The sequence below is a fragment of the Seonamhaeicola algicola genome, assembly GCF_007997385.1.
Taxonomy (GTDB): domain Bacteria; phylum Bacteroidota; class Bacteroidia; order Flavobacteriales; family Flavobacteriaceae; genus Seonamhaeicola; species Seonamhaeicola algicola.
In genome coordinates this window covers 503-104,841 of sequence record NZ_VOSC01000019.1, presented here as the reverse complement: position 1 = coordinate 104,841, position 104,339 = coordinate 503, and the positions used below count along the sequence as shown (strand labels likewise).

General features: G+C 32.3%; 78 protein-coding genes, 1 other RNA gene and 2 pseudogenes. 40 read left to right on the top strand and 41 right to left on the bottom strand.

The window, feature by feature from the left end; all coding sequences use genetic code 11:
- The 13 genes and pseudogenes from FUA26_RS05845 to FUA26_RS05790 form a co-directional block, all read left to right on the top strand.
- The coding region (locus FUA26_RS05845) for a DUF7507 domain-containing protein (RefSeq protein WP_186826868.1) at positions 1-7,026 on the top strand (7,026 nt) is incomplete at its 5' end.
- A 340-nt stretch (positions 7,027-7,366) separates the two neighbouring features.
- Positions 7,367-7,810 (top strand): hypothetical protein, encoded by a 444-nt coding sequence (locus tag FUA26_RS05840; RefSeq protein ID WP_186826867.1) that lies wholly within the window; start codon positions 7,367-7,369, stop codon positions 7,808-7,810.
- A 178-nt stretch (positions 7,811-7,988) separates the two neighbouring features.
- Positions 7,989-8,681, top strand: a complete 693-nt coding sequence (locus FUA26_RS05835; protein WP_186826866.1) for a hypothetical protein — start codon at positions 7,989-7,991, stop codon at positions 8,679-8,681.
- Positions 8,682-8,878: 197 nt separating this feature from the next.
- The gene (locus FUA26_RS05830; RefSeq protein WP_147132903.1) at positions 8,879-9,595 is read left to right on the top strand and encodes a hypothetical protein; all 717 of its coding nucleotides are present in this window, start codon (positions 8,879-8,881) and stop codon (positions 9,593-9,595) included.
- A 134-nt stretch (positions 9,596-9,729) separates the two neighbouring features.
- Positions 9,730-10,137, top strand: a pseudogene (locus tag FUA26_RS15895) (DUF2064 domain-containing protein); the annotation flags it as partial.
- A 45-nt stretch (positions 10,138-10,182) separates the two neighbouring features.
- Complete coding sequence (locus tag FUA26_RS15800; RefSeq protein WP_246109084.1) at positions 10,183-10,416, top strand: hypothetical protein; 234 nt, start codon at positions 10,183-10,185, stop codon at positions 10,414-10,416.
- 79 nt (positions 10,417-10,495) lie between these two features.
- Entirely contained in the window at positions 10,496-13,516 is a 3,021-nt protein-coding gene (locus FUA26_RS05820) for a TonB-dependent receptor domain-containing protein (RefSeq protein WP_147132899.1), read from the top strand.
- Between the two features lie 10 nt (positions 13,517-13,526).
- Entirely contained in the window at positions 13,527-14,450 is a 924-nt protein-coding gene (locus FUA26_RS05815; protein ID WP_186826865.1) for a nucleoside hydrolase, read from the top strand.
- A gap of 3 nt (positions 14,451-14,453) precedes the next feature.
- Positions 14,454-15,422, top strand: a complete 969-nt coding sequence (locus FUA26_RS05810; RefSeq protein ID WP_147132891.1) for a phosphotransferase — start codon at positions 14,454-14,456, stop codon at positions 15,420-15,422.
- A 72-nt stretch (positions 15,423-15,494) separates the two neighbouring features.
- A complete protein-coding gene (locus tag FUA26_RS05805; protein WP_147132888.1) occupies positions 15,495-16,394 on the top strand; it encodes an EamA family transporter in 900 nt (299 codons plus the stop codon).
- A gap of 95 nt (positions 16,395-16,489) precedes the next feature.
- Entirely contained in the window at positions 16,490-17,068 is a 579-nt protein-coding gene (locus FUA26_RS05800; protein WP_147132885.1) for a TetR/AcrR family transcriptional regulator, read from the top strand.
- A 9-nt stretch (positions 17,069-17,077) separates the two neighbouring features.
- Positions 17,078-17,710: a nitroreductase family protein gene (locus tag FUA26_RS05795; RefSeq protein ID WP_147132882.1), complete on the top strand. Its 633-nt coding sequence runs from the start codon at positions 17,078-17,080 to the stop codon at positions 17,708-17,710.
- A 19-nt stretch (positions 17,711-17,729) separates the two neighbouring features.
- Entirely contained in the window at positions 17,730-18,887 is a 1,158-nt protein-coding gene (locus FUA26_RS05790) for an iron-containing alcohol dehydrogenase (protein ID WP_147132880.1), read from the top strand.
- A 62-nt stretch (positions 18,888-18,949) separates the two neighbouring features.
- On the opposite strand, the gene FUA26_RS05785 is transcribed toward FUA26_RS05790, so the two are convergent.
- From FUA26_RS05785 to FUA26_RS05730, 13 genes are all read right to left on the bottom strand, one after another.
- Positions 18,950-19,141 carry a hypothetical protein gene (locus tag FUA26_RS05785; RefSeq protein ID WP_147132877.1) on the bottom strand — a complete coding sequence of 64 codons (192 nt, stop codon included), beginning with the start codon at positions 19,139-19,141 and terminating at the stop codon, positions 18,950-18,952.
- 553 nt (positions 19,142-19,694) lie between these two features.
- On the bottom strand, positions 19,695-21,587 hold the full coding sequence (locus FUA26_RS05780; RefSeq protein WP_147132874.1) for a monovalent cation:proton antiporter-2 (CPA2) family protein: 1,893 nt from the start codon (positions 21,585-21,587) through the stop codon (positions 19,695-19,697).
- Between the two features lie 6 nt (positions 21,588-21,593).
- Complete coding sequence (gene kefF / locus FUA26_RS05775) at positions 21,594-22,187, bottom strand: glutathione-regulated potassium-efflux system oxidoreductase KefF (RefSeq protein WP_147132871.1); 594 nt, start codon at positions 22,185-22,187, stop codon at positions 21,594-21,596.
- Between the two features lie 91 nt (positions 22,188-22,278).
- Positions 22,279-23,646, bottom strand: a complete 1,368-nt coding sequence (locus FUA26_RS05770; RefSeq protein WP_147132868.1) for an NAD-dependent succinate-semialdehyde dehydrogenase — start codon at positions 23,644-23,646, stop codon at positions 22,279-22,281.
- 3 nt (positions 23,647-23,649) lie between these two features.
- Positions 23,650-24,117 carry a thiamine pyrophosphate-dependent enzyme gene (locus FUA26_RS15795; RefSeq protein ID WP_246109083.1) on the bottom strand — a complete coding sequence of 156 codons (468 nt, stop codon included), beginning with the start codon at positions 24,115-24,117 and terminating at the stop codon, positions 23,650-23,652.
- A complete protein-coding gene (locus tag FUA26_RS05765; RefSeq protein ID WP_246109082.1) occupies positions 24,102-25,307 on the bottom strand; it encodes an acetolactate synthase large subunit in 1,206 nt (401 codons plus the stop codon). The genes FUA26_RS15795 and FUA26_RS05765 overlap by 16 nt, the downstream gene beginning before the upstream one ends.
- Before the next feature lie 82 nt (positions 25,308-25,389).
- Positions 25,390-26,190 carry an SDR family NAD(P)-dependent oxidoreductase gene (locus FUA26_RS05760; protein ID WP_147132865.1) on the bottom strand — a complete coding sequence of 267 codons (801 nt, stop codon included), beginning with the start codon at positions 26,188-26,190 and terminating at the stop codon, positions 25,390-25,392.
- 132 nt (positions 26,191-26,322) lie between these two features.
- Positions 26,323-27,285, bottom strand: coding sequence for a 2OG-Fe(II) oxygenase (locus FUA26_RS05755; protein WP_147132862.1), 963 nt, complete (start codon positions 27,283-27,285; stop codon positions 26,323-26,325).
- Positions 27,286-27,397: 112 nt separating this feature from the next.
- On the bottom strand, positions 27,398-28,258 hold the full coding sequence (locus tag FUA26_RS05750) for an AraC family transcriptional regulator (protein ID WP_147132859.1): 861 nt from the start codon (positions 28,256-28,258) through the stop codon (positions 27,398-27,400).
- Between the two features lie 105 nt (positions 28,259-28,363).
- Entirely contained in the window at positions 28,364-29,197 is an 834-nt protein-coding gene (locus FUA26_RS05745; protein WP_147132856.1) for a DUF4437 domain-containing protein, read from the bottom strand.
- Positions 29,198-29,247: 50 nt separating this feature from the next.
- Complete coding sequence (locus tag FUA26_RS05740) at positions 29,248-29,727, bottom strand: cupin domain-containing protein (RefSeq protein WP_147132854.1); 480 nt, start codon at positions 29,725-29,727, stop codon at positions 29,248-29,250.
- Positions 29,728-29,747: 20 nt separating this feature from the next.
- Positions 29,748-30,755 carry a zinc-binding alcohol dehydrogenase family protein gene (locus FUA26_RS05735; protein WP_147132851.1) on the bottom strand — a complete coding sequence of 336 codons (1,008 nt, stop codon included), beginning with the start codon at positions 30,753-30,755 and terminating at the stop codon, positions 29,748-29,750.
- A 57-nt stretch (positions 30,756-30,812) separates the two neighbouring features.
- Positions 30,813-31,487 (bottom strand): NAD(P)H-dependent oxidoreductase, encoded by a 675-nt coding sequence (locus FUA26_RS05730; protein WP_147132849.1) that lies wholly within the window; start codon positions 31,485-31,487, stop codon positions 30,813-30,815.
- Positions 31,488-31,806: 319 nt separating this feature from the next.
- Here FUA26_RS05730 and FUA26_RS05725 point away from each other — a divergent pair, with 319 nt between their 5' ends.
- On the top strand, positions 31,807-32,691 hold the full coding sequence (locus FUA26_RS05725; protein ID WP_147132846.1) for an AraC family transcriptional regulator: 885 nt from the start codon (positions 31,807-31,809) through the stop codon (positions 32,689-32,691).
- Positions 32,692-32,791: 100 nt separating this feature from the next.
- A complete protein-coding gene (locus tag FUA26_RS05720; protein WP_147132843.1) occupies positions 32,792-33,703 on the top strand; it encodes a M23 family metallopeptidase in 912 nt (303 codons plus the stop codon).
- A gap of 4 nt (positions 33,704-33,707) precedes the next feature.
- Here the strand turns inward: FUA26_RS05720 and FUA26_RS05715 are convergent, their stop codons facing one another.
- Entirely contained in the window at positions 33,708-34,844 is a 1,137-nt protein-coding gene (locus tag FUA26_RS05715; protein ID WP_147132840.1) for an endonuclease/exonuclease/phosphatase family protein, read from the bottom strand.
- Positions 34,845-35,001: 157 nt separating this feature from the next.
- Complete coding sequence (locus FUA26_RS05710; protein WP_147132837.1) at positions 35,002-35,604, bottom strand: peptidase associated/transthyretin-like domain-containing protein; 603 nt, start codon at positions 35,602-35,604, stop codon at positions 35,002-35,004.
- 237 nt (positions 35,605-35,841) lie between these two features.
- On the opposite strand from FUA26_RS05710, the gene FUA26_RS05705 reads away from it, so the two are divergent.
- On the top strand, positions 35,842-36,378 hold the full coding sequence (locus tag FUA26_RS05705; protein ID WP_147132834.1) for a 5' nucleotidase, NT5C type: 537 nt from the start codon (positions 35,842-35,844) through the stop codon (positions 36,376-36,378).
- On the opposite strand, the gene FUA26_RS05700 is transcribed toward FUA26_RS05705, so the two are convergent.
- The 3 genes from FUA26_RS05700 to FUA26_RS05690 are packed head-to-tail and all read right to left on the bottom strand — an operon-like array spanning position 36,375 to position 39,863.
- Complete coding sequence (locus FUA26_RS05700; RefSeq protein ID WP_147132831.1) at positions 36,375-37,430, bottom strand: glycosyltransferase family 9 protein; 1,056 nt, start codon at positions 37,428-37,430, stop codon at positions 36,375-36,377. The genes FUA26_RS05705 and FUA26_RS05700 overlap by 4 nt on opposite strands.
- A 4-nt stretch (positions 37,431-37,434) precedes the next feature.
- The gene (locus FUA26_RS05695) at positions 37,435-38,280 is read right to left on the bottom strand and encodes a DMT family transporter (protein WP_147132830.1); all 846 of its coding nucleotides are present in this window, start codon (positions 38,278-38,280) and stop codon (positions 37,435-37,437) included.
- Between the two features lie 29 nt (positions 38,281-38,309).
- A complete protein-coding gene (locus FUA26_RS05690; RefSeq protein ID WP_147132827.1) occupies positions 38,310-39,863 on the bottom strand; it encodes a DEAD/DEAH box helicase in 1,554 nt (517 codons plus the stop codon).
- 124 nt (positions 39,864-39,987) lie between these two features.
- On the opposite strand from FUA26_RS05690, the gene mgrA reads away from it, so the two are divergent.
- Positions 39,988-41,004: an L-glyceraldehyde 3-phosphate reductase gene (gene mgrA / locus FUA26_RS05685; RefSeq protein ID WP_147134349.1), complete on the top strand. Its 1,017-nt coding sequence runs from the start codon at positions 39,988-39,990 to the stop codon at positions 41,002-41,004.
- Between the two features lie 8 nt (positions 41,005-41,012).
- Here the strand turns inward: mgrA and FUA26_RS05680 are convergent, their stop codons facing one another.
- The 3 genes from FUA26_RS05680 to FUA26_RS05670 form a co-directional block, all read right to left on the bottom strand.
- Entirely contained in the window at positions 41,013-41,699 is a 687-nt protein-coding gene (locus FUA26_RS05680) for a hypothetical protein (RefSeq protein ID WP_147132824.1), read from the bottom strand.
- Between the two features lie 110 nt (positions 41,700-41,809).
- On the bottom strand, positions 41,810-42,685 hold the full coding sequence (locus tag FUA26_RS05675; RefSeq protein WP_147132821.1) for a sterol desaturase family protein: 876 nt from the start codon (positions 42,683-42,685) through the stop codon (positions 41,810-41,812).
- A gap of 1 nt (position 42,686) precedes the next feature.
- On the bottom strand, positions 42,687-44,687 hold the full coding sequence (locus tag FUA26_RS05670) for an alpha-ketoacid dehydrogenase subunit alpha/beta (protein WP_246109080.1): 2,001 nt from the start codon (positions 44,685-44,687) through the stop codon (positions 42,687-42,689).
- 130 nt (positions 44,688-44,817) lie between these two features.
- On the opposite strand from FUA26_RS05670, the gene FUA26_RS05665 reads away from it, so the two are divergent.
- The 6 genes from FUA26_RS05665 to FUA26_RS05640 all read left to right on the top strand — a co-directional run bounded on the left by FUA26_RS05665 (position 44,818) and on the right by FUA26_RS05640 (position 49,809).
- On the top strand, positions 44,818-45,768 hold the full coding sequence (locus FUA26_RS05665) for an isopenicillin N synthase family dioxygenase (RefSeq protein WP_147132815.1): 951 nt from the start codon (positions 44,818-44,820) through the stop codon (positions 45,766-45,768).
- 114 nt (positions 45,769-45,882) lie between these two features.
- Positions 45,883-46,215: a translation initiation factor gene (locus tag FUA26_RS05660; protein ID WP_147132812.1), complete on the top strand. Its 333-nt coding sequence runs from the start codon at positions 45,883-45,885 to the stop codon at positions 46,213-46,215.
- Positions 46,216-46,221: 6 nt separating this feature from the next.
- Positions 46,222-47,091, top strand: a complete 870-nt coding sequence (locus FUA26_RS05655) for a nucleoside phosphorylase (protein WP_147132810.1) — start codon at positions 46,222-46,224, stop codon at positions 47,089-47,091.
- Positions 47,092-47,094: 3 nt separating this feature from the next.
- Positions 47,095-47,949, top strand: coding sequence for a substrate-binding domain-containing protein (locus tag FUA26_RS05650; protein WP_147132807.1), 855 nt, complete (start codon positions 47,095-47,097; stop codon positions 47,947-47,949).
- An 83-nt stretch (positions 47,950-48,032) separates the two neighbouring features.
- Positions 48,033-49,082 carry a TlpA family protein disulfide reductase gene (locus tag FUA26_RS05645; protein WP_147132804.1) on the top strand — a complete coding sequence of 350 codons (1,050 nt, stop codon included), beginning with the start codon at positions 48,033-48,035 and terminating at the stop codon, positions 49,080-49,082.
- 163 nt (positions 49,083-49,245) lie between these two features.
- Entirely contained in the window at positions 49,246-49,809 is a 564-nt protein-coding gene (locus FUA26_RS05640; protein WP_147132801.1) for a hypothetical protein, read from the top strand.
- A 50-nt stretch (positions 49,810-49,859) separates the two neighbouring features.
- Here the strand turns inward: FUA26_RS05640 and FUA26_RS05635 are convergent, their stop codons facing one another.
- The gene (locus tag FUA26_RS05635; protein WP_147132798.1) at positions 49,860-51,419 is read right to left on the bottom strand and encodes an NAD(P)H-hydrate dehydratase; all 1,560 of its coding nucleotides are present in this window, start codon (positions 51,417-51,419) and stop codon (positions 49,860-49,862) included.
- 344 nt (positions 51,420-51,763) lie between these two features.
- On the opposite strand from FUA26_RS05635, the gene thrA reads away from it, so the two are divergent.
- The 3 genes from thrA to thrC all read left to right on the top strand — a co-directional run bounded on the left by thrA (position 51,764) and on the right by thrC (position 56,501).
- Positions 51,764-54,208, top strand: a complete 2,445-nt coding sequence (thrA, locus tag FUA26_RS05630) for a bifunctional aspartate kinase/homoserine dehydrogenase I (RefSeq protein WP_147132795.1) — start codon at positions 51,764-51,766, stop codon at positions 54,206-54,208.
- A 71-nt stretch (positions 54,209-54,279) separates the two neighbouring features.
- Positions 54,280-55,203, top strand: coding sequence for a homoserine kinase (locus FUA26_RS05625; RefSeq protein ID WP_147134346.1), 924 nt, complete (start codon positions 54,280-54,282; stop codon positions 55,201-55,203).
- A 2-nt stretch (positions 55,204-55,205) separates the two neighbouring features.
- The gene (gene thrC, locus FUA26_RS05620; RefSeq protein ID WP_147132792.1) at positions 55,206-56,501 is read left to right on the top strand and encodes a threonine synthase; all 1,296 of its coding nucleotides are present in this window, start codon (positions 55,206-55,208) and stop codon (positions 56,499-56,501) included.
- Here thrC and FUA26_RS05615 read toward each other — a convergent pair.
- Positions 56,498-57,148, bottom strand: coding sequence for an SDR family oxidoreductase (locus FUA26_RS05615; protein WP_147132789.1), 651 nt, complete (start codon positions 57,146-57,148; stop codon positions 56,498-56,500). The two genes, thrC and FUA26_RS05615, sit on opposite strands and share 4 nt — an antisense overlap.
- A gap of 217 nt (positions 57,149-57,365) precedes the next feature.
- Between FUA26_RS05615 and gcvT the strand changes: the two genes are divergently transcribed.
- The 6 genes from gcvT to FUA26_RS05585 all read left to right on the top strand — a co-directional run bounded on the left by gcvT (position 57,366) and on the right by FUA26_RS05585 (position 64,248).
- Positions 57,366-58,448: a glycine cleavage system aminomethyltransferase GcvT gene (gene gcvT, locus FUA26_RS05610; RefSeq protein ID WP_147132786.1), complete on the top strand. Its 1,083-nt coding sequence runs from the start codon at positions 57,366-57,368 to the stop codon at positions 58,446-58,448.
- Between the two features lie 20 nt (positions 58,449-58,468).
- Positions 58,469-59,293: a sugar nucleotide-binding protein gene (locus FUA26_RS05605; RefSeq protein ID WP_147132783.1), complete on the top strand. Its 825-nt coding sequence runs from the start codon at positions 58,469-58,471 to the stop codon at positions 59,291-59,293.
- A 59-nt stretch (positions 59,294-59,352) separates the two neighbouring features.
- Positions 59,353-59,646 (top strand): 4a-hydroxytetrahydrobiopterin dehydratase, encoded by a 294-nt coding sequence (locus FUA26_RS05600; protein WP_147132780.1) that lies wholly within the window; start codon positions 59,353-59,355, stop codon positions 59,644-59,646.
- Positions 59,647-59,767: 121 nt separating this feature from the next.
- Positions 59,768-60,511: a YebC/PmpR family DNA-binding transcriptional regulator gene (locus FUA26_RS05595; protein ID WP_147132777.1), complete on the top strand. Its 744-nt coding sequence runs from the start codon at positions 59,768-59,770 to the stop codon at positions 60,509-60,511.
- 20 nt (positions 60,512-60,531) lie between these two features.
- Positions 60,532-61,527: a Gfo/Idh/MocA family protein gene (locus FUA26_RS05590; RefSeq protein WP_147132774.1), complete on the top strand. Its 996-nt coding sequence runs from the start codon at positions 60,532-60,534 to the stop codon at positions 61,525-61,527.
- Between the two features lie 126 nt (positions 61,528-61,653).
- Positions 61,654-64,248, top strand: coding sequence for a zinc-dependent metalloprotease (locus FUA26_RS05585; RefSeq protein WP_147132771.1), 2,595 nt, complete (start codon positions 61,654-61,656; stop codon positions 64,246-64,248).
- A 184-nt stretch (positions 64,249-64,432) separates the two neighbouring features.
- Here the strand turns inward: FUA26_RS05585 and FUA26_RS05580 are convergent, their stop codons facing one another.
- From FUA26_RS05580 to FUA26_RS05550, 7 genes are read right to left on the bottom strand one after another with little or no spacing between them, the layout of a single operon-like run.
- Positions 64,433-64,981: a 1-acyl-sn-glycerol-3-phosphate acyltransferase gene (locus FUA26_RS05580; RefSeq protein ID WP_147132768.1), complete on the bottom strand. Its 549-nt coding sequence runs from the start codon at positions 64,979-64,981 to the stop codon at positions 64,433-64,435.
- A 1-nt stretch (position 64,982) separates the two neighbouring features.
- Positions 64,983-66,065, bottom strand: coding sequence for an iron-containing alcohol dehydrogenase family protein (locus FUA26_RS05575; protein WP_147132766.1), 1,083 nt, complete (start codon positions 66,063-66,065; stop codon positions 64,983-64,985).
- Between the two features lie 48 nt (positions 66,066-66,113).
- A complete protein-coding gene (locus FUA26_RS05570; protein ID WP_147132763.1) occupies positions 66,114-66,731 on the bottom strand; it encodes a CatA-like O-acetyltransferase in 618 nt (205 codons plus the stop codon).
- The gene (locus FUA26_RS05565) at positions 66,731-67,432 is read right to left on the bottom strand and encodes an HAD family hydrolase (protein ID WP_147132760.1); all 702 of its coding nucleotides are present in this window, start codon (positions 67,430-67,432) and stop codon (positions 66,731-66,733) included. The genes FUA26_RS05570 and FUA26_RS05565 overlap by 1 nt, the downstream gene beginning before the upstream one ends.
- Before the next feature lie 9 nt (positions 67,433-67,441).
- Positions 67,442-68,170 carry a 3-deoxy-manno-octulosonate cytidylyltransferase gene (kdsB, locus tag FUA26_RS05560; protein WP_147132757.1) on the bottom strand — a complete coding sequence of 243 codons (729 nt, stop codon included), beginning with the start codon at positions 68,168-68,170 and terminating at the stop codon, positions 67,442-67,444.
- A 37-nt stretch (positions 68,171-68,207) separates the two neighbouring features.
- Positions 68,208-68,783 (bottom strand): DUF4126 domain-containing protein, encoded by a 576-nt coding sequence (locus FUA26_RS05555; protein ID WP_147132755.1) that lies wholly within the window; start codon positions 68,781-68,783, stop codon positions 68,208-68,210.
- A 5-nt stretch (positions 68,784-68,788) separates the two neighbouring features.
- Positions 68,789-70,210 carry an ATP-dependent DNA helicase gene (locus FUA26_RS05550; RefSeq protein ID WP_147132752.1) on the bottom strand — a complete coding sequence of 474 codons (1,422 nt, stop codon included), beginning with the start codon at positions 70,208-70,210 and terminating at the stop codon, positions 68,789-68,791.
- Between the two features lie 126 nt (positions 70,211-70,336).
- Between FUA26_RS05550 and FUA26_RS05545 the strand changes: the two genes are divergently transcribed.
- Genes FUA26_RS05545 through rsmD form a run of 3 tightly spaced genes read left to right on the top strand, consistent with a single transcriptional unit; the run spans position 70,337 to position 72,427 of the window.
- The gene (locus FUA26_RS05545; protein WP_186826864.1) at positions 70,337-71,074 is read left to right on the top strand and encodes a hypothetical protein; all 738 of its coding nucleotides are present in this window, start codon (positions 70,337-70,339) and stop codon (positions 71,072-71,074) included.
- Complete coding sequence (locus FUA26_RS05540; protein WP_147132749.1) at positions 71,058-71,879, top strand: DUF3822 family protein; 822 nt, start codon at positions 71,058-71,060, stop codon at positions 71,877-71,879. The genes FUA26_RS05545 and FUA26_RS05540 overlap by 17 nt, the downstream gene beginning before the upstream one ends.
- The gene (gene rsmD, locus FUA26_RS05535; protein ID WP_147132746.1) at positions 71,879-72,427 is read left to right on the top strand and encodes a 16S rRNA (guanine(966)-N(2))-methyltransferase RsmD; all 549 of its coding nucleotides are present in this window, start codon (positions 71,879-71,881) and stop codon (positions 72,425-72,427) included. Before FUA26_RS05540 ends, rsmD begins: the two co-directional genes overlap by 1 nt.
- Positions 72,428-72,466: 39 nt before the next feature.
- Here rsmD and rnpB read toward each other — a convergent pair.
- Positions 72,467-72,817: RNase P RNA component class A (rnpB, locus tag FUA26_RS05530), an RNA gene on the bottom strand.
- 102 nt (positions 72,818-72,919) lie between these two features.
- On the opposite strand from rnpB, the gene dnaX reads away from it, so the two are divergent.
- Genes dnaX through miaE form a run of 3 tightly spaced genes read left to right on the top strand, consistent with a single transcriptional unit; the run spans position 72,920 to position 75,783 of the window.
- Positions 72,920-74,638 carry a DNA polymerase III subunit gamma/tau gene (gene dnaX, locus FUA26_RS05525; RefSeq protein ID WP_147132743.1) on the top strand — a complete coding sequence of 573 codons (1,719 nt, stop codon included), beginning with the start codon at positions 72,920-72,922 and terminating at the stop codon, positions 74,636-74,638.
- Positions 74,631-75,215, top strand: a complete 585-nt coding sequence (locus FUA26_RS05520) for a hypothetical protein (RefSeq protein ID WP_147132740.1) — start codon at positions 74,631-74,633, stop codon at positions 75,213-75,215. Before dnaX ends, FUA26_RS05520 begins: the two co-directional genes overlap by 8 nt.
- A complete protein-coding gene (gene miaE / locus FUA26_RS05515) occupies positions 75,202-75,783 on the top strand; it encodes a tRNA-(ms[2]io[6]A)-hydroxylase (protein ID WP_147132737.1) in 582 nt (193 codons plus the stop codon). Before FUA26_RS05520 ends, miaE begins: the two co-directional genes overlap by 14 nt.
- Here the strand turns inward: miaE and FUA26_RS05510 are convergent.
- The 10 genes from FUA26_RS05510 to FUA26_RS05465 all read right to left on the bottom strand — a co-directional run bounded on the left by FUA26_RS05510 (position 75,780) and on the right by FUA26_RS05465 (position 100,616).
- A complete protein-coding gene (locus tag FUA26_RS05510; RefSeq protein ID WP_147132734.1) occupies positions 75,780-76,370 on the bottom strand; it encodes a porin family protein in 591 nt (196 codons plus the stop codon). The two genes, miaE and FUA26_RS05510, sit on opposite strands and share 4 nt — an antisense overlap.
- Positions 76,371-76,465: 95 nt before the next feature.
- Entirely contained in the window at positions 76,466-77,371 is a 906-nt protein-coding gene (locus FUA26_RS05505) for a Ppx/GppA phosphatase family protein (protein ID WP_147132731.1), read from the bottom strand.
- A gap of 1 nt (position 77,372) precedes the next feature.
- Positions 77,373-79,439 carry a polyphosphate kinase 1 gene (gene ppk1, locus FUA26_RS05500; RefSeq protein ID WP_147132728.1) on the bottom strand — a complete coding sequence of 689 codons (2,067 nt, stop codon included), beginning with the start codon at positions 79,437-79,439 and terminating at the stop codon, positions 77,373-77,375.
- Positions 79,440-79,644: 205 nt separating this feature from the next.
- Positions 79,645-80,622, bottom strand: a complete 978-nt coding sequence (locus FUA26_RS05495; protein WP_147132725.1) for a PorP/SprF family type IX secretion system membrane protein — start codon at positions 80,620-80,622, stop codon at positions 79,645-79,647.
- 19 nt (positions 80,623-80,641) lie between these two features.
- Positions 80,642-93,757, bottom strand: coding sequence for a T9SS type B sorting domain-containing protein (locus FUA26_RS05490; RefSeq protein WP_147132722.1), 13,116 nt, complete (start codon positions 93,755-93,757; stop codon positions 80,642-80,644).
- 284 nt (positions 93,758-94,041) lie between these two features.
- Positions 94,042-96,501: a PorP/SprF family type IX secretion system membrane protein gene (locus FUA26_RS05485; RefSeq protein ID WP_147132720.1), complete on the bottom strand. Its 2,460-nt coding sequence runs from the start codon at positions 96,499-96,501 to the stop codon at positions 94,042-94,044.
- 1 nt (position 96,502) lies between these two features.
- A complete protein-coding gene (locus FUA26_RS05480) occupies positions 96,503-97,933 on the bottom strand; it encodes a T9SS type B sorting domain-containing protein (RefSeq protein ID WP_147132717.1) in 1,431 nt (476 codons plus the stop codon).
- 65 nt (positions 97,934-97,998) lie between these two features.
- Entirely contained in the window at positions 97,999-99,315 is a 1,317-nt protein-coding gene (locus tag FUA26_RS05475; protein ID WP_147132714.1) for a hypothetical protein, read from the bottom strand.
- Positions 99,316-99,547: 232 nt separating this feature from the next.
- Complete coding sequence (locus tag FUA26_RS05470; RefSeq protein ID WP_147132711.1) at positions 99,548-99,991, bottom strand: hypothetical protein; 444 nt, start codon at positions 99,989-99,991, stop codon at positions 99,548-99,550.
- Positions 99,992-100,127: 136 nt separating this feature from the next.
- Entirely contained in the window at positions 100,128-100,616 is a 489-nt protein-coding gene (locus tag FUA26_RS05465) for a SixA phosphatase family protein (RefSeq protein ID WP_147132708.1), read from the bottom strand.
- A 476-nt stretch (positions 100,617-101,092) separates the two neighbouring features.
- On the opposite strand from FUA26_RS05465, the gene FUA26_RS05460 reads away from it, so the two are divergent.
- Together FUA26_RS05460 and FUA26_RS05455 are read left to right on the top strand one after the other, a co-directional pair.
- Positions 101,093-101,659 (top strand): hypothetical protein, encoded by a 567-nt coding sequence (locus FUA26_RS05460; protein WP_147132705.1) that lies wholly within the window; start codon positions 101,093-101,095, stop codon positions 101,657-101,659.
- A gap of 40 nt (positions 101,660-101,699) precedes the next feature.
- Positions 101,700-104,339, top strand: a pseudogene (locus tag FUA26_RS05455) (hypothetical protein); the annotation flags it as partial.

Genomic DNA, 104,339 nt, shown 5'->3' with positions numbered 1-104,339 from the left:
ATCGATACACCTGCATTCACAATTACAGATGCCGATGGTGCAGAAACTGTAGATTGTATCGCAGATGCAACGGAAACGTTTACACTACCAACAGTAACCGATGTTTGTGGTAATACTTTAACGCCTTCAGCAGCGGTAATCACTGAAAACCCAGATCCGTTAACTTGCGAAGGTACTAGAACGTATACTTACACCTATACAGATTGCGCGGGTAACACAGATACTTGGGCGTATGTGTACACCATTGATACACCTGCTTTCACGATTACAGATGCCGACGGCGCTGAAACTGTAGAATGCTTAAACGATGCAATACAACCTTCAGCACCAGTTGTAATTGATGCTTGTGGTAACACTATAACTCCAGTGATTACAGAAAATACCAGTCCAGTTTGTGAAGGTGAAAAAATATATACTTTTACTTATACAGACTGTGCAGGAAACACAGCACAATACACCTATACGTATACAATTGATTACACTATGAGCCCAATTGTACCTGCAAACGATTCTAGTACTGTATCCAGTACCGATGAAGCTGTTCAACCAACAGCACCTGTGGTTGTAGATAATTGTGGCGCCGAAATTACACCTGTAATCACTGAAAATGCTGATCCTGTATGTGATGGCCAAAAAGTTTATACATTTACCTATACAGATTGTGCTGGAAATACATCTGTTTATACTTATACCTATAATATAGATGTTACTTCTACCCTCGAGATAGAAGATACTACCATTACAAGTTGTAGTGATGAACCTTTAAATTTTGACTTAACATCTTTAACGTCATTATCTAATGTTAATTTTGAATGGATTGTTTCCTCTAACTCAAACTTAACAGGAGCAAATGCGGGAAATGGGACTATTTTAAATGATGCTATAAACAATATTAGTGGTACTTCTCAAACTATAATTTACACTATAACGCCATTTAATAGTGATGGGTGTTCTGGTAATACCTTCGATATTGAAGTAACCGTTAACCCAGAGCCTTATAATACTAATCCTCCAAGTGACGATACTTGTAGTAATGCAGCACTAAATCATGATTTGAATACAGATGTTAATGTTTTTGGGAGTTCATTTATATGGTATGCTACAGATAATCCGAGTATTTCTGGAGAAACAACCACACCTACTAGTTCAGATTTAATTTCTGACACTTTAATCAATGTTTCTGGTACTATACAAACGGTTACTTACACGGTGGTTGCAACAAGCAATTTAGGTTGTGAGGGTAATGCGTATACATATACTGTGACCATTAGTCCTGAAGCAACACTAAGAGTTGAAAAAGTAGCCTTAGCGGCAACAGATGGAAGTTATGATACTTTAGGAGAAGTTATTGAATATGAAATTACAGTTGAAAACATATCTGAAGTTGCATTAAGCAATATTACACTAACCGATGCAAATGCAGATAGTATAACACCAACTTCTATTCCAACAATTCCCGCTTATGGTACAACTACCTTTACAGCAACTCATGTAATTTCTCAAGCAGATTTAGATGCTGGTGAAGTGATTAATAGCGCAACAATTACAGCTACAGACCCGTGTGGGACATTAGTTAGTGTTGTATCAAACGACCCAAATACAACTACTCCAGATGACGCTACTGTAACCCCACTAAATCAAACACCTGCACTTTCTTTATTGAAAGAGGCAACATTTAACGATGAAAATGGAGACGGGTTGCCTCAAGCTAATGAAACTATAACTTATAATTTTACAGTTGAAAATACCGGAAATGTAACAATTACCAATATAGCAATAGCAGATCCTTTGGTTGTTGTTAATGGCGGACCAATAAATTTATCACCAAATGAGATAGATAGTACATCATTTTCGTCGATATACGTTATAACACAGGCTAATATTGATTCAGGAAGTTTAACAAACTCTGCAACAGTTTCAGGTAACGCTCCTGATGGCAATGTTGTAAGTGACACGTCTGATGATCCTAATGACACAACTAATACAGACAATAATGGCGATGGAGATCCAGATGATGTAACTATATTTACGTTTACAGAAGCCCCAGAGCTTACGCTTTATAAAACGGGTGTTTTTATTGATGCCAATAACGACGGTTTACCACAAGTTGGTGAAACCATAGAATATACATTTAATATCATTAATACAGGGAATGTTACTATTTCTAATATCGTAATTTCAGATGCCAATGTAACTGTTACAGGTGGGCCAATAACCTTAGCCCCAAATACGAGTGACAATACATCATTTACTGCAATTTATACATTAACACAAAGTGATATTGATAACGGTAATGTATTAAATATAGCAACAGCGTCTGGTGTAACACCAAGTAATACTAATGTTTCAGACGAGTCGGACGATCCTACAACTACTGATGATAACGATGCTACTACAACAAGTTTATCACAAAGTTCTAGAGTTTCATTGTTAAAAACAGCTACGTTTAATGACGAAAATGGTAATGGTTTTCCTGATGTAAATGAAACATTAACTTATAATTTTACGGTTCAAAATACAGGTAATACAACCTTAACTAACCTTATAATTAACGATCCGTTGGTAACCGTAAATGGTGGTCCTATAAACTTAGAACCAAATGCTATAGATAATACGTCATTTAGTGCAGTATATACCTTAACACAAGATGATATTAACAATGGTGAAATTTCGAATTCTGCAGTAATTACTGGTACAAACCCAGATGGTGAAACTATAACTGATGTATCAGACGATCCAAATAATACTACTAACACAGATGCTAATAGTGATGGTGATCCAGACGATATTACCATTACAGCATTAAATTCAAATCCGCAAATTAGTATTGAAAAATTGGGTGTATTTCAAGATGAAAACAACGATGGTATTGCTCAAGTTGGCGAAACTATTAGTTATGTATTTAACGTTATTAATACTGGAAACGTTACCATTTCCAACATAACAGTTACAGATGCTTTAGCTACAGTTGTTGGCGGCCCAATAACATTAAACCCGTTGGAGAATGATAATACCAGTTTTACAGCATCCTACACATTAACTCAAAATGATATTGATAACGGTGCTTTTACTAATATTGCAACTGTTAGTGGTAATGCTCCAAATGGAAATTCAATTTCCGATACATCAGACGATCCGAATAACCCAAATAATCAAGATAGCAATGGCGATGGTGAACCAGATGACCCAACAATAACAGTAATACCAACAGCTGGAAGCCTTAGCTTAACAAAAATAGCGCTTCCTGCTACTGATGGAAGCTATGATACGCTTGGTGAAATTATTAATTATGAATTAACCATAACAAACACTGGTAATGTTACTCTAACTAATATTACACTTAGTGACGCTAATGCCGATTTAGGTAGTATATCTCCTGCCCTAATTAATACATTGGCACCAGGAGCATCTACTATTGTGAATGCTTCACATACAATTACGCAAAACGATTTAAATACAGGTGAAGTAAATAATACAGCCACAGTAACCGGTGAAGATCCTTTTGGTAATACTATTAATGATACATCTGATGATCCTAATAACACGACTAATAATGACATAGATGGCGATGGAGACCCTGATGATGTTACTACAACGCTCATAGAGCAAGTACCAGCATTAGCTTTAGAAAAAACAGCTACGTTTAACGACGAAAATAACGATGGTATCCCACAAGTTGGTGAAACCATAACTTATAATTTTTCTGTAGAAAATACGGGTAATGTTGTTGTTAGTAATATTACAATTACAGATCCTTTGGTTAATGTTAACGGTGGCCCAATTAGTTTGATGCCAACAGAGCAAAACAGCACCACTTTTTATGCCATTTATACCATTACATTAGCCGATTTAAATTCAGGAAGTATATCAAATTCTGCTACAGTTACTGGCGAAGATCCTTCTGGGAATACTGTTTCAGATATTTCAGACGATCCAAATAACAATACAAATACCGATATAAACGGTAATGGAAATCCAGATGATGCTACCATAACACTTTTAAATGCAACTCCAGAATTAACCCTTGAAAAAACAGGAATATTTATAGATTCGAATGGTGATGGTTTAGCTCAAGTAGGAGAAACAATTCAATACATTTTTGATGTTTCTAATACGGGTAATGTTACTATTTTTAATATTACAATTACCGACCCGTTAGTTACTGTTAATGGCGGTTCTATAGATTTAAATCCTGGAGAAACAGATTCTACAACATTTACAGCAAATTACACATTAACCCAAACCGATGTAGATAATGGTTTTGTAGAAAACAGAGCTTTATCTTCTGGTAATGCGCCAAATGGAGACACTGTTTCAGACGAATCAGACGATCCTACAACCACTAACAACGACGATGTTACGGTTACAACCTTATCAAGAGAGCCACAATTAACCTTATTAAAAATAGGAACTTTTAACGATGAAAACGGTGATGGTATTCCACAAGCAGGAGAAACTATTTCATATGAATTTATTGTTAGAAACACAGGTAATGTTACGTTGTTTAACGTGGAAGTTACAGATCCTATAGTGCCTGTTACTGGCAGTACAATAAATTTAGCACCGGCACAAGTTGATAGCACCACATTTTCGGCTATTTACACCATTCAACAAAGTGATATTGATTCGGGTAATTTAACCAATACCGCACTAGTTACCGGTAATGATATTGATGGTAGCATTGTTACGGATGTAAGTGATTTTTCTGATGATCCTGACAACCCAGACAACATCGATTTAAATGGCGATGGCGATCCAGACGATCCAACCGTTACTACATTAACAGGACAACCTGAATTATCACTTGAAAAAATAGGGGTTTTTAACGATGAAAATGGTGATGGTTTAACCCAAGTAGGAGAAACTATTAGCTACACGTTTATAGTAACAAATACAGGAAACTTAACCATTACAAACATTAGCATATCAGATCCTTTGGTAAATGTTAATGGAAGTTCTATAGATTTAGCACCTGAAGAAATGGACAATACAACGTTTACAGCTACTTACATTATTACACAGTTTGATATTGATTCTGGTCGCGTTAATAATTCTGCTACAGTTTCAGGACAAGATCCAAATGGGAATGTTATTACTGATAGATCAGATGACCCGAATAACCCAGCTAACGTTGATGCTAATAATGATGGAAACCCAGATGATACAACTACTACAAGTTTGCCAACTAACGGAAGCATTAGTATTTCTAAAGCAGGTATAGCTTCACCTGATGGTAATTATGACACTGTAAATGAAGTTATCACTTACAGCATAATAGTTACTAACACAGGCAATGTTACTTTAACAAATATTGAAATTACAGATGAAAATGCAGATGCTGGTAGTATTTCGCCAGCAAATATTACAATTTTGTTACCAGGCGAATCTGTTAATGTTTATGCTGCTCATACAATTACACAATCAGACTTAGATGCTGGAATGGTTTCTAATACGGCAACGGTATCTGCTACAGATCCTTTTGGTAATGATATTTCTGATCTTTCTGACGACCCAGATAATACTGCAAATGATGATATAAATGGCAATGGAAACCCAGATGATGCTACAATAACAACCATAACTCAAAACCCAAGTTTAGAATTAACTAAATCTGCCAATGCACCCCAAGATGGTAATTTTGATACCGTTGGAGAAGTTATAACCTACACGCTTATTGTAACCAATACTGGTAATGTAACGTTATCTAACTTAACCGTTAGCGATGCTAATGCAGATGCAGGAAGCATTATGCCAAATGTAATTAGTACTTTGGCACCGGGGGATTCTGTTACCATAACGGCTACTCATACCATAACCCAAAACGATTTAGATGATGGCTTTGTAACAAACAGTGCAACAATTACAGCTCAGGATAGTAATGGAGACACGATTTCAGATGTATCAGATGATCCGAACAACCCAACCAATGATGATCCAGATCAAGACGGTAATCCTGATGATGCAACAATTACAATGTTACAGCAATCTGCAAATCTAGATATTATTAAAACTGTAGATTTCAATACTTATCAAAATATTGGGGATATTTTAACCTATACTATTACAGTAACCAATACAGGAACGGTAACCTTATTAAACGTTATAATTACCGATCCTACAGCAACCATTACAGGTAACAATACCATTAATGCACTTGCTCCAGAAGAACAATTTGTAACAACAGCAGAATATATAATTTCAGCTGCAGATATTGATGCTATGCAAGTTGAAAACACAGCATATGTTAATGCTACAGTTATTAATTCGAATACCACAATTGATGAAGATTCAGATGACCCAAGCATTGATACAAATATTGATATAGATAATGATGGTGACTTTGAAGACCCTACGTTAAGTATATTCTCAGGTTCATCAGACCTAAGTATCGAAAAAACGGTAAATAATTTAGAGCCTGTGGTTGGTGATGAGGTAATTTTTACAATAACCGTAGCTAATGAAGGTTCTGTTACTGCAGAAAACATTGTTGTAGAAGAAGTACTTCCTAGTGGTTATGAATTTGTTTCAGCACTATCTACAGCAGGTAATTATGATGATTTTAATGGCGAATGGATTATACCTGTTTTAAACCAAGGCGATGTGCATATTTTAGAAATTACTGTTGAAGTGTTAGGTTTTGGAGATTATGAAAACACGGCTACCATAAATAGCTTTGATGGTGGAATGGATACCAATTTATCTAATAACAGCGACAGTGCTACTGTAACAGCCGAGTGTAAGTTGTTATACAATGAATTTTCTCCAAACGGCGATGGTGTTAATGATACATTGTATATTGATTGTATTGAACGATACCCGAACAACACGCTAGAAATATATAATCGTTGGGGTAATATTGTATTTAAAAAGAAAGGTTATACTAATGCTAATGGCTGGAATGGTACATCAACTGGTAGAGCTACTATACAAGAAGAAAAAATATTGCCTGTTGGTACTTATTTTTATGTTTTAAACCTAGGAGATAATAGCAAACCAAGAACCGGCTGGTTATATATTAATAGATAATGAATGTTTGTTAAGTGTAAAACGCTTATATTTAGGTATTTAATTTATTTCATAAAATAAAATGCTTAAAATACAGCTAACAAAAAATATAACTTTTTTTGATGTCGTTTATTATCTGTTATCATTAACAGTGGTTGTAATGAGCTTTATTTTTCCTAAAAAGGATTTATATGTCATTGTTCCAATAACAGTTTTAGTATTAATATGTACATATATACACAAGTGTAAAAAGAACACGAATATTATTTTTGTTTTAGCTTTAGTTTTAATTCTAATTTCTAATGGTTTGTCATTATATAATTTTGATAAATATTACTTCTGGATAACAAATTTAACCACCTTGCAATTGATACTTTTTTCAGTTGTTTTAAAAAAATATTTAAAAACAGGACCTTTAAAATCTTTTTTAAAGGTTCCTGTTTTAATTAGTTTTGCTTTAGTGCTTTACATTATTTATTCAGTATTAAGTTTTTTAGTAGATTTTATAACAGGAAGTGATATGTTTTTCTCATTAATATGTGCTATAAGTATTGTAGTTTTTATGTTTGCAGTATCTGTTATTTACATTAACGATGTTTATGAGCATTGTTTAACTATTTTAACTTCTGGTATTTTGTTATTTTTTCAAATGGGTTTAAGTACTATTAATGAGTATTTATATTATAACAAGTTTTTTACTGTATTAATTATGATAACGCATTTTGTAGCGCTTTATTTTTTTATGATATTTCTTGTTGAAACCAACGTAATTAATGATGAAGATATAAAAGAAAAGTTTATTTAAAATAACAGCTTAACGTATTTAAATTTTTATTCATCTACACTTATAAGCAGGTTCAACCTACATGACATACTTATAATTGATTTTGAAGGTATATTTGTAAAACCAAATCGTTATATCAAACTTAACCTACTTTTTAATTTAAAGAGACGCGTGTTTAATGTTTGTTATTAATAAAAGTTTGAAATCAAGTTGGTGCATAAAAAAAGCTTTAAACATAAGCTTTTATATTTTACTTATAATAGGTGCTGTAATAGCTTTTACATTAGAAAGGCACAAACAAATTTACATAATACCATTGCTGGGTTTCAATATTCTAGCTATTTATTTTTCTCATAAGCAGTATAAATTAAACGTGTTTTTTGTAGCTGCTTTAATAACAGCCATTATAACAGACATTGTTTCTTTACTGGCCTTTTCAAAATTTCATAATATTGTAGTTTTTTTAACATCATTATATATAACAGGTTTTACGTTAACCTTAAAAAAATATGTTTCCCAAAGTAAATTTGCTAATTTTCTTAAAATATATGTTTTAATAAGTATTATACTTATTGCTTATGTTTTGTATATGATTTTGAGTTATTTAATGAATTTTATAACAGGTAATAGCATGCTAATAACACTGCTTTGTGCTTTTTTATTGGTTGTTTTAGTATCAACAATAGCTATAATTTATTTAAGTAACACTTACAAAAACGGACCTATTATTTTAACCTCAGGCATGCTTCTTTTTTTTCAAATAGCTCTTAGTACAATAAACCAATATTTATATCCGCACAGACTTTTTTCAGTTTTAATTTTACTTACACATTTTATGTCTCTTTACTTTTTAGCAAAGTTTATAGTTGAAACTAAACCAATAAATGGTTAATAATATTTTAAGTAGTGTTTCCAATAACAGTAACAATTTAAATTTTAATATGTTATGTTTTAATTGAGTGTATATTATAGAATTGTAGATGTTAAAAAGTTATTTCTTTTGAATATAATCACATATTTATAAAAGTTTGTACCTATATTTATACTAAGTAAACACTACTACTACCTAACTTAAATATTAAATATAGTATGCAAAAAAATGTAACAGAAATTAACGTTTTTGATGTTATGTTTTTTGCGTTATCAACTATAGCTGTTGTTATGAGTGTTTTTTTGCCTAAGCAAGATTTAAACATAGTTGTACCCCTGGTTATTTGGTCTTTAATAGCATTGTACTTAAATAAATCAAAAAAAAAATATAACTTTTTATTTGTTACTGCATTATTTTTATCATCTATTTCCAGTTTTCTTTCCATAACAAATTTTAATGATTTTTATATTTTAATTACAACTACAACCTCATTATACCTAATTGGTTTTTCAATTGTTTTAAAAAAATATCTTTTAAAAGGACGTTTAAAAACATTTTTAAGTTTACCTGTTTTAATAAGTGTAGTTTCCTTTGGCTATTTAATTTATACTATCATAAAATTTATGACTGATTTCATTAACAACAATGAACTGTTTTTTACTATAATTTGTGCTTTGGCTTATGTAGTTTATATAGTTTGTATTGGAGTTATTTATTTAAATGATGTGTATGAAAACCGAACACTTTTGCTTGCTTCGGGCATTTTATTGCTTATTCAAATAGGGCTAAGCGCAATGAATGAATTTTTGTTTTATACCCGTACTTTTACAGTTATAATTTTAATAGCACACTTTGCATCAGTATATTTTTTGGTATTATTTATTTTGAAAACGAAGGTTTTAAAAGACAAAGACATAAAAGAGCAATTTATTTAAAAAAAACCATGTTTTTAAGTCTTTACTTTGTTTTGATTATCAGCAACTTAAAACAATTCAATTAAACTTTAACAACTTTTAAAGTAAGGGTTTTGTTTTAGTGCAGACAAAAAAGTTTTTAAAAATTTGTTGCTATTAAAACAACCACCAAAACAGCTGTACTATTATTTTCTCTATCGCCTGAGGCTTCACAAAGGCAGTATACCACTGTTTTAAATTATAAAATATCAAAAAAGCTAAATCAAAGCGCTTTAAATAAAATTAAAGCTACTGGTTTAAATTATTTTCATTTCACTGAAAATAACCAAATTGGAGACTCTTTTGGAGCGCGCTACAGTAACGCTATAGCTACTATTTTTAGTTTAGGCTATAAGCAAATAATCACTATTGGTAATGATACCCCGCAATTAACAACAGCACACATTTTACAAGCGCAAAAACTGGTTGAAAATAACCAACCTGTTTTAGGCCCAAGTTTTGATGGCGGTTTTTATCTTTTAGCCATAACAAAATCGCAATTTAATAAATCACAATTTAAGACCTTTAAATGGCAAACAAGTAATGTGTTTGAGCAAGTTTTCAACTATTTGAACACACAAAGTTTAAGTAAACCAACCTATTTACTTCCAATATTTCATGATTTAGATACTTCTGCACAGGCAAAAAAGTTAATTGCAGTATTAGGTATATCAAATAAAACAATAGGTGCATTATTAGCGCAACTTATCACTGGTTTTAACTGTTATACCGTATTTAAAATACAGTATTATACCTATCTTTTTACTTCACAATATAACAATAAAGGGTCGCCACTACTCTAGTTTTCAACCTGTTTTAATTGTAAAAAAATATAATTCATTTTATTAAATAAAGTGCTTTTGGGCACACTCTTAAATTGTTATGAAAAAAATTATAAGCATATTATGTTTATTATGTATTAGCGCCGTTATGGCACAAGAAGACTTAGAAGTAAGTGTTATAAACTTTTCAACAGGTTTGCCTGTAAATAATGTAGAAATTACGCTTGTTAATCAAAATATATCTTACAAAAACATAAAAACTACCAATAATTCGGGTAAAGTATTGTTTAATTCTATTCCTGTTATAAATAATTATCAAATAGTTTTTGAAGGTAATAATATGTATGCTGCTCAAGTATCTGAACGTATTGATGTACGCTCAAACCAAGAGCTAACAGCACAATTATGGCTATTACCTGTTGAACAGCAAACCGAAGATTTACAAGAAATAATCATAAACTCAAATACAGGTGCTAAAATAAATAGAACATCGGCCGAGGTTGCTTTCGAACTTAAAAAAGCTGAATTAGAAGCTTTACCTGTTGAAGGAAGAGACATTACACGCGCGTTATTTAGGTTGCCCAATGTTGCACAAGCAACAGGTTTTTTCTCTGAAGCACCTAATGTAAGTATTAATGGCGGTAACGGACTTTTTACTAGCTACTTAATTGATGGTTTAGATAATAACGAACGGTTTTTAGGCGGACAAAAATTTGCTATTCCAGTAGGTTTCACAAAAGATATCACTGTGTTAACCAATAATTATTCTGCTGAGTTTGGCTTATCAAACAATGGTGTTATAAATGTTACCACAAAATCTGGTAGTAACAATTTTACTGGCGAAGTATTTTTTGTTACCAGACCCGGTAGCATTATTGATGCAAGTTCACCTTTTGCACAGCAAGACCTTTCGGGTAACCAAGTACAAGACGGTTTTATGCGCTTTCAGCAAGGGTTTTCATTAGGTGGCCCCATAGTTAAAAATAAAACTTTCTTTTTTGTGAATGCAGAATACACACGCGATACAAAAGATAATTTATTAAACTCCGAAGCTTTAAATGTAAATGAAACTGTTACAGGCCACAATAATTTTTCGTATTTCTCGGGTAAAATAGATCATAATTGGTCGCAAAACTTTAGAAGTTCGCTACGCGCTAACGTTGGTTTAGTGGCCATTGAAAGACAAGGCGGCGGATTAGAAGGCGGTGTTACGTTTCCATCCGCGGGTAATTTTCAAGATAGAAAATCGTTCAACCTTGCTTTTAAAAATGATATTATTGGTAACAAGTTTAGTTTTCAATCTAATATTCAATATGCACGTTTTCGTTGGAATTATGCCCGTTCTGAAACCAATAATAGTCCGCAAGTAACAGTTTTAGACCCCAATGAAACTACCATTGCCGTGTTAGGAAACCCTGGTTTTGTTTTTGATGAACTTGAAAAAACACTTCAAATTCAACAAAAATTAAAATATTACTTTAAAAATCACACACTTAAAGCAGGCGCTGGTTTTATTTCATCTAACCACAGTTTATTTGGTGGTGGTAACCCTAACGGTAACTATACAGTACGTTTAAATGCCAATGAATTAGCAAACATTCAAAACGCTAATTTAGGTGCTAACTTAAGTATAAATGATATTCCAAGTGATGTTGCTGTAACGGCTTACGCTGTAGAATTAAGCCCGCAATCGTTTGGTAAAACTCAAAATATTTATTCAATGTACTTTGAAGATGAATGGGCTTTAAATGATAAATGGAACTTAACCTTTGGTTTACGTTATGATTATGATAATTTATCTGTTGGTGGTGGCACTAAAGGCGATACTGATAATGTTGCACCAAGATTTAATTTCAATTATGCATTAAGTGATAATGAAAGTATTCGTGGTGGTTATGGTATTTTTTACGATAAAATAAATTATGCCATTTATAGTGATGCTTTACAAAGTAATACAACAGGTAACGATTATAAATTACAAATTGAAGAGTTTGTAAATTTGGGTATTTTACCAGAAAGCACCAATGTAGATAAAGTGGTTTTTAATGGTAATTTAAGTGCAGCTTTTGTTGAGGCAGATAATATTACCTATTTAAATGGGCCAACCAGTGCTTCACTACAAAATAACCGTGCAGGTGTTTTTAGTAATGAGCGCAGAATATTAAATCCTAATGGTTATCAAAATCCGTACACACATCAGTTAACACTGGGGTATCAATGGCAAATTAATAACAATAGTTTGTTTTATGTAGATGTTGTGCACAACTGGTCTAGAGATTTATTCAGGCTGAGAAACCTAAATGCTGCAGCACCTTTTACTGTTGGTGCAAACTTTACCCAAACCGATGTTAGAACACCTCAAGAAGCCGATTTGTCAAGACCAATTCCTATTGAAAATAGTAGCGCTACTATAAATGGAGAACGTATTACAGGTGTTTCAAGAAACGTAGTAGTTACTGAAAGTGGCGGGCGTTCACGTTATACGGCGCTAAGTTTAAATTACCAAAAAGACCGTGGTGATGGTATTTTGGGGTATAGGTTAAATTACACCTTGTCATCTTCAAAAAACAACACAGAAGATATTAATTTTAGAGCCATGGATAGTAATAATTTTGATGCAGAATACGCGCATGCTATTAATGATAGAACGCATTTAATTAACGGAATTGCTTCAGTGTATCCTATTGAAAACCTATCGTTTACAATGGCAGCATTGGTGCAAAGTGGGCAACCTATTAACCGTATACCAAATACAAGTATAGATAGTGCTAATTTTGAACGTTTTACTACCCGAGATTTGAATGGCGATGGCGCCTCTTTTGGAGATGCTTATGTGGGTAATAGCGATAGGTCTCCGGGTGAAGGCAGAAATAGTGATAGGTTACCGTGGTCTTACACCTTAGATTTTTCGGCGCAATACAGGTTTAAACTATCGGAAAAAACAAAATTAGAACTTCGTGCCGATGTTTTTAATGCGTTAAACACTGTAAATTTAAGTGGCTATAGCAATAATGCTACCCAAAGTAACCAAATACAAGAAGGCCCAAGTGGTAGTGGTTTTGTAAGCCGAAATGCGGCGCCACCAAGACAATTTCAATTTAGTGCACGTTATTTATTTTAAAATATATACAATGAAAAATAGTTTATTAATATACGTTTTTATGGCTTTGTTTTGTGTTAGCTTAACCCAAGCCCAAACTAAAATACCTTTAATAATTGATGCAGATACAGCCAATGAAGTTGATGATTTATTTGCGCTAGTTAGAGCTATAAATGCACCAGAGTTTAATTTACTTGGCATTACTTCGGCACAGTTTCACACATCGCCATTAGCAACAGATAGTACGGTGGTTGAAAGTCAGCGCATCAATGAAAAAATTATTGAATTACTAAAAGTTAAAAACATAGCTTTACCACTAGGGGCTAACAAACCGTTAGCAGATAAACATAAGCCTATGCCCTCGCCTGCTTCAGCATTTATTATAAAAAAAGCGCATCAGGCTACTATAAATAACAAATTGCATGTGGTAATTTTAGGCTCTTGTACAAATGTAGCGTCTGCAATCTTAACAGATCCTTCAATAATTTCAAAAATAAAGGTGCATTATTTAGGGTTTTGGCACAACCCAAAAACGAATAGTTACAATAAAAAAGAGTTCAATTCGGGTAATGATGTAATTGCTGTAAATGTACTTTTAAATACACCAAAGTTAGATTTAAGTGTAATGACAGCCACCACCAGTCAGCATCTGGTGTTCACAAAAAAAACGGTTGATTCAAAGTTGAAAGGTAAAGGTGGTATTGCCAATTATTTGGTTAATAGATGGGAAACTTATAAACGCTGGTGGACAAAAAAAGACCCCAAACAAAAAAAATGGATTATGTGGGATGTAGCTATTATTGAAGCTTTAGCGCACCCAGAGTTTACAAAGAGTAACACATTTTTAACACCCGCTGAAAACACACAAAGGCACATTTCTATTTATACACATATTGATACAAAAAAAATGGAAGCCGATTTTTGGCAACATTTTAAAACGCTTTTAAACAAGTAAACTATGATTTTATCTTCAGAAAATAATACAGTTGCATTAACTACCTTTTTTAATAAACATAATATTTTACTTGAAAATGAAGTAGTTAAAGCTATAGAAATTCCTGGTGAAGGTAATATGAATGTGGTTTTGCGCATTATTACAAATACCCGAACATTTATAGCAAAACAGTCGCGTCCATTTGTACAAAAATATCAGGATATTCCGGCGCCAATTGATAGAATTTCGGTAGAGCATCAATTTTATAAAAATATAGATAAAGGAAGCATTAACCGTAGTTTTCCAAAGCCGCTTCATTTCATTCCTGAACACCATATGTTAATTATAGAAGATTTAGGTTATGGTGATGATATGACTAGCATTTATGCAACCAGAAATATTTCGGATAAAACAACTGAAACACTTACGCAAATAGCAAGCGGTATTCACAGTACTAGTATTTCAAAAGCATTTCCTGAAAATTTAGAGCTTCGCAAACTAAATCACCAGCACATTTTTGTTTTACCGTTTTTGGCAGACAACGGTTTTTCTTTAAACAGCGTTCAAAATGGACTGCTAGAACTGGCGCAACCTATAAAAGACCATAGTTCTTTAAAAGAAAACATTACTAACTTAGGTAATTTATACCTAAAAACGGGCGGAGTGCTTTTACATGGCGATTATTATCCCGGAAGTTGGTTACAACAAAACAAAAATGTTTTTGTGTTAGATCCTGAATTTAGTTTTATGGGGCCTGCTGAGTTTGATTTAGGTGTAATGATTGCACATTTAGTTATGGCTACAGGCAAAAAAACAATGTTTAACAAAGTTATTGATAATTACAATTTACCTATAAATACAACATTGGTTAAAGCCTTTGCTGGTTCTGAAATTATAAGGCGCATAATTGGTTTGGCTCAATTGCCTTTGCAACGTACTATTAAAGAAAAGCAGCAACTTTTAAATTTGGCAACAACTTGGGTTTTAAATTAATGCAATTATTTAAGTAAAATTAATATAAACAGATGTTGTAAACCCTAATAACAAAGTATATTTGCGCCCATTATGTGGATGTATTTAGGTTTATTAGCAGCATTGTTTTTAGGGTTACACAACCTTTGTAAAAAACATGCAGTACAGGGTAACGAGGCTTTTCCGGTGTTGTTGGGCACTGTATCAAGTGGTTTTATTTTTATAGCAGTTTTTTATGTGCTATCTATTTTTTATCCGGAATATGCAGAAAGTAAAGGGTATAATTTTCAAGTTATTACATGGCAACAACATGGTTTTATTATCATAAAATCGGCTATAATGGCAGCATCATGGTTGTTAGCGTATCAAGCATTAAAACATTTGCCAATAACTATTGTAACACCAATTCGTTCTGCAGGTCCTTTTTTTACCTTCATAGGTGCCATTGTTATTTACAGAGAAAGTCCTAATTTTTATCAATGGATAGGTTTTTTTCTCATTATTTTTTCGGTGATGTTATATTCAAAAATTGGAAAAAAAGAAGGCATCATTTTTAAACGAAATAAATGGATTTTTGCCATCATTGGTGCCACGTTTTTAGGGGCTAGTAGCGGATTGTATGATAAATTTTTAATTCAGAATTTAAGTTTAAATCCGCAAACATTACAATTTTGGTTTTGTTTGTACACTATTCTTATTTTACTTATTATTTTAAGTATTACATGGTTTCCTTATGCTGAAAAACGTAAGGCATTCAAATTCCGATGGACTATAATTGCAGTTGGTATTTTATTGCAAGCTGCAGACTATTTTTACTTTAAAGCATTACAAGACCCTGATGCTTTAATTATGCTACTTTCAGCAATAAAACGTAGCCAAATTATAATTGCCGTTGTGGTTGGTGGCTTTATTTTTAAAGAACATAATAAACGTAAAAAACTGGTGCCTTTAGCTGGTATAATGATTGGTGTATTTCTTATTCTCTACAGTTAAAATTATGTTATAATTATCATATTTAAACTAAAGCTTTGTTAAAAAAATGAATGTTCATTCACTTTTTAGTACCTTTGTTTGGTAATAAAAAAGTAATGGCAAAACTTCAAAAAAGCATAGACAAACGTAACGCTTTAGTAAAGGCAACTATTGATTTGGTAAACAACAACGGTTTCCATGCTACACCTATGAGTAAAATTGCTAAAATGGCTAATGTATCGCCAGCAACCATCTATTTGTATTTTGAAAACAAGCAAGATTTAGTAAATCAAACCTATATTGATGTGAAAACTGAATTTACCCGTTTTGCTTTTGAAAATTATGATGCCAATGCTCCTGTAAAAGAAGCGTTTCAATATATATGGAATCGTATTGCAGACTTTAAACTAAAACAATGCGAACACGCCTTGTTTTTAGCACCATGCGATAACACGCCAATGATAGATGAAGCTAGCAGACAAGAAGGCATTAAGCATTTACAACCGCTACTAGATTTATGGGCAAAAGGTAAAGCCGAAGGTATTATAAAACCATATTCAGACTATATTTTATACGCCTACGCTATAAACCCGTTAGCTTTTTTAATGTTAGCTCAAAAACGTGGCGCAATTACTTTAGATGATATCTTAATTAAAAATGCTTTTGAAGCTGCTTGGAACAGTATAAAAAAATAAAAACAACCTATGGAATTATTAGATAAATTAAATTGGAGATATGCCGCTAAGGCAATGAACGGTAAAGCCGTACCAGAAGAAAAAGTAGAACGTATTTTAGAAGCTGCACGATTAGCACCAACGTCTAGTGGTTTGCAACCTTTCGAAATTTTTGTGGTAAAAAACCAAGACATTAAAGAACAAATTAAACCAATAGCTTGGAACCAAAGAGTTATTACAGAGTGCTCTCACCTACTCGTTTTTGCTGCTTGGGACACGTACACTGCAGATCGCATAAATTACATGTTCGATTTAACCAACGATATTCGTGGTTTTAAAAATGAAGGTTGGGAGAACTATCGTCAAATGTTACTTAATTCCTATCCGCAAAAAGATGCAGAAGAAAACTTTAATCACGCGGCAAAACAAGCCTATATTGCATTTTCTCAAGCTATTGCTGCTGCTGCTTTTGAAGGTGTAGATGCTACACCTATGGAAGGTTTTGATCCTGAAGCTGTAGATAAAATTTTAGGCTTACGCGAAAAAGGGCTACGTAGTGCAGTATTGTTACCACTTGGCTACAGAGAAGAAGAAAATGATTGGTTGGTAAATCTTGTAAAGGTTAGAAAACCTATGGAAGATTTAGTAACCGTAATTGACTAATTAAAAAAAGAGAAAGAAAATGAACAATTTTGAATTTAAAAATCCTACCAAAATCATTTTTGGAAAGGATTCAATAGAAAAACTGACAGATCAAATACCACAAGATGCCAAAGTATTAATGCTTTATGGTGGTGGTAGTATTAAAAAGAATGGTATTTACGATAAAGTAAAAACCGCTTTAGCTAATGTAGATGTTACCGAGTTTGGTGGTATTCCTGCAAATCCAGAATACGATATTTTAATGAATGCTTTAAAAGTCATTAAAGAAGAAAACATCACCTATTTATTAGCAGTTGGTGGCGGTTCTGTAATTGATGGAACAAAATTTTTATCGGCTGCAGCAGTTTACGACGGTGACACACCTTGGGATATCTTAATAAATAAAGTACGTACAGAAAATGGTATGCCATTTGGTACCGTATTAACCTTACCTGCTACAGGGTCTGAAATGAATTCTGGCGCAGTTATTACCAGAGAAGAAACTAAAGAAAAATTAGCTATGGGCGGACCTGGTTTATTTCCGCAGTTTTCAATATTAGATCCTTCGGTAATTACTTCTATTCCACAACGTCAATTGGCAAACGGAATAACAGATGCCTTTACACACGTATTAGAACAATACATGACCTACCCTATTGGTGCGTTATTACAAGATAGATTTGCCGAAAGTATTATGCAAACCTTAATAGACGTTGCACCAAAAGTATTAGAAGACCCAACAGATTTTAAAGCGGCTTCTAACTTTATGTGGAGTTGTACTATGGCGTTAAACGGACTTATACAACAAGGTGTTCCTGGTGACTGGGCCATCCATATGATGGGACACGAATTAACCGCTTTATTTGGTATTGATCACGCCAGAACATTAGCAGTAATTACACCAAGCCATTACAAGTATAATTTTGAAGCTAAGAAAGAAAAATTAGCTCAATACGCAGAACGTGTTTGGAATGTAACCGAAGGAAGCATTGACGATAAAGCTTATGCTGCTATTGAAAAAACCGAAGCGTTTTTTCATCAATTAGGTATAGATACTAAATTGTCTGATTACACTGATAAGTTTGAAGGTACTGCCGAAGAAATAGAAAAACGTTTTGAAGATCGTGGCTGGAAACTTGGTGAAAAACAAGAATTAATGCCAACAGATGCAAAAAAAATAGTGGCTATGGCGTATTAAAACAGCATATTTTTAATATGATAATAAAAAAAGGGCTTTATGAATAATAAAGCCCTGTTTTATTACACTTTCAAAGTTTTCAGTTTCTTTTCTAAAGCTTCTGCTTTGGCTTTAAACTTTTCCATAGCTTTTTTCATCTGTCCAATTTTTTTAAAGGCCTCTTCATCTTGCACTGCTGTAAAAGTTTCTATACCTTCTTTTTCTTTATATTTTGCTTTTGCGCCACAGGTTGGGCACGTTCTTACATCTGACATATTTATTGTTTTTAAAATTATAAAAATGAAAAGACTATCAAAAATGATAGTCTTTTCTGCTATTAATCTAAACCTATTATTTTACGATATACCTTTTCATTTTCATTGTACTTCCATCTATCATATTGGCGTAATTTGCTACAGATGCGTCTTTCATAAACTTTTGCATGGATTTGTCGGCATGTTCCATTGTGGTCCATTTAGCAACTACTAAAACTTCATTAGTGTCTGCATCAAAAGCGCTTTCTCTACTTATGTAACCCAGTTGGTTACTGGTATAATTAGCATCTACTTTGGCATCTTCAACCCAAAATTCATCAGCGTTTACTGTAGATTTTATTTTGAAGTGGTAATTTCTAATACATATGAATCTACTTTTTCTTCTTTTTCAGAAAAGCTTAAAGTTGTTAAGCTTAATAGAATTATTATAATGTATCTCATTAATTATTTTTTTAAAAGTTGAACTTACCATTGGTGTTTTTTCTATCGGCTTCGGGTAAAATAGTTTCCATTACGTCCCAATCTCAATATTTGGAATATCCTTTGGCATTTACTATAAATTATTGGTATTGTCTAGTTGTTGTCTAATATGTTCACTATCCCAGTGGTTATCATGTAATACAATACCTCTTTGAAAATCGTCTTCCAATAATTTTTCTTGTTCAGCAAGTTCTTTTCTAGCCTGAAATATATAGTTTTTATCATCAATTTTAGGCTGTTTTGCTAAGCGTCTTAAACTTTCTTCATCGTATTTTATAAAGTTTTGTACTTGCCTATTTAATGTGTACTTTCTAAAACCAAGTTTACTTAAAGCATCACTTGCTAATGTTAATGAGGTATCTAATGATTCTCTGTAAATATTGTCAATACCCATATTAATTAAATCGTAAGCTTCATAACGGTTTTTGGCCCTAATCATCAATTCAACATGCGGAAATTTTTCTTTTACTAGTTTGGTTACTTGTTTAGTTACACTTGGGCTATCTATAGCACAAATTAATATTTTGGCATCAGCAATACCTGCCGATTCCAATAAATCTAAACGTGTAGCATCACCATAGTATACCTCAAACCCCATTTTTCTCAAAAAATCTACACGGTTAGAATCTTGATCTAGAATAGTAGCTTCAACACCATGCGACCGTAAAAAGCGTCCTACTGTGCTACCAAAGTGACCAAACCCAACTAAAATAACCTTTTGTGATTTTGCAATATGGTCCATAGGGCGTTTTATAGACTCTTTAGTTCCTACTTTAGGCAAAATTAAACGCTCATTAATAATACCTAATATGGGTGTTAAAGACATGCTTAAGGCAGTAATTACAAGCATAATATCCATTTGTCCTTGTTCTAGAATACGAAGCCCAAAGGCAAATGACAATAATACAAATGCAAACTCTCCTATTTGTGATAAATTGAATGTTAATAATAATTTTTGATCAAGTTTTAGTTTAAAAAAATGTCCTGTTATAAACAAAACCAAAGCTTTTAATACAATTATGGCTACCAAAATACCACCAATTGTTAACGGGCTTTTGGCTATAACAATAAAATTAATTGAAGCCCCAACAGCCATAAAAAATAAACCTAAAAGCAAGTTTTTAAAAGGTTCTAAAGTGCTTTCTAATTCATGTTTAAATTCACTGTTAGATAATACTACACCACCTAAAAACGCCCCTAAGGCAGGACTTATTCCAACAAATTCCATTAAATATGATATGGCAAAAACAATTAAAAAAGCTGCTGCAATTAATAATTCTCGCACACCTGTTTTGGCAACTTTTCTTAACATAGGTACTATTAAAAATTTACCCGCAATAATTATTAATACTACCGATAAAATGATGGCTAATGTTTGAAACCCAATAGGTAAATTTTCTAGTAAGCTTGTGTGTTGTGAATGATTACTGTTAGTTGTTTTGGTTTCTGTATTTGTTAGTAACGGAATAAAACCAAGCATAAAAATTACAATAATATCTTGAAACAGTAATATTGAAAAAGAAGATGTCCCAGAGGTGGTTTCCATAAGGCCTTTTTCTTTTATTGTTTGCATTGCTATAGCTGTAGATGATAAAGCTACGGCCATTGAAATTACTAAAGATACTTTAGTACTAAACCCTAACAAAGCAAAAAGCCCATATGAGAGCACCATAGTTAACCCAACTTGTAAGCCTCCCATACCAAGTATGGTTTTACGCATACTCCAGAAGTTTTTTGGTTCAATTTCTAAACCTATTAAAAATAACATAACTACAACACCAAACTCAGCAAAGTGTAATATATCTTGACCTTCTTCGCCTATAAAACCTAAAACATAAGGTCCAATTAATACACCTGCCAATAAGTAGCCTATAACAGAACTTAAACCTAAACGTTTAGCTATAGCAACACAAATTATAGCACCTGCAAGAAAAACAATTGCTTCAAAAAGTAAACTTCCCGTCATAAAAAATTAGTGTGATAGTATTGGTAAATCGTTTAAGAATAAGCAATTTGAAAGTGTTTCAGTTACAAAATCAGATTGCAAAACATCTATAAGTTTTTCGTATTGTTGGGTGTAATTTTTAAGCGCATCATCTTGTAATTTATGAGTCCCCATAACAGCAAAAGGTGGTAAATATTTCATACCACACAAATTGGCTGTTTGTTCAAAAGGTCTTAAAAATTGGTTTACTGTAAAGCTGTTATAACCTTCAGAGCAATAAACATCTCTAGAGCCTCCTGTTGTTATAACATTCATAACTGTTTTACCCTGTAAAGCATTACCTTCAGGACCATAAGCCCAATTAAATTCTAGCACCATATCTATCCATTGCTTTAATAATGCAGGACTGCTATACCAATAAAACGGATGATGCCAAATGATAACATCATGCTGCTCTAATAAGGTCTGTTCCTTTTTAACATCTATATGAAAATGTGGGTAATGCTCATATAAATCATGAAATGTTACATGATTTTTTGTTTTTAAAACATTAACTAATTGTGCATTAACCCTAGATTTTTCAAATTTAGGGTGTGCAAAAATTACCAGTGTTTTTTTCATAATTTAAATAATATTGGCAATACTATAACGCTTTATAACACTGCACAATAACTATTGTTAAATTTAGTGATTATTTAACTTTTTACACAGTTTAATCTATCCAAACAGATTTTGTATTGGTAAATTCTTTTATACCATAACCAGCCAATTCTCTGCCATAACCACTATTTTTAACACCTCCAAAGGGTAACCGTGGGTCTGATACTACTAATTTATTTACAAAGCTACTACCCGCTTCTAGCTGTAGTGCTATTTGTTCACCGCGTGTTTTATTATTTGTTATAACACCAGCACCTAAACCAAATTGCGAATTATTTGCTAGCGCAATAGCTTCGGCTTCATCTTTGGCTTTAATAACCGATGCTACAGGACCAAAAAGCTCATTATCAAAACCTTCCATTCCTGGTTTTAAATCGGCCAAAATAGTAGCCGGATAGTAAGCGCCATCCATATCAGGTATGTTTCCTCCTAATATTAATTTTCCACCCTGATTTATAGTTTTTGTTACTTGTTCATGTAGCTCGTCTCTTAAGTCAATTCTAGCCATTGGGCCAAAATATGTATCTTCATTTAGTGGGTTGCCCATTTTTGCGGCTGCCATTTTGGTTTTGTATTGTTCTAAAAAGGCATCATAAATACTTTCTATTACAACAAATCGTTTAGCAGCAATACAGGTTTGCCCATTGTTTTGTAATCTTCCAAAAGTTGCTAAATCTGTAGCTTTATCTAAATCGGCATCTTCTAAAACAATATAAGCATCGCTACCACCAAGTTCCATTACGGTTTTCTTAAGGTTTTGTCCTGCAATTGATGCTACCGAGCGTCCTGCAGGATCACTACCTGTTAAAGTAACAGCAGCAATAGCTTTATTTTCAATAACATTTTTAACTAGTTTAGAACTTATATTTAAATTTGTAAAGGTACCTTCAGGAAAGCCCGCTTGTTTAAAAGCATCTTCTAAGGCAAAGGCGCAACCTTGTACATTTGATGCGTGTTTAAGTACTCCAATATTACCCGCCATTAAAGCAGGTGCTGCAAACCTTATAACTTGATAAAAAGGAAAATTCCAGGGCATAACAGCTAAAACAACACCAATGGGCTGAAATGTAACATAGCTTTTGCTAGCTTCAGTTTCCACAATTTCATTGGCTAGTAAATTGCTTGTGTTATCAGCGTAGTAATTACAAATCCATATACATTTTTCTATTTCTTTTCTAGACTGCACAATGGTTTTTCCCATTTCGGCAGTAGCTAATTGTGCATATGTTTCTTTGTTATTTTCTAGAACTTCAGCTAATTTGCGCATATATGCTGCACGTTCATTAAATGATAATAATTTCCATGTTTTAAAAGTTTCATTTGCTTTTAAAATTTTATCATGTAATTCATTTTCATTAATACGGTTGTAGGTTGCTATTTCTTTTCCAGTTGAAGGATTTATACTTATTGTGTTTGCCATTTTTTATTTTTTTAAATTTTGTGAATATTCTTTTATGCGTACATTAAGAATTTCATGATTTAGTGAATAATCTACAGGTAAATCAATTATATGTACACCTTTTGATTGTAAAGACGTTTCTAATATGTCTTGAAAATTTGCAACAGATGAAGCTCTGTAACCTTTAGCGCCAAAACTTTCGGCATATTTAATGAAATCAGGGTTTTTATAATCTAAACCATAATTACCAAATCCATTATTTTCTTGTTTCCATTTAATCATTCCGTAGGCATTATCATTTAAAATAATTACTACCAAATCTAAATTCAGCCTAACAGCTGTTTCAAGTTCTTGTGAATTCATCATAAAACCACCATCGCCATTTACCGAAACAACTTTTTTATCAGGGTTTAGTTCTTTTGCCATAATTGCCGAAGCTAAACCAGCGCCCATGGTAGCTAAAGCATTATCTAAAATTAAACTGTTTTGCATATATGCAGGTAATTACGTGCAAACCAAATTTTATAAATACCATTATCTAAAGTAACAATACCGTTTTCTGGTAGTGTATTTCTAATTACATTTACTAGGCGCTGTGGTAAAATTGGAAATCTGTTATCTTCTTTATATTTAGCTAAATGTTTGGCAACATTTTGTTTTACTTTTAAAAAGAAATCAATATCCCAGCTTTTAGCAAAAACCTTTAAGGCTTCGGTTAACTGGTTAACACTATTGGCTATATCTCCTATTACGTTTAAATGCGGAAAATAAACTTCATCTATTTCAGCAGGAAAAAAGTTTAAATGAATTACCTGCCTTTTATCTTCAGTATGCATAAAAAATGGAGGTTTTTCAATAGTATCATGCCCAACATTTATTATAACATCGGCATTACTGATGGCTTCGTGAAGGAAATCTGAATCGGATAACGCAGCAGTACCCAAATACATTGGGTGTCTTTCATCTATAATTCCCTTGCCCATTTGAGTATTAAAAAACGGAATACCTAGAGTGTCAACAAATTCTGTTAATGCTGTACTTGCTCTTTTGCGGTTAGCACCAGCACCAATAAGTAATAACGGTTTTTTTGCAGCTTTAATCATGTTGGCTGCTTTTGTTATGGTTTCGGTATCTACATGTGGTATTCTATAATCTACCACATCAAAAATTGCGGCATTGTCAACCTGTTCTTCAGCAATATCTTCAGGCAATTCAATGTGTACAGCGCCTGGTCTTTCTTCTTGGGCTAATCTAAAAGCTTCTCTTGTAATAGACGGAATGTGAGCACCATGCGTAACCTGTTTGGTAAACTTTGTTAATGGTTGCATCATTTCAACCACATCAATTATTTGAAATTTACCTTGTTTACTTTTTTTAATAGGTTTTTGGCCTGTTATCATTACTAAAGGCATAGCGCCTAATTGTGCATAAGCTGCAGGTGTTACTAAATTAGTAGCTCCAGGACCTAAAGTAGCTAAACAAACGCCTGGTTTTCCAGTTAATCTGCCATATGTTGCTGCCATAAAACCAGCTCCTTGCTCATGGCGTGTTAGCACCAATTTTATTTTTTTTGATTTCCGTAAAGATTCTAAAAAATCTAAGTTTTCTTCACCGGGTAAACCAAAAATATATTCTACACCTTCGTTTTCTAGTGCTTTTATAAATAAATCTGATGCTTTCATGTAGTAATTTTTCTTTTTATTTCTCTAAAACTAATGTTGTATTAAATCTAAGAATAAAGCTTTAAACCCCTAATTTAAAGCATTAAACATTTGTTAAAACAGCTGTAGTATTAGTTAAAAGATTATTAATTTTTTCTACATCATAAGCATCTGGATGTGCATTATTGTAACCACCTCTGTCATTATCAAAATAAGTACCTGTTTTATTGGCATGTATGCTATCCATAGCTAAAGAATATAAAATATCTACACCTTTTTGTGCGGGCGACCAATGCTGCCCATACGCTTCCTTAGCCATTTTGGTATTTAACAACGATCCTGGATTTACTGCAATAGTGGTAATATTTGAATGTTGTTTTGCAAAGTTGAACGACCACATAGTTAAAGCTAACTTACTTTGCGCATAACTTTCACTTGCGTTTACCGTAGCATCACCCGAAAGAATACCTTTTTGAACGGTAGATTGTGCTGCCGAACTTAAATTAACAATTCTGGGTTGATTTCCTTTTTCTAAAACCGAAATAATGTTTTCTGTTAATATGAAAGGCGCTAGATAATTAACTGCCATTCTAATATCTAAATCGTCTTTGGTTTTGTTTGTGGCTGTTTTGTATATACCAGCGTTATTGATAAGAATATCTAATTTATCAACATCCTTATTAATTTGTTTTGCCATTTGTTTCACAGCATTTAAATCTGAAAAATCGGCTATAAAACCTTTTATGTTTTTGTTGTTTGAAGCTTCTTTTAGCTCGTTAATCACTGTATTTAATTTGTCTTCACTTCTACCGTGAAGATATATTTCGTGTCCTTCTTCGGCTAGTTTTAAAGCGGTTAGTTTCCCTATTCCGTCTGTACTTCCTGTAATTAATATAGTTTTCATTGTGTTTTTTTATTTTTTGATGAAATGTCAGTTCGAGAGAAGTTATCCATATTATTTTTCTTCAGAAATTGTTCTAAAAAAAAATCACTCGAACTGACGTTCCCTTATTTTTCTCTATTGTATTTTATTCATTTAAAAAGGTGCAACAGTATCTTTTGGTCCATCAGGTAAACTCCAGCGTTGGCGTGCTGTAACATTTTCTAATGCCACATCTTTAATTGAACTACTGCTAATGTTTCCATAGCTACTCGTACTTCTGCGTGGTATTTGCATATTATCGCCATACAACCAAACTACTAAATTACTACGTTGCCCACTTTCAATTGGATGTGTGGCGTGTGGCACATTACCTCTGTGAATTATGGCTTTACCAGGTTGAAATTTAGTTTGTACGGTTTTACCAGAAGCTTTATCATAAAAATCAACTACTGAGCCTGTAAATTTTTCATCAGGTAAATTGGTATTGATATTTAAGGTTGCTGATGAAGCATCGGTATGTGCGTGTAAATCTTTGTCTTTATCTGGATTGTACTGTATTGAAAACCCAAAAGTCTGATTATCATAACCATAAGTTCCTAATAAAAGTCGAGAAATCGGACGCATATAACGGTCCATAATAGCATTATAAAATGCCTGAAAACTTGGTGCAGCCAAATGACCTTCAGATCTTGGGTCTAACATCATTCCATAACGATTTAACTGTATACCGTAAGGTGCACGTTTTGGAATTCCGGAATTAACTGCATCTTCTAAGTACGTTCTAAAATCTGCTAAACGTTCTAAATCGAAAAACTGTGTTTCGTAAACACCAGGAATAATTTCTTCCCATAAATCGGCTACAACATTTTCTTTTTCTGGGTTTTCCCAAGCATCGTTTATGGCTTTACGTAATTTGGGGTCAAGTAAAGATTCGTCTGGTAATAACAAATTATCTTTATTTTTTTGTTCCCATTGCACCCAAGCAGCTTCTAATAGTTTTCGGTTATCATTCCAAAATTTTGAAACCGATGGATCGCGTCTTAATGATAATTCTCTTGATGGCACTTCTAAAGCAAGCGCTTGTTGTAATGCATTGGTATATTCTATTGTTTTCATAATTAATGTTTTATTGTTTCTTATTTACATTACAAAGATATTTTAGACAACAAGCTATTTTTTGTTAGAAAACAATGTGGTATTGGTAAAAAATAAGGTTTCTAATAAAACATTAAGCTAAACTAGCCTTAAACGTACTTAAACTGACACCTTTATAGGCTTTAAACGTTTTGTTTAAGTGGCTAGAATCTGTAAAACCAAGCTCTAAAGCAATTTCAGAATCTTGCGCATCGGTGTACTTTAAACGTGTTTCCACCAATTTTAATTTGTAGTTGATAATATACTTTTTAAGAGAAACATCAGTATGTTTTTTAAAATATTCACTTATGTAATTATCTGCCATAAAAAATTCATTTGCTAAACTTTTAGTAGTTAAAAGCTCAGGATTATAAATATTGGAATGGATGTAATTGATGATTTGCTGAATTTTTGAAGATTTAATCTCTTTGACTTCTGATGTATTTATAAATTGAATATTACGCGCAATTAAATGAAGTATTACAGACAATGAATTTTGAATAATGAAAATATCGTGGGTTTGGGTATTTAGATATTCTGAAGCGACCATATTTACTAACGATACTAAATGCGACCTATCTGATGTTGTTTCAAACTGCATGTCGCGTAACTCGTGACTTTCGCTATTTAAAATTTCTTCAATTTTACGAAACCAATCATTTACTGGTAATTCTTGGTTTTGCGCATTGGTGTTTCTAAAAAAGCTCTTCAAAAATTTAATAGCAATACTACTTGTTGCAGTTTCGGCCTCAACAATATAAATATCATCAGGAATGAATACAAAAACACTATTTGATGTATAGTTAACCGTTTTTCCGTTTATTTTAATTCGCCCACTACCCGATTCAAAATATAAAATCTCAAAAAAACGGATGTTTGTATATTCACAAAACGAAAAAAATGTTTGGTCTTTATACTGTTGTATAACAATATTTTCTAAAATCGTTCTTGCCATAATTATAATTAATTTAACCTTTTAAAAAATGAAAAAGCCACACAGAATGTGTTTTACATTTGGTGGCTTTTTCTGCTATTAATCAATCAAACTAAACTATAATGTCTATTTTATTTTGAACTTACCATTGGAACGAATGTAAATAACCGTTTCAACGTCCGTTTTTAAGCGTGGTGAAGAATCTTCTTCTGCACCAAAATAAGAACCTGGTTCCAACACATTTTCGTTATCTTTTTTAGAAAATTGATGCGTTACTTTACCAGAAATAACCACAGCTCTAAAATTTGGACTTAAGTTTTTAATTTTACCCTTGAAACCAGCTGGTAATTTTATTAACGAGGCACGCAGTTGATTTTTTTCGTGACTTCCCCATAAAAAAGCAGTTTCTACATTACTTTTTTCTGAAACCCATTCAATATCATTAGCGTTTAACCAAACTAAATTGGTTTTATCTACATTCACTGGTTTTTCACCATTATCAAACGCTTCCGATGTTGGTTTTACTAAATATGGGCCTTCTTGAATATCTAAAAACGCCATATTATCTTCAGCATCTGCAGCTGTAATATGTGCTTCGCCAGCAGGTTGCTGCCAGTACGATCCGGCTGGTAACCATTGTTTTTCGGCATTTTCATCATCATTATGTAACAATCCTTTTATTACCACACCACGATACGTTATGTTGTGAATATGTGGTGGTGATGAAAATCCTTTTTTAAATTTCACTAAAAATCCAGCAGGTTCATTTTTGGTTCTGTCTCCCCAAAGTTTTCCTGCAGCCGGACTTTTATCGCCACGTAAAGGGTTTAGCCAACCCCACTCTACGTTATCTGCAGTAACGACTTCGTTTTTAGACTTTCGGTGGTCTGTTGTTGGTGTTTGGGCTAATGCCGTAACACTTAATAATAGTATTGCTAATGTTGTTGTAATTGATTTCATGGTTTTTGTTTTTATGGATTAAAAACGAAATGATTCGCTTTATAAAATTATTATTCTTCTTTTGTTTTCTTAAGATATGCTGGTAATTCTTTGCTTAACCAATCTTGACGAACAGGTACATGCACATCTAAATCTACGGTTTTTTCTAACGCCCAAAATTCGTGTGGCACATTTTCTGGGAATACAATAACTTCTCCTGCGCCTACTTCTACAAAGGTTTCTTTGCCATCAATTATGGTTTTAATTTTCACCTTGCCAGACATAATATATGTTATCTGTTCATTTGGGTGTTGGTGCCAAGGAATATGCGCGCCTTTTTCAAGATTAAAAATGGTCATTTGTCCTTTTTCACCGTGAAACCACTTGCGTTTTATGCCTTTACCAATAGGTTCTGATTGCATTTCATCAAAATTGAAATGTTGTACTTTTGATGTGGCTACAGAATCTATGGTTGTTACTTGTGCGTTTGCTTCAATTCCTATAAAACAAATAAAAAGTAATGCTATTGAAACTATTATTTTATTCTTCATAATTATTTGGCTTATTGCTTCTAAAACCCTTCTAAAACAATTTTCCCTTTTGCTTTACCTGTTTCTAAAAAAGCGTGTGCTTTTCTCAGATTTTCAGCATTTATAGTTCCGAAATTTTCACCTAATGTGGTTTTTATAGTTCCGTTATCAATTAATTCGGAAACTTCGTTCAAAATATTATGTTGCTCAATCATATCTTCGGTTTGAAACATTGAGCGTGCAAACATAAATTCAATGTGCGTTGACACCGCTTTTGATTTAAAAGGCATCACGTTTAGCGATTTTGGATCGTCAATAAACCCGAATTTACCTTGTGGTTTAATTAGTTTTGCAATTTCATCTATATGATGTTCTGTGGCATTTAAACTTACCACATATTCTGGCGCAGGTAAATTGTATTTTTCAAATTCATCGCTTAACTTATTTCTGTGATTGATTATTGTATCTGCACCCAATTCTTTTAACCAAGATGTTGTTTCTTCACGAGAAGCAGTACCAATAATATTTAACTTTGTAAGCTTTTTAGCCAGTTGTACCAATATAGAACCCACGCCACCAGCAGCACCAATAACTAAAATAGATTTGTTGGCATGGTTTTTAGATACTTCTAACCTATCAAACAACATTTCGTATGCTGTAAGTGATGTTAATGGCAACGCAGCAGCTTCAGCATAAGATAATTTTTTAGGTTTTTTACCCACAATACGTTCATCTACTACTTGAAATTGCGCATAACTACCTTGGCGTGTAAAATCGCCTGCATAAAAAACCTCGTCGCCTACGTTAAACAGCGTTACATCTTCTCCAACTTCTTTTACAATTCCTGTTGCATCCCAACCAATAACTTTCCAGTTGCCATCCTTAGAAGGCATTCCTGCACGCACTTTATAATCGGCAGGATTTACAGAAATGGCTTTAATTTCAACTAAAATATCATGCCCTTTCGCTTCTGGAATGTCAAGCTGAACGTCTTGCAGCGACTTTTCGTTATCAATTGGTAAATTCTGTTTATATGCTATTGCTTTCATTTTTTTGTAGCTTTAGAAATGAGTTTATGAATGACAAATTCCAATACTTAAAACATTCTATTTCCAAGTAATAATATCTTCAAAAGCTCTTCTAGACTTTGGGAATTCTGGGTCTGCTTTTCTATACCCAAAAGCAGCCATAAACGCAATACCGTATTTGTTTGTGTCTACTCCAAATTTTTCTCTTAATAATGCTTCGGTTTTTTCTTGATGAAAACCTTCTATTGGGCAAGAGTCTATACCTGTTAAAGCAGCAGCTGTCATCATGTTTCCTAATGCAATGTAAGTTTGTTTTGAAGACCAATCGAATAATTTTTTATCGGTATCTAAATTAAAATCACGCTCTTGGAATTCTCTGTAAAATTTAGAATACATTTCAATAACGTCATCCGGCATTTGTTTTACTTCTTTCAACATATGGCTTATGTATTGGGCATCATACTTTACCATTGGTGCTTTCATTGCTAAACCTAAAATAAAATGGCTTGCAGTGTCTAATTTTACAGGAGCTCCCCAAGCTACAGGCTTTAAAAGTTCGCGTAATTCTTTGTCTTGCACTACTATAAAATGCCAAGGTTCAAAACCAAAAGAACTTGGTGATAAATTGGCTGTTTTTAATATAAAATTTATTTGTTCATCAGTTAACGTTTTTGTGGCATCAAATTCTTTAGTAGCATGACGGTATTGAAACGCGTTTAAAATGTCTTCTTGTGCAATGTTTGGAGTTTTCATTTGTATATTTTTAATAGTGTTTTTTAATTTCAATACAAATGTATTACCGTAAAGAGCATTTAAGTTTGTACAAAAAAAGGTGATATTAGTACAAAAAGAGGTTTTAGCTATATGTTTTCACAAAATTTTCTTAATAAATCACTTTTTAAGCTTTTATTAACACTTGTACTTACAATTAAAACACTTTTAATCCTTGATTATTACAATACATCAACCTCTTAGTTTTAATTGTTTAAAATGTATAAATAAAGGTTAAAACATGTTTTATAAATACATTTTTGAGTAGTTTTGTTAAAATAATGACTTTAAAATATTCAAAATGCAAGTAATAGAAGCCTATAAACCTTTTGAAATACAAGAAATTGAATTATCTGATTGGAAACAACGTCCTGTTAAGAATAATTTTTTTGAATTAGTTTTAATTAAACAAGGTGAAGGTACGCAATGTATAAACTACAACTATTACCCTTATAAAAAAGGAAGTATATTTTTATTACCACCATTAAAATGTCATTCATTTACTATTGATAAACCAACAAAATTTGTGTTTTTAAAATTTACCGATTCTTTTTTTAGAAGTGCTAAAAGTATGAGTATTGATAGAAATGAATGGTTCAAAGAAGCAGCCTATATTTTATCTAATTACAACCAATTGCCTGGAGATATTATTAAAGAAACTGTAGATAGAGATTATCTTGAAAGCCTTATAAACATTATATTACAAGAATCTAACAGTAATAATGCCAATGCAATTAGTTTAGTTACTAGTTTAATGACAAGTGTTTTAGAAATTTTAATTAGAAACATAAAAAAGGCTAATTATTTTGAAGTTCCAAAGGATAATAGTGACGAAAAAATAACAAAAATGCTTACTTATATAAATGAAAACATTGATAAAACCAATTTACTTAAGGTTGAAAATCTTGCCAATGTTTTTAATATGTCTGCCACCTACGTTAGTGAGTATTTTAAAAAGCAAACAAAAATGTCTTTGCGTGAATACATCATTAAAGCAAAGCTAAAATTAGTAGAAATTAGATTGTTAAATTCAGATTTTACTTTAACTCAAATAGCAGACGATTTAGGTTTTACAGATGTTAGCCATCTATCAAAAACATTTAAGCGTTATGCAGGAACATCTATTAGAGAATTTAAATCTAAAGGTGAATATATGTTGTTAAAACGTGGTGCTTGTAATATTTAACGTTTTCTGTTAATAACTGAAACAATAGCGTCGTAAAACAAACGTTATTTATAACTAAATTCGCAAAATCTCAAAAATTTTTATGCATTTAGTTTTTAAAATGAAGCTTGTATTAACCGTTTTGGTTGTTTTATGTTCTGTTAATTTTTACGGTCAAAATCGTTTAAAAGATATTATAAAATTACCATGGCCTATAGAAGTGCCTGTAGATAGTATTGCTACCAATAATATTACAAAATCACTAGAAAAAATAACTACTCATAATATCATTGATGAATGTTGGGATCATACAACTTACAACCCTTATAAAGATGTAGATATTCAATTTCCCATTCAAATTACGTTTGAAGATTCCACCTATTGTTCGCCAATAGGAAAACACAAGGTTGTTACGTCTAGATATGGATGGAGACGCGGAAGAGCGCACCAAGGCATTGATATAGATTTAGTTACAGGTGATAGTGTTTATGCTATGTTTGATGGTGTTGTTAGAATGTCTAGATACACAAAAGGCCACGGAAGAACAGTTGTTTTAAGGCATTATAATAATTTAGAAACTGTGTACGCTCACCTTTCAGAATATGGTGTTAAAGAAAATGACACTGTTAAAAAAGGCGATTTTTTAGGAAAAGGCGGTGTATCTGGAAATGCAAGAGGTAGCCATTTACATTTAGTTGTAAATTATAAAGGTGTTTCAATTAATCCGGAATACTTTTTTAAATTTAATAATGAGAATAAAATACGCGCTAAAGAACTTTGGGTTACCAGACGATGGACACAACCTATGTTTCACAACTCAAGAAAACAAAGCATTATAAAACCCTTGCTTACAAAAGATGAGGCTTTAGCAAGTTTAATTAAACAACGCTCTATTTATATTGTAAAACCTGGCGATACTTTATCTAGAATATCAAAAAACAATAATGTTAGCATTGCTGCTATTTGTAAAGTTAATGCCATACGAAAAACAACTGTTATTAAAGTTGGGCAAAAACTTTTTATTGAAAAATAACGCGTTAAAATTTATATAGCTTGCTGGCCAAAAAACTGGGGCTACTATCTACTTCAATTTCTAACCAAACCGGTAAATGGTCGCTTATTTGGTTGCGTTTCCAATACGCATTGAAATAACTTTTAAACGCAGCGTTTGATGTTAGTGTAGCTGGGTTCCCTTTGTGCGCTAGCATAAGTGCATGATAATTTTCAATGTTAACATCGGTGTTTTTGTATACGTAATCAAACAAATTAAACACGCCACCTTTTTCATTACCATTAGCATCGGTACCTATTTTAAAGTACTTATGTACGTTTAAAAATATTCTATCATAAATTTGATTTAAACTGGTGTTTGTAAACTTTCCCTTTAAACCATTGCTTTCAAAAAATCCTTTTGAAGTAAATAAATCTACAATATCATCATCATCTTCATATAAATTAGTATCACCTAAAATAATTAGGTTTTGATTTTCATATGATGTACTCTTTTGCTTGCCTTCTAGTAAATTGAGTAATAATTTAACTTCTTCTTTACGTAAGTTTTTATTGATACTGCCATCACCCGGATGCAAATGTACACTAACTACCGAAAATTTTCGCCAACCACTTTCAAAACCAGTAAAAGTTGGCGTTCGTTTTAATTGCTTAATAATAGGGTTATTATTTGCTATTTCTGGCGGAATAACTAACTCACCAGCCAATCCTGAGTGTGTAACGCGCCTAGAGTCATAAATGAAACCAAAACGTTCATCATTGCCAGAGTCGCCTTCAGTTACATCGCTTAAGGTATATTTCCAATGGCTTCCAAGAATTTGTAACAATTTATTAAACTGTGTAATATTGCTGTTAATTTCTTGTATGCCAACAATATCAAATGCACTAATTATTTCTGCTATATAGTAAAGAGATTCTGATGTTCTGTTTAATAGTTTACCAAAGTTTTTAATATTCCATGAGGCTAAAAGTAAATTTTTGTCAACCGTTTTGTTGGGTATATTTTGTTGAAGCCCTTTTTTTAGTTCTAAAATATTACTGATGGTTCGTTTTTTATCAGTATCGGTCATTTCTCTAGCATAATTATTGCTAGCATCTAACATTATTAATGAGTACCTATCTGTTGTAAGTTCATTATCGGGTCTTAAATCGTTATACCACATGATATTATTTATTTTATATAATTTAGGCTAACAATTTAGTTTTTAGGAGATGCTTAAAAGTACGCATTTTACAAATACTATAAGTTAAATGTGTATTAACAAAAAAAGCAACCAAGAAACTAACTTGATTGCTTTAATTTTATATTGTATCTATTTTCTAGTAAGCATCTATTTCTCTACCTAAAATAATATCTCTTTTAGCTACCCATAATCCTTCTTTTAAATCTAATTTTAAAATTCTTTGCGGATCTGTTTCTTTAACTTCTTCTCTACACTTTTCGGTTAATAATGGGTCATCATCAAACAAAAATGTTTCAATTTTATATTCTGGTTTGTTAGGCTCTTTAACAATTGGGTAAATTTGTTTAGGTTCTTTGCTATGAAAATAGCTACCAGGTACAAATGTGTAAAGTGTGTATTTGCCATCTTCATCAGTTTTTACCCAACCTCTGTGGTGTACATAGCGTTTTTTGTTGTGGCGTTTTAATTCAAAATTGCCATCTTCATCAGTTTGGTGTACAAACAGCACTACATTTTTAGCGGGTGTAACACCATCACTTTCATAAATAGTTCCTGTTATTTTTAGCTTATTCTTTTTTGAATTGAAATCAGGAATAGTATCAGTATTGTTTAAGTTTTTTTCTGAAAAATCATAAACAGGACTTCGCTTTTTATAATTTTCGGGCATATCATTTAAAGCCGTATTATGCTCTTGGGCTAATACTGAAGAGCTTATTATTACCGTAGTAATAATGCTCATGAGGGAAGCAAAATTTTTCATAGGGTTAATTAATTTACTTTGAAATTATATTTTTTAAACTGTTCAGCAATAAAAAATATATCAATGAATACATTAACTCGATAAATTGATTTCTTTTGCAAAAAACACCGATTAAACACCTATACCAAACTAACTTACAGTTATATTAACTTTATTTAACAATTTGCTGTTTTTTCTATTTTGAAAATTGCCGAACTTAGTTGAAAAATTAAGTTTATGACAATATTTGTAGATATGGATGATGTGTTAGCCGACACTTTTGGTAAGCACATTGCTTGGTATAACAGAGATTTTAACGCTGATTTAAAAAAAGAAGATATAGTTAGTGGCGAAGCATACGAAAATGTGCCTGAAGCACATCAAAAAAGTGTTTTACAACATGCCTTTACTCCAGGCTTTTTTTATGAATTAGAACCAATACCTAATAGCATTGAGGTTATGGAAGCGCTATACAATAAACATGAAGTTTATATAGCAACAGCAGCTACGCAGTTTCCTAATTCATTAAAGGAAAAAAGCGATTGGTTGGCTAAGTATTTCCCGTTTATAACATGGGAACATCAAATTATGTGTGGCCATAAATTTATTTTAAATGGCGATTTATTAATTGATGATAGAGTTTATAATTTAGAAAATTTTGAAGGTGACACACTTTTGTTTTCCAATCCGCATAATATAAAAGATACAGGTTACAAACGCGTTACTAATTGGGAAGAAATAGGCAATTTATTGTTAAAACCTGCCTTAATTTAAGTTGTTTTATCTAATAAATTTTTAATACTCGCAATCCAATTATCTATATTTGTATTGTTAGTGTTAATAGCAAAACTACCATTACCATAAGGGGCATAAATAGCTTCGTTTGTTGTTTTAAAAAAACCAACCGTAGGTGTTAATGAGGCACTTGCTAAATGCATTACACCATTATCAGCAGCTATAAAAGCAGCTGTGTTATTAAGTACACCTCCCATTTCTCTAATATCTTTACTGTAAAAGTGTGGTGCTTTAAAATTAATTCTTGAAATATTCTCAACGGGTAGCATTTCAATAATATTATGGTTTGGAAATTCGTTTAAAAGACGTTTGTAAAGTGTATTCCACCAAATTTCATCATAACATTTATTACCAGTTGCATTTGTATAAATACAAATAGTTGGCTTGTTATTTTTAGTTATGTTATTTAAAATTTCTTTTCCTTTTTCAATTTCAGAATTTGTTAGTTTTATGTCTAAAACAGGAACATCAGTGTTGTTTTTTGGTAAACCTAGTAATTGTAAATACAATCTTAAATTGTAAATAGGATATTTTGAAAGGTGCTCATAATCATCAAAATTATTAATTATTTGGGCATCAACATCACCAAATAACTTATAGGTTGATCTGGCAAATTTGGTTGATAATTTGCCCGAAGATGAATTTTTATCAACATTAATTACTAAATCGTATTTTGTTTTTTTCAATTTCAACCATGTAAATCCGTATTTTATTAATTGGTTAAATGGTTTACGTGGTAATTCAATTATTGTATTTATCTGTTTGTAATTTTTATATACAACACGTGCTATACTTCCTTTTACAAACAAATCTATTTTACTATTTGGAAACGTGTTATTAAGCTCTTGTATTAAAGGCGTTAAAAGTAGCTGATTACCAAGCTTATGATTAGGACGACTAATTAATATTTTTTTTATTTGAGATGTGCTAGTTAATGGTGTATTTGGTGTGGTGTATGATTTGCCAACGTTTTTTGTTAAACGCCCCATTACCTTAAACCTTAAACTATTAATAGCTTTTTTAAAACTCATAAAACTATAGTTTTTTCTCTTTAAATTTTGCGTTTAAAACTAAACCTATAATTATTAAGGCTATGCCTAATAAACTCCAAAAGGTATATACTTCAGCAAAAATAAATATACCAAACAATAACGTAAAAATAGTTTCTATATATTTTAAAGGTGCTATTTGGCTAGCAGACGCTACTTTATAAAATGCTTTTGTCATGAAAACTTGTCCAAAATACCCAAAAACTCCTAAAGCTAATAATAGTAGCCATTCAATGCCATTTGGGGTTGTCCAATTATTTATTGATAAAACACCTCCAACAAATAACGAAATAAGCATAAAATAATTAACAACAACTACAGGATGTTCAGTATTTCCAATTTTACTCAACACAATGTAAACCAATCCGCTAAATATGGCAGATAAAAAAATGAGAATAAGCCCGTATGTGCTTACTTGAGTATCAAAACCTTTTAAAATAACTACCCCAATAAAAGCTATTATAAAGCATAGCCACTGTAAAGGTTTTACGGTTTCTTTTAAAAAGAAAATTGAAAAAACTGCGGCAAAAATTGGTGCCATATATCGTAAAGAAACTGCAGTGCCAATGGGTAGGTATTTTGTAGACATGAAAAAGAATGTCATAGACGTTACCCCAACAATACCACGCAGTATTAGTAGTTTTTTATTATTACCTAAAAGCGGAATGTTGTTTTTTAAAAGGATGGTAAACGTAAAAATTAAAGTTCCAATAGATCTAAAAAAAACAATTTGATATGCACTAAACTGCACTAAGTGCTTTACAATGCTATTCATGCACGCAAATGATAGCGTACTAATAAGCATAAACTTTAAAGCCTGTTTATAATCCAAATAAAGCTATTTAAGTATCTATTTATATTTTAATCTTCTGGTGGATAACCGTGCACGGTTTCAAAAACTTCATCAAAGTTGGTTCTAATATATGAGTTTAGTTTTTTACGGTACTCACCTTTTAACCATTCAACAAAATTAAATGTACTTTTACTAATGCATTTTGTGTAACGACCAATTCTAAAATCTATATCATCACCTAACTTTCTGGCAAGTGTTAGCGCATCATAAACATCTTCACTGTTTTCTACACAAATTTTAGCATGTTGAGCAATAGAGCGTTCTAGTACTACTTTTGATGATTCACCTGCTCTAATAGACTCTACGTAAGTTTTTTGAATATCAAAGTACACCTCGTCTGAATTGCCAAATTCTTCTCTTAAATCATCAGGCATTTCATATCTAAAATTGCTTTCTAACTCTTCATCACTTAACAAAGCATCTAAATAATAGTTAGGCGATCTAAAAATACGTTGCCAATCTAAATTATCGCCCCAAGGCCCAAACCTGTGGAAATTATTTCCTAAATCTATTACTGCAAATGTTTTTTTATTATCTAAAACCCTTGAGCCTCTACCAATCATTTGGTAATACAAGGTTAAAGATTTTGTAGCTCTGTTTAAAATAATGCTTTCTACGCTAGGTTCATCAAAACCTGTTGTTAAAATACTTACTGAAGTTAGTATAGCATCGGGTGTTTTGCTGAACCATTTTAGTATTTGAGCACGTTCTTTTTTTGAGTGTGTATTATCTAAGTGAGCAATAGGGTAACCTGCTCTTCTAAAGGTATCATATACATGTAATGATGTATTAATACCATTGTTAAATATTAAGGTTTTTTTGCCTTTTGAACGTTCTTCATAAGCTCTTAAAAGCTTTGATAGCATGTTGTCATCTGTATATAAATCTTCAGAAGATTTTACAGTATAATCACCATTTGCACCTACTACTAACGATGTTAAACCTACGTTATAGCTAAACATTTCGGCTCTTGCCAAAAAGCCATTACTTATTAAAGATTCAATACTTTCACCAACAATTAACTCATCATAATTATCGGTCATTGGTAATTCAATACTAGAGCTCAAAGGTGTTGCTGTAACACCTAAAATAAAACTTTGGCTAAAAAACTTAAATAGCTTTGTAAATGAGTTATAGTGTGCTTCATCAATAATTACTAGGCCAATATCCGAAATATCTAACTTATCATCATTCAGCCTATTATTTAAAGTTTCAACCATGGCAACAAAACAAGAATACTCTGCTTGGTCACTTAAATCGGCTTTACTATCAACAACTTTATTACCAACACCAAACTCTGTTAACATTTTTGATGTTTGTTTGCATAACTCAATTCTATGAGTCATTACAAGTACTTTTTTCTTGTGAGTTTTTAAATATTGCCTAACAATTTCAGAGAAAATAACGGTTTTTCCACCACCGGTTGGTAATTGATATAGCAAATGATAATCAGAAGGAGATTCATCAAAACTTTTAAAAATTTTATCTATAGCGCCTTTTTGGTAACTGTATAAATCTTTACCGGTTTTTCTTTCTTCTAGTTCTGTTTTTGATACTGCCATGTAATATTTTTTACAACTGCAAAAATAACATCTTTATACAGTTTTAAAAGAATGTTTGGCTTAAAATATTGAATAAAAATTAATCTAATTCATATTTTTGTTATCTCAACACAAAATGAAAATTATGCAAATTAATGATAAATCTGGTGTTAAAGAATACAAAGCGAATGAACAACGCTATAATTCAATGACATACAAACGTACTGGAAAAAGTGGCGTATTGTTACCTGCAATTTCAATTGGCTTATGGCACAATTTTGGCTTTGTTGATAGCTTGCAAAACGGCAGAGAAATTTTACGTGCTGCTTTTGATGCTGGTATAACGCATTTTGATTTAGCTAACAATTACGGCCCACCTTATGGCTCTGCTGAGGATAATTTTGGTACCATTTTTAAAAATGATTTTAAACAATACCGAGACGAACTTTTTATAGCTACTAAAGCAGGGTTTGATATGTGGCCCGGACCATACGGTAATTTGGGGTCTAGAAAATATTTAATAGCAAGTTTAGACCAAAGTTTGAAGCGTATGGGTTTAGATTATGTTGATATTTTTTATCATCATAGACCAGACCCTGATACACCTTTAGAAGAAACCATGGGAGCTTTGGCAGATATAGTACGCCAAGGAAAAGCATTGTATGTTGGTATTTCTAATTATCAACCAGAAGAAACTCAAAAAGCTGCAAGCATTTTAAAACAATTGAATGTACCTTTTATATTGCACCAAGCACGTTATTCTATGTTTGATAGATGGGTTGAAAACGGCCTTTTAGATACTTTAGAAGATAATGGCGTTGGTTGTATTGCGTTTTCTCCATTGGCTCAAGGTATGTTAACAGATAAATATTTAAATGGCATTCCTGAAGGTTCTAGAGCTGCTAAAAGCTTAAGCTATTTAAACAGCGAAACGGTTGAAAGTAATATTAAAAAAGTGCAAGCACTAAATAAAATTGCTGAACAACGCGGACAAAAATTATCGCAAATGGCCATTGCTTGGATTTTAAGAAAACCACAAGTAGCCTCTGTTTTACTTGGTGCTAGTTCTGCAAATCAGTTAAAAGAAAATTTAAAAGCTTTAGATAATTTACAGTTTTCTGAAGAAGAATTACAAACAATTGAAAGCATAGTTGGTGTTTAAAACATCAACTATTCTTTTATAATATTAACGGTTCCTTTTACATTAATTGATAACGCCCACAAATCTGACGCTATGACCTTGTTGTTCTCATCTACAATTCTAAAATGTGCAGTGTTGGGTAATGCGTAACCTTCATCTAAAGCTAAAAACTCTATAGTATTTACACCTGGCTTTAATTCAATTTTAAAACCACTAAAAGCGTTTGATAAACCAGCTCTGTAAACTATAATTTCACCATTTACGGTAACACGTACTAAATCACCATCTTCTAAACCATAATCTCTATACATTACTCTTACAACTTTTGAAGTTGTTTTATGATCACCAAAAAAAACATCAATCTTACTACCTTTTGTACCTAAACCTTCTTGTTGCTTTATGGTATTTTCGTGTTTTTTTAGGCGATTTGTATACAATTCTCCAGGATCTCCAAAATCTTCACTAAACATTGATAGTTCTTTTTTTGGCATTTTTAAATTTTGAACAGGTTTTGGTGCAGATAATCCTGTAAACGGATTAGACTTATTATCTATTTTTTTTGAAGGTGTTAATGGTGAAGCATCTAACGAATCTTTTTTTGTTTCAACAGCAGGTATTGCAAATGATTTTTTCTTTGAATCAATTTGAGCTTGTATTGATACAGAAAATAGCAAAAATGCAATAACTAAATAGTAAAAATGTTGTGCTTTAATCATGTAATACTATATTACTTTTTCAAATATATTTTATATTATTAGAAATTAAAATTCTTTTTAGCTTCTTTTAACACAAAAACTATTCCTAAATTTTCTTCAGAATTAAATAATTAACTTTGTTTTTTTAATCCAAAAACTAATTGCCTGAAGAAGTTTTTAGGCATTTTACTATCTCCACTGTAACCTAAGGTAATTTTACCACTAGCTTCAGGTATGTAATTGGTATTAAAAATATAATCCCAAATACTTAAGCTAATCCCATAATTAACACCATGTTTATGTTTTTTTGGCAGTGTATAGGCATGGTGATACAAATGCATTACAGGGTTATTAAAAATATATTTTAATGGGCCGTATGATAATTTAATGTTGGCATGGTTTAAATGCCCAATAGTTATTGCTGCAAAATGTACAATAAAAGCTTGCTCAGGCTCAAAACCACCTATAAGCATAACCGCTAATAGTTTTAACGGTTTGTATAGTATATTTTCCATCCAATGGTAGCGCAAATGTGCTGCAAACCCCATTTGTTTTACTGAATGATGTACTTTGTGAAATTGCCATAAAAACTCAAACCTATGCAGCATAACGTGCGTAAACCATTGTACAAAATCTAATAATACAAAAAACACCACCAACTCTAACCATACGGGTAAATGCTTTAAATTTATTAGTTGAAATGATGTTATTGTTAAGCCAAAGCTTTCAAAAAACAATTCTAAAACATTATAAAATCCACTAATAATTATTGTGAAAATGAAAAAATTAAAAAACATGTAGCTGGCATCTAACCAAAAATCTTTTCTGAAAATAGATTGTTCTTTACGCCAAGGAAATACAATTTCTAAAAACCAAACAACTAAAGAAATAATAATTAAACCCCAAAAATAATTTTGATGTATTGGTGTGTTAAAAGTTATTGAATTCCACGTCCAAGTAGCAGAATTTATAAAAGCATTGTAAAAAGCCTCTAAATAAGTGTTCATTTTAATAATTAATAAGTTTCTTTAATGCAATTTCAAATCGGTTTTTGGGCAAATAGCCATCTTCTAAAGGTTTTGCAAACGGAATGGGCGTATTAATACTGGCTACGCGTAGTATGGGCGCATCTAAATATTCAAAGCAATTTTCTGTTATCAATGCTGAAACATCACTGGCAACACCACCAAAAAGCGAGTCTTCTTGCAATATAATGGCACGACCTGTTTTTTTTACAGAATTAAAAATGGTTTCAGTATCTAGTGGTTGAAGTGTGCGTAAATCAATCACATCGGCTGATATGTCTGGGTTTTTAGTTAGTGTTTCTAACGCCCAATGAACGGCGGCTCCATATGATATAACAGTAACTTGAGTGCCTTTTTTAATTACCGATGCGCTACCAAAAGGAATGGTGTAATAATTTGTAGGTACAAGCTGCCTAACGCTACGGTATAATGCTTTGTGCTCAAAAAACAACACCGGATTGGGGTCATTAATAGCTGTGTTTAACAAACCCTTGGCATCATAAGGAAATGCAGGATACACCACTTTTAAACCAGGTGTTTTTGTAAACCACGCTTCATTGGTTTGTGAATGAAAAGGACCTGCACCTACATCGGCACCACATGGCATTCTTAAAACTACATCCGCATTTTGTTGCCAACGGTAGTGTGATTTTGCTAAATAATTTACTACAGGATTAAAACCTGAACTAATAAAATCTGCAAATTGAAGTTCTACAACTGCCTTCATACCTGCAATTGATAATCCCATAGCGGTTTCAATAATTGCAGATTCGCAAATAGGTGTGTTTTTAATACGTTCTTTACCAAATTGATTAACAAAACCTTCGGTTACCTTAAAAACGCCTCCGTATTCGGCAATATCTTGCCCTAAAATAACTAAATATTTATGCTGTTGCATACTTTGTTTTAACCCTTCAGAAATGGCATCAACAAACCTTAGCTCTTTCTCTTCTGTTTTTGGGTTAAATTCATGAAAATCAAAATATTTAAACACATCATTTAATTCATTACTTTCATTAAAAACAACATTGTTTTCAGTAAAAGCTAAATCTAAATTATGTTTAATTTCTGCATCAATTTCAGCTTTAATATTAGCTTCAAATGCATCGGTTATAATATTTTTATTTTTTAAAAACTGTTCATAATTTTTTAACGGATCTTTTTTTGCCCAAGTTTTTAAAAGTGCTTCCGGAACATACTTAGTGCCACTAGCCTCTTCATGTCCGCGCATTCTAAAGGTTTTAAATTCAACTAAAACCGGTCGCGGATTTTCACGCATACTTTTGGCTATCTTTTTAATTTTAGTGTAAACTTCAATGATATTATTGCCGTCAATAATATGTGCTTCCATACCATATCCTAAACCTCTATCGGCTAAATGCTCACAATTATATTGTTCTGATGTAGGCGTTGAAAGCCCGTAACCATTATTCTCAATACAAAATAATACGGGTAACTGCCATACAGATGCCACATTTAAAGCCTCATGAAAATCGCCCTCGCTAGTACCACCTTCACCAGTAAAAACAGCGGTTACTGTGTTTTTGTTTTTTAATTTGCTGGCAAGTGCAATACCATCGGCTATGCCTAATTGCGGACCCAAATGTGATATCATACCAATAATTTTATAAGCTTGTGTGCCAAAATGAAATGATCTGTCTCTACCCTTAGTAAAGCCAGATGCTTTTCCAAACCACTGCGCAAATAATTTACTTAACGGTAAGTTTCTGGTAGTAAAAACGCCTAAATTACGGTGCATTGGTAAAATATACTCATCCTTTTTTAATGCTAACGTAACACCTACAGCAATTGCTTCTTGCCCAATGCCTGAAAACCACTTGCTTATTTTTCCTTGTCTAAGCAGTAGTAACATACGTTCTTCAATCATGCGTGGTTTTAACATGTTTACATAAAGATTTATTAACTTTTTAGTTTTTAAATCGTTATTATAAATCAAGGGCTTTTTAGCAAAATTAATGCTCATAATTTGAGAAATTACAAATCAAATATACCATAAAAAGCAAGCTTTAACCACAAATTTAAGTTAAAATAAACAAGCATTAAACTTGTAATGTTTTTGTACATTTGTAGTAATCACAATTAAAAAAAATAACATGAATAGTATACCAAGTGTTAATTTAGAAGATTTTATTTCTAATAATCCTGAAAAAAAGCAAAGCTTTGTAAATGCCATAGGAAAAGCGTACGAAGATATAGGTTTTGTAGCCTTAAAAGGGCATTTTTTAGATGATGCATTGGTTGAAAGATTATATACCGAAGTAAAAAACTTTTTTGATTTACCCATAGAAACTAAACAGAAATACGAAATACCGGGTATTGGTGGCCAAAGAGGTTATGTGTCATTTGGAAAAGAAAGTGCAAAAGGTAAAAAAGAAGGCGATTTAAAAGAGTTTTGGCACTTTGGTCAATATGTTGATGATAATGATGCATTGAAAGCAGAATATCCTGATAATGTTATTGTTGAAGAATTGCCCGAATTTAACAAAGTTGGTAAAGAAACATACCAAATGCTTGAAAAAACAGCAAAATATGTACTTAGGGCTTTAGCACTTCATTTAGGGTTAGAAGAAACATACTTTGATAATTACATACACAACGGAAACTCTATTTTAAGGCCTATTCATTATCCGCCAATAACAGTAGAACCTAAAGAAGCTGTTAGAGCTGCTGCTCATGGTGATATTAATTTAATAACCCTTTTAATGGGCGCCCAAGGAAAGGGTTTACAGGTTCAAAATCATAAAGGAGAATGGATTGACGCTATTGCTCAACCTGATGAGTTAATGATTAATGTTGGCGATATGCTATCAAGGCACACCAATAATAAATTAAAATCTACCATTCACCGTGTTGTAAATCCGCCAAAAGAGCTTTGGGGAACTTCGCGCTACTCTATCCCATTTTTTATGCATCCAATAAGTGATATGAAACTAGATGTTTTAGAACAATGTATTGATGAAAATAACCCGAAACAGTTTGATGATATTACTGCTGGCGAATTTTTAACCGAACGCTTAATTGAATTAGGCTTAATAAAAAAATAGAAAAAACCATACCTTGTTTTAAAGAAGGTGAAAAAACGAAAACTAATTTTAAATAATAACTCAAAACATTCAGTTATAATTTATTTTATCTGAGGAAAATTTCGAGTAGTAAAAATGGATTTACAAGACCAGTTAAAAAACTTATTTCCAGATCATGTTTCTGAAGAACCAGTTGATGAAACGGGTAATGATACCGATAATATTTGGATGCAAGACGACCCCATTATATGTAAATATGAAAAACGTAAAGGCAAACCTATTACTATTTTAGAAGGTTATACCGGCGCTACTGAAGATTTTAAAATATTAGCAAAAGACATAAAAAAAGCCTTGAGTGTTGGCGGAAGCTTTAAAGATGATAAAATTATTATTCAAGGTGATTACAGAGATAAAATAATGACTATTTTAAAAAATAAAGGTTTTAAAGTAAAACGCGTTGGCGGTTAAAAAACTATGGCAATAAAAGAATCTGAACTAATTTTAAATCCAGATGGTAGTGTTTATCATTTAAATTTAAAACCAGAAAATATAGGAGACACCATTATTTTTGTTGGTGACCAAAATAGAGTTGAAAAAGTAACAAAACATTTTGATACAGTAGATTTTGAAACTCAAAAACGAGAGTTTAAAACACAAACAGGCATATACAAAGGTAAACGAATATCGGTTATTTCTACAGGTATTGGCCCTGATAATATTGATATTGTTTTAAATGAATTAGATGCGCTTGTAAACATAAATTTAAAAACTAGGCAACCCAAAGAATCACTTGTAAGTCTCAATATTATTAGAATTGGCACATCAGGTTCTTTACAAAAAGATATTCCTGTTGATACTTTTGTACTAAGTGAATATGCTCTAGACTTAAACGGTATGCTCCACAGTTATCAAATAGAAAATATTAGCCATCCAGATATTGAAAACGCTTTTATAAACCAAACTAACTGGAGCGCAAATAAGGCTAAACCTATTGTTATTAAAAATAGTGAGGCGCTTCAAAATAAAATAAAAAGTAATCAAACCTTTTTAGGTGTTACAGCAACTGCTGGTGGTTTTTATGCACCACAAGGCCGCGTGTTAAGGTTGCCTTTACAAGATGCGCAATTAAACAATAAAATAGATAGTTTTAACTACAATGGTCTACGCGTTACCAACTTAGAAATGGAAACATCGGCTATATATGGCCTTAGTAAACTTTTAGGGCATAATGCGGTGTCTATGAATGCTATTATAGCAAATAGAGCTACTGGAAATTTTAGTAAAAACCCATATAAAACTGTTGAAAATTTAATAACATATACCCTTAATAAAATAGTAGAATAGTTAATGAAACAGGTAAATATTGGCGGTGTACCAGAGCATTTTAATTTGGCTTGGTATTTAACGCTAAAAGATGGTGAATATAAAAATGAAGGTATTAATTTACGATGGCATGATTATTACGGCGGTACAGGCGCCATGTGTAAAGCTTTAAGAAATAAAGATATTGATATAGCTGTTATTTTAACTGAAGGCATAGTAAAAGATATTATTGCCGGAAACCCAAGCAAAATTGTGCAAACCTTTGTACAAACACCATTAATTTGGGGTATTCATGTAGCGGCAAAATCAAATTATAAAACTATAAATGATTTAAAAGGTACAAAAGCAGCTATTAGCAGATACGGATCTGGTTCACATTTAATGGCGTATATTAATGCTGAAAATAACCAATGGAATTTAGATAATGATTTAAATTTTGAAGTTATAAAAAACTTAGATGGCGCTGTTGAAGGCTTAACAAATGAAGTAGCTGATTATTTTCTTTGGGAAAAATTTACAACCAAACCTTTGGTAGACAATGGTACTTTTAGAAGCGTTGGTAACTGCCCATCTCCATGGCCATGTTTTGTTATTGCTGTTAGAGAAGAGTTTATTGAAAATAATGAAACTGAACTCAAAACAATTCTAGATATTATAAACAACACCACAGCCGATTTTAAAGATATTCCAAGTATTGATAAAACCATTGCAAACCGCTATGAACAAAAACTGGAAGACGTACAGGAATGGCTCACTTTAACCGAGTGGTCTCAAGAAGTTATTGATAAAAAAACTATTGAAAACGTACAAAACAAACTACTAAAATTAAATATTATACCTAATAAAGTAGATTACAACACCTTAATTCATAAATTGTAAACATTATAACTGTTAATTAAATTGAAAAATTTACAGCAGCCATAACTAATTGTGTATTTTTGAGTTGAAAATTTAAATAAATAATGAAGAAAATTTTATTAATTACTTTAGCTGTTTTTGCTTTTGCTTGCAAACAAGAACCTAAAGATTACGCAACACTTTCGGGTAAAATAACTAATAAAAATAGTGACTCGCTATTAATTAGATCTAGAAATTTCACTAAAACTATTCATGTTAATCCTGATGGTACTTTTAAAGATACGCTAAAAGTAGAAGCTGGTGTTTACAATATGTTTGATGGAAAAGAATCTACATATTTATTCTTAAAAAATGGTGTAGACATTAAAATGACTTTAAATACAGATGAATTTGATGAAAGTATCAGTTTTTCTGGAGAAGGTGCAGAAACAAGTTCATATTTAGCAAAAAAAGCACTTTTACAAGAAACCGCATTAACTGCCGATTTGTTAGACTTAGAAGAAGACGCTTTTAAAACCAAAGTATCTGAAGTTCAAAAGCAGTTTGCCGAATTATTAGAAAACTCTAAAGGTTTAGATTCTACAATTCAAGCCAATGAAGCCTTAAATTTAAGTAAAATGGAAGAAGGTTTACTTACTGCCTACAAGCAACAAAAAGCCATGGCAAGTCAGTATGATGATTTAATAGGGAAACCATCTCCAAATTTCACAAATTATGAAAACGCTAAAGGTGGTACTACATCGTTAAGCGATTTAAAAGGAAAATACCTTTACATTGATATTTGGGCAACTTGGTGCGGACCATGTACACGCGAAATTCCGTTCTTAAAAGAAGTTGAAGCAAAGTATCATGATAAAAATATTGAATTTGTAAGTATTTCTGTTGATGAGGGTCGTGGTTATAAAGGTGATACACCCGAAGCTCGTTTAGCAGCTGCTAAAGATGGTTGGAAAAAAATGATAGCCGATAAAAACATGGGAGGTGTGCAATTACTAGCCGATAATGCTTGGAGATCAGAATTTGTGCAAGGTTATAAAATTATGGGTATTCCTAGGTTTATAATTATTGACCCTGATGGTAATGTTGTTGATGCCGATGCTCCAAGACCATCAAGCCCTAAACTTATTGAACTTTTTAACGAATTAAATATTTAAAATTTCAATATTAAAATATAAAATTAAGCCTCATTTTTTGAGGCTTTTTTTATTAATTAAACTAATTTGAAAAAAAACTTGAAAATCTTATATTTGTTTGAAGCAGAACTTCCCTAACAAGTTTCTTTTTAAGAATATATTAATACAAAACCTTTAGCTAAATATGCCATTTATTGAAGAAAACAACTTAGTTAACTTACATAAATTAATAGAAAAAGGAGAGAAAGATTTAGATTTGGCTTCCGAAGAAATAAAAAATAAAACGAGTAAGTTACAAAGTGTTTATTTTTTTAATAAAATACTAATTATACTTGCTGTTTTTTTACTTTTTGGTTTGCTTTACACTCTCTATTATTTTTATAATTATAATAATAATGTACAGGTTGTAAACCATGAAACAACAATTACTAAACAACCAGAAATTGTTAATACTGTATTTAGTACAAACATAAACAAAGGCTTAATATATAGTGTGCAAATAGGTGCATTTGAAAAGTTTAATATTAAAGCTATTGAAGAACATAAAACAGGCGTTATAACCAAAAGTATAGTTAATAATAATTACAAATATGCTGTTGGAAATTTTATGCATTATAATGAAGCACTATCTTTAAAAGAAGATTTAATTAAACTTGGTTTTAAAGATGCATTTATTGTAGCTACTAATAATGGTAAGAAACTATCTATTAAAGAAGCCTTATTACTAAGTAATGAAACTATACACTAGTTTTATAATGTTTAAATTTAAATAAAACCAGTGTATAATTAAATAAATTACTATTGGTTAGCTGCCTCATCAGCCTCTTGAGGTGCTTGTTGTTGTTCGGGTTGTTTAAATAAATCAATAAAGGCTTCACCCAAATAATCTATTACATGGCTTGCTATTAAACTTTGGTAACCATAATCATTAACAGCAATATCTCCAGATTTTCCGTGTAAATAAACCCCAAAAATACTTGCTTGTAACGAATTGTAGCCTTGTGAGATTAAACCAGTAATAATTCCCATTAAAACATCGCCTGATCCTGCTGTAGCTAACCCAGGGTTTCCTGTAGTGTTAATATATAATTTATTGCCAGCAACCGTAATAGTATTGGCACCTTTCACAACAATAATAATTTTATATTTTTTTGATAGCGCTTTGGTTTTTTTCAACTTATCAAAATCGTCTTTCCACTTACCAACCAAACGCTCTAATTCCTTTGGATGTGGTGTTAAAACAGTATTTTCGGGTAATAATTTTAATAAATCTTTGTTTGTGGCTAATAAGTTTAATCCATCAGCATCAATAACCAAAGGCACTTTGTTTATTTTTAAAAAGTTTTCAAAAGCTTTGGCTGTACTTGTGTTTGTACCTAAGCCAACGCCAACACCAATAACAGTTGGTTCAATATCAAATGTAATATTAGTAATACGTGTTTCATTATCATCTGTAAGCACCATGGCTTCAGGAAATGAAGTTTGTAATACATTATAGCCACATTTAGGTATAAATACAGAAACCAAACCAGCACCTGCAGATAAACAGGCTTTACTAGCTAAAGTAACAGCTCCTATTTTTCCATAGCTTCCGCCAATTATTAAACTATGACCAAAATTACCTTTGTGCGAAAACTTATCGCGTGGTACGTACATTGGTAAAACTTCATATTTACCAATTAATTCTACTTCGGTGTTTGTAGTTTGAACAAATTCTGTATCTAAACCAATATCTAAAACTTCCCATTGTACGGTGTATTTAGCGGTTTGAGGTAAAAAGAAAATTAATTTAGGCGTTGCAAAACTTAGGGTATAACCTGCGTGTACAACATCATTTTCATTTTCGGGAACTTTATCGGTGTGTAAGCCTGAAGGAATATCAACTGATAATGTAAAAGCTTTTGTGTTTCTAAAATGAACAAATAGAGCTTTAACCCAATCTACAACAGGTCTGTTAAGTCCAATACCAAAAACAGCATCAACAATAATATCATCAGGGTGAATTTCAGGAAAATCGTCTTCACACTTTAATAAAATTGGCCATTTTTTGGTAACGTTTTTTATTCTATCGTAATTAATTAAAAAATCTTTTGAGCGTTTATCACTATAGTTTACAACATAGGTGTGCACGTTGTAGCCATGAGTAATTAAGTGTCTTGCCAACACCAAACCATCGCCTCCGTTATTACCAATACCACAAAATACGTGTACGGGTACTTGTGCACCTTGCATACGCATATGCATCCAGTTAAAAATTTGCGTTGCGGCACGTTCCATTAAATCGGTTGATGTAATATTTTGTCTTACTGCGGTTAGTTTATCTCCTTCGTAAATTTGTTCCTTAGAGAATATTTTCATTAATGTAATGTTTATAGAATTTCTAATTCTTTTGTAATAACGTTGAATTTCTTAAAATAAAAAGTGTTATGCTTAAGAATACTACAAAAAAAATGTTTTAGTTTTTTAATTTGGTTAAATGTAATACTTTTGAGTAATATTACTATAGCTTATAATGAATCATTTGAACCAAAATACGATACTTACACGTTCTTTTTCTACAAAAAGAATCATTTCTATTATTGGTACAACTACAAATACAATTACCCTTTGGGGTTGTTAATTATATATACTTCAGGCTATCGTGTGATTTTTTCAGTAAATCACGTTTCAATAAAATATTTACATAATCAATTCATTAAAAAATGAAGGTTTTAAAATTTGGAGGAACATCTGTAGGTTCTTCAAAAAACATAAATAACGTAATAAACATTTTAGAAAACACCTCAAAAAACAGCGCTGTTGCATGCGTTGTATCTGCTGTTGGTGGCATAACCGATAAATTATTATTAGCTGGTAAAAAAGCACAAAATAAAGAAGCAGACTTTACCGACGTTTTTAATACCATTAAGCAAACACATATAGCAATAGTTAATGAGTTAATTCCAGAAAATAATGAAGCGGTCATTGCTTATGTTGAAACACAACTTAGTGCGCTTAAAAACTTATTAGATGGTATTTTTTTAATAAATGAATTATCACCTAAAACATCCGATAAATTAGTGAGTTTTGGCGAGTTGTTATCTTCTTTTATTATTGCCGAAACCATAAAAAGCAGAGGATTATCTGCTGAAAGAAAAAATTCTCAAGAGCTTGTAATTACAAATGCAAACTTTACAAAGGCCGAGGTTAACTATAAAATAACAAATAAAAATATTCAAGATTATTTTAAAGCGGCTTCACAAAAAATTACCATTTTACCAGGTTTTGTTTCAAAATCGGTAAACGGAGAACAAACAACACTTGGGCGTGGCGGGTCAGATTTTACAGCGGCCATTATAGCTGCTGCTTTAAAAGTTGAACAGTTAGAAATTTGGACAGATGTTAGCGGTATGTTTACCACCAACCCAAAAATGGTAAAACAGGCCTACCCTATTAGTGAAATATCATACCAAGAAGCCATGGAATTATCGCATTTTGGGGCTAAAGTTTTGTATCCACCAACGGTACAACCAGTTTTAAACCTAGAAATTCCAATTCATATTAAAAACACTTTAGAGCCCAATGCTATTGGTACCATTATTTCAAACAAAGCAACAAATGGTGCAAACCCTGTAAAAGGTATAAGCAACATTGGTAATATAGCATTGTTAACTTTAGAAGGTAGCGGAATGGTTGGTATCCCTGGGTTTTCTAAACGTTTGTTTGAAACACTTTCCCAAGAAAAAATAAATATAATTTTAATTACCCAAGCATCATCAGAACATTCAATTTGTTTAGGTATTGAAGCTAAAGATGCTATATTAGCCAAAGAAGCTATTGATGCTACTTTTGAAAACGAAATTGCGCTTAATAAAATTGAACCTATTGTTGTTGAAGAGCATTTATCAATAGTAGCCTTGGTAGGTGATAATATGAAAAACCACCAAGGTATTAGTGGTAAAATGTTTAGTGCCTTAGGTAAAAACAACATTAATATTCGTGCTATTGCTCAAGGTGCTTCAGAAAAAAACATATCGGTTGTTATTGCTGAAACTGATGTTAAAAAGGCATTAAACGTGCTACATGAACAGTTTTTTGAAAGTAAAACAAAACAACTTAATGTATTTATTACAGGTGTTGGTAATGTTGGTGAACGTTTGGTTGAACAAATAAAACAGCAACGTAAATATTTAAAAGAAAACTTAAAAATAAACTTGCGCATTGCAGGACTTTCTAATTCTAGGAAAATGATTTTTAATGATAATGGACTAGATTTAAAAAACTGGAAAGACCAATTAAAAAATGGCGAACAAGCTTCATTACAAGGCTTTTTTGAAAAAACTAAAGCTTTAAATTTACGCAACAGTATTTTTGTTGATGTTACCGCAAATAAAGATGTAGCCAATCTTTATGCACACTATTTACGCGAAAGTATTGCTGTTGTAGCTTGTAATAAAATTGCTTGTTCAAGTACATTTTCAAACTACAAAGAATTAAAACGTTTATCACTTAAATACAATGCGCCCTTTTTATTTGAAACCAATGTTGGTGCAGGTTTACCAGTTATTGATACACTTAATAATTTAGTAGCTTCGGGTGATAAAATTAAATCTATTCAAGCGGTTTTAAGCGGAAGTTTAAATTTCGTTTTTAATAATTTTAATGATACTACTAAGTTTTATGATGTTGTAAAACAAGCCGCTGCCGAAGGTTACACTGAACCAGACCCAAGAATAGATTTAAGCGGTGTTGATGTGGCTAGAAAAATTTTAATTTTAGCCAGAGAAAGTGGTGTTGAAATGAATTTAGAAGATATTAAAAACACATCATTCCTTTCGGAAGCAGGACTAAAAAGTGATACTGTTGATGATTTTTATAAAACATTAATTGATGATGAAGCACATTATCAGGCCTTATTTGCTTCCGCGAAAGCGCATAATTGTCAGTTAAAATATGTGGCAAAATTTGATAATGGTAACGCAAGTGTAAGCTTACAAGAAATTCCTGTAGGACATCCATTTTACAACTTAGAAGGTAGTGATAATATAGTAATGTTTTATACAGAACGCTACCCAAAACAACCTATGATTATTAAAGGCGCTGGCGCTGGTGCCGATGTTACAGCATCAGGCTTATTTGCAGATATTATTAGATTAGCAAACAATTAAAATCTATGGAATTACACAAAGAAAGTGATATTTCATGCTCTAGTGCCGCCGAAAATTATTTAATTGAACACATGAACGAAATAAAAATTTTTTCACCTGCTACAGTGGCAAATGTTGCTTGCGGATTTGACGTTTTAGGCTTTTGTTTAGACAATGTTGGTGATACCATGGTTATTCGTAAGGTTGAAACTAAAGGTATTAAAATAACCCATATTGAAGGTTTCAATTTGCCTTATGAAGCCCACCAAAACGTAGCTGGTGTTTCAGCACTAGCCATGTACGAAGCTCTGGATATAGATTTTGGTTTCGAAATTGAAATTTATAAAAACATAAAACCTGGTAGCGGTATTGGTAGTAGCGCTGCCAGTGCTGTTGGAAGTGTATTTGGTATGAACGAACTTTTAGGAAGACCGTTTAGCAAAACACAATTAACTGAATTTGCAATGAAAGGGGAAGCTTTAGCAAGTAAATGCGAACATGCCGATAACCTTGCTCCTGCTATGTTTGGTGGCTTTACTTTGGTTAAAGGAATAAAGCCTTTACAAATTCTAGAAATTCCGAGTCCAGATGATTTGTATGCAACTATTATTCATCCGCAAATTGAAATAAAAACATCAGAATCTCGTGCCGTTTTACCAAAAGAAGTTTCGTTAAGTAATGCCATTACACAATGGTCTAATGTTGGTAGTTTAATTCATGCCTTACATACTAACAATTACAATTTAATAAAAGATTCGCTTCACGATGTTATTATAGAGCCGCACAGAAGCAAACTAATTCCGCATTATCAAGAGGTTAAAAATAGCATGATAAACGCCGGAGCATTAGGTGCTTGTATTTCGGGTTCCGGACCCTCAATCTTTTCGCTTTGCAAAGGCGAAGAAACCGCCCAAAAAGTTGCAGAAGCCATTAAAAACGTATACAACTCCACTGGAATTGATTTTGATATTCATGTGTCTAAAATTAATACAATAGGGATAAAAATATTGAACTAAACATGAACTACTACTCACTAAACCATAAAGCACCAAACACAACGTTTGAAAACGCAGTTGTTAAAGGCTTAGCATCAGATAAAGGTTTATATTTTCCTGAGAGCATAACGCCATTGTCTGATGATTTTTTTAAAAATCTAGATAGTTTATCAAATGCAGAAATAGCTTTTCAAACTATTAAACAATTTGTGTCACCTGAAATTCCAGAAAATGTTTTAAAAACAATTGTTGAAGAAACCTTGTCTTTTGATTTTCCTGTGGTAAAGTTGAATGATAATATTTCAACTTTAGAATTGTTTCATGGGCCAACCATGGCATTTAAAGATGTTGGTGCACGCTTTATGGCACGTTGTTTAGGTTATTTTAATAAAAATAACAATAACGAAGTAACTGTTTTAGTAGCAACATCAGGCGATACTGGTGGTGCTGTTGCAAATGGTTTTTTAGGTGTTAAAGGTGTAAATGTAGTTATACTTTATCCTAGCGGAAAAGTGAGCGATATTCAAGAAAAACAATTAACCACATTAGGACAAAATATTAAAGCATTAGAAGTAAATGGCACTTTTGATGATTGTCAGGCTATGGTTAAAACCGCTTTTTTAGATGAAGATTTAACTAATAAAATGCAGCTAACATCGGCAAACTCCATTAATGTGGCGCGTTGGTTACCACAACTATTCTACTTTGTGTTTGCATACAAACAATTATACAAAACTTATAACGATATTGTATTTTCTGTACCAAGTGGTAATTTTGGTAATATTTGTGCCGGTATGATGGCGCAACAATTAGGGTTACCAATTAAACACTTTATAGCATCAAACAATGCTAATAATGTTGTAACACGTTATTTAGAATCTGAATTATATGAACCTAAGCCATCTATTCAAACAATAAGCAATGCTATGGATGTTGGTGCACCAAGTAATTTTATTAGAATACAAGAAATATATAAAAACAAGTTTGAAACATTAAAAAATAACTTGTCTTCATATTGGTTTACAGATGATGCAACTAAAGCTGCTATGTTAGAAATGTATAACAATTATAACTATGTAGCAGATCCGCATGGTGCTGTGGGGTATTTGGGTTGTAAAAAACATTTAGAAACTAACCCAAATGCACATTGTGTGTTTTTAGAAACAGCGCATCCAACTAAGTTTTTAGATGTAGTTGAAGACGTTGTAAAAGAAAAACAACCATTGCCAAAACAAATTCAGGCTGTTATGGATAAAACAAAAGTAGCCACCAAAATTGGCAGCTACACAGATTTAAAATCATATTTGCTTAACCGTTAATAAACAACCGTTGAAAATTTATTTAAGGCTTCACCTATTAAGGTGTGGCCTTTTATTATTTCAAAAGTGGCCTTATTTGCTGTGTCATCATTAAGAACTTTAACTAAAGTTTGCGCCACATCTGCCCTACTAATTTCACCATGTTCATTTAGTGATTCTTCTAATTTAATTTTATGTTCAGCCGCATTATTTGTTAATGTTCCTGGCCTAACAATACTATAGTTTAGTCCACTACTTTTTAAATATTCATCAGCATTGTGTTTTGCTTTTAAGTAGTCATGTAATTTATTGGCTTCTTCGGGTTTATCAGCACCCATAGAGCTTAACATAACAAACTTTTTAATATTATTTGCTTTTGATGCATCAATTAAACGCTTAGCACCATCTTGGTCAACCTTAAAAACATTTTTCCCACCAGAACCAGCAGCAAATAATACTTTGTCTATGGTTTTATTATTATCAAAAACATGATTTAAATCCTCTTCTAAATCAGCTAAAACGGTTTCTATATTTTCAGCTTCAAATTGTTTTTTTTGTTCAGCTTTTCTAACCATAGCAATAGGTTTAAAATATTGCGATGCGTTTAATAAATTTACTATTTGTTTTCCTGTGGTGCCATTTGCACCGGCTACTAATATATTTTCCATGTATACAGTATAACTTCAAACATATTAATTTCCAACAATTTAACGCTAATTAACCTGAGTTTAACAAGCATTAACAATTGCAGATTACTAACAATTTAAAACAGAAACACTTGCATTACCTTATGGAATTTATAGAAAGTTAATGTTAAGTATACATTTATAAAACCGAACAATTTTCGATACATTTGCCAAAATTTAAACAAAACGTTTAGTAAACATGAAAAATACTGCCTTAACATCAACTCACGAAGCCTTAGGTGCTAAAATGGTGCCTTTTGCTGGTTTTAACATGCCTGTTCAATATGAAGGTGTAAATAGTGAACACGAAACTGTGCGAAATGCTGTGGGAGTTTTTGATGTTAGCCACATGGGCGAATTTTTAATTGAAGGTGAAACGGCTTTAAATTTAATACAAAAAGTTACAAGCAATGATGCCTCTAAACTAACAATAGGTAAAGCACAATACAGTTGTTTACCCAATGAAACAGGCGGTATTGTTGATGATTTAATTGTTTATAAAATTAAAGAACACACCTATTTATTAGTAGTTAATGCCAGTAATATTGAAAAAGATTGGAACTGGATTTCTAGTAAAAATGATGTTGGTGCAACCATGCGTAATTTGAGTGATGATTATTCGTTATTAGCCATTCAAGGTCCAAAAGCCGTTGAAGCTATGCAAAGCTTAAGCAGCCATGATTTATCTGCAATTAACTTTTATAATTTTATTGTGGGAGATTTTGCTGGTATTGAGCATGTTATTATTTCGGCAACAGGTTACACTGGTAGCGGCGGATTTGAAATTTATTGCAAAAACTCTGAAGTAAAACAAATTTGGGATAACGTTTTCAAAGCTGGTGCCAACTACGGTATTAAACCTATTGGCTTAGCAGCCAGAGACACCTTACGTTTAGAAATGGGATATTGTTTATATGGCAATGATATTGATGATACTACATCACCCATTGAAGCTGGCTTAAGTTGGATTACAAAATTCACTAAAAATTTCACAAATTCTGAAGCTTTAAAAGCCGAAAAAGAACGTGGTACTGAACGTAAACTAGTAGCCTTTAAGTTAGACGAACGTGGTATTCCGCGTCAAGGATATGACATTGTAGATGGCAACGGTAATATTATAGGCAACGTAACATCGGGTACCATGTCTCCTAGCCTAGGTATTGGTATTGGTTTAGGTTATGTACCCAAAGTGTTTGCAACGGTTGATAGTAAAATTAACATACAAATTAGAAAAAAAGCCATTCCTGCAACTGTAGTTAAATTACCTTTTTACAAGGGGTAAATTGTAGTTGCTCATTGAAAATGAAAGATGAAAAACATAGAATATTAATACTTGGTGCCAGTGGTTTTATAGGCAATGCCATTTATAAAGAACTGTGTTCTTATTTTAAAACTTTTGGCACTTACTGTACACCAAATACACAATTAGAAAAAAACAGACACTTTTTTAATTATAATTTTGAAGAAGATGATTTATACGAAATTTTAGAAATTGTAAAACCAACAATTATTATTTCATCTTTACGAGGCGATTTTTCAAAACAAGTACTTTTGCATTTGCATCTTTCTGAATATGTTAGAGCCAATAAAATCAAAATAATATACTTATCATCTGCAAACGTTTTTGATGCTTACAGTAAATACCCAAGTTATGAAGACGAAAAAACACTTAGCAATAGTATTTATGGGCATTTCAAAATTAAAATAGAAAATAATTTATTACGCTTACCTAAAAAACAAGTAGCTGTTTTAAGGTTACCAATGGTTTTTGGCGCTAAATCTCCTAGAGTACTTGAAATACTTCAAAATATCAATGAAAATGAACCCGTTGAAGTGTTCCCAAATTTAATAATGAATGTTACAAACATTGATAAATTATCGCAACAAATTCATTACATAATTAACCGTAACAAGCACGGTATTTTTCATTTAGGAAGTAGTGATTTGGTGCATCATGACGATTTTATTAATGAAATAATTCAAATAATAACACAAAAAAAACCTATTATAAAAAGAGTTTTTACCACCAATGATGAGCGTTATTTAGCTGTTTTACCAAAAATTAATAAGCTACCAAAACATTTACAAATTCTTAGTACTAATGTTTTAGAAGATTTAAAAAAATAATTGATTTACACAGCAATATTCAGTATTTTTAAAACTGTTAATCAAAAAACATAAACACAATGAGTAAACTATCGGCACAAGACATTGAAACAAAACTTTTACGTTTCCCTGATTGGGAATATTTTGATGATGCTATTCATGCTGAATTTGAATTTGATAATTTTAGAGACTGTTTTAGCGCCATGAGCCGTATAGCTTTTGAGTGCGAAGCTCTTAACCACCACCCAAACTGGAGCAACGTTTATAACGTTTTAACCATATCACTTTCTACACATGATGCTAATGGTGTAACAGATAAAGATTTTAAACTTGCTGAAGCCATTGAAGCCATAGTAGAGCCTGTTGATGAATAATTTTATCATACAGCAATACAAAAATTACCAAAAAAGCAATAATTTTTTAAATTTGCGCAATGCTTTAAAAACACAAACTTTAAAGCAAACACATACTTATAACTTATAACTAAATATTATTATGGGAAGAGCTTTTGAATTTAGAAAAGCAAGAAAAATGAAACGTTGGTCTGCCATGAGTAAAGCCTTTACACGTATTGGTAAAGATATTGTAATGGCTGTTAAAGAAGGTGGCCCAGACCCAGATAGTAATTCCCGTTTACGTGCAGTTATACAGAATGCTAAATCTGTAAACATGCCAAAAGATAATATAGAACGTGCTATAAAACGAGCTAGTGATAAAAGCCAAGGCGATTACAAAGAAGTGCTTTTTGAAGGTTACGCGCAACACGGTATTGCTATTTTAGTTGAAACGGCTACTGATAATAATACAAGAACCGTAGCTAACGTACGTAGTTATTTTAATAAATGCGATGGAAGCTTAGGTACATCGGGTTCTGTTGTTTTCATGTTCGATCATACTTGTAATTTTAAAGTGAAAGGTGAAAATTTAGATTTAGAAGAATTAGAATTAGAATTGATTGATTTTGGTGTTGAAGAAATTTTTGAAGACACCGATGAAGATGCCGATGGAAACGAAGTAACTAGCGTAATGATTTACGCACCTTTTGAAAGTTTTGGTAAAATTCAAGCTTATTTAGAAGAAAATAATATCGAAATTTTATCTTCAGGTTTTGAGCGTATACCGCAGGTAACAAAAAAATTAAATGAAGAACAAGTTGCCGATGTTGAAAAATTATTAGAAAAACTAGAAGAAGATGATGATGTACAAAACGTATATCATACCATGGAAGAATCTGCTTAATAATACTTCAATATTAAATTATGGAAACAGCTTTACCACCCAATAAAACTATTAAATGGGGAATTATTGGCTGTGGTAATGTTACAGAAATTAAAAGCGGACCACCTTATAAACTAACCGAAGGTTTTGATTTAATTGCTGTAATGCGTCGTGATGAAGCTAAAGTAAAAGACTACGCTAAGCGTCATCAAATAAAAAAGTATTACACCAATGCAGAGGCGTTAATTAATGATACGGATGTTGATGCCGTTTATATAGCAACACCTCCTGATACACACAAATTTTATGCACTAAAAGTTGCTAAAGCAGGCAAAATTTGTTGTATTGAAAAACCAATGACACCATCATATAAAGATAGTTTAGTTATTTACAACACATTTAAAGAAAGAAACATTCCTTTATTTGTGGCATATTACAGGCGTTCTTTACCCCGATTCAAACAAATTAAAACTTGGATTGATAATGGCGCCATTGGAGAAATAAGACATATAAACTGGCAACAATGTAAACCAGCTAGTGTACTTGATAAATCAGGTGAATATAATTGGAGAACAGATGCTAATATAGCACCCGGTGGCTATTTTGATGATTTAGCAAGCCATGGCTTAGATTTGTTTACGCAACTTTTAGGTAATATTGTTAACGCTACTGGTTTTGCAACCAATCAACAAGGTTTATACAGTGCAAAAGATGCCGTAACCGCCAGTTGGCTACACAGTAACGGTGCTACAGGTTGTGCTTCATGGAATTTTGCCAGTAGTTTACATTTAGATGATGTAACAATATATGGTAGTAAAGGCACTATTAATTTTGCTGTATTTCATGAAAAACCATTGGTATTAACAACAGCTTCAAAAACCACATCAATTGAAATAGAGAACCCAAAACATATACAACAATTTCATATTGAAGGTATGCGTAATCAATTACTTTACAACAACTACAAACATCCATCAACAGGAAAAACAGCACTACATACCAATTGGGTTATGGATAAAATACTAGGGAAAATCTAGTTTTAATTCTTATAAATTAATACACTTTAACATTTTGTTTTAACAATTTTATAATGGTTTAAGTAAATTTGGTATCATTTTTTTTGAAAATGATACCAGATTATAATAAAAATTAACTTCCATTACATGAAAATTAAATTACAAAAACCAATTAAAACACTATTAGCTGCTTTTGTTTTAGTAGCAATTTTATTGCCCTTAAATGTATCGGCACAAAAAAAGAAAAAGAAAAAAAATCAAGCTAAAACTGAAGCTCCTAAACCAAAAGCCCCAAGAAAAAAAGGTATTGCTGACTTTGTTAAGCGAAGCAAAAAAATGGAAGGATTGTTTACAATCTATCAAGATACTGTAAATGGTTCATTGCAAATGTTAATTTCTGAAGAGCAGTTGGGTAAAGAATTTATTCACTTTAGCCAAATAGCCGATGGTGTAATGGATGCTGGTAGAATTAATAGAGGGTCTTACAGAGGTTCAAAAGTATTTAAAGTAAAAAAGTATTTTGATAAAATTGAATTTGTTTTTCAAAATACCTCGTTTTATTTTGATCCAACAAATCCAATTTCAAAATCAGAATCTGCCAACATAAGCGAAGGTATAATGGCTAGCTTAAAAATTGAAGCACATGATGAAAAAAGAGGTTTGTATTTAATTAAAGCCGATGAGTTGTTTTTAAAAGAAACACTTGCTTCTGTAAAGCCTGCTTCAAGACCTGGAACCTCTCCTATGGCCTTCAAGTTGGGTAATTTAGATAAAAACAAAACCAAGGTAAATGCCATTAAAAACTACCCTGAAAACACAAACTTAAAAATAGAATATGTTTACTCTAATCCGTATGCTTTAAACAGAGGTTCTAGTGCAGTTTCTGATGGTAGAAATGTTAGCATAAAGGTATTTCATAGCCTTATTGCAATGCCAGATAATGATTATGAACCGAGGTTTGATGACCCAAGAGTTGGATACTTCACAACACAAGTTGATGACCAAACTTCTACAAAAACAATAGCTTACAGAGATTTAGTACATAGATGGAATTTAGTAAAAAAAGACCCTAATGCGGCTATTTCTGAGCCTGTTAAACCTATAGTTTGGTGGATGGAAAACTCTACACCGCATGAATGGAGAGCAACCATAAAAGAAGCTGTTTTGCAATGGAATAAAGCGTTTGAAAAAGCAGGCTTTAAAAATGCTATGGTTGTGAAGCAACAACCTGATGACGCAGAATGGGATGCTGGTGATATTAGATATAATGTATTACGCTGGACCTCGTCTCCAAAACCTCCTTTTGGTGGTTACGGACCAAGTTTTGTAAACCCTAGAACAGGCGAAATTCTTGGAGCTGATATTATGCTAGAATATGTGCATTTTACAAACCGTGTGTTTTACGATAAAGTGTATGAATTGGCTAGCGAGCACAAAACATTTGAAAATAACACGCATGATGAACACAATCATAATTACTGTTCTTTCGGCGATGCTATGCATGATGATATCATGTTTGCAAATGCTGTTGCCAGTGCTACGGGTGCATCAGATTTAGAAATGGAGCGTATTAAAAAAGAATCTATGATGGCTTTAATTATGCATGAAGTTGGGCATACTCTTGGGCTAAACCATAATATGAAAGCAAGTCAGTTATTTTCTCCTGAACAACTAGCTACGCCTGAGTTTATAGAAGGTAAATGTTTAACAGCATCTGTTATGGATTATGCAACACTTAATATTACAAAAGACAGAAGCAAGCAAGGTCAATATGATGATGTAGCTGTTGGTCCTTATGATGTTTGGGCAATTCAGTTTGGTTATACACCTTTTAAAAATGAAGCTGAAAAAAATCTTTTATTAAACAGATCTACTGAGCCTGAATTAATTTTTGGTAATGATGCTGATGATATGCGATCACCAGGTAAAGCAATTGACCCAAGAGTTAATACTAACGACCAATCAAATGATGCCATACAATATGCTATTGATAGAATAGAACTATCTGATGATTTACTTAAAACAGCTAAAGAGAAGTTTGTGAAAGATGGTCAATCTTACGAGGAGTTAAGACGTGTTTATGGTTTGTTAAGCGGACAAAGAGGTGGCGCTGCTAATATAATTTCACGATACATTGGAGGTGTTTATGTTGATAGAGCTATGGCAGGCCAGCAAGGAGCAACACAACCTTATACACCTGTTAGTTTAGCAGACCAAAAGCGTGCAATGACTGCCTTAAAAAAATATGTTTTTGCACCAAATGCTTTTAACACGCCTAATGATTTATTCAACTATTTAGCAATGCAACGCCGTGGCTTTGATTTTATGAGAGGGCCTGAAGACCCAAAAATTCATAGTCAAGTTTTAAGCTATCAAAAAAATGTACTAAATCATTTACTGCACCCAAATACTTTACAGCGTATTACAGATTCTGAACTTTATGGAAACCAATATAGCCTATCTACTTTTATGACAGATTTAAATGATGCTATTTTTAAAGCTGATATTTACAGTAATGTAAATTCATTTAGACAAAATTTACAAATTGAATACACTAGCCGATTAATAAGTATGTTAACCGGTAAGCAGTCTAGTAAATTTACAAGTGCATCAAAATCTATGGCTTTATATAATTTAAAACGTATTAGAGCTATGGCTAACACTAGCGGAAACACAGCTTCTAGAGCACATAAACAGCATTTAAGAACATTAATTGATAATGCTTTAAAAGAAATAAAGTAGTATTTAATTAGTAGTTTATTAACATAAAAAAAGCTATTTCTTTTTAGAAATAGCTTTTTGTTTTTTAGAGCGTATTAAGTTTATGTTTCTTTTTAGTGACGCAATGTTTACTTTATGTTTCATTAACTAAATACAATATATTAGTATTCAAATTTTATGCCATAAACAATTAATTATCTTATGTTTATGAGTATTCAGGAATTTTTCCTTCTACATTTTTAAAAAAATCTTGCATAAAACTAAAATCGGCTTCTTTATTGTTTGTTGGGTAAAAAGGTTCAGAAATTTTGTTTTGTTTGTTTTTATAATCAAACGTTATCATTATAATGGGCACATTAGCTTTTTTAGCTATAAAATAGAAACCTGTACGCCATTGCAATACCTTTTTTCTGGTACCTTCAGGAGCTAAAGTTATTCTAAACTCATCATGATTATTAAAAATTTCAACTATTGCTTGTACTTTATTTTCGTTTGAAAACCTATTAACAGGTGTACCGCCTAAAGATTTAAAAAACCAACCGAAAGGAAATTTAAAAAGTGATTTTTTAGCTATAAAGTTTGTTTTAACCTTAATTACTGAACGTAGCAGCACCCCTATATAAAAGTCATGCCAACTTGTATGCGGTGCCGCTATTATTACAGCTTTCTTTATAGTATTTTTAGAAAGATTTATATTGCCTACAACTTTCCAACGTAGTAGTTTGAAGTAAACAAATTTTGATAACCAGCGCATGTTACATTTTTTTATAAAGCGCCTTTAGTTTACTACGTGTAATAATTTTTTGCCAATTTTTACCTAATGCATTTTCCCAAAGCGGTTTTAAATCTAATGAAATATCAATCATGGTATCAAAATCGGCATCAGTTAAATTAGCACAAATACCTTGTGGTAATGCTATACCGTGCAGCTCTTTCATTTGTTTAAATAGTTTAACACCTTCTGGGTAAAATTCTTCTAAATGATTAAAAACAATGCAGTTACCAATACCATGTTTTGTTCCTAAAAGGTAAGATAAACCATAACTCATAGCATGGGCAACACCAACTTGAGAGTAAGCAATGCTCATACCACCATGCCATGAAGCCATCATTAGTTTTTCATCGGCTTCAATTTGTGATAAATTATTTTTTAAAAAAACCTCTTTACAAAGTGAAAGTGCTATGTCTCCATAACTCTGGCTAAAAGCATTTAAATACGTGCCGTTTAAAGATTCTATACAGTGAATATAGCAATCCATACCTGTGTAAAACCACTGGTTTTTATCTACACCCTGCAAAAGTTCAGAATCTAATACTACTTGATCAAAAGGGGTGAAATCTGAATTTATTCCTAATTTTTTTTCTGGTCCGGTTAAAACAGTTGTTCTAGAAACTTCGGCACCTGTACCTGAAATTGTTGGAATACCTACGTGATAAATAGCTGGATTTTTAACTAAATCCCAGCCTTGATAATCTTTAGCTTCACCTTCATTTGTAAGCATAATTGATACTGCCTTAGCTAAATCTAAAAGCGTACCACCACCAATACCTATAATACCTGAAGGTCTTTCTTTTGTACTTAAAATAATATCTTTTACTATACTATCAACCTGATCGGTTTTTGGTTCTTCTTTAGCTGATACATATATTATTTTATCATCATAAGCTAATGGTATTCTAGATGTTAAATTACCGTCTGCTTTAAAAACATCATCTACTAAAAATATAAATGGAGCATTTATACTCAAGCGTTTAGGGTCTAATATTTCGCTTAACTGGTTGAAACTACCTCTGCCAAAAACAACTCTTGGCACCATTGGAAAGTTTTTATAACTCATTTACTAAAATTTCTTTTTCGAAATGTAAAAATAATACTATTTCTACGTTTATTTATTTAAATTTTGTTGAAATTTCTCAGAAAATAATCCAACATGATAACCATCAACTAATGCGTGATTTACGTTTATAGACACGTTCATTATTAATTCTGATTGGTTTTTTACAGCTTTACTGAAGGATAATTTTGGAACAGATTCTAACATGCCCGATACGGGTTCTTTATGTCCAGAATAATGTACCCATGGTAGTGCAGAACAATGAATACAGTCCAAGGTATTTTTAGGCGGATATAAATCATTTGATTGTTGTATGCGCTGTTTTTCACTTTCTATATTTTTTATGAAGGTTTGTAAATCTTCAGCAAAATCTATAAACGAAAATCCGTATGTATTATCACTACGCATTAAAGTTGCCGAGGCATTTATAACATCGTATTGTACAACATTATTATTTTCTATCCTGTATTTTAAATTATCAACAGCATTAATGGCTTTCATGCAATCATGCAAATATTTTGCAAAAAAACTAACATTATTGTCTTTTGAAAATTGATATGCTTTTGTAACATTAAATGGAATGGTTAACGCAAAATACGGATCTTTTAAACCACAAAAATGGTTGTAATGCGCTTTTCTGTTCCAGTTTTCAATATCTATAATTTTCACTAATCTAGTAAATTTAAAAGTTCTTTTAATGAACTTATTGTTTTGTATTCTTTTCCGTTGGTTTCCTTTTCAGTAACAAGTTCATGCGCCCATGTTGTATGAAATGGTACATGAATAGCATGCGCTTTTAAGTTTGCCAGTGGAAGCACATCAGATTTTAAAGAGTTGCCAACCATTAAAAACTGTTGGGGTTTAACATCTAAATGATTTAAAAGTTTACTGTAATTAGTTTCTTTTTTATCACTTAAAACCTCAATATGATGAAAATAAGATGTTAATCCAGATTTTTCAAGTTTACGTTCTTGGTCTAGCAAATCGCCCTTAGTAGCTAAAATTAATTTGTATTTTTTTGATAGTGTTTTTAACACTTCTTCTACCCCATCAAGTAATTCAACAGGTTTGTTAAGCATAGTTTTACCTATATTTAAAACCTGCTCTAGTTTTTTGTTTGAAATGTTATAATTTGAAAGCTCTAAAGCTGCCTGAACCATAGATAGTGTAAAGGCTTTAACACCATAGCCGTAAAGCTCTAAATTAGCCATTTCCATTTTAAAGAGTTCTTGGTCTAATTTATTTGGTGTTTCATATTCTGATAATAAAGTACAAAAAGCTTCTTCTGCTTCTCTAAAATAGGTTTCGTTAACCCAAAGTGTATCATCAGCATCAAAGCCTATAACTTTTATATTCTTGTAATTACTCATTTTATAAAATTATTTCCATGCTTTTTTTGCACGTTCTAAATCTTCAGGTGTATCAATTTCTATGCCTTGTATATTAGTTTCAACCATTTTTATGCGCTTTCCGTATTCTAAATACCTAAGTTGCTCTAGTTTTTCAGAAGCTTCTAAGGTTAACATTGGTAAGTTGTAAAAATCTATGAGCGCCTGTTTTCTAAAAGCATACACGCCTTTATGCTTGTAATATTTTACATTGATATTTTTATCTCTAGGGTACGGAATTGGACTTCTAGAAAAATATAATGCAAAGTTGAAAGTATCAATAATTACCTTTACCGTATTTGGGTTATTTATTTCATCTTCATCTGTGATATGTACCATTAATGAAGCTAAATCAACCGTTTTTTCTTCATCATTTTTAAAAACTTGAATGAGCTTTAAGAGTGATTCTTTATCTGTAAAGGGTTCATCGCCTTGAACATTAATTACCACATCAACATCCATATTTTCAACCGCTTCGGCTATCCTGTCACTACCAGATTGGTGTTCTTTTTTACTCATTATAGCTTTTCCGCCATTATTTACAATTTCATTATAAATAATATCACTATCAGTTACTACAAATACATCATCAAACAAATTTGTGGCAACTGTGGCTTCATAAGTTCTTAAAATTACCGGTTTACCATTAAGGTCTTGCATGAGTTTTGCAGGAAACCTTGTAGCACTATAACGTGCCGGAATCATTGAAATTATCTTCATAAATTAATTAATCAATTCGTGTTCAAAAATACTCATTTTATGGTGCTATCTGCTTGGTTTTTTTTAACTTTTTATACAGTTTGAAAAAAATATAACATATAAGAAGCGTAAATATAACTGCCACAATTGGCATAAATATGGATATTATAGACATTATTAATGACATAACCGTTTCTAAAGTTGATACTAACGGGTTTGCTACACCAGCTGTAGTAACTGTTGATGCTAAACGTGTAGTACCAGAGGTTCCTGCAATTGCAGCAGCGGTACCACCACCAGCAATTATTGCTAAAGACCACGTAATTACAGGGTCTAGATTTGCTACTGTAGATAGCATAACTACAGTGCCTGCAATACCTGCTAATGGTACCGCAATACTATCTAACAAATTATCAATATACGGAATAAAATATGCAATAATTTCGGCAAGTGTTGCTACACCTAAAGTTATTAATGCTGTTGTACTGCCAACCCATTGCCATGATTCATTAAGTTGCCAAACATCAAAATAAGCAGCTAGACTTAATGCAAATAATGGCAAAAAAACTCTAAACCCTACAGAAGCTGAAAGCCCAATACCTAAACAAATGCTAATTAATGTTTCTGGATTCATGTGTGCTATTCTTCAAAAAAATCATCTTTAAAACCAATAAGATACAATTTTTCTTTGGCTCTGGTTACTGCGGTGTATAACCAACGTAAATAATCTTTGTTTATTCCATCAGGCAAATAGGGCTGTTCTACAAATACGGTATTCCATTGTCCTCCTTGAGATTTATGACATGTAATGGCATATGAAAATTTAACCTGCAGCGCATTAAAATGTTTGTTGGCTTTTATTTTTAAAAACTTTTTATAATTACTTTCATTTTCATAATCTTTAGCTACTTCTTGATATAACCTGTTAGAATCATCATAAGATAATGAAGGTGTTTCTGCAGTAATAGTATCTAAAAGCAATACCGTTTCAATGGGTTGCATTTTAGGGTAATCTACCATACGAATTTTTACGGTGGCAAACCTAAAACCATAAAGTTCTTCAATTCTAAAAATTTCAAGAACTTCAATAATATCGCCATTAGCAATAAATCCGGCTTCAGTAGTTGGTTTTATCCAAAAATAATTGTTTTTTACTACCATAAGGTAGTCTCCAGCAGTGAGTTCATGTTCATTAAACAAAATTCTGCTTCGTATTTGTTGGTTGTATAAATTAGCACGCTTATTACTTCTAACAATAATGGCAGTTTCTTCATTGCCTAAATTACTGTATGATTCGTTTATAGCATCCATAATTTCATGGCCATCAATAAGTCTTACAATATCTTTAAAACCGTTTAAATTAAACTTAAAATAATTATAAATCTCATTAGCAAGTGCTTCTCTTAAAATGGTAGCATTAGATAGTATTCCGGAGTCATATTCTTGCCTTACAACTTCATCAAGTTCCATTTTACTAACGTCTTTATTGTAATTTAAGCTAATAGTATCTTCATTTAAAGCAGGACTTAAATCTAGTTTAACCGGTGGCAATTGTGCCGTATCTCCAATTAATAGTAATTTACATTGATGACCAGAGTATACATATTGCATTAAATCATCAAGTAATGAACCATTTTCAAACAATTTAGATTCACCGGGTGTATCTGGTATCATAGAAGCTTCATCAACAATAAAAATAGTGTTTTTGTGTTTATTTGGTTGTAACACAAACTTAACACCACCACCCTTTTCTTTTCTTGGAAAATATATTTTTTTATGAATGGTAAACGCTTCTTTTTTTGAGTAATTTGCTATCACTTTTGCGGCTCTTCCGGTAGGCGCCATTAAAATTGCACTCTTTTTTGCTTTCCAAAGGTTAGAAACTATTGCACCAACAATAGTAGTTTTACCTGTACCTGCATAGCCTTTTAAAACATACAAACTATTGGGCGTTTTACTAAATATAAAACTTGAAAGTTGCTGTAATACAACATCTTGCTTTAGCGTAGGCTGAAAAGGAAAATGTTGTTTTATGAGTGAATAAAATTCTGAAGACGTCATGAATTGTTTACCGAGAAATAAATTATTCAAATATAGAAATGATTTTTTTGTTTGTAGGTTTTAACGAATAAAAAAAAATTGTAGATTTGCGAAAGACCTTTGATAACTTAATAATTAAAAATAACAATGCTAAAATTTATTCTTATTGCAGTTGGTGTTATACTTTTAACCATAGTATTAGTAAAATTAATAGACAAATTTGTACCAACAAAAGCTAAACCTTTTTTAACCATCATCCTTTGGGTGTTAATAGGATTTTTGGGCTACCAAACTTACATGTCTATATACGAGCCAATTCAATTTAATAAAACAAAGCAGAAGCGCTACGCCAAAGTAATTAAAAGCTTAATTGATATTAGAGATTCTCAATTAGCACACAAAACTGTAACTGGCAAATTCTCAAAAGATTTTGACGGATTAGTTAAGTTTTTAGATACTGCTAAATTTACTATTACACAACGTAGAGATTCTAGTGTTTTAGATGTTGAACAAACTAAACGCTACGGTGTTGATATGTTTAAAGACATTGTAATTATTGATACCTTAGGATACGCATCTGTTAAAGATTCATTATTTAAAAACTCTGATAGATACAAAACAATGATGAATGTTCCTGTTGGAGAACCTGGAGCTAAATTTAAAATGGATGCAGGTTTTGTTGAACAAAACGATTTAAACATTCCTGTTTTTGAAGCTTCAGTTAAAAAAGATGTTATTTTATTTGATCAAAATAAAGACCTTTTAGTACAAGAAAATCAAGTAATATCAGTTGATGGTGTTAATGGCGATGCACTAAAAGTTGGATCAATGGAAGAAGTAAAAACTATAGGAAACTGGCCTAAAACTTATGGCTCTAACGAGTAATACAACACATAAACTAACTAACAAACAACTGTCCATTCAAATTAGTTTGAATGGACTTTCTTTTTGTGTTTTAAACCAAAGCACAAACACCATTACGGCGCTTAAAAAAATAGATTTTAGTAAAAAACTAAACCCAATTAAGCTTTTAGAAAAAGTAGAAAATATTTTTAAAACAGAAAAAAGCTTACAAGATAGTTTTAGTAGTGTAACGCTAATTCATGAAAACGAATTATCTACACTTGTACCAAAACACCTATTTAATGAAGATGCTTTAGCTGACTATTTAAAGTTTAACGCTAAAATATTTCAAACAGATTTTATTTCTTTTGATGAAACCACCAATAGTAATGCCGTAAGCGTTTATGTACCGTACGTAAACATTAACAATTATATTTATGATAAGTTTGGTGCATTTACTTTTAAACACATTTCAACAATATTAATTGAAAATATTTTAGAAGCCGAAAAACACACAAACCAACCTAAAGTATATATAAATGTTAACACAAGTAACTTTGAGCTTGTTGTTGTAAACAACAACAAACTCGTATTTTATAATACGTTTGAATACGTTACAAAACAAGATTTTATTTACTATATTTTGTTTACTGCAGAACAATTACAATTAAATCCAGAAGTTTTTAATTTAGTTTTTGTTGGTGATATTGATGATACCGATGAGTTTTACAAAATAACATACAAATATGTTAGAAATGTGTCGTTTGGTAATAGTATTGGTAACTATAATTTTATTGAAAAACCAAAGCATAAACATTCATTTTTTACTTTAATTAAAAGTTTTTAATGCGAATAATATCAGGAACATACAAAAGACGAAAAATAGTTGCGCCAAAAAATTTACCTGTACGCCCAACTACCGATATGGCTAAAGAATCATTATTCAACATATTAAATAATTTATACTATTTTGATGATATTAATGTGTTAGATTTATTTGCAGGCACAGGCAATATAAGCTATGAATTTGCATCACGAGGTACCGAAAACATCACTAGTGTTGACCAAAACTATAACTGTATTAAATTTATAAATGAAACAGCCACAGCTTTTGAAATGCCTATTGAAACTATAAAAAGTGATGTGTTTAAATTTTTAGAAAATAACACCCTAAAATATGATGTTATTTTTGCAGATCCGCCTTATGATTTTTCTACAGAGCTTTTTGCTAATATTCCGCAATTAGTTTTTCAAAATAATTTACTAGAAGAAGGTGGTATTTTAATTGTAGAGCACTCAAAACACACTAATTTATCAGCATTGAAACACTACAGCTACTCCAAAAGCTACGGTGGTAATGTGTTTAGTTTTTTTGAAATTATAGAAAATAAATAAAAAGCAAAACCCTTCTTATAAAAAAGAAGGGTTTGTTTATTTTAAAGTAAGCCTATAAGCCGAATTCTGTATGCTTAAAGTTGAGAATGAAACCATTCACAACAAAAAACACCCTTATCATTTATCTTAATACACTGTTACCAGTGTACTTTAGCTGCCTACCCTCCAACATTGGGCGTGCAACCCTTAAACGTTGGTATACATGGCATTGCACCATATAGAGTTTACCTGATTTCACTACAGCATTACCTGTACATACTTTCTGTTGCACTTTTCCTAGTTTTACAACTGGTGGCCATTAACCACTATATTGCACTACGGTGTTCGGACTTTCCTCTCTTCAATATCAAAACACGTTCATTATTAAAAAGCGATAAGGCGGCCTACTTTGGCGCAAAAGTAAACAAATTGTTAATAACTCGTTTTAAATATTATCCTCAAACTTTATAATTAATTACTGAATTTTTAAATTTGTTATTCTAATAGTTTTCAATGGAACATTTTGTAGTATCGGCCAGAAAATACAGACCCCAAACGTTTAAAGACGTTGTTGGGCAAAAGGCTATTACAAATACATTATTAAATGCTATAAATAACAACCATTTAGCCCAAGCCCTTCTTTTTACAGGGCCACGTGGTGTTGGTAAAACAACATGTGCACGTATTTTAGCAAAAATGATTAATAGTGATGGCGTTGATACTGATGAAGACTTTGCGTTTAATATTTTTGAGTTAGATGCCGCATCAAATAACTCGGTTGATGATATTAGAAACTTAACTGACCAGGTTAGAATTCCGCCGCAAGTAGGAAAATACAAAGTATATATCATTGACGAGGTTCATATGCTTTCGCAGGCAGCTTTTAATGCGTTTTTAAAAACATTAGAAGAACCACCAAAACATTGTATTTTTATTTTAGCAACTACCGAAAAGCACAAAATAATACCAACCATTCTATCACGCTGTCAAATATTTGATTTTAAGCGCATAACAGTTACTGATGCTAAGGAATATTTAAAATACATTGCCGAAGAACAAGGCATTACTGCCGAAGATGATGCATTACATATAATAGCACAAAAAGCAGATGGTGCCATGCGTGATGCGCTCTCAATTTTTGATAGAGTAGTTAGTTTTTCTGGTAAAAATTTAACCAGACAAGCCGTTACTGAAAACTTAAATGTTTTAGATTACGAAACGTATTTTGAAAGTACAGACCTTATATTAGAAAATAAAATACCCGAGCTTTTACTTCAATTTAATGAAACGCTGTCAAAAGGATTTGACGGACATCATTACATTGCTGGATTAGCATCTCATTTTAGAGATTTATTGGTTAGTAAAACCGAAAATACCATTGCCTTGCTTGAAGTTGGTGAGCAAACTAAACAAAAGTATTTGCTACAATCTAGAAAAGCCACCCGAGAATTTTTAATTCAAGGTATTCAATTAGCTAATGAATGCGACCTCAAGTATAAAACCAGTAAAAATCAGCGTTTGCTGGTTGAACTTTGCCTTATGCAACTTGCCTCTATCACTTTTGATGGAGAAAAAAAAAATAGCAAACATTACATAATTCCGGCTTCATACTTTAAAAACAAAGGTATTACACCAATTAAGGTTTCGGTACCTGATGCTAAACCAACAACAACACCTGAAACCGAATCTCAAAAAAAAGATTCAAAGACCAGTACAACAAGTAATACATTTCAAAAAGAACAACCCCAAAAAATTGTTTTAAAGCAATCTGGCAAACGTACATCTGGCCTTTCTTTAAGTAGTTTAAAAGCAAAAAAAGCTCATCAAATTAAACAAATGAATGTTGTTGTTGATGAAGAAGATTTACCAAAAGAACCATTTACAGAAGAGGCGTTCATAAAAGTTTGGAAAGCTTACATTGAAAAATTACTAGATCAGGGCAAACGAAATTTAGCATCTATTTTATCTATAGACACTCCTAAAGTTAAGGGCACAACGGCTTTTTTAGAATACCCAAATGCAACAAATAAAGTTGAAATTGAGCGTAACCAATATGATTTATTAGCGTTCATTAGGCAGTCTTTAAGTAATTACGATATTGAATTATCTATATCTGTTAATGAAGTTAAAGAAAAGCAATACGCATACACCACTGCTGAAAAATTTGAAAAACTTAAAGAAAAAAACCCTAATATTGAGTTATTAAGAAAAACCTTTAATTTAGATGTTTAAAAAAACTGTTAACATAGCATTCCTTTTATTTGCTAGTTTGTTTATAGCACTATTAAGTTGTGATGGCCATAAACATAAAACCGATTTGTTAAAAGCTGCTATATCTAATTTTAATAAAACTTCTGACCCTATTGAAATTGTAAATTTTGTACCTAAAAACTACAACCAAGTTGTGCAAGATTCTATTTTAAGCAATGGGTATAACGTTAGTATAAAAACCTATACTAATATGAAAAAAACTATAACAAATGTTATTACCAATAATGCAGTTAGTAATAAAACACACTTTAGGTGTATTGAAACAGATGTTTTGGTAACTAAAAACAACTCCATTATTTTTAATGAAAAAATTGATGCAAATTTTATAGCTACAAATTTACCAAACTTAATAAATGCTAATAATTTTGTAGGCAATGCCATAGCCATAAACTACGAAGCCACATTAAAACACAACAAACTTGTTTTAACAGCTTCATTATACAAACCAAAAAGCACAAACTGTATTTCATTTTATATAATTATTGATGAAAATGGCCATTTTACTACCGAAAATATAAACACTTATGCTAGGACTTAAATTGCCAACAGACCCAAGATGGGTAAATATTGTTGAAAAAAATATTGAAGAAATACTTACAGACCATGCCTTTTGCGAACAAAAAGCTACAAGTACAGCTATTTCATTAATTGTAAGTTTTCCTGAATATACAGAGCTTGTTCAAGAAATGGTAGCTTTAGTTAAAGAAGAAATTAGCCATTTTAAAATGGTACATGATAAAATTTTAGAACGTGGTTGGACTTTAGGAAGAGACCGAAAAGATGAATATGTAATTAAATTAATGAAGTTTTTTCCTAAAGGAGGAAGTCGTACAATGCAATTAGTGCATAGGTTATTATATGCGGCTTTAATTGAAGCAAGAAGCTGTGAACGTTTTAGGTTATTATCTGAAGAATTAGAAGACAAAGAATTAGCTACTTTTTATAGAAATTTAATGGTAAGTGAAGCTAACCATTACACTATGTTTTTAGGCTTTGCCAGAAAATATGGTGATAAAAAAGAGGTTGACACAAAGTGGCAACAACTTTTGGAATATGAAGCAGAAATTATGTCTGATTTAGGAAAAAACGAAACAGTACACGGTTAAAATTTATAACCAACACCTATTTGTATATTGGTGTTTTTTGCCGATAACCCTGAAGCATCCTCAAAAACATTTCTAATACCGTATGTGTATCTTACATCGGCAAATAATGCATAATTAATTTTATATTCAATTGCACCAACAGCAGAATACGCAAAGTTATTTACAGCATCATCTACTTTATGTACTTTTAAACCAACTTGCGGACCAGCGCCAACATGAATTTTTTCACTTAGTCTTACTTTTAAAAGTATAGGTGCTTGTATATAATCTAAATGAATTTTTTCATCTTTTGCACCTTCAGCAGAAAATTGTAATTCAGGCGCTATAGCTATAGTTTTTGAAAAACCAATTTGAGCAAAAAAGCCAAAGTAAATACTATTACGGTGTTTGTTTATCATTGGTGGTGTATCTTCAAAATCTAAATTTGAAATATTATAACCACCTCTAATACCATATTTAACACCTTTAAAAACGTAGTTATCTTGTTTTTTTGGAGTATTTATTGAAGTTGTATCTATTGTTTTTTCTTGAGCAAAACCATATACTGAAAAAACAAGAAGTAAGGTAAAAAGCACTGTTTTTTTCATAAGTAATAAATTTGGGTATATATATGTAATTATATTACCACGAATATATATTTTATTATTAAAAAGCAATACTTTACAGGCTAAAGTGCATAATTTTACTGTGTATTACTTGAAACGGTATCATAGTATATACTTTTTATAATACCATCGGCTAAACCAATTTTTGGTACATAAATGTGTTTAGATTTACTCCATTTCATAGCTGATAAATAAATTTTCATTGCAGGTATAATAACATCGGCCCTATCTTGGTTAAGTTCAAGTTCAGTTATACGCTCTTCATAAGTATAACTTTGTAATAATTTATAGTAATTAGTTAAATAAAAATACGTTAACGGCTTACCAAGTGCTTTACCTGATACTTTAAATATTTTATTAATATTACCACCAGAACCTAATACATACACTTTATCATAGCCGGCTGTATGTTTGGCAATCCACTTTTCAAGTTTCTCCCAAGCATTGTCTTTAACCATATCATTTAAAATACGTACAGTACCTATTTTAAATGATTTTGATGCCCTTTTTTCGCCATTACAAATAACACTAAACTCTGTACTACCACCACCAACATCAACGTATAAATATGTTTTATTGGGGTCTATAAATTTATTTAAATCGGTTGCTGCAATAATTTCTGCTTCAACTTCACCGTTAATTAAATCTATATTTATGCCTGCATTTTTTCTAATAAGTTCAACAACGGCTTTTCCGTTTTTAGACTCTCTCATAGCAGATGTTGCACAAGCTTTATACTTTTCAACCTTATGAGATTTCATAAGTAATTTAAAAGCTAACATAGTATCAACCATGCGCTCTTTATTTTCATCGGAAATTTTTTTATTTATAAACACATCGGCACCTAAACGAATAGGTACCCTTACCAATGAGTTTTTTTTAAACTTAACTGGTTTTCCGGTTTCTTCTATTATGTTTGAAATTAGTAGTCTTACAGCGTTAGAACCTATATCTATTGCTGCATATTTTTTAATTGTAAGCATATTAGTTTTTAAGCTTCTCTAAATAATAATTGTAAATAGCTATTTGCGAGCGTACTTCCGGATTATCATTTTTTCTATATTCATTTTCACTTGGTGTGTTAATCAATCTAGCCTTTACGTTATCACTCCAACAAATATTAAACGTATCTATAATTTCTTGTTTAATATCTTGATCATAAATTGGGCAACTTACCTCTACTCTATTCACTATATTTCTAGTCATCCAATCTGCCGAAGATATGTAAACTTTAGCATCTTCATCTTTACCAAAGATATAAACCCTTGGGTGCTCTAAAAATTTATCAACCACGCTAATAACGTTTATGTTTTCACTCATACCTGCAACACCAGGTATTAGGCAGCAAATACCACGCACAATCATATCAATTTTTACGCCTTCATTACTGGCTTGGTATAGCTTATCAACCATTTCATAACTAGATACGCTATTCATTTTTAGTCTAATGTAACCACCTTCGCCATTTTTACTTTTCTCAATTTCTTTATCAATTAATTTAAAAATGCTTTTTTGTGTATAGTGCGGAGACACTAATAAATGTTTGTATGAAAATATTTTATAGTTAGCATCAAAGAAATTAAATATTTTATTTACATCTTTTAAAATACCTTGGTTGGCTGTAAATAACGTATAATCTGTATAAATTTTTGCTGTAGATTCATTAAAGTTTCCGGTGCTTATAAATCCATAGCGTTTTATTTTTTTACCTTCTTCGCGTTCAATAACACACATTTTACTATGTACTTTTAAACCAGGCACACCAAAAATTAAGTTTACGCCTTCGCGTTTCATTTGTTCAGCGTATTTAATATTGGCCTTTTCATCAAAACGGGCTCTTAACTCAATTGAAACTGTAACCGTTTTTCCATTAATTGCCGCATTAATTAAAGCACTAGCTACATGCGATATTTGCGCTAGCCTATAAATAGTAATTTTTATAGTTTTAACTTTAGGGTCTAGAGCGGCTTCTCTTAAAAACTTAATAATATATGAAAACGTATGGTATGGTGCGTGTTGTAAATAATCTTTTTCAGCAATGGCTTCAAAAATACTGCTACTTTTTAAACTTAAGCCTTTAACAGGCAAAGCTTCAATTTTATCATATAACAAATCTGTTCTTCCTAAACTAGGAAAACTCATATAATCTCTTTTGTTATGATAACGCCCACCAGGAATAATACTATCTGTATTTTCAATATTCATTTTTTCCATGAGATATTGCAACGTATCATCATCAATAGTTTTATCAAAAACAAACCGAACAGGATCACCAATTTCACGGTGTTTTACACTATCAGATATTTTTTCAATAAAACTTTTACTTAAGTCACTATCAAAATCTAGCTCTGCATCACGTGTAATTTTAATCATGTGAGCAGATATGGTTTTATAATCAAAAATGCTAAAAATATCACTTAAGCAATACCTTAACAAATCATCATACATTATTATATAACTGTGTCCGTTTTGCTTTGGTAATTCAATAAAACGCTCTACAGATTTTGGTATTTCAATAAGTGCGTACTGCTTTGTGTCATCATTCATTTCCATTTTAACAGCCAAATAAGCAGCACTATCTTTTAAGTTTGGTATTTGTACCAAATCATTTAAAATAATAGTAACTAAAGCCGAACTTACATTTTGGTAGTAATACTTTTTAATATATTCATGTTGTTGGGTATCAACTTGTGTTTCATCAATAACATAAATATTTTCTTCTTTTAATTTAGCATCAATTTCATGTAAAACCTTAATACTTTCAGCCTGTTGTTTAATAACAATTTGTGTTATAATTTCAAGCAGTTCTTTGGCTTTAATACCACCTAGTTGGTTTTTACCATCTTTACCAACCTCAACAATACGCTTAACGGTGGCATAACGTACCTTAAAAAATTCATCTAAATTATTAGAAAAAATACCTAAAAACCGTAAACGTTCAATAAGCGGTACGCGTTCATCAGAAGCTTCTTGAAGTACTCTTGCATTAAATTGCAACCAACTTATCTCTCGGTTTATATATAAGTTATTTTCGGTTTCGGTAGCTATCATATTTTTGCAGAATTATATATTTAAGGATGTAACAGCAAACAAATATATTCTATTTAACTATAAAAAATAAAGACTCTAGCTTTAAATTTCCTTTAAATATAACAACAAAAATTTTGGCGTTCCATCACCTATGGTGCTGGCGGGCTATACGCTACAAGTCCTCGCTATCGCTGTGGGCTTTCCGCTGCTATCCCTAACGCACGTACTAGTGGTGTACAGGGTCTTGCGTACAAGGGCAATTACTAATACCCTGTAAAAAGTCTATACCAATTGTAACAACATGGGTACCAGAATTATAAGCCGATAAATCATTAGTTGTAACCTGATAAGCATAACCAAAGTAAAAAAGTGATTTTTTAAACCCAACCATTGGGCCAATATTTAATGGTTTAAAAAACTGATCATTTAAAAACCTGTAACTTATACCACCCCAAATATAATCTTCTTTCCTATCGTATTTTCTAACTTTAAAATTCACATCGGTAGCCGAACGTTTATCACTTGTAAACATTTGATAGAAAATAGAAGGTTCAAACTCTAAGCCACTCTTTTTAGGTCCCAGAATGGTGTAACCTGCATATACTTGATAGTTTAAAAGTAAATTAGGTTCAAAAACTCTTTCAGATTCTTCAAGTTTTTTCTCTAATATGTTATTAACATTTAAGCTTACAAACAAGCCTTTAAGCCTAAATAATGCACCAACATCAAAGTTGTGGTTGGTTGTTCTTCTATCATCAGTAATATAAGGGTCTATCGTTGGGTTTTCATAAGTGGTATTAAAATTATTAATATCAATTCTAAAATTATTTATGTTATATGAAATACCTAATGACAAGTACATTTTTGCATAATAGTCTAACACTAAATGGTGTGCAAACGAAAACTTAGCACCCGTTTGTATTGTATTACCATTTCTATCATTATATAATGACAAACCAATACCAGACCTATCGGCTATTCTAACATCACCATAAAATGATTGGTTATCTGGGGCATTTTTAATACCAACCCATTGTGTTAACCCATTAGCTCTTAGCTTTACATTATCGCCAATACCTGCATAAGTTGGCGAAATAACAAAGTTATTATCCGCCAAGTACTGCGTAAAAACTGGTAAGTTAAGCTCTTGTGCGTAAGTAAATGTTACTAGTAAAAAGCACAGATATGTAAATAATTTTTGCATGTTTTTTTGTTTTTTAAAACTATCTATATAATGTAAAGTTGCCTACAAAAGTTCTATCGTCTCTTGGGTCATTTAACTTAACTAAATACCAGTAATCACCTGTTGGTAATTCTTTACCATTATAAGTTCCATCCCACGTATCGTTTACATTTAAGGTAGCTATTTTGCGTCCGTATCTATCAAAAATATCAAAGGTTAAGTTTTTGTATTGTGTAACACAACCAGGACCCCAACCGCCATTAGCTGGTACAAAATAGTTAGGTACACAAATATCAATGTACTCAAAATATCTTGTTGCAGTTGCAACACAACCGTTACTGTCTGTTACTGTTACCGTGTATTCACCAGATTCATAAATTACAAAAGAGCCTGTATTTTGGTAGGGTTCATAATCTACTTCATTTACTCGTCTAACAGCATATTCATAATTACCAGCACCACCGCTTGCTTGGGCGATGATTTCATTAATTTCACCATCAGATAATGCAATTTCTAACGGATCGTATTGATTAACATCAAAGAATACTTGTTGCTCACAACCGTTTGAGTGCCTTACTGTAATTGATTGGTTGTTTCCTGGAGCAACATCAATAAACACGTTACTAGATTGGAAGTTTATACCATCAAGTGAGTAATCAACCTCATTAGCATCAATATTTTCATCAATTGTTACAGTAACTGTGTTGCTTGTAGCATCGGCAATATCAGTACAGTACGCAACGGTTACATCAGGATTTAATGCTACAGATTCTGGGAACGCTATATTCCATTCAGATTGACAACCCTCAGCATCAGTAATATATACTATATGGTCTCCACCTACTAGGTTTGTAAAATCAAACTGTGTTTGTGTGGCAGTTCCTGTGGTATATGTTCCGTTTATATCATCTAGAGCCACACTATATGGCATTGTTCCTCCAGAAATATCTATACTAAACTCACCGTTCATATCGCCTTCACAAACTTCAGGAATTAAAGAGTTTGGTACAATTGAAATTAATACGGGTGCTGGCTCATTAACTACATAATCAAATAACACATAACAACCTAATTCATCTTGTACAATAGCTTGGTAATTTCCTGGTACTAAATTTTCAAAAATTGGTTCATCAAAAAACTGATTCATTTGAGGAGAAATAGCATATTTAATTACACCTGTTCCGCCAGTTGCAATAATTTCTAAAATACCATTATTTTCTCCATTACAAGTTACATCAGTAACATCAAAACTAACTTCTAAAGGTAAGCTTGGTTCTGTTATACTAACAGTTTCCGAGGTGTATAAACAATCACCACTATCAACATGTACTTGGTAATTTCCAACTCCTAAATTAGTAAATACACCAGGGCTATCTTGCGTTGCTGGTATAGCATTACCCATGGTATCTTGTAACGTGTAAACGTAATTACCTAAACCACCTTCGGCAACAGCTATTATTACACCTGTTGTATCTCCAGCACAATTAATTGTAGCGTTTGAAGTATCTAAAGTTAAGTTTAATGCCGGTAACGGATCTATAGTTATTTGGTTTGAAGCAGATGAAATACATCCATTTGCATCTCTAACATAATATATATAATCACCTGGTGTTACTGCAAATGTTACAGAATTTGTAAATGTGCCTATAACTGTAGCAAAACTTTCGGTATCACTATACTCATAAGCACCTGTGCCACCGGTAGCACTTAGCGTTAATGTAGCATTGGTAGTACATGTTTGCGAGGTTGCTTTTACTAAACTAGTTTCAATTGCTGGAGGTTGTGCTATTACAACATCGGCTGTTGTAAAGGTACAATTATAGCCGTCAGTTATTGTTACATTGTAAGTGCCAGCTGCTAAATTAGTAAATACTGGCGACGCTTGCGGACCAGAATTACTTGCAATTGGCGCTATAGTATTTAATGTATACGAATAGTTTGAACCTTGCCCACCTGTTACACCACTTACGGTAATTGTTGAATTATCATCACCAAAACACGCTAATGGCGATGGTGTTGCTGTAATTGTTCCGTTTATAGGTGTAGGTGGATTTAAAGTTATATTGAATGTTGCAATACAGCCACCTGCATCACGAACATTAACCGTGTATGCACCTGCTGAAAGCCCTGTAAAAGTTGGGTTTGATGAATATGCTACTGTGGCTGCACCTGTTAATTCGTATTCATAACTACCCCAACCACCGCTTGCTACTGCTGTAATGGCGCCTTTATCATTATCGCATGTTACGTTAGCATCTTCTGATGCTACTAAAGTTAATGCGCTTGCAGGAGAATCTATAGTAAACATATTTGTAGTTGTACTACAGAAAGGGCTATCTGTTTCTGTTACTTCAACATAATAATTACCACCAGATAAACCGGTTACAGTAAGTGGATTTGTAGATGTGTTTGCTGATGTTGCTGGAATTACAGATACATCATTACTGTTAAACACTTCATATGTGTAATTACCTGTGTAATTAGTAACATTTAATTCAAAAGTACCATTAGCATCACCAAAACAAGTAATATCTGTTGTAGCTGTTGCTGTAGCTTCAATAGTATTGTAAGGTGCAACTGTATAAGCAGCTGTTGTTATTGTACAGCTAGTTGTTAAATCACGAACTTCAAAATAGTAATCGCCTGGAGCTGTAATACTAAATGTATTTGATGTTTGAGGTGTTCCGCTTGGTAGCATGACATACTCAAAACTACCAGAACCACCAGTAACATTTATGGTTACGCTACCTGTATCATTACAATCAATTGGCGACCCGACAGAAACAGTTGCTGCAGTTAATGTTGGTAACGGATTTATAGTTACAGTGTTTGACGCTATACAGTTATTGGCATCTCTAACATATACATCAATATTTTGTACACTTCCTGTATCAATTATATCAAATGTGTTTGATGTAAAATAGTTTGAACCATCAATACTATACATGTATGGTGTTGTACCACCAGTTTCTGTAATTGTTAAAGTTGAAGTATTCACAACATTTGAAGCATTACAACTATAATCTGTTGCAGTACCTGATGCTGTTAATACAGCTGGTTCATTTATAACTACGTTTGCAGTTGCTACACAGTTTCTCCCTGAGGTAACTTGTACTGTATAAGTGTTTGCTGGTAATCCTGTGAAAACATTTGAACTTTGAGGCGCAACAGTAATTGGCGCAGTAATTTCATATGTATATGTTGGATTATCATTTGTAGCATCTAAATTTACTGTAATTGTTCCATCACTTCCTGATGCACAAGACACATTGGTTGCTGTTGTTGTAAACGTAACTGGTGTTGCTGCTTCTAAGTTTACACTTACATCGGTTGTACATGATGTAACAACATCTGTAATTGTTATAGTATATGTTCCAGATGGCACATTACTAAATGTGTTACTTGCAAAAGTAATTCCTGTACTAGGGCTTATACTATATGAGTATGTGCCAGAGCCACCAGAACCCGAAACCGTTATTTCACCATCATTATTACTACATGATGGTAACGCTGTTACGCTAGGTGCTATATCTAAGCCATTATAAATTTCTATAGTAGTAGGTAAATCTACTGAACAACCATTACCATCTCTTACTGTAACAGTATAAGTTCCTGCTGAAGTTACAGAGAAAGTAGAACTGGTTTGATATGATAATCCGCCATCTAAACTATATTCAAAAGGAGCAATTCCTGTTGGACTTGTAACTGTAAACGAATAAGGACCAGATGGATCACACTGATTTGAAGCAAATGTTGGAACTGTAGCCGATGGTAACGGATCTGTAGTAACCACAACATCAATCATAAATATACATCCGTTAGCATCTAAAACATGTACATCCCAATCTGTATTTGTTGCAGGATCTAATACACTTGAAGCACTAGTAGTGTAATCTGTAGCTAATGGAGCAACACCATCTTGAACAAATGCATAAGTATAAGGAGCCGTACCTCCTGTAGCTTCTACAGTAACTTGTGCACCAATATTACAATTTGCATTAATATTTGAAGTTTCTGTAAGATCTAGTACAGTTGGCTCTGAAACCACAACACTTGTAGTTGCAGTACAATCTGTTACATCATCAGTAACAATAATAGTGTATGTATTAGCAGTTAAACCTGTTAAAGGAATTGTTGTACCAGAAACACCCGTTACTGCTGTACCACCATTTATTGTATAATTATAGGTACCTGAGAACCCTGAAACTGTAAATGTAACAGATCCATTATTTCCACTATTACAACTAATATTAGTATCTAAATTTCCAATGATGGCTATATTCTCAACAGGGTCAACAGTATAAGACTCTTCATAATAACATCCATTAGCGTCAGTTACTCTAAACACATAAACATCAGGAGCTAACCCTGTGAATACACCAGATGATGCTCCAGTAGTGTTTGTAGTAGCACTTGCAGGAGAAATAATTTCAAAACTTAGTGGTGCTACACCATTGGTAGCTGTAACTGTTACATCACTAGTAGTGGCAGAACATGTTACAGGCGTTGACGAGAATGATAAATCTGTAGGCGGATCTAAAGCTGGTACAGTTTCCGTAGCAGCAACACTTAAACAACCATTAGCATCTCTAACAACTACAGATACTGGACCCGAGGTGCTAGTTGTATAGGTATTGCTAGATGTAAACGTACCACCATTAAAACTATACATGTAAGGAGGCGTTCCATTATTTCCAGTGGCAGTTAAAACCGCTGCTTGTGTTGTATTTGATGTGCCACAAGTTAAACCTTGAGTTAATGTTAAACTTGCTGTAACTGTTGATGGTTCTATTAAATCTACAGGTATAACTAAAGATGTACAACTTTTACTATCTCTAACCATTACGTTGTAGGTATTACCAGCTACATTTAAGCCAGTAAATGTATTTGATGTTTGGTAAGTAACACCATTATCTATACTATATTCATAAGGACCAACACCACCCGATGCTGTTACAGTTATACTACCATCACTACCGCCGTTACAACTAACATCAATATGAGTTTCTGAAGCGGTAGGGTTAGTTATAGCATCAACTGTTATTATATTAGATACAGCTACACACCCTTGACTATCTGTTACTCTAAATTGATACGTTCCTGCAGCAACAGCTGTATATGGTGAACCACCAATGGCTACAAATCCGCCACCATTATAATCTACTTCATAAGTAGTATATGTTCCTGTACCACCTGATGGCGTAAGTGTTATGGTTGCGTCTGGCGTTATTGTACAATCTAATTCTTTTGTTAATTCTGCTAGTAATTGAAGTTGTGGTTCAACCACTAAACTTTGTGTTGCAGTACAACCATTAGCATCTCTTATTGTAAATGTATATGATCCTGGTGTTGTAATACTAAATGTAGGGCTACTTTGAAAAGCTCCACCCATGCTGTATGACGCTGGTCCTACAGATACTGTGCCTGAAAGTGTGATACTTAATGGCGAACCTATAAAACATTGTTGCGGAATAGGGTCTAAAGTTGGGTCAGCATCTCTTATAATTGTTTCAGTATCAAATTGAATACAGCCATACGCATCTCTCACATAAAGATCATAAGTTCCTGCAGCCAAATTAAAAGAATTTGTACTTAACCATGAAGTTGGTACACCAGCACCTGTTGGTACTGCCTGATATTCATAAGGTCCTGTACCGTGTTGCGCAGTTACACTAATAATTCCTAATTCATTACAGTTTTCATTTTTAGTAGCATTAGCAGTTACAGCCAATAAAATTGCAGATTCTGTAATTTGGAAATTACTTGTTACAACACTACACCCAGCGTTTGTAGCTGTTCCTGTCTCTGTAATAACTACAATATAATCACCAAAAGGTAGTGGCCCTAAATTAGTTACTGACAATGTACCATTAGCAGGAACAATACCTGTGCCACTAACACCTGTAGTTGCCAAAGAAAGTGTTTCATAAATTTCGTAACTAACTGGCGTGTTAGTACCATAGGTACTATTTATATCAAAACTCACATTACCATCAGCACTACCTGTACAAGTAATATTGTTTGAAACTAATGCACTTGTTGTTAATGTTGAATTAGTAGGTACAGGTAAAGTTGATTGTTCAAAATAATAACAGTTGGTATCATCATCATAAACAATAAATGTATATGAAGCACCTGGAATTAAATTTGTAAATGTTGTTGATGCTGGTGAACCTGTGCCTAATTGCCAAGTAGCAGAGCCTCCTACTATACCATCCCAAGTCATTCCTGGTCCAGTATAAATAGCAAAATAGAAAGGCCCAGAACCTGTTACTGTTGTAGCGGTTCCTATACCAACAGTAGCTTCTCCTCCTGTTGAACAATCTGCTGGAGGCGATGTTACTGTTATATCTAAATCATCTGGTGGAGATGCTACTAATATATTTTGTACTATAGCTGTACACCCATTGCTGTCAGTAATTATTATTTCGTATATACCAAAATCTACTACTTCAAAAACTGAAGTTGCACCTGTTTGGTTTGTTCTTTCAACATCATAACCATTAACTCCAGTTACATGGTAGCTATAATTAGGCGTACCGCCTGTTACAGAGTTAATAACAATTTCTCCTAATGAAACCCCACCAGCACCACAAGTAATTGGAGTTACATTGTGTGTTATTGCTATTGGAGTAGGTTCATTTATTGTTATTGTTTCTGTATCTGTACAACCATTACCATCGGTTAATGTTATTGTATATGCTCCTGCAGGTAACCCACTTGTTTGTGAACCATAATTAGTACCAGTGGTATCATTATTTACGTTAATTGTAAATGGCGGTATGCCTTGTGTATTATCATAAACAACATCTATTGAAGCTGTTGATTCACCACTACACAATACGTCGTCAATTTGAGTTACACTTGTTATGTTAGGATTTGCTGGTGCTGTTACAGTTACATTATTAGTTTCTACTTGACATGAATTAGAATCAGTTATTCTAAATTGATAAGTACCCGCAGTTGAAGTTGAATATGTAAACGATGACCCTGATGGTGTAGGAGTTACAGGATTATAACTTGAACCACCATCTGTTGACACTTCATAGTTTGTATAAGTACTTGTACCTCCTGATATAGTTACATCTATTGTAGCATCAACAGGAATAGAACAAGTTAAATCTTTTGTTAATAAAGCACTTGCTAATAAACTTGGCTCAACTACTAATGTTTGAGTAGCTGTACATCCGTTTCCGTCTCTAATACTAAACGTGTAAGTTCCTGGAGCTGTAATTGCAAAAGTAGGACTTGCTTGATAACCACTTCCCATACTATACTCTGCAGTTCCAACAAAAACGGTGCCTGATAAGGTTACATTAAAGCTACTTCCGTCATAACATTGCTGCGCAACAGGATCTAAAGTTGGAGGATTATCATTAATTATAGTAACAGACTGCATAAATTCACAGTCGTTTATATCTCTTACATAAACATCCCAAACTAAGTCTGTTGCTGCATTAGTGTCAACTGTAATTACATTACTTGATGTATACGCGCCCGCTGCTGGTGCTGGTGCACCAGTTACTACAGCTGCATATCTGTAATTTGGAGTTCCGCCAGTAGCAGTAACAGTAATTTGTGATTGGTCATTTGTACAAAATACATTAGTTGCTGTTGCAGTAAATGATAACGCTGTTGATGGCTCACTTACTGTTATTGTGGCTGTATCTGTACAATCAGTAGTTTCATCAGTTACATTTATAGTGTACGTGCCAGTAGATAAACCTGTTAAAGGTATGGCATTAGCTGTTTGACCTGTTAAAGTTGTACCACTATTAATTGTATAACTGTAAGTGCTAGAAAAATCGGAAACAGTAAATGTTAACGCACCGTCATTTCCACCATTACAGCCCACATCACTATCTAACACACCAATTACACCAATATTAACTACTGGGTTAATAATTAATGATTCTTCATAATAACAACCACTAGCATCTGTTACTCTAAACACGTAAGTGTCTGGAGCTAAACCTGTAAAATTACCTGTATTATTTGATGTTACCGAAGCCGATGGTGCTGTTATTTCATACGTTAAAGTTCCAATACCTCCAGTTGCTACTGCTGTAACATTACTAGTTGTTGCAGAACAAGTAACGGCACTTGCTGTTAATGTTAATGCTGTTGGAGGATTTAAAGGTGTTAAACTAACAGAATCTGTAAACGTACAGCCTTGGGCATCTCTAACAGTATAATTAATAGTTTGATTGCTACCATTATCATTTACAGTATATGTGTTATTAGAACTAAAACCAGAACCGTTAAAACTATACTGGTAAGGTGCTGTTCCTGTTGTTGGAACATTTACCGTAATTGTAGCTGATTGTGGTGTATTTGATGCACTACAGCTAAATGATGTTGCACTTGCTGTTGTGGTCAATGCTGAAGGTGCTGTTAATGTAACAGAACCTGTACCAATACATTGATTAGCATCTCTAACCTCATAATTATAAGTTCCAGCTCCTAAATTATTATATAATGATGTTGCTGAAAAACTACTGCCATCAAAACTATATTCATAAGGACCAACGCCTCCTGATGCTATTATTTGAACAGATCCATTAGTATCAGCATTACACGTTGGATTTACAATAGTTTCAGTTGCTGTTGGGTTACTAATAGGATTAACTGTAACTGTAGACGTTGCTTCACAACCAAAAGTATCTGTAATTCTAAATTCGTAAGTACCAGCAGTTGTTGCGGTGTATGGTGAAGGTGTTCCTGTAATAGTTGTAAAGCCACCACCATTATAATTTACTTCGTATGTAAATGGTGCTGTTCCGCCAAATGGTGTTAAAGATATTGATGCGTTAGGTGTTGAAGAACAATCTAAACCTTTAATTAAATCTGCATCTAAAGCTAATTGATCTGCTATTACTTGTGTTGGTAATGCAAATACACAACCGTAAGCATCTCTAACTATTATATCATAATTTCCTGGAGCTAAATTGTTAAATGTATTATTTAATGTAAACGGACCGCTGTTAACACTATATTCATAAGGTGGGTTTCCGCTTGAAGCATTTACAGTAATTGTTGCACTGTTGCTTGCATCATAACAATAATCTGAACTTGTATCAATAGTTGCAGTTGGTCCTATAGGAGCATTCAATGTAAATGTATCTGTAATAATACAGTTGTTAGCATCAGTAACACTTACCGTGTAAGTTCCTGATTGCGTTAAGTTTGCAAATGTATTATTGTTTTGTGGACCAACAATGCTACTGTTTGGTTGTTCTAATTGGTAAGTGTAATTACCCCAACCACCAGTTGCTGTTATTGTTACACTTCCTCCAGACACACAAGTGAGCGGATCTGTACTTAAAGACATAGATAATGCCGTACTTGGCCCATTAACTGTTACGGTACTAGAGGCTGAACAGTTTGTAGTTGTATCAGTAATTTCAACTGTATAATTACCTGCTGTTAATCCAGTTAAATTTATTGGAGAAGTTCCTCCTACTGCTGTTCCTCCATTTACTGTATATGTAAATGATGTAGTATTAGAAACTGTAAATTGTGCTTCGCCATCTGCAGCTCCAAAACAGCTGACATTTTCAATTACCTGACCAGCTATTGATAATTGTGGGAGCGGATCAATAGTATATGTTTCAGAATACTCGCAATTATTGGCATCTCTTACTTGGAAAGTATACGAACCTGGAGCTAAACCTGAGAATGAATTTCCAGATTGATATGCTGTACTTGCACTAGCAGGTGCAATAATTTGATATTCTAAAGCTGGAGTTCCTCCTGTTGCTGTTATAGTTACTGTACTCGTGTTTGCTGGACAACTTAATGCTGTATGAGTAAAATCTAAATCTGTTGGTGGATCTAAAGGATCTATTGTAACAGGCGCTGTAACAAATGTACAATTATTTGCATCTCTAATTGTTACTGTGTAACTACCGTTAGTTAATCCATTAAAAATATTACCTGTTTGATATACAACACCATTTAAACTATACATGTACGGTGCTGTACCACCTGTTACTCCTGAAACTGTTATTATGCCGTCGGTAATACACGTATAATCTGTTGTTAATGTTGCTGTTCCATCTATAGCTGATGCCGCAGTAATGGTTGCGCTTTGTGATATTGTTTCACAAACATCGGTACCAAAAGTATATTCAACCATAACATCATACGAACCTGCAGCTAAGCCTGAAAATGTTGGTGAATTTTGATATGTAGTTCCATTATCAATACTATAGCGTAATGTATTTCCATTGGCATTAGTTACATTAATATTTATAGCACCACCATTAACATCTTCAGCACATAAAATATTAGATGTGTTTATTGTGAATTCTGGAGGATCAATAGCATCAATATCAATAGAAACTTCTGCTGTACAGTTATTAGAATCTACCACAGTTATATTAAAAGTACCTGGTGTATCTACATCAATAGTTGGTATTGTTTGAAAATCTGTAGTACTATTTATAAAGTAGAAATAAGGAGCTGTTCCTCCATTTGGGTATATTGTTATTTCACCATTAGTACATGTTAATGGTTGTGTTATAGCTGCCGTTGCTGTTAATAACGGTGGTTGAATTATTTCAATATCTTCGGTATGTATACAACCATCTTCAGTAGAAACATTTACTGTATAAGTTCCTGGGTTTAAATTGCTAAAAGTGTAATTGTTTTCATTTATTGGCCCTACACTATTTACTAAGGTAGCACCTTGATATATTGAAAAGAAGTATTGCGGCCTAACATCATTAGCTGCTAAAACTACATTTCCTAAATCATCATGACATAATGGTTGTGTTACTGTTGTTGAAACAGAAAAGTTACGCTCTCTTACCTGTACATCTGGCACTTCAAATATACACGGGTTTGGAGACACACCTGCTTGCCTAATATATACTGTATAAATACCTGCTGTATTTACACTTATGGTATTGCTTGACTGATAATTTGTGTTATCAATACTATACTCATAACCGCTTGGTACACCTCCAACAACAATTTCTCCTGGTGTATCGCATATAATATCTCTTGAGTTTGCTGTAGGCACCAATACGTTTTCATATGCATTGAAATAATACTGATTAAAACACCCTCCTGTATAATTTAATGTTAATCTATATTGGCCAACGGTGTCTACAGTGTAATCTGGACCCGTTGCAACTTGATTCCATACACAAGAAGCATCTTCATTGGCACAATCTTGATTTATTACTGCCGAACAGCTAGACTCATCTAAACGTTCCCAAATAATTGAAGATGTATCAGTTATACCTGTTTCAATATCTCTAAAATCGTTTGCACCACATAAAAAGAAGTTTGGTAATTGTTTACCGTCATTAGGACAGGTTACTACTTGATCTGCAAATGGAATTACTGGATTTGGCACCCCAGCACCGTAAGTAATAACATCAAAAATTTGAGTAATAGATTGACAAGGAGCTATGGCTTCATTATATACATAGTAAGTACCTACATCTGTAACTGTTATTGATTGCCCTGTGCCAATTACAGGTGTTCCTGATGGACTTGTAGACCATGTGTAATTATCATAACCATCTCCAGCGGTTAATACCACATTATCACCACATAAAATAACTTCTTCTCTAAATTCACAATTTAAATCTGATAGAAAGTTTGTAGCAGCAGGTGTTAGTAAACATCCTGTATTACTATTTATACTGGGGTCATCAGATTTTGTAAACGCTGGATTTAATGTTCCTCCATAAGTGGCAAATGCTTGATTACTAATAATATTAGAACAAGCATCATTTAATAAACTACAGTTTGAAACAACTCTAACTCTAAATCTAATTTCTGATACAGGGTCAAATTCTTCAACAACATAATCTTCAACCCTAAAAATAATTTCTCTGGTAGCAGGATTATAACTTTGAACAGATACTCCTGGTGGTAATGATACTATATCTGAAGGATAATCAAATACAATATTTACAGGTAAAATATCTCTAATAGTTAAGTTTGTGGCATTATCGTTTCCTGTATTTTGAAAACCAATAACATAATTAAGTTCATCACCTAAATTTACAGTATCTCCACCAATGTTATTTCCAGAGGTATCCTCTACTATTTTAGTTAAAACAATATTGGGTTCAATAATATCAACTGCTAGTGCAAAAAAGTAAGGAAAAAATGTATCACCAGAAGTTTCTAGTCTAACCGTTGCAGAAGTAGCACCATTAGCTATTACAGAGTTACTGGGGTTGGGCACTGGCATAATTCCAGTATCAAAACCTAACGTATTAGTACTATTAGGTACTCTATTGTTAACAGGTGTTGCATTTAATTGCGTAACCGAACTATTAAAAAAGTTATTTGCTCCTCTATCTGTTGTTGATAAGGTAGAACCATTTAATCTTAACCTATCACCTCTAATAGGTTTGTCTCCCTCTAATGTAGCAAAGGCAAATTTTGCTCTTACAGGTGTTGGTGCGGGTACTGTTCTAAAACCAGAAACAGGAATATCTAAATTTGGGTTTCCTCCTGCAACACTAATGGCACTAAAACCATCAAAACTTGTAATAGATTTACCTGGTAGTGTAGGATCTTCATAAACTATAAATAATGACCACCCCGCAGAATGCCCTGTATTATTACCAAAATTTCGTGTTCTTCCCTGTCCTGAAGACACATTAGCCACAGTATATGTTCCCAAATTTGAAGCTAAACCTGTTACAATACTAGTAACATCAGCATAACAGGCATATGGAAAACTATCACCACCATCAACTGATGATGTTCCGGCATCATAAACCACAGTACCTGTAACATCATGATAATTACCTGTTGGCCCTCTAAACCTAACTTGATTAATTGGAGCACTACCACTATTTACAGCGCCCCAATATAAACCTGCATGTATGATATCATAACAAGCAGGGTTATCTATAACTAAATCTGCACTAGAAGAACTAAATGTAGACGGATCTCCATCAATATCAATATAACGCATATTAACATTGTGGTTATAAGTAGAATTGTTATTAAATGCATTATTGTCTGGCCCTAAAATATTATTACCAATTAAAACAATATCACCTTTTAAATCTTGATTAAATCTTGGAGTAAATGGCTGATAATTTTGTGCAAATATTTTTGCATAAAATAGAATAAGAATTACAAAGATGCCAATACTTTTTACATAAGTAGTTTTTTTCATGGGCTGGCGTTTTAATTCACTTTAAGGGGCATTAAAATGAAAATGTCTAGTTATTTTTTAAATCCAAATCTATTTAATTGTAAGATTAATCACTTAAGCAATACAATTAAGCTGTCAATAATGTCTTTTATCGATGTAAATATCGTTAAAATTTCTTAAGAATAAAACATAAAAGCGTAATTTTTTGCATTTCATCGAAATTTTAACACCTTTAAACCTGATTTAATGATTGTTAAAACAGAAAAGCACTACAAAAAGGTAGTGCTTTATATGTGCTTTTTTAATTAGTTCTCTATTTTCACAATAGATCTGTTGGCGTCATAAGGTTCTTTTGACTCATTTTGAAGTGTATATTGAGCCTGTTCAATAGAATCAAACTTGTCATAATAAATGAAATATTTATTTGTATTCACATCAAAGAAGAAATTTATATCCTTTTGTCCGGCAGCCACTGCTTTTCTTAAGAAATCATCACGTTTTTCTTCACTACTATGAACAGCTAAAACTATATAATAACCAGATTCTGTATAAGCAACATTTTTAACAATTTGAATATTATTATTTGCTTTTTCACCAAAATCGAAGTCTGAAGTTGTTAAAGGTTGACTTGACGGATCTGTAAATCGTTTGATATTAGACAAGGCACTACTATCTTTTACAAACCTATCTTTTTGGTTATCATAAGCAGCTCTTTTAATTCTTCGTCTGCGTTCAACATCAGTAGCCACTTTAATAGTTTGTAAAGAAGCTTCTAAATTAGCTTTAGCATTTATAGTTTTTAATTGTTCAGCTTTCAACTGTTCAATAGCTGATAAATACGCTGCATTTAATGGATCATTATCATCTTTAACTTTACGTTTTCTGCTAATATATACAGCTTGCAACTCTTCAATTTTTATGCGCTGGTCTTCAATAACTTGATCTAATTCATTTTTAATAGATTCAATTTCAGCATTTTCAGCGGCTATACTTTTAAATGGCCTAGGAGCTACAACAATACCTTGCTCACTTAAGTCATTCTCTTTTTTAAGAGCATCTAAGTCACCTTGCTTAACAGCAACTTTTTCAGTTAACTTTTCAATTAATGTACCTTGAGCTTGTGTAGCATTATCTGTTACAGCATTTAAGTTTTTAATTTCAGAAACAGTTTCTTCATCTAAATTACTTAAATTTTGAGCCGCTTCTTGTTCAGCTTTTAATCTAGCCGCTTCTGCTAATCTTGCTTTTTCTGCTTCTAAAGCTTGTAAACGTGCAGCTTCTTTTGCTTGCGCTTCTGCCTCTTGTTGTTTACGTAATGCTTCGGCTTCAGCTTGTGCTTTAGCTTCCTCTGCTGCTTTTTGTTGCTCTTGCTCTGCTTTTAATCTGGCCGCTACAGCTAATCTAGCTATATCTGCTTCTAAAGCTTGTACTCGTGCCGCTTCTTTTGCTTGCGCTTCTGCCGCTTGTTGTTTACGTAATGCTTCGGCTTCGGCTTCGGCTTTAGCTTTAGCTTCCTCTACTGCTTTTTGTTGTTCTTGCTCCGCTTTTAATCTGGCCGCTTCAGCTAATCTAGCTTTTTCTGCTTCTAAAGCTTGTAAACCTGCTGCTTCTTTTGCTTGCGCTTCTGCCTCTTGTTGTTTACGTAATGCTTCGGCTTCAGCTTTTGCTTGTGCTTCGGTATTATCATTATTACCAGAAACATCTTGTGGTTCACTAGTTTTTGCTACAGCAGACTTAGTGCGTTTAGATTTTGTTGAGTTTGTTGTTGGTTTACGTTTAGCAATAGTTCGCTTTTTACGTTTTGGGGCTAATAATGCTGTTTCATCATCATCTCCACTATAAACATATCTATTATTATTTTTAAACTTGTACGCTACAGAAAATTCATGTGATGTACCAAATTCGGCTAAATCGCCAATAGATTTTTCAAAGTTATACTCTAAAGCAATTTGCTCAGTAACATTAATACCAACACCTGCCGAGGCTCCATAAAGTGTATTGTAACCTATTTGCCCCCATATACCTTTGGGCACTGTTAACATTGCTAAACCAGAAATTACGGTTTCTTCTTTTTTAAATTCAGATGTTATTAATGTAGTAAACTTACTTTCATCAAAAAAACCGCGGGTATTCATGTAACCAGTGTACATTACATGCGCTTGAAGACTTTGCTGTGGATTATCTTCAATTATTTTAGAAGTATTTAAATTGTAGGCTACAAGATTGTTTATTGATAATCCGAAATCAAAAAACTCTGTACCATAATTAATACCGGGATTAATTGTTAATAATAAATTATTAGGTATGTTATTTAAAACAGGTTCTGGTGTATTTGTTACAACTTTACCTTCATTAATACCGCTTTGGTAAGCTCCAATGTTTAAACCAAAGGTTAAATTGTTGTCTCTGTTAATTGCTGCGTTGTAAGCAAAGTTTAAAATACCACCAAAAACAGTTTGTACACCGTAATCTTGTTGAAATAAACCAATACTGGCGCCAATATTTTCTTTTATTCTACCTGTAAAACTAAATAAATATGTTTGTGGCGGATTCTCAAATTGCGTCCACTGCCTTTTGTTACTAAAACTAATGTATTTATTTTGTTCGCGAACAAAACTAAATGTTGGATTTACTGCGTATCTATTAAATTTAAGCGAGTTTCTAACAGGTAAATCTAACGCTACAACACCGTTTTCAGTTTCTTGAGCATAGGTTATTTGCACGAAGCAAAAAAACAAAATTACATATAGAAGTGTTTTAAACATATTACTTTACTACTGTTATAGACCCCTTAAAGGTTTGATTGTTAGAAGTTGTTATTATATAGTAGTAAACCGGGTTTACATCTTTAAACTCTAAATTTTCTGGCCAATTGTTTTGATACTCTTTAGTTGATAGTTCTATTTTTCCTTGGGCATTAATTATGGTTACTTGAGTATTTGAGCCACCGGTAAACTCTTTAGGAATTATCCAAGTATCATTTATACCATCTCCATTAGGACTAATTAAATTTGGAATATTTGCAACATCAGGAAATTGCTCTGTTATTTCAAAAGAGTATTCTTTTGTAGATTCGCAACCTATATTTTGTGTAATGGTTGCTTTATAAGTTCCAGAAGTTGAAATATTTAAAAATTCACTTGTTTCACCATTTATTAAAACATCATTTCTATACCATTGGAAAACAGGATTAGTTGCCGAAGTAGTTAAAGTTACCGTAAATATTTCATCTTCCTCTAATTCATAAGTGCCTTCAAAATCTATACTACTTGTAAATCCGCTATTTTCCAAATCTATTGAAGCCGTTGCTGAACATTCACCTAAACTTACTATAACAGAAAAAACACCAGCTTCATTTGTTTCGTAAGTTTGATTTGTTGCACCACTAATTTCTACACCATCTTTAAACCATTGGTGTGAATTACCGTTTATGGTTGATAACACTGTTGGCCCATTTTGATGACAGTAAGGATTACCTAATGACGATTCAATAGTCACATCTATTTCATCGGCAGTAACTTCACTTACTGTAACTCTGTTTGAAAATGAGTTAGATGTACATGTGCCATAATCTGTTTCTACAAAATATGTACCTTCTTCAAAAACCTCTAAGCTGTTACCTGAAGCTACAAAAACCGATGTTGTTTCAGTAACTTCTTTATACCATTTATATGTTAATGATGGGTATTGTAGCGGTGAATCATTCATGGCATCACCAGGATTATCAATAGTTAATAAGTAACTTTCGCCACTGCAAAAAACTGCATCTTCAACTAAATTATTTATAGTGAATGGAGAATCTTGTATTTTATAATAAGCTGCAAAAGCATTTGAAGGTGTGCTTGTTGCTGCTGGTGAAGTACTTTTTATTCTAATTTTAAAAGCTTCGCCTCCTGTTGTTTCGGGTATTGAAAACGTTAATGTTGCTGGAGAACTTGTTACACTACCTGGTGCAGACGTATAAATTTGTGTTGCATCAGTAAAATCTCCGGTTTCATCAGATAACTCTACAATAAAACTATTTGATGCTGTTAAAGCAATTTCTGGTGAGAATGAAAATGTTACATTGTAACTATTAAAAGATTCACTAGCACATGCTTGGGTAAAACCTAGATTTGGCTTACCAATAACAAGTTGTGCGTTTACCGTGTAAGCAGTAAATAAATAGCAAATGATTATAGCATAAATATGTTTCATTAGACACTAGTGTTTATAGTTTATAGAGAGAAATAATTGTCTAAATGATTTAAAGGAAAAAATAATTAATCGTTTATATCATCAATGTTTGTTGCTATAATTTTATTAATTCTTAATCTGTAATCTGGTCTTCTTTCATTTTGTATATCTATAAAAGTTTCAACATTTGAACTTTTAGAGTACACGTTAAAAAATGCGGCGTTACCGTACCAGTTTTCTAAATCGTCATTATTAATATTATTTTCTTCAAAAATATTACCATTGCAATTATTAAAATACATATTTGAAAATTGTATTTGTTCTAAACTTTCTTGACCAATTACAATATCATCATCTAAAATAACAGCTGGATTAAAGCCTGAAATTACAGTTGTTTTCATATCAAGAGATGCATCTTTTCCTATAAAAACAGCTTCATTAACCAAACCCTTATCAATATCGTCTTTTAATGTTTCACTATCGTTAAGCAATGTTAAATTTGTTGCTATTAATGATGTTCCTTTTTTTGAAAAATCTACTTCTTCTTTTCTATCATAAGAAAGCACTTTTAAACAACGAGACCCTTCGCTACTAGATATATATGGTGAGCGAATTGCTAGTGAGTTATTTAATTTACATTGTGCACCGTAGTTTAATTTAAAATCTGTGCTACTTGTTTTATATGAAACAGCTTTATTAATGCTTACCTCTCCGCCCCAAATTTCAAAAGCATCACCCGCGCAATAACTAACCATTACATTATTTATTGAAGTTTCGTTACCTACGCCAGCCATTAACAAGCCATTTAAATATCCTGCACCTCGAATACGTTTTCCTGCATATTCAATTCTTACATATTTTAAAACACCCGAATTACTACAAACATCATCACCTCCAAAATTTACATGAGCATAATTTGCAGGATTTAATTGATAATAAAGATTTGCAACTGAGCCATTGCCAAATTTATTTGAAGGTGCATTACCTAATAATACAATACCGCCCCAGTCACCTGGATATTTCATACTTCTGTTTGAGGAAAATACTATAGGATCTGTTTCTGTTCCTTCGGCAATTATTTTAGCTCCTTTTGAAATTGTTAATGATGCTTTTGAAGTATAATCTGCTAATATCACCGTTCCTGGCTCAATAGTAAGTGTAGCATTATTAGTTACAAATACACTACCTACTAATAAATAGGTATCTCTTTTATTAAGCTTAGTGTCTTCAGAAATGTTTCCAGAAATAATTTGTGTAGGCTCTCTGTAGGTAATTTGACTTGGTTTGAACTCTGTCCAGTTGTCTAGCCAATTGTTTTTACCAACAATTCCTTTTTCTTGTTGTGCTACAACTGTTGTAGCAGCTAGAAAAAATAAGTAGGTTACTAATTTAAATATTTTCATAATCAAGCATTTAGGTTGTTAGTAGAAATGGGGTTTCTAATAAACAAATCAAATATAGAATAAAATCCACGAAATACCAAATAAATCGATAAAATGCTGTGTTTTGTTAAAATTTTATGTATTTCATCGATGATTGGTATGCACTAGCTAATGAATTATATACTAAATATGAACTTTAATAAAAAAGCAACCCAAAAAGGCTGCTTCATAATTTTTATAATAACATGAATACCTAATGAAATTCACTATATTCATGTAATGATTTAAGTGTGTCTTCAAAAAACAATATTGCAGATACTAAATTGTTAGTATCAGAATACGGGAGAATTGTTTTTTGAAATTCTCTATTACTTTCTAAAAACTCATCAGTTGCTTCAAATTTACTTTCAAGAACTTTTTTATTGTCGTTATTTTCAGGAATACCTAATGTAGACAATGTTACACCTGGCTTAGTTGCAAAAGCTATATAAGGCATAAGCTGCACTAAACTTTCTATTCTTTCAATGTAAAGTACTAATAACTCACCTTTAGCTTTTCGGTCTAACTCTTCTTTACTATGGTATTTTTTAATAGCAACCTGATCACTAATAATACTTTTAGAACTGCCTTTTTGAGCAAAACTAACTGTAGTTACAAAGAATAAACCAAAACCAAGTAGGATTAATTTTGTTTTCATTTATGTTAAGATTTGTGGTTCTGGGGGTAAATTTATACATTTTATCGTAAAAAACAATCATTTAATCGGTTTTTTTGCAAAAAAACTGTATTTAAGTAATTTTTCTTACAGTAATAATAATGTAATAGCATGTTTTTTAATCTTTTAAATGTTTTGGAAATATAGTTTTAATTGTTTCTCCTTCATTTATTAGGTTCCAATCATCTACATCAAAATTAATTATTACAACACCACTTGTTGGTACATTATCTACATATGCACTACCAAAGGTGTTTACAAAAGCCGTAATAGCATGGTTATGCCCAAAAACTAATAAATTATTTACTTTTTTACTTGTGTTCTTTATTACATCTGTTAAATCTGCACCGGCAAAATCATATAATTTGTATAAATATTCAATGTTAGAACCATTTATATTTAAATGCTTAAGAAATATTTTTGAAGTTTCTTTTGTTCTAGTAGCATCACTACTTAATATTTTATCAAATTTAAAATTTTCATGTTTTAGTGTTTCTGATACTAATTTAGCATCATTAATGCCTCTTTTTTTTAATGGTCTTTCATGATCTGTTACATCAAATTCCCATGAAGATTTGGCGTGCCTAACTAAAATAAGTGTTTTCATAACGTCGATTAAATACTTTTTTAATCGATAATTAGTCATTTTTATCGATTAAAACCATTTACTTTACTTTGTAAATTTAATATAAAGTCTAATATTTACCCCTATTAAATGCTTAATTATTTAACATTTAAATAATTATTAACCGTAATCGTTTAAAAAACACTAAAACCCGATTAAAAACAATTATGCTGCGCTTAAACGAATATATAAGTGATTTAGCACATATTTTTGAGTCCCTTACATTTGGTTGTTTTTTTTGCTGTACCTATTTAATTAAAGAATTATGACCCCAAATCTGATTTTACACATAAATACGGTATTGTATAACGGTACTACTCCCTCACTGTTTTTTCCCTCAAAAACTTTATTACTGTTTAATTTAATGAAATGTATTAGATTAAAATAGTGTGACTATTAATAGCCATTATTTAACTAAAGAAAATATAAATAAGAATAAAACACAACAAAGGCGAATCATGAAACATATAAATACATTAGCATTTAATGTTCTTTTTACGTGTATACTAACTTTAAATTTGAATGCACAAGTAAATAAATTAAAAGGTGGAAATTTTGATGCTGCTAATTCATTTGAGTTAGAAATAATTAGTTACAGTGATCAACCAGATTTTAGTTTAGAGCATTACCATATACTTTCATTAAAAAACACTGGTAGCAAACAAACTAGTTACAATTTATCTAGTGAGGTAACTAATTATAATGAAGCCTATGAAAATGTAGTAGAAAATCAGCATGGTAAGCAAGATAATAATACTGCAATTGATGCAAATAAAATGAACACTAAAGAAGAAGCTAACAGCATTGAAGTTTCTTTTGTAGATGGCACTAAAACGAAACACTTAAATACTATTACGCTAAACCCAAATGAAACTGAAAAGTTTTATGTAAAAATGAAACGCGTAAACAATTCAGAAGTAGGAAAAACTAAATTTTTTAAAATTTCAGCTCAAAATACAGGTTTAAATTCTAAATCTGTAATAATTAAAAATGTAATTGCTAACCAAAATAACTTAGGCAATTAAACTTTTAAGTTTAATAAAGCAAACTATCAACTTAAGGCTTATGAAAATCTATACACTTTCTATTAATTGTAAAAAACTTTTACCGCTAGTTGTTTTTTTACTATGCGCCTTTGCTTACGGGCAATTACAAACCCCTTTTACCCCTCGTTTTAATGAGGCTGTAAATGGAGATTTTACAATTATTGCTAACAATACCATTTCAACAACAGCAACAGGTAATTATAATGGTACTGCAGATAATAATAGTCTTTCAAATCTTGTTTACGTAGATATAGACTCAGATCCAACTACATTCAATTCAAGTAATGCTAATTTTTCAAACCCTGCTCCTGGTGCTAGTTGTTTAACACTTAAAAAAGTGCTTTTATATTGGGCAGCCTCAGATCAAGAACCTTCACCCGGAGGAGATAACCAACCTAATTGGAATTTTAATGATGTTAAATTAATGCTTCCATCTCAAACAACGTATACAACCTATACAGCCGATGAAGTAATTTATAGAGGTAGAGATACGCATTTTAGTTATGATCCTTACATATGTGTTAAAGATATTACAAGTGATGTTGCTACACTAACAAACCCATTTGGAACTTATCAAATTGCTAATGTTGAAGGTAAAATAGGCTCGTTAAATGATCATCAAAACGGTTTAGCTACTGGTGTTTCTGGTGGTTGGCAAATTGTATTTGTTTATGAATCTCCAACACTTCCTGCAAAAAACGTAACTATTTTTGATGGTTATGCACATGTTTTAAATCAAAACGGAGCTAAAGATTATGATATTGATTTTAATGGTTTCCAAACAGTTCCTACTGGTGATGTAAATGCAAACATACTTATAGGTGCTTTAGAAGGTGATAGAGGTATTGGTGGTGATAGGTTACAAATACAAAACACATCAAACGTATTTGTTAATTTATCAACAGCTCCGTTATTTCCTATTAGAAACCCATTAAACTTTTTTAATAGTAGAATTACTATTGATAATGCTGATTTTACAGATAGAACACCTGCCAGTGAAAACACACTTGGTTTTGATGCTGCTGTTTTTGAATTATCAAACCCAAGTAACTCAATAATAGGCAACAATCAAACATCAGCCACAGTAAGGTTAACATCTACACAAGAAGCTTATGGTTTATATCTATTGGGCTTATCTGTAGATGTATGGGCTCCTAACTTAAGTCCTATAGAACTTGTCTTAGATACACCGTCTACAAATTACAACCCTAATGACACGCTAGGAGTTAGTTTTGCCATTGAAAACACAGGTAATGATGATGCTTTAGGCTTAGAGGTTTCTACAACACTACCGGCTCAGGTTTCTTTAGTTGAACCTATTACACCTACTTTACCAAACGGAGTTACCTATAACTATAATACAACTACAAGACTATTAGAATTTTTTATAGATGATAGCGTTGTTGAAGCTGGAGATGATGAAGTTGTTGTAAACTTTAATTTAAGAATAAAAGATGAATGTCATTTCTTAGAAGATGATTGTGATTTAGATTTTGATTTACAATTAGAAGCTAACTACACAGGAAATCAAAACCCAACGCCTCAAACAACCGATAGTTCTGCTACGTTAAATGAATGTGGGGTTGGAAACAGAGATCCGTTAACAATTTCTATAAACCAACCTTCAATTTCATGGCAAACTTCACCTAACGCTTTAAATAGAACTGTTGAATGCGATAATACTACAGACTTAAATAATGCTCAAAGTTTAGCGCCTGTTGCAGATAAATGTAATTTAACACCTATTAAAACATCGGGTAGCTTTATTCCTGATACTAATTGTGCAAATGCAGGAACTTATACCAACACATGGGCATTTACAGATGCTTGTGGTGTAACAATTTCTGAATATACACAAGTTATAACCATTACAGATACTACAGCGCCTACAGGGACTGCACCATCGGGTGATACTAATGTGAATTTATGTTATGATGATGTAATAACCACTTACAACTTTGATGCTGCAACAGTAGCTTCAAATTATTCTGATAACTGCGGAAGCGTTTCTGTAAACCTTACTAACACCGAACTAACTAGCGATAATTGTGGTTGGTCTTTAACGTACACTTACAACGTAGTTGATGCTTGTAACAACACATTAACTGGTGAAACTATAACACACACAGGTAGCGATCAAACAGCGCCTACAGGTACGGCTCCTACTGGAAACACTAATACTAACGCATGTTATGCTGATGCACAATCTACGTATACTTTTGATGCTGCAACAGTAGCTTCAAATTATTCTGATAACTGCGGAAGCGTTTCTGTAAACCTTACTAACACCGAACTAACTGGCGATAATTGTGGTTGGTCTTTAACCTATACTTATAACGTGGTTGATGATTGTAACAACACATTAACTGGTGAAACTATAACATATACTGGTAGTGACCAAACAGCACCTACAGGTACCGCTCCTACTGGAAACACTAATGCTAATGCATGTTATGCCGATGCACAATCTACGTATACTTTTGATGCTGCAACAGTAGCTTCGAATTATTCTGACAACTGCGGAAGTGTCTCTGTAAACCTTACTAACACCGAACTAACTGGCGATAATTGTGGTTGGTCTTTAACCTATACTTATAACGTGGTTGATGATTGTAACAACACATTAACTGGTGAAACTATAACACATACTGGTAATGAT

Bases quoted from the DNA above. Each gene is read 5' to 3' on its own strand.
- FUA26_RS05830 (WP_147132903.1), top strand. From the start codon at position 8,879: ATGCAAAAAAATGTAACAGAAATTAACGTTTTTGATGTTATGTTTTTT.
- FUA26_RS05820 (WP_147132899.1), top strand. From the start codon at position 10,496: ATGAAAAAAATTATAAGCATATTATGTTTATTATGTATTAGCGCCGTT.
- FUA26_RS05815 (WP_186826865.1), top strand. From the start codon at position 13,527: ATGAAAAATAGTTTATTAATATACGTTTTTATGGCTTTGTTTTGTGTT.
- FUA26_RS05810 (WP_147132891.1), top strand. From the start codon at position 14,454: ATGATTTTATCTTCAGAAAATAATACAGTTGCATTAACTACCTTTTTT.
- FUA26_RS05805 (WP_147132888.1), top strand. From the start codon at position 15,495: ATGTGGATGTATTTAGGTTTATTAGCAGCATTGTTTTTAGGGTTACAC.
- FUA26_RS05800 (WP_147132885.1), top strand. From the start codon at position 16,490: ATGGCAAAACTTCAAAAAAGCATAGACAAACGTAACGCTTTAGTAAAG.
- FUA26_RS05795 (WP_147132882.1), top strand. From the start codon at position 17,078: ATGGAATTATTAGATAAATTAAATTGGAGATATGCCGCTAAGGCAATG.
- FUA26_RS05790 (WP_147132880.1), top strand. From the start codon at position 17,730: ATGAACAATTTTGAATTTAAAAATCCTACCAAAATCATTTTTGGAAAG.
- FUA26_RS05785 (WP_147132877.1), bottom strand. From the start codon at position 19,141: ATGTCAGATGTAAGAACGTGCCCAACCTGTGGCGCAAAAGCAAAATAT.
- FUA26_RS05780 (WP_147132874.1), bottom strand. From the start codon at position 21,587: ATGACGGGAAGTTTACTTTTTGAAGCAATTGTTTTTCTTGCAGGTGCT.
- kefF (WP_147132871.1), bottom strand. From the start codon at position 22,187: ATGAAAAAAACACTGGTAATTTTTGCACACCCTAAATTTGAAAAATCT.
- FUA26_RS05770 (WP_147132868.1), bottom strand. From the start codon at position 23,646: ATGGCAAACACAATAAGTATAAATCCTTCAACTGGAAAAGAAATAGCA.
- FUA26_RS15795 (WP_246109083.1), bottom strand. From the start codon at position 24,117: ATGCAAAACAGTTTAATTTTAGATAATGCTTTAGCTACCATGGGCGCT.
- FUA26_RS05765 (WP_246109082.1), bottom strand. From the start codon at position 25,307: ATGAAAGCATCAGATTTATTTATAAAAGCACTAGAAAACGAAGGTGTA.
- FUA26_RS05760 (WP_147132865.1), bottom strand. From the start codon at position 26,190: ATGAAAACTATATTAATTACAGGAAGTACAGACGGAATAGGGAAACTA.
- FUA26_RS05755 (WP_147132862.1), bottom strand. From the start codon at position 27,285: ATGAAAACAATAGAATATACCAATGCATTACAACAAGCGCTTGCTTTA.
- FUA26_RS05750 (WP_147132859.1), bottom strand. From the start codon at position 28,258: ATGGCAAGAACGATTTTAGAAAATATTGTTATACAACAGTATAAAGAC.
- FUA26_RS05745 (WP_147132856.1), bottom strand. From the start codon at position 29,197: ATGAAATCAATTACAACAACATTAGCAATACTATTATTAAGTGTTACG.
- FUA26_RS05740 (WP_147132854.1), bottom strand. From the start codon at position 29,727: ATGAAGAATAAAATAATAGTTTCAATAGCATTACTTTTTATTTGTTTT.
- FUA26_RS05735 (WP_147132851.1), bottom strand. From the start codon at position 30,755: ATGAAAGCAATAGCATATAAACAGAATTTACCAATTGATAACGAAAAG.
- FUA26_RS05730 (WP_147132849.1), bottom strand. From the start codon at position 31,487: ATGAAAACTCCAAACATTGCACAAGAAGACATTTTAAACGCGTTTCAA.
- FUA26_RS05725 (WP_147132846.1), top strand. From the start codon at position 31,807: ATGCAAGTAATAGAAGCCTATAAACCTTTTGAAATACAAGAAATTGAA.
- FUA26_RS05720 (WP_147132843.1), top strand. From the start codon at position 32,792: ATGAAGCTTGTATTAACCGTTTTGGTTGTTTTATGTTCTGTTAATTTT.
- FUA26_RS05715 (WP_147132840.1), bottom strand. From the start codon at position 34,844: ATGTGGTATAACGATTTAAGACCCGATAATGAACTTACAACAGATAGG.
- FUA26_RS05710 (WP_147132837.1), bottom strand. From the start codon at position 35,604: ATGAGCATTATTACTACGGTAATAATAAGCTCTTCAGTATTAGCCCAA.
- FUA26_RS05705 (WP_147132834.1), top strand. From the start codon at position 35,842: ATGACAATATTTGTAGATATGGATGATGTGTTAGCCGACACTTTTGGT.
- FUA26_RS05700 (WP_147132831.1), bottom strand. From the start codon at position 37,430: ATGAGTTTTAAAAAAGCTATTAATAGTTTAAGGTTTAAGGTAATGGGG.
- FUA26_RS05690 (WP_147132827.1), bottom strand. From the start codon at position 39,863: ATGGCAGTATCAAAAACAGAACTAGAAGAAAGAAAAACCGGTAAAGAT.
- mgrA (WP_147134349.1), top strand. From the start codon at position 39,988: ATGCAAATTAATGATAAATCTGGTGTTAAAGAATACAAAGCGAATGAA.
- FUA26_RS05680 (WP_147132824.1), bottom strand. From the start codon at position 41,699: ATGATTAAAGCACAACATTTTTACTATTTAGTTATTGCATTTTTGCTA.
- FUA26_RS05675 (WP_147132821.1), bottom strand. From the start codon at position 42,685: ATGAACACTTATTTAGAGGCTTTTTACAATGCTTTTATAAATTCTGCT.
- FUA26_RS05670 (WP_246109080.1), bottom strand. From the start codon at position 44,687: ATGAGCATTAATTTTGCTAAAAAGCCCTTGATTTATAATAACGATTTA.
- FUA26_RS05665 (WP_147132815.1), top strand. From the start codon at position 44,818: ATGAATAGTATACCAAGTGTTAATTTAGAAGATTTTATTTCTAATAAT.
- FUA26_RS05660 (WP_147132812.1), top strand. From the start codon at position 45,883: ATGGATTTACAAGACCAGTTAAAAAACTTATTTCCAGATCATGTTTCT.
- FUA26_RS05655 (WP_147132810.1), top strand. From the start codon at position 46,222: ATGGCAATAAAAGAATCTGAACTAATTTTAAATCCAGATGGTAGTGTT.
- FUA26_RS05650 (WP_147132807.1), top strand. From the start codon at position 47,095: ATGAAACAGGTAAATATTGGCGGTGTACCAGAGCATTTTAATTTGGCT.
- FUA26_RS05645 (WP_147132804.1), top strand. From the start codon at position 48,033: ATGAAGAAAATTTTATTAATTACTTTAGCTGTTTTTGCTTTTGCTTGC.
- FUA26_RS05640 (WP_147132801.1), top strand. From the start codon at position 49,246: ATGCCATTTATTGAAGAAAACAACTTAGTTAACTTACATAAATTAATA.
- FUA26_RS05635 (WP_147132798.1), bottom strand. From the start codon at position 51,419: ATGAAAATATTCTCTAAGGAACAAATTTACGAAGGAGATAAACTAACC.
- thrA (WP_147132795.1), top strand. From the start codon at position 51,764: ATGAAGGTTTTAAAATTTGGAGGAACATCTGTAGGTTCTTCAAAAAAC.
- FUA26_RS05625 (WP_147134346.1), top strand. From the start codon at position 54,280: ATGAACGAAATAAAAATTTTTTCACCTGCTACAGTGGCAAATGTTGCT.
- thrC (WP_147132792.1), top strand. From the start codon at position 55,206: ATGAACTACTACTCACTAAACCATAAAGCACCAAACACAACGTTTGAA.
- FUA26_RS05615 (WP_147132789.1), bottom strand. From the start codon at position 57,148: ATGGAAAATATATTAGTAGCCGGTGCAAATGGCACCACAGGAAAACAA.
- gcvT (WP_147132786.1), top strand. From the start codon at position 57,366: ATGAAAAATACTGCCTTAACATCAACTCACGAAGCCTTAGGTGCTAAA.
- FUA26_RS05605 (WP_147132783.1), top strand. From the start codon at position 58,469: ATGAAAGATGAAAAACATAGAATATTAATACTTGGTGCCAGTGGTTTT.
- FUA26_RS05600 (WP_147132780.1), top strand. From the start codon at position 59,353: ATGAGTAAACTATCGGCACAAGACATTGAAACAAAACTTTTACGTTTC.
- FUA26_RS05595 (WP_147132777.1), top strand. From the start codon at position 59,768: ATGGGAAGAGCTTTTGAATTTAGAAAAGCAAGAAAAATGAAACGTTGG.
- FUA26_RS05590 (WP_147132774.1), top strand. From the start codon at position 60,532: ATGGAAACAGCTTTACCACCCAATAAAACTATTAAATGGGGAATTATT.
- FUA26_RS05585 (WP_147132771.1), top strand. From the start codon at position 61,654: ATGAAAATTAAATTACAAAAACCAATTAAAACACTATTAGCTGCTTTT.
- FUA26_RS05580 (WP_147132768.1), bottom strand. From the start codon at position 64,981: ATGCGCTGGTTATCAAAATTTGTTTACTTCAAACTACTACGTTGGAAA.
- FUA26_RS05575 (WP_147132766.1), bottom strand. From the start codon at position 66,065: ATGAGTTATAAAAACTTTCCAATGGTGCCAAGAGTTGTTTTTGGCAGA.
- FUA26_RS05565 (WP_147132760.1), bottom strand. From the start codon at position 67,432: ATGAGTAATTACAAGAATATAAAAGTTATAGGCTTTGATGCTGATGAT.
- kdsB (WP_147132757.1), bottom strand. From the start codon at position 68,170: ATGAAGATAATTTCAATGATTCCGGCACGTTATAGTGCTACAAGGTTT.
- FUA26_RS05555 (WP_147132755.1), bottom strand. From the start codon at position 68,783: ATGAATCCAGAAACATTAATTAGCATTTGTTTAGGTATTGGGCTTTCA.
- FUA26_RS05550 (WP_147132752.1), bottom strand. From the start codon at position 70,210: ATGACGTCTTCAGAATTTTATTCACTCATAAAACAACATTTTCCTTTT.
- FUA26_RS05545 (WP_186826864.1), top strand. From the start codon at position 70,337: ATGCTAAAATTTATTCTTATTGCAGTTGGTGTTATACTTTTAACCATA.
- FUA26_RS05540 (WP_147132749.1), top strand. From the start codon at position 71,058: ATGGCTCTAACGAGTAATACAACACATAAACTAACTAACAAACAACTG.
- rsmD (WP_147132746.1), top strand. From the start codon at position 71,879: ATGCGAATAATATCAGGAACATACAAAAGACGAAAAATAGTTGCGCCA.
- dnaX (WP_147132743.1), top strand. From the start codon at position 72,920: ATGGAACATTTTGTAGTATCGGCCAGAAAATACAGACCCCAAACGTTT.
- FUA26_RS05520 (WP_147132740.1), top strand. From the start codon at position 74,631: ATGTTTAAAAAAACTGTTAACATAGCATTCCTTTTATTTGCTAGTTTG.
- miaE (WP_147132737.1), top strand. From the start codon at position 75,202: ATGCTAGGACTTAAATTGCCAACAGACCCAAGATGGGTAAATATTGTT.
- FUA26_RS05510 (WP_147132734.1), bottom strand. From the start codon at position 76,370: ATGAAAAAAACAGTGCTTTTTACCTTACTTCTTGTTTTTTCAGTATAT.
- FUA26_RS05505 (WP_147132731.1), bottom strand. From the start codon at position 77,371: ATGCTTACAATTAAAAAATATGCAGCAATAGATATAGGTTCTAACGCT.
- ppk1 (WP_147132728.1), bottom strand. From the start codon at position 79,439: ATGATAGCTACCGAAACCGAAAATAACTTATATATAAACCGAGAGATA.
- FUA26_RS05495 (WP_147132725.1), bottom strand. From the start codon at position 80,622: ATGCAAAAATTATTTACATATCTGTGCTTTTTACTAGTAACATTTACT.
- FUA26_RS05490 (WP_147132722.1), bottom strand. From the start codon at position 93,757: ATGAAAAAAACTACTTATGTAAAAAGTATTGGCATCTTTGTAATTCTT.
- FUA26_RS05485 (WP_147132720.1), bottom strand. From the start codon at position 96,501: ATGTTTAAAACACTTCTATATGTAATTTTGTTTTTTTGCTTCGTGCAA.
- FUA26_RS05480 (WP_147132717.1), bottom strand. From the start codon at position 97,933: ATGAAACATATTTATGCTATAATCATTTGCTATTTATTTACTGCTTAC.
- FUA26_RS05475 (WP_147132714.1), bottom strand. From the start codon at position 99,315: ATGAAAATATTTAAATTAGTAACCTACTTATTTTTTCTAGCTGCTACA.
- FUA26_RS05470 (WP_147132711.1), bottom strand. From the start codon at position 99,991: ATGAAAACAAAATTAATCCTACTTGGTTTTGGTTTATTCTTTGTAACT.
- FUA26_RS05465 (WP_147132708.1), bottom strand. From the start codon at position 100,616: ATGAAAACACTTATTTTAGTTAGGCACGCCAAATCTTCATGGGAATTT.
- FUA26_RS05460 (WP_147132705.1), top strand. From the start codon at position 101,093: ATGAAACATATAAATACATTAGCATTTAATGTTCTTTTTACGTGTATA.